This window comes from Burkholderia oklahomensis C6786 (assembly GCF_000959365.1).
Taxonomy (GTDB): Bacteria; Pseudomonadota; Gammaproteobacteria; order Burkholderiales; family Burkholderiaceae; genus Burkholderia; species Burkholderia oklahomensis.
The window spans coordinates 2385359-2500701 of record NZ_CP009555.1 but is presented as its reverse complement, the minus strand read 5'-3'; the positions used below and the strand labels follow the sequence as shown (position 1 = coordinate 2500701).

Annotated in this window: 94 protein-coding genes and 5 pseudogenes (1 of these 99 cut by a window edge); 55 read left to right on the top strand and 44 right to left on the bottom strand. The window is 68.1% G+C overall.

Annotation, left to right across the window (positions count from 1 at the left end; translation table 11 throughout):
* The 3 genes in view from BG90_RS11280 to BG90_RS11270 are tightly spaced (at most 1 nt apart) and all read right to left on the bottom strand, a layout consistent with a single transcriptional unit that may run on beyond the window.
* Positions 1-311: the start of an LTA synthase family protein gene (locus tag BG90_RS11280; RefSeq protein ID WP_010116914.1), read on the bottom strand. The gene continues 1225 nt to the left of window position 1, outside the view; 311 of the gene's 1536 nt are visible here — the first part of the coding sequence; it begins with the start codon at positions 309-311; its stop codon lies off the left edge, out of view.
* A gap of 1 nt (position 312) precedes the next feature.
* Positions 313-1098, bottom strand: a complete 786-nt coding sequence (locus BG90_RS11275; RefSeq protein ID WP_010110999.1) for an SDR family NAD(P)-dependent oxidoreductase — start codon at positions 1096-1098, stop codon at positions 313-315.
* Positions 1091-2296, bottom strand: coding sequence for a capsule biosynthesis protein (locus tag BG90_RS11270; protein WP_010116915.1), 1206 nt, complete (start codon positions 2294-2296; stop codon positions 1091-1093). Before BG90_RS11270 ends, BG90_RS11275 begins: the two co-directional genes overlap by 8 nt.
* A 487-nt stretch (positions 2297-2783) precedes the next feature.
* On the opposite strand from BG90_RS11270, the gene BG90_RS11265 reads away from it, so the two are divergent.
* Genes BG90_RS11265 through BG90_RS11250 form a run of 4 tightly spaced genes read left to right on the top strand, consistent with a single transcriptional unit; the run spans position 2784 to position 6704 of the window.
* Entirely contained in the window at positions 2784-3935 is a 1152-nt protein-coding gene (locus tag BG90_RS11265) for a KpsE/RkpR family capsule polysaccharide export protein (protein WP_010111001.1), read from the top strand.
* A gap of 12 nt (positions 3936-3947) precedes the next feature.
* A complete protein-coding gene (locus BG90_RS11260; RefSeq protein ID WP_010111002.1) occupies positions 3948-4742 on the top strand; it encodes an ABC transporter permease in 795 nt (264 codons plus the stop codon).
* Entirely contained in the window at positions 4739-5392 is a 654-nt protein-coding gene (locus tag BG90_RS11255; RefSeq protein WP_010111003.1) for an ABC transporter ATP-binding protein, read from the top strand. Before BG90_RS11260 ends, BG90_RS11255 begins: the two co-directional genes overlap by 4 nt.
* Positions 5393-5417: 25 nt before the next feature.
* Complete coding sequence (locus BG90_RS11250; RefSeq protein ID WP_082094601.1) at positions 5418-6704, top strand: glycosyltransferase family 4 protein; 1287 nt, start codon at positions 5418-5420, stop codon at positions 6702-6704.
* Position 6705: 1 nt separating this feature from the next.
* Here BG90_RS11250 and BG90_RS11245 read toward each other — a convergent pair whose 3' ends face one another.
* From BG90_RS11245 to BG90_RS11215, 7 genes are all read right to left on the bottom strand, one after another.
* Complete coding sequence (locus BG90_RS11245) at positions 6706-7824, bottom strand: glycosyltransferase family 4 protein (protein ID WP_010116924.1); 1119 nt, start codon at positions 7822-7824, stop codon at positions 6706-6708.
* Positions 7821-8714: a GDP-mannose 4,6-dehydratase gene (locus BG90_RS11240; protein ID WP_010116925.1), complete on the bottom strand. Its 894-nt coding sequence runs from the start codon at positions 8712-8714 to the stop codon at positions 7821-7823. Before BG90_RS11240 ends, BG90_RS11245 begins: the two co-directional genes overlap by 4 nt.
* A 3-nt stretch (positions 8715-8717) precedes the next feature.
* Entirely contained in the window at positions 8718-9755 is a 1038-nt protein-coding gene (gmd, locus tag BG90_RS11235) for a GDP-mannose 4,6-dehydratase (protein ID WP_010111008.1), read from the bottom strand.
* 79 nt (positions 9756-9834) lie between these two features.
* A complete protein-coding gene (locus BG90_RS11230) occupies positions 9835-11484 on the bottom strand; it encodes a glycosyltransferase family 4 protein (RefSeq protein ID WP_010116926.1) in 1650 nt (549 codons plus the stop codon).
* A gap of 109 nt (positions 11485-11593) precedes the next feature.
* Positions 11594-12832 carry a glycosyltransferase family protein gene (locus BG90_RS11225; protein WP_010111010.1) on the bottom strand — a complete coding sequence of 413 codons (1239 nt, stop codon included), beginning with the start codon at positions 12830-12832 and terminating at the stop codon, positions 11594-11596.
* A complete protein-coding gene (locus BG90_RS11220; protein WP_232288898.1) occupies positions 12829-15021 on the bottom strand; it encodes an FkbM family methyltransferase in 2193 nt (730 codons plus the stop codon). Before BG90_RS11220 ends, BG90_RS11225 begins: the two co-directional genes overlap by 4 nt.
* A gap of 305 nt (positions 15022-15326) precedes the next feature.
* Positions 15327-16520, bottom strand: coding sequence for a polysaccharide biosynthesis/export family protein (locus BG90_RS11215; RefSeq protein ID WP_038801688.1), 1194 nt, complete (start codon positions 16518-16520; stop codon positions 15327-15329).
* A 216-nt stretch (positions 16521-16736) separates the two neighbouring features.
* Here BG90_RS11215 and BG90_RS11210 point away from each other — a divergent pair, with 216 nt between their 5' ends.
* The 6 genes from BG90_RS11210 (at position 16737) to BG90_RS11185 (ending at position 24257) form a co-directional block, all read left to right on the top strand.
* Complete coding sequence (locus tag BG90_RS11210; RefSeq protein ID WP_010116928.1) at positions 16737-17888, top strand: glycosyltransferase family 4 protein; 1152 nt, start codon at positions 16737-16739, stop codon at positions 17886-17888.
* On the top strand, positions 17889-19928 hold the full coding sequence (locus BG90_RS11205; RefSeq protein ID WP_010116930.1) for a capsular polysaccharide export protein, LipB/KpsS family: 2040 nt from the start codon (positions 17889-17891) through the stop codon (positions 19926-19928).
* 100 nt (positions 19929-20028) lie between these two features.
* The gene (locus BG90_RS11200) at positions 20029-21459 is read left to right on the top strand and encodes a mannose-1-phosphate guanylyltransferase/mannose-6-phosphate isomerase (protein ID WP_010106149.1); all 1431 of its coding nucleotides are present in this window, start codon (positions 20029-20031) and stop codon (positions 21457-21459) included.
* 260 nt (positions 21460-21719) lie between these two features.
* A complete protein-coding gene (locus BG90_RS11195) occupies positions 21720-22556 on the top strand; it encodes a class II glutamine amidotransferase (protein ID WP_010116932.1) in 837 nt (278 codons plus the stop codon).
* Between the two features lie 110 nt (positions 22557-22666).
* A complete protein-coding gene (locus BG90_RS11190) occupies positions 22667-23479 on the top strand; it encodes a mechanosensitive ion channel family protein (RefSeq protein ID WP_010106154.1) in 813 nt (270 codons plus the stop codon).
* A gap of 118 nt (positions 23480-23597) precedes the next feature.
* Positions 23598-24257: a class I SAM-dependent methyltransferase gene (locus BG90_RS11185; RefSeq protein WP_010106156.1), complete on the top strand. Its 660-nt coding sequence runs from the start codon at positions 23598-23600 to the stop codon at positions 24255-24257.
* Between the two features lie 74 nt (positions 24258-24331).
* On the opposite strand, the gene BG90_RS11180 is transcribed toward BG90_RS11185, so the two are convergent.
* A complete protein-coding gene (locus tag BG90_RS11180) occupies positions 24332-25015 on the bottom strand; it encodes a VTT domain-containing protein (RefSeq protein ID WP_010106158.1) in 684 nt (227 codons plus the stop codon).
* A 182-nt stretch (positions 25016-25197) separates the two neighbouring features.
* Between BG90_RS11180 and mutL the strand changes: the two genes are divergently transcribed.
* Positions 25198-27225: a DNA mismatch repair endonuclease MutL gene (gene mutL / locus BG90_RS11175; RefSeq protein WP_045568134.1), complete on the top strand. Its 2028-nt coding sequence runs from the start codon at positions 25198-25200 to the stop codon at positions 27223-27225.
* On the top strand, positions 27222-28196 hold the full coding sequence (miaA, locus tag BG90_RS11170; RefSeq protein WP_010116944.1) for a tRNA (adenosine(37)-N6)-dimethylallyltransferase MiaA: 975 nt from the start codon (positions 27222-27224) through the stop codon (positions 28194-28196). Before mutL ends, miaA begins: the two co-directional genes overlap by 4 nt.
* Positions 28197-28428: 232 nt before the next feature.
* Here miaA and arsB read toward each other — a convergent pair.
* The 5 genes and pseudogenes from arsB to purM form a co-directional block, all read right to left on the bottom strand.
* Positions 28429-29450: pseudogene (gene arsB / locus BG90_RS11165) on the bottom strand (ACR3 family arsenite efflux transporter).
* A 36-nt stretch (positions 29451-29486) separates the two neighbouring features.
* A pseudogene (locus tag BG90_RS11160) lies at positions 29487-30010 on the bottom strand (arsenate reductase ArsC).
* Positions 30007-30462 (bottom strand): ArsI/CadI family heavy metal resistance metalloenzyme, encoded by a 456-nt coding sequence (locus tag BG90_RS11155; RefSeq protein WP_025989983.1) that lies wholly within the window; start codon positions 30460-30462, stop codon positions 30007-30009. The pseudogene BG90_RS11160 and the gene BG90_RS11155 overlap by 4 nt, the downstream one beginning before the upstream one ends.
* The gene (locus tag BG90_RS11150) at positions 30459-30791 is read right to left on the bottom strand and encodes an ArsR/SmtB family transcription factor (RefSeq protein ID WP_010116948.1); all 333 of its coding nucleotides are present in this window, start codon (positions 30789-30791) and stop codon (positions 30459-30461) included. Before BG90_RS11150 ends, BG90_RS11155 begins: the two co-directional genes overlap by 4 nt.
* 248 nt (positions 30792-31039) lie before the next feature.
* Positions 31040-32095, bottom strand: a complete 1056-nt coding sequence (gene purM, locus BG90_RS11145; RefSeq protein ID WP_010116949.1) for a phosphoribosylformylglycinamidine cyclo-ligase — start codon at positions 32093-32095, stop codon at positions 31040-31042.
* Positions 32096-32405: 310 nt separating this feature from the next.
* Between purM and hda the strand changes: the two genes are divergently transcribed.
* The 6 genes from hda (at position 32406) to panB (ending at position 37524) form a co-directional block, all read left to right on the top strand.
* Positions 32406-33131 (top strand): DnaA regulatory inactivator Hda, encoded by a 726-nt coding sequence (hda, locus tag BG90_RS11140; protein ID WP_010106188.1) that lies wholly within the window; start codon positions 32406-32408, stop codon positions 33129-33131.
* A gap of 21 nt (positions 33132-33152) precedes the next feature.
* Positions 33153-33839 carry a histidinol-phosphatase gene (locus BG90_RS11135; protein ID WP_010106190.1) on the top strand — a complete coding sequence of 229 codons (687 nt, stop codon included), beginning with the start codon at positions 33153-33155 and terminating at the stop codon, positions 33837-33839.
* A complete protein-coding gene (gene pcnB, locus BG90_RS11130; RefSeq protein ID WP_010106192.1) occupies positions 33836-35401 on the top strand; it encodes a polynucleotide adenylyltransferase PcnB in 1566 nt (521 codons plus the stop codon). Before BG90_RS11135 ends, pcnB begins: the two co-directional genes overlap by 4 nt.
* Positions 35402-35436: 35 nt before the next feature.
* Positions 35437-35964, top strand: a complete 528-nt coding sequence (gene folK / locus BG90_RS11125; protein WP_010116951.1) for a 2-amino-4-hydroxy-6-hydroxymethyldihydropteridine diphosphokinase — start codon at positions 35437-35439, stop codon at positions 35962-35964.
* Positions 35961-36644, top strand: coding sequence for a deoxynucleoside kinase (locus BG90_RS11120; RefSeq protein ID WP_010116953.1), 684 nt, complete (start codon positions 35961-35963; stop codon positions 36642-36644). The genes folK and BG90_RS11120 overlap by 4 nt, the downstream gene beginning before the upstream one ends.
* Before the next feature lie 64 nt (positions 36645-36708).
* Entirely contained in the window at positions 36709-37524 is an 816-nt protein-coding gene (gene panB / locus BG90_RS11115; protein WP_010116954.1) for a 3-methyl-2-oxobutanoate hydroxymethyltransferase, read from the top strand.
* Between the two features lie 324 nt (positions 37525-37848).
* Here panB and BG90_RS11110 read toward each other — a convergent pair whose 3' ends face one another.
* The 5 genes from BG90_RS11110 to grpE form a co-directional block, all read right to left on the bottom strand.
* On the bottom strand, positions 37849-39849 hold the full coding sequence (locus tag BG90_RS11110) for a chorismate-binding protein (RefSeq protein ID WP_010116957.1): 2001 nt from the start codon (positions 39847-39849) through the stop codon (positions 37849-37851).
* 31 nt (positions 39850-39880) lie between these two features.
* Complete coding sequence (dnaJ, locus tag BG90_RS11105) at positions 39881-41014, bottom strand: molecular chaperone DnaJ (protein WP_010116959.1); 1134 nt, start codon at positions 41012-41014, stop codon at positions 39881-39883.
* A 261-nt stretch (positions 41015-41275) separates the two neighbouring features.
* Entirely contained in the window at positions 41276-43225 is a 1950-nt protein-coding gene (dnaK, locus tag BG90_RS11100; protein ID WP_010116963.1) for a molecular chaperone DnaK, read from the bottom strand.
* Between the two features lie 145 nt (positions 43226-43370).
* Positions 43371-43784, bottom strand: coding sequence for a thioredoxin family protein (locus tag BG90_RS11095; RefSeq protein WP_010106206.1), 414 nt, complete (start codon positions 43782-43784; stop codon positions 43371-43373).
* Positions 43785-43793: 9 nt separating this feature from the next.
* Complete coding sequence (gene grpE / locus BG90_RS11090) at positions 43794-44351, bottom strand: nucleotide exchange factor GrpE (protein ID WP_010116965.1); 558 nt, start codon at positions 44349-44351, stop codon at positions 43794-43796.
* A 365-nt stretch (positions 44352-44716) separates the two neighbouring features.
* Here grpE and BG90_RS36725 point away from each other — a divergent pair, with 365 nt between their 5' ends.
* Positions 44717-44878 (top strand): hypothetical protein, encoded by a 162-nt coding sequence (locus BG90_RS36725; RefSeq protein ID WP_010116967.1) that lies wholly within the window; start codon positions 44717-44719, stop codon positions 44876-44878.
* Here BG90_RS36725 and BG90_RS11085 read toward each other — a convergent pair.
* From BG90_RS11085 to hrcA, 3 genes are all read right to left on the bottom strand, one after another.
* Positions 44850-45257 carry an RNA-binding S4 domain-containing protein gene (locus BG90_RS11085; RefSeq protein ID WP_010116968.1) on the bottom strand — a complete coding sequence of 136 codons (408 nt, stop codon included), beginning with the start codon at positions 45255-45257 and terminating at the stop codon, positions 44850-44852. The two genes, BG90_RS36725 and BG90_RS11085, sit on opposite strands and share 29 nt — an antisense overlap.
* Positions 45258-45262: 5 nt before the next feature.
* Positions 45263-46330 carry a ferrochelatase gene (gene hemH, locus BG90_RS11080; protein WP_010116969.1) on the bottom strand — a complete coding sequence of 356 codons (1068 nt, stop codon included), beginning with the start codon at positions 46328-46330 and terminating at the stop codon, positions 45263-45265.
* A 197-nt stretch (positions 46331-46527) separates the two neighbouring features.
* Complete coding sequence (hrcA, locus tag BG90_RS11075; protein ID WP_010106211.1) at positions 46528-47550, bottom strand: heat-inducible transcriptional repressor HrcA; 1023 nt, start codon at positions 47548-47550, stop codon at positions 46528-46530.
* A 131-nt stretch (positions 47551-47681) separates the two neighbouring features.
* On the opposite strand from hrcA, the gene BG90_RS11070 reads away from it, so the two are divergent.
* Together BG90_RS11070 and recN are read left to right on the top strand one after the other, a co-directional pair.
* A complete protein-coding gene (locus BG90_RS11070) occupies positions 47682-48584 on the top strand; it encodes an NAD kinase (protein ID WP_010106212.1) in 903 nt (300 codons plus the stop codon).
* A 29-nt stretch (positions 48585-48613) separates the two neighbouring features.
* Positions 48614-50263: a DNA repair protein RecN gene (recN, locus tag BG90_RS11065; RefSeq protein ID WP_010116970.1), complete on the top strand. Its 1650-nt coding sequence runs from the start codon at positions 48614-48616 to the stop codon at positions 50261-50263.
* Between the two features lie 402 nt (positions 50264-50665).
* Here the strand turns inward: recN and glnE are convergent, their stop codons facing one another.
* The gene (glnE, locus tag BG90_RS11060) at positions 50666-53443 is read right to left on the bottom strand and encodes a bifunctional [glutamate--ammonia ligase]-adenylyl-L-tyrosine phosphorylase/[glutamate--ammonia-ligase] adenylyltransferase (RefSeq protein WP_045568302.1); all 2778 of its coding nucleotides are present in this window, start codon (positions 53441-53443) and stop codon (positions 50666-50668) included.
* Between the two features lie 181 nt (positions 53444-53624).
* Here glnE and BG90_RS11055 point away from each other — a divergent pair, with 181 nt between their 5' ends.
* The 5 genes and pseudogenes from BG90_RS11055 (at position 53625) to aroG (ending at position 61756) form a co-directional block, all read left to right on the top strand.
* Positions 53625-57818 carry a YhdP family protein gene (locus BG90_RS11055; protein WP_010116977.1) on the top strand — a complete coding sequence of 1398 codons (4194 nt, stop codon included), beginning with the start codon at positions 53625-53627 and terminating at the stop codon, positions 57816-57818.
* Between the two features lie 45 nt (positions 57819-57863).
* Positions 57864-58691, top strand: a complete 828-nt coding sequence (locus BG90_RS11050; protein ID WP_010106224.1) for a carbon-nitrogen hydrolase family protein — start codon at positions 57864-57866, stop codon at positions 58689-58691.
* A 110-nt stretch (positions 58692-58801) separates the two neighbouring features.
* Positions 58802-60271 carry a metalloprotease TldD gene (gene tldD / locus BG90_RS11045; RefSeq protein ID WP_010116979.1) on the top strand — a complete coding sequence of 490 codons (1470 nt, stop codon included), beginning with the start codon at positions 58802-58804 and terminating at the stop codon, positions 60269-60271.
* A pseudogene (locus BG90_RS37825) lies at positions 60271-60492 on the top strand (hypothetical protein). The gene tldD and the pseudogene BG90_RS37825 overlap by 1 nt, the downstream one beginning before the upstream one ends.
* Before the next feature lie 190 nt (positions 60493-60682).
* Positions 60683-61756, top strand: coding sequence for a 3-deoxy-7-phosphoheptulonate synthase AroG (gene aroG, locus BG90_RS11040; RefSeq protein ID WP_010116982.1), 1074 nt, complete (start codon positions 60683-60685; stop codon positions 61754-61756).
* A gap of 289 nt (positions 61757-62045) precedes the next feature.
* Here the strand turns inward: aroG and hmpA are convergent, their stop codons facing one another.
* Positions 62046-63254, bottom strand: coding sequence for an NO-inducible flavohemoprotein (hmpA, locus tag BG90_RS11035; protein WP_010116985.1), 1209 nt, complete (start codon positions 63252-63254; stop codon positions 62046-62048).
* Positions 63255-63374: 120 nt separating this feature from the next.
* The gene (locus BG90_RS11030) at positions 63375-63926 is read right to left on the bottom strand and encodes a cob(I)yrinic acid a,c-diamide adenosyltransferase (protein WP_010116987.1); all 552 of its coding nucleotides are present in this window, start codon (positions 63924-63926) and stop codon (positions 63375-63377) included.
* Positions 63927-64077: 151 nt separating this feature from the next.
* Between BG90_RS11030 and BG90_RS11025 the strand changes: the two genes are divergently transcribed.
* The 13 genes and pseudogenes from BG90_RS11025 (at position 64078) to BG90_RS10965 (ending at position 79416) form a co-directional block, all read left to right on the top strand.
* Complete coding sequence (locus BG90_RS11025) at positions 64078-65484, top strand: FAD-binding oxidoreductase (protein WP_010116989.1); 1407 nt, start codon at positions 64078-64080, stop codon at positions 65482-65484.
* Between the two features lie 67 nt (positions 65485-65551).
* Positions 65552-67045, top strand: a complete 1494-nt coding sequence (locus BG90_RS11020; protein WP_010106234.1) for an FAD-linked oxidase C-terminal domain-containing protein — start codon at positions 65552-65554, stop codon at positions 67043-67045.
* Between the two features lie 89 nt (positions 67046-67134).
* A complete protein-coding gene (gene glcE, locus BG90_RS11015) occupies positions 67135-68223 on the top strand; it encodes a glycolate oxidase subunit GlcE (RefSeq protein WP_038802750.1) in 1089 nt (362 codons plus the stop codon).
* 6 nt (positions 68224-68229) lie between these two features.
* Entirely contained in the window at positions 68230-69456 is a 1227-nt protein-coding gene (gene glcF, locus BG90_RS11010; RefSeq protein WP_010106243.1) for a glycolate oxidase subunit GlcF, read from the top strand.
* Positions 69457-69576: 120 nt separating this feature from the next.
* Positions 69577-70275 carry a YggS family pyridoxal phosphate-dependent enzyme gene (locus tag BG90_RS11005; RefSeq protein WP_010116997.1) on the top strand — a complete coding sequence of 233 codons (699 nt, stop codon included), beginning with the start codon at positions 69577-69579 and terminating at the stop codon, positions 70273-70275.
* 28 nt (positions 70276-70303) lie between these two features.
* Positions 70304-71116 carry a pyrroline-5-carboxylate reductase gene (proC, locus tag BG90_RS11000; RefSeq protein WP_010116998.1) on the top strand — a complete coding sequence of 271 codons (813 nt, stop codon included), beginning with the start codon at positions 70304-70306 and terminating at the stop codon, positions 71114-71116.
* A gap of 1005 nt (positions 71117-72121) precedes the next feature.
* Positions 72122-72994, top strand: a pseudogene (gene aepX / locus BG90_RS10995) (phosphoenolpyruvate mutase); the annotation flags it as partial.
* Between the two features lie 363 nt (positions 72995-73357).
* Entirely contained in the window at positions 73358-74599 is a 1242-nt protein-coding gene (locus BG90_RS10990) for a pyridoxal phosphate-dependent aminotransferase (protein WP_038802008.1), read from the top strand.
* Between the two features lie 66 nt (positions 74600-74665).
* Positions 74666-75502, top strand: a complete 837-nt coding sequence (locus BG90_RS10985; RefSeq protein WP_010106250.1) for a phytanoyl-CoA dioxygenase family protein — start codon at positions 74666-74668, stop codon at positions 75500-75502.
* Positions 75499-76695 (top strand): 2-aminoethylphosphonate aminotransferase, encoded by a 1197-nt coding sequence (locus BG90_RS10980; RefSeq protein ID WP_010106252.1) that lies wholly within the window; start codon positions 75499-75501, stop codon positions 76693-76695. The genes BG90_RS10985 and BG90_RS10980 overlap by 4 nt, the downstream gene beginning before the upstream one ends.
* A 58-nt stretch (positions 76696-76753) precedes the next feature.
* A complete protein-coding gene (locus tag BG90_RS10975) occupies positions 76754-77470 on the top strand; it encodes a LuxR family transcriptional regulator (RefSeq protein WP_010106254.1) in 717 nt (238 codons plus the stop codon).
* A 124-nt stretch (positions 77471-77594) separates the two neighbouring features.
* On the top strand, positions 77595-78422 hold the full coding sequence (locus BG90_RS10970) for a DMT family transporter (RefSeq protein ID WP_025989985.1): 828 nt from the start codon (positions 77595-77597) through the stop codon (positions 78420-78422).
* Between the two features lie 13 nt (positions 78423-78435).
* Positions 78436-79416 carry an NAD(P)-dependent oxidoreductase gene (locus BG90_RS10965; RefSeq protein WP_038802010.1) on the top strand — a complete coding sequence of 327 codons (981 nt, stop codon included), beginning with the start codon at positions 78436-78438 and terminating at the stop codon, positions 79414-79416.
* A gap of 468 nt (positions 79417-79884) precedes the next feature.
* On the opposite strand, the gene ubiA is transcribed toward BG90_RS10965, so the two are convergent.
* From ubiA to recG, 9 genes and pseudogenes are all read right to left on the bottom strand, one after another.
* On the bottom strand, positions 79885-80748 hold the full coding sequence (gene ubiA / locus BG90_RS10955) for a 4-hydroxybenzoate octaprenyltransferase (RefSeq protein WP_010117006.1): 864 nt from the start codon (positions 80746-80748) through the stop codon (positions 79885-79887).
* 179 nt (positions 80749-80927) lie between these two features.
* Positions 80928-81083 (bottom strand): annotated as a pseudogene (locus tag BG90_RS34975) (IS481 family transposase); the annotation flags it as partial.
* A 96-nt stretch (positions 81084-81179) separates the two neighbouring features.
* Complete coding sequence (locus BG90_RS10950) at positions 81180-81641, bottom strand: winged helix-turn-helix transcriptional regulator (protein ID WP_025989986.1); 462 nt, start codon at positions 81639-81641, stop codon at positions 81180-81182.
* A 271-nt stretch (positions 81642-81912) separates the two neighbouring features.
* The gene (dpsA, locus tag BG90_RS10945; protein WP_010106264.1) at positions 81913-82401 is read right to left on the bottom strand and encodes a non-specific DNA-binding protein DpsA; all 489 of its coding nucleotides are present in this window, start codon (positions 82399-82401) and stop codon (positions 81913-81915) included.
* Between the two features lie 184 nt (positions 82402-82585).
* The gene (locus tag BG90_RS36720; RefSeq protein WP_038802009.1) at positions 82586-82750 is read right to left on the bottom strand and encodes a hypothetical protein; all 165 of its coding nucleotides are present in this window, start codon (positions 82748-82750) and stop codon (positions 82586-82588) included.
* Between the two features lie 104 nt (positions 82751-82854).
* Positions 82855-85041 (bottom strand): catalase/peroxidase HPI, encoded by a 2187-nt coding sequence (gene katG / locus BG90_RS10940; RefSeq protein ID WP_010117011.1) that lies wholly within the window; start codon positions 85039-85041, stop codon positions 82855-82857.
* Positions 85042-85194: 153 nt separating this feature from the next.
* Entirely contained in the window at positions 85195-85332 is a 138-nt protein-coding gene (locus BG90_RS36715; protein WP_164466502.1) for a hypothetical protein, read from the bottom strand.
* Positions 85333-85522: 190 nt separating this feature from the next.
* A complete protein-coding gene (locus tag BG90_RS10930; RefSeq protein WP_010106272.1) occupies positions 85523-86482 on the bottom strand; it encodes a hydrogen peroxide-inducible genes activator in 960 nt (319 codons plus the stop codon).
* Between the two features lie 125 nt (positions 86483-86607).
* Positions 86608-89094 carry an ATP-dependent DNA helicase RecG gene (gene recG, locus BG90_RS10925; RefSeq protein ID WP_045568133.1) on the bottom strand — a complete coding sequence of 829 codons (2487 nt, stop codon included), beginning with the start codon at positions 89092-89094 and terminating at the stop codon, positions 86608-86610.
* Between the two features lie 147 nt (positions 89095-89241).
* Here recG and queA point away from each other — a divergent pair, with 147 nt between their 5' ends.
* The 5 genes from queA (at position 89242) to secF (ending at position 95376) form a co-directional block, all read left to right on the top strand.
* The gene (queA, locus tag BG90_RS10920; protein WP_010117029.1) at positions 89242-90297 is read left to right on the top strand and encodes a tRNA preQ1(34) S-adenosylmethionine ribosyltransferase-isomerase QueA; all 1056 of its coding nucleotides are present in this window, start codon (positions 89242-89244) and stop codon (positions 90295-90297) included.
* A gap of 190 nt (positions 90298-90487) precedes the next feature.
* Positions 90488-91669, top strand: a complete 1182-nt coding sequence (gene tgt / locus BG90_RS10915; RefSeq protein ID WP_010106294.1) for a tRNA guanosine(34) transglycosylase Tgt — start codon at positions 90488-90490, stop codon at positions 91667-91669.
* A gap of 280 nt (positions 91670-91949) precedes the next feature.
* On the top strand, positions 91950-92276 hold the full coding sequence (yajC, locus tag BG90_RS10910; protein WP_010106295.1) for a preprotein translocase subunit YajC: 327 nt from the start codon (positions 91950-91952) through the stop codon (positions 92274-92276).
* A gap of 106 nt (positions 92277-92382) precedes the next feature.
* A complete protein-coding gene (gene secD / locus BG90_RS10905; RefSeq protein ID WP_038802754.1) occupies positions 92383-94410 on the top strand; it encodes a protein translocase subunit SecD in 2028 nt (675 codons plus the stop codon).
* Between the two features lie 15 nt (positions 94411-94425).
* Positions 94426-95376 (top strand): protein translocase subunit SecF, encoded by a 951-nt coding sequence (gene secF, locus BG90_RS10900; RefSeq protein WP_010106301.1) that lies wholly within the window; start codon positions 94426-94428, stop codon positions 95374-95376.
* Between the two features lie 215 nt (positions 95377-95591).
* On the opposite strand, the gene BG90_RS10895 is transcribed toward secF, so the two are convergent.
* The 4 genes from BG90_RS10895 to BG90_RS10880 form a co-directional block, all read right to left on the bottom strand.
* Positions 95592-96881, bottom strand: a complete 1290-nt coding sequence (locus BG90_RS10895) for an MFS transporter (RefSeq protein ID WP_010106303.1) — start codon at positions 96879-96881, stop codon at positions 95592-95594.
* 244 nt (positions 96882-97125) lie between these two features.
* The gene (locus BG90_RS10890) at positions 97126-97704 is read right to left on the bottom strand and encodes a YceI family protein (RefSeq protein ID WP_025989987.1); all 579 of its coding nucleotides are present in this window, start codon (positions 97702-97704) and stop codon (positions 97126-97128) included.
* 66 nt (positions 97705-97770) lie between these two features.
* A complete protein-coding gene (locus BG90_RS10885; RefSeq protein WP_010106308.1) occupies positions 97771-98331 on the bottom strand; it encodes a YceI family protein in 561 nt (186 codons plus the stop codon).
* An 11-nt stretch (positions 98332-98342) separates the two neighbouring features.
* Positions 98343-98903 (bottom strand): cytochrome b, encoded by a 561-nt coding sequence (locus BG90_RS10880; protein WP_010106310.1) that lies wholly within the window; start codon positions 98901-98903, stop codon positions 98343-98345.
* A gap of 261 nt (positions 98904-99164) precedes the next feature.
* Between BG90_RS10880 and BG90_RS10875 the strand changes: the two genes are divergently transcribed.
* The 6 genes from BG90_RS10875 (at position 99165) to BG90_RS10850 (ending at position 107502) form a co-directional block, all read left to right on the top strand.
* Complete coding sequence (locus BG90_RS10875) at positions 99165-99821, top strand: paraquat-inducible protein A (protein ID WP_010106312.1); 657 nt, start codon at positions 99165-99167, stop codon at positions 99819-99821.
* Positions 99818-100480 (top strand): paraquat-inducible protein A, encoded by a 663-nt coding sequence (locus BG90_RS10870; RefSeq protein WP_010106313.1) that lies wholly within the window; start codon positions 99818-99820, stop codon positions 100478-100480. Before BG90_RS10875 ends, BG90_RS10870 begins: the two co-directional genes overlap by 4 nt.
* Positions 100473-102128, top strand: coding sequence for a PqiB family protein (locus BG90_RS10865; protein WP_010117043.1), 1656 nt, complete (start codon positions 100473-100475; stop codon positions 102126-102128). The genes BG90_RS10870 and BG90_RS10865 overlap by 8 nt, the downstream gene beginning before the upstream one ends.
* Positions 102125-102910: a PqiC family protein gene (locus tag BG90_RS10860; protein WP_045568132.1), complete on the top strand. Its 786-nt coding sequence runs from the start codon at positions 102125-102127 to the stop codon at positions 102908-102910. The genes BG90_RS10865 and BG90_RS10860 overlap by 4 nt, the downstream gene beginning before the upstream one ends.
* Positions 102911-103683: 773 nt before the next feature.
* Positions 103684-105798 (top strand): site-specific recombinase, encoded by a 2115-nt coding sequence (locus tag BG90_RS10855; RefSeq protein ID WP_010106319.1) that lies wholly within the window; start codon positions 103684-103686, stop codon positions 105796-105798.
* 411 nt (positions 105799-106209) lie between these two features.
* Positions 106210-107502, top strand: a complete 1293-nt coding sequence (locus tag BG90_RS10850; RefSeq protein ID WP_010117045.1) for a THUMP domain-containing class I SAM-dependent RNA methyltransferase — start codon at positions 106210-106212, stop codon at positions 107500-107502.
* Between the two features lie 155 nt (positions 107503-107657).
* On the opposite strand, the gene BG90_RS10845 is transcribed toward BG90_RS10850, so the two are convergent.
* On the bottom strand, positions 107658-108131 hold the full coding sequence (locus tag BG90_RS10845; RefSeq protein ID WP_025989988.1) for an SRPBCC family protein: 474 nt from the start codon (positions 108129-108131) through the stop codon (positions 107658-107660).
* A 74-nt stretch (positions 108132-108205) separates the two neighbouring features.
* Here BG90_RS10845 and BG90_RS10835 point away from each other — a divergent pair, with 74 nt between their 5' ends.
* The 3 genes from BG90_RS10835 (at position 108206) to BG90_RS10825 (ending at position 110089) form a co-directional block, all read left to right on the top strand.
* Positions 108206-108538 (top strand): hypothetical protein, encoded by a 333-nt coding sequence (locus tag BG90_RS10835; protein WP_234419671.1) that lies wholly within the window; start codon positions 108206-108208, stop codon positions 108536-108538.
* A 103-nt stretch (positions 108539-108641) separates the two neighbouring features.
* A complete protein-coding gene (locus BG90_RS10830; RefSeq protein ID WP_010117049.1) occupies positions 108642-109034 on the top strand; it encodes a VOC family protein in 393 nt (130 codons plus the stop codon).
* 368 nt (positions 109035-109402) lie between these two features.
* Positions 109403-110089: a helix-turn-helix transcriptional regulator gene (locus tag BG90_RS10825; protein ID WP_010106333.1), complete on the top strand. Its 687-nt coding sequence runs from the start codon at positions 109403-109405 to the stop codon at positions 110087-110089.
* A 240-nt stretch (positions 110090-110329) separates the two neighbouring features.
* Here the strand turns inward: BG90_RS10825 and BG90_RS10820 are convergent, their stop codons facing one another.
* The 3 genes from BG90_RS10820 to BG90_RS10810 are packed head-to-tail and all read right to left on the bottom strand — an operon-like array spanning position 110330 to position 113261.
* The gene (locus BG90_RS10820) at positions 110330-111784 is read right to left on the bottom strand and encodes an NAD(P)(+) transhydrogenase (Re/Si-specific) subunit beta (RefSeq protein WP_010106334.1); all 1455 of its coding nucleotides are present in this window, start codon (positions 111782-111784) and stop codon (positions 110330-110332) included.
* Positions 111781-112110: an NAD(P) transhydrogenase subunit alpha part 2 gene (locus BG90_RS10815; RefSeq protein WP_010106335.1), complete on the bottom strand. Its 330-nt coding sequence runs from the start codon at positions 112108-112110 to the stop codon at positions 111781-111783. The genes BG90_RS10820 and BG90_RS10815 overlap by 4 nt, the downstream gene beginning before the upstream one ends.
* An 11-nt stretch (positions 112111-112121) precedes the next feature.
* Positions 112122-113261, bottom strand: a complete 1140-nt coding sequence (locus BG90_RS10810; RefSeq protein WP_010106336.1) for a Re/Si-specific NAD(P)(+) transhydrogenase subunit alpha — start codon at positions 113259-113261, stop codon at positions 112122-112124.
* Between the two features lie 242 nt (positions 113262-113503).
* On the opposite strand from BG90_RS10810, the gene BG90_RS10805 reads away from it, so the two are divergent.
* Entirely contained in the window at positions 113504-114013 is a 510-nt protein-coding gene (locus BG90_RS10805; protein ID WP_010117050.1) for an NUDIX hydrolase, read from the top strand.
* Positions 114010-115239: a tRNA 2-thiouridine(34) synthase MnmA gene (gene mnmA, locus BG90_RS10800; protein ID WP_010106339.1), complete on the top strand. Its 1230-nt coding sequence runs from the start codon at positions 114010-114012 to the stop codon at positions 115237-115239. Before BG90_RS10805 ends, mnmA begins: the two co-directional genes overlap by 4 nt.
* The last annotated feature ends 104 nt before the right edge of the window (positions 115240-115343 follow it).

Genomic DNA, 115343 nt, shown 5'->3' with positions numbered 1-115343 from the left:
TACAGGCGCGGATGCGAGAACAGCTGGCTGAAGAGGCTCAGATCGGTGAACACGAACGGCTCGCGCAGCGATTCATGCTTCGCGTTGCTGACGACCGCCATCAGGCCGACGAGCGCGACGGCGACGAACGCCGAGAACAGCACGCGCGCGGTGACGAACAGCACGCAGCCGCCGACGAACGCGAATGCGAGCACGTGCAGCGCGACGGCCGGCAGCGGCCGACGCCACGGCGCGCGCGGCATCGCGAGCGCATCGAGAGCGAACGACAGCGCGGCCGCGAGCGAGAAGGTGAGCGCGAGCCCGCCGCCCACGCTAGCGCTCCTCGCGCGGCAGATACGACAGTCTGCCGAGGATCGCGTCCGCGAGCGTAGCAGGCAAGAGCGGCAGCAGACGCATGCCGAACGCGAGCAGCCCCGGAAACGCGATCTCCGCGCGCCCGGCCGCGAGCTTGGCGCGGATGTGGGCGGCCGCCTTGTCGGCGGACCACAGGAGCGGCTTGTCGCCTGGGAACACGTCGCTCATCGCGGTCTTCACGAAGCCCGGCAGGATCACGGACAGCCTGACGCCGTCGCGCGCGAGCAACGGACGGACCGAATCGGCATACGCCTTGATCGCCGCCTTGCTCGCGCAATAGGCGGGCGAAATCGCCATGCCGCGCAGCGCGGCGAGCGAGCTTACCATCGCGATCTGGCCGCGCCCGCGCGGCCGCATGCGCGCGATGACGGGCAACGCCGCCTGCAGCGCGCCGTAGAAATTGGTGTCGACGACGGTCGCCGTGCGTTCGAGCCCCTCCCAGTCGGACGCGGTCGCGAGCGTGCTCGCGACGCCTGCGTTCGCGATCAGCAGGTCGATCGGATGCGCGTCGTCGAATGCCCAGAGCCACGCCTGCGCGCGCTCGGCGTCGCGCACGTCGAGCTGCCCGACGACGACCGTCGCACCGTGCGCGCGGCATGCCTGCGCGCACGCGTCGAGCCGCGCCGCGTCGCGCCCGACGAGCCCGAGCACGACGCCCGGCGCCGCATATGCATGCGCGAGCGCGCGGCCGAGCCCCGAGCTTGCACCCGTGACGACTACGTGACGCGGCGCGGCGCTAGTCACGCGCCGCCTCGAGCCGTTCGACCGCGCCCGCCGTCGCCATCTCGATGCCGGTGCGCGTGTAGAAGTCGCCGTTGATCTGGGTGTGATGCATCACGTAGTCGAGAAACGCTTGGTAGAGGGTCATGTCGGGCGGTTCGGCCTGCGTCCAGAAATCCTCGAGACTGCCTTGCCACGTCAGCCGCGGTATCGCATATACCGCGCTGCCGAGCGCGATCAGCGGACGGCGATGATGCAGCGCCGACAGCCCCACCGTGCTGTTGACGACGACGACGCCCGCCGCATGCTCGAGCAGCGTCGGCAAATGGCCGGCGTCGATGAAGCACAGGCGCTTCGCGATGCCGAGCTCGGCAGCCAACTTATACGCGAAGCGTCGATAATCGATCAATCCCGTATCGAGCGGATGGTTCTTGATGACGAGTACGGCATCGGAACGTGCATGCCGTGCAAACGCGTGCATCACCCGCTCGATTGCTTCGCGGATTCCGTCGAACGGGGAATGGGCGACGATCTGCGCGTCCGAACCCAGTTGCAGCGGAAAAAAATAATAGGCGCGTTTCGATTCGAGCAACGCCCGCACCACCTTCTCCGCTTCGCCGTGATGGCGGCTCTGCTGGAGCGCGCGCACGGCGAGTCCTGCATATTCGACGAAGCCGTTCCGCGGACGATGGCTGCTGTAATGCGGGAAGCGGCTTGCGTAAAATGCGTTCGCGCTACGATACCGGATATCGTGGAATGCGCGCTCGTAAAGGTTGTAACCGGTCGGCTGTCCCGGCGGGCTCGGCGGCGTGACGCTCCGCTGATCGAGATACCACGCCGGATCGCGCGGCAGCAGCGACCGGCCGTTGACGCCGTGCCGCTCGAGCGTCAGCCAGTGAGGACGGATGTAGCCCTCCTCGAACACGTGCGTGCGCAGCCCGCATGCATGCGCGACCGGATGCATGTGACGATGGACTTCACGACAGTCGCCGAACATGACTACATCGGTCACGCCCTCCGTTCGGACTGCTTGCAAGTACCACTCGGGCAGCGCGTCGAGCTTGTCCCGATAATCCCAGGCCGCGGTCGTTCCGCCATACAGAAGATCGCCGCCGCAGAAATTGACCCGGCGCACCGCATGACCCCGCCCGGACAAGGCTTCGGACAATCGGCTGAAGAACGATGAAGCCGTGCCTTGCAGCACAAGAAATGAGCGAGGCATCGAAAAAATGTCAACCGGCGAAATGAGTTGCTCCAGGGCGGGCATCTTCGCCCCTCGGAACAAACCCTTTATGAATATTGTTGAAATATTGCGGCAGTCGGCTCGACCGCTCTCTTCTTGGGTGCGATGAATATAGCATCCTGCCCAAAAAAGCAAAACAGAAGGCGGAAGGCTGCGACGCGCTATTGCGCAAATCTGACGTAGAAGTCTCGGAGATAGCGCATTTCAACCTCGCTGGCTATAATCAGCCGCCCCCTTGGCCACCAGCTTCCCGCAAGCCTCGGCGGCAACAAAATCGTGCTTGCCGGAAGTCATCCGTACGCGGTTCAATGCGGCAACGAGCGCTCGAATGGGCGGAACATGCCGCCTCGGCGCCGCGACGTTGCATGACCGTGCCATTTGATCGAAACCGCTCTTGAGTCGAAATGCGAATGACGTAAGTATTTTGACAGAATGCCAAGAGCCATTCAGCGTGGATGGAAGGAAGTTGGAAAACGTATCTGGCAGCACTTCGGTCTCGACGGCCGGAAAGCGAACGAACTTCATCGGGCGGATCAAGGGACTCAATAAGCTCTTCGTCCTGACGGTGGCCGCCCCCACCCTCATCGCGACGCTCTACTACGGTCTCATCGCGTCCGACATTTACGTGTCCGAATCGCGCTTCGTCGTCCGCAGCGCGCAACGCGCAGCGCAGCCGAGCGCCGTCGGCGCGTTGCTGCAAGGCACGGGGCTCGGCCGCGGACAGGACGACACGTATCCCGTCGTCGACTACATCCAGTCGCGCGACGCGCTCACCGCGCTGAACCGGGACAACTACGTGCGCGACGCATACTCGAAGCGCGGCGACTTCATCAGCCACTTCAACGCGACGCTCGACGGCAGCTTCGAATCGTTGTGGAAATACTACGGCAAGCGGATCGTGTCGGTGAATCTCGAGTCGTCGTCGGGGATCGCGACGCTGCAGGTGCGCGGCTACACCGCCGAGGACGCGCAGAAGATCAATGCCGAGCTGCTCGGCCTGAGCGAGCAGCTCGTCAACCGGATGAACGACCGTGCCGCGAAGGACACCGTAAGCTTCGCGCAGCGGCAGGTCGACGAGGCCGCCGCGAAGGCGAAGGAGGCCGCCGTCGCGCTCGCCGCATACCGGAATTCGAACGCGGTGTTCGATCCGGAAAAGCAATCGGCGCTGCAGTTGCAACAGGTGACGAGCCTGCAGTCGCAACTCTTCTCCGCGCAGACGCAACTTCGGCAGCTGCAGGTGATCGCGCCGCAGAACCCGCAAATTTCGGTCCTGAAGAACAGCATCGCGGAACTCGAGAAGCAGATCAAGGAAGCGACGGGCGGCGTCGCGGGCGGCAAGAACTCGCTGTCGAACAAGGCGGCGAGCTACACGCGGCTACAGCTCGATTCGCAATTCGCCGACAAGCAGCTCGCGTCCGCGCTCGCGGCGATGGAAACCGCGCGCGCCGAAGCCCAGCGCCAGCAACTCTATCTGGAGCGCCTCGTCCAGCCGAACCAGCCGGACGTCGCGATCGAGCCGAAGCGGCTCAAATCGATCTTCGAGGTGTTCGCGCTCGGCATGATCGCATGGGGCATCCTGAGCCTCCTGCTCGCCGGCGTGCGCGAGCACCACGACTGAGAACGGGCGGCGATGGCACATCACGACACCCCGCTGTCCCGCTCGCTCTCGATCCAGGCGCGCGTCGTCAGCGCGCTGCTGATGCGGGAGATCCTGACGCGCTTCGGCCGCCACAACATCGGCTTTCTGTGGATCTTCTTCGAGCCGATGATGTTCACGCTCGGCGTGCTCGCGCTGTGGACGATGACGAAGGCAACGCACGGCTCGACGCTGCCGATCACCGCGTTCGCGGTAACGGGCTACTCGCCCGTGCTGCTGTGGCGCAACTGCGCGAACCGCTGCGCGCTCGCGATCCTGCCGAACCAGGCGCTCCTCTATCATCGCAACGTGCGCGTGATCGACTTCTTCTTCGCACGTCTTTTGCTCGAGATCTCGGGCGCGACGATGTCGTTCACGTTCCTGACGATCTTCTTCATCGTCGCAGGCATGATGCATCCGCCCGAAAACATGTTGATGATCTTCGGCGCGTGGCTGCATCTCGCCGCGTTCGGCTCCGGCCTCGCGCTCATCATCGGCGCGCTGTCCGAGCGCAGCGAGGCGGTCGAGCGGATCTGGCACACGGTCGCGTATCTGCTGTTCCCGCTGTCGGGCTCGCTCTTCATGGTGTCGTGGCTGCCCGAGAAATTCCAGAAGATCATCCTGCTGCTGCCGATGGTGCACGGCACCGAGATGCTGCGCGGCGGCTATTTCGGCTCGCTCGTCACGCCGCACTACAGCATCCCGTACATGGTGTTCAGCGACTTGATCCTGCTGCTGGTCGGCCTGTACTTCGTGCGCGACGCGGGCCGCAGGGTGGAGCCGGAATGATCGAGCTCGAACGCGTCTGCAAGGACTATCACACGCGGCAAGGCGTTCATCGCGTGCTGAACCGGATCGACTTGCGCGTGAAGCAAGGCGAGAAGGTCGGCATCCTCGGACGCAACGGGGCCGGCAAGTCGACGCTGATCCGGATGATCAGCGGCGCGGAGCTGCCGACGTCGGGCCGCATCCGCCGCAGCATGAAAGTGTCCTGGCCGCTCGCGTTCGGCGGCGCGTTCCAGGGCAGCCTGACCGGCATGGACAACCTGCGCTTCATCTGCCGCGTCTACGGCGCCGACCCGAAGGCGGCCGAGCCGTTCGTCCAGGAGTTCTCGGAGCTCGGCTACTACCTGCGCGAGCCGGTCAAGAGCTATTCGGCCGGGATGCGCGCACGGCTCGCGTTCGCGATCTCGATGGCAATCGAATTCGACTGCTTCCTGATCGACGAGATCGTCGCCGTCGGCGACAGCCGCTTTCATGCGAAATGCCATCACGAGCTGTTCGAGCAGCGCAAGGACCGCGCGCTCATCATCGTGAGCCACGATGCGAGCTACATCCGGCAGCACTGCGACCGCGCGTCGGTGCTGATCGAAGGCCGGCTGCATTCGTTCGACTCGGTCGAGGATGCGTACACGTTCTATCAGGAAAGCACGGCATGACGCGCGTCGCGCCGGCGTCCGAAGCTTGAGCCAGGCACTGAAAGCCGCCGTCCTGCAATCCGCCGCGATCTGGGGCGCGCCGCGCGTCGCGCGCGCGGCGCGGCGGGCCGTGCGCGCGCTCGATCCCGCCGCGCCGCAGCCGTCCGGCTCGCGGCGGCGGCAACTGCTCGTCGACGTCTCGATCATCGCCGCGCACGACGCGGGCACGGGCATCCAGCGCGTCGTCCGTTCGCTCCTCGCGCAGCTGCTGCACTCGCCGCCCGCGGGCTTCGACGTGCGTCCCGTCCGCGCGACGCGCAAGACGCCCTATTGCTATGCGGCCCTATTTCCCGCGTCGCATGCGAGCGCGCCGCACCGATCCGCGTCGGAGGCGCCGGGCGAAGCGGTGCGCGTCGAGAGCGGCGACGTGTTTCTCGGCCTCGATCTGACGAGCCGCATCGTCCCGCGACGGCAGCGCGATCTGCTCGCATGGAAGCGGCAAGGCGTGCGCTGCGCGTTCGTCGTCTACGATCTGCTGCCGTTCCAGCATCCGCGCTGGTTCACGCCGCGCGCGCGGCGCTCGTTCCGGCATTGGCTGTCGACGCTCGCCGTGCATGCGGACGAGCTCTGGTGCATCTCGCGCACCGTTGCGCGCGAAACCGATGCGCTGATGCAGCGCCGTTTCGGCTTGACGAACGCCGACATCGCGATCCGCTCGTTCGATCTCGGCGCGGAAACGCTCGATCGCGCGCACGCTGCGTCACTGCCTGCGTCGGACCGCCGCCGCGAATATGCGCATCCGATGCTGCTGATGGTCGGCACGATCGAGCCGCGCAAGGGGCACGCACAGGTGCTCGACGCACTCGACGCGCTGTGGCGCGACGGCGCCGACGTCACGCTCGTGGTGGTCGGTGCGCCGGGCTGGCATGTCGAGCCCGTCGTGCAGCGCTTGCAACGGCATGCGCAAAGCGGCCGGCGGCTGTTCTGGCTGCACGATGCCGACGACACACGCCTCGAGGAACTGTATGCACAGGCGGACGGACTCGTGATGGCGTCCGAGGCCGAAGGCTTCGGACTGCCGATCGTCGAGGCGGCGCGCTACGGCAAGCCGCTGTTCTTGCGCGATCTCGACGTGTTCAGGGAAGTCGCCGGCGAGCAGGCAACCTACTTCCGCGCGACGAACGGCGGCGCGCTCGCGCGCGAACTGTCGGACTGGCTTGCGCTGCTTTCGGCCGGCGCCGCGCCGACGAGCGACGCGATCGAACCGATCACCTGGTCGGCGAGCGCCGATCAGTTGAAAGCGCTCGTCGCGGCGCTCACCGATACGGCCTGATTCAAGCGAAGCGGCGGCACACGTCGAGCGTCTTGCGCGCGCATTGCGCCCATGTCGTCTCGCTCGCGACCTGCAGCCCCCGCTCGATCGCCGCCGCCCGCCACGGCTCGTCGCACATCACGAGCTCGATGCCCGCTCGCAACGCTTCGTGATCGCCGGGCTCGACGAGCCACGCCGCGCCATCGGCGACCTCCGGCAGCGACGAGCAGCGCGACGTCAGCGTCGGCACACCGCTCGCGAGCGCTTCGAGCACGGGCAGGCCGAATCCTTCGTAGAGCGATGGAAAGAAAAACGCGTGCGCGCCTGCGTACAGCAGCGGCAGCGCCGTTTCCGGCACGAAGCCGAGATAGCGCAGCCACCCTTCCCGTTCGCCGCGCGCGATCTCCTGCCGCAGCGCGTCGCTCAGCCAGCCCTCGCTGCCGACGAGCACGAGCGGATAGCGCGAACGCAACGGCGCCGGCAGTTCCGCATACGCGGCGAGCAGCGCGTCGATCCGCTTGCGCGGCTCGAGCGTCGACACGCACAGCGTATAGGCGCCGGGCGCGAGACGGTAGCGCGCGAGCGGCTCGAAGAGCGTCGCGCGGTCGCGACGTCCGAACTCCGGCGGCACGCCGAGGCGCACCGCTGTGATCTTGTCGAGCGGCCAGCCGAAGCTGTCGGCCACCTCGTGACGAATTGCCTCGGAGTCCGTGATGATGTGCGCGGCGCGCGCGAGCGTCGATGCGAAGCCGCGCTCGAAGTGACGGATGCGCTCGACGGGATGCGTCTGCGGATACTTGAAGACGGACAGGTCGTGCACGGTGACGACGCCGCCTTCGACCCAGTCCGGCAAGAAATAGTTGGGAGAGTGAAACACGTGTCCGCGGATCGCGCGCTGCTCGCGCCACTGACGCAGCCCGGCCGACACGCGCGGCCACAGGCCCTTGCGGCGCGTCGTGCGGCCGCGCGGCGGACCGTCGAGCAGGGCCTGCGGATCGCCGATCCATTGGCCCGCGAAAAAATAGCGAATCGAATCGAGCCCGCTGTCCGGCGTCGAATAATGCTTCGCGAGCTCCCACGTGTAGCGTCCGATCCCGGTAAGCGGCGGCACGATCGCGTCCACCGCGAGAATCAGCTTCAAGCGGCGCTCTCCAGCATCCATTTCAGCGTGTCGCGCAGCGGAATCGCCGGCAGTTCGCCGATCGCGTCGCGCAGCTTCGTGCCGTTGCCGATCAGCTTGCGAACCTCGTTCGCGCGCACGAAGTTCGGATTGACGCGAATCTCGGGCCGGTAGCCGGCCAGTTCCTCCGCCATCGCGAGCACGTCCTGCAGCGAGTAGCCGACGCCCGAGCACACGTTGAACGTCTCGCCTGCAAACGCGCCGTCGAGCAGCTTCTCGTATGCGGCAACGACGGTGCGCACATCGGAGAAGTCGCGAATCACGTCGAGGTTGCCGAGCTCGAGCACGGACGCGCGCGAACGAAAGTGCGACACGATCTTCGGCAGCAGGAAGTTCACCGCCTGACCGACGCCCGTGTAATTGAACGGCCGCACGACGACGATCGGCAGCCGCTCGCGCCAAAGCTTCGCGACGAACTCCATTGACAGCTTGCTGACCGCATAGTCATTTGCGGGTGCGGGCGGCACCGACTCGTCGATCCATTCGCGGTCGGCGTTGCCGTAGACATTCGCGCTGCTCGCGAGCAGCACCGAGCGCGGCGTGTGCGACGACGACGCCAGCACATCGAGCAAGTTCCGCGTACCGACGACGTTGGTTTGATAGATCGCGCTCGCGTCGCCGTGCGCGACGAACGCGATCGCGGCCAGATGAACGACCGCGTCGGGTCGTTCGCGCTCGACGACTTCCGCGACCTGGCCGCGATCGAGCAGATCGGCGACGTGCGCGCGCCATTCGAGGTCGACGCCCGCCCGATGGACGAGGCCGCACACGTCGTGCCCGCGCTCCGTCAGCCGCCGGGCGAGATACCGCCCGGTAAAACCGCCGATCCCGGTAATCAGAACTTTTGCCATAAATCAGAATGAGAAACCCACTTCATTGCGCCGGATGTCGGCCTCGACCATCATCTGGCACAACTGCTCCAGCGTCGTGGCCGGCGTCCAGCCGAGCGCCTCGCGCGCCTTCTTCGGATCGCCGATCAACAGATCCACTTCGGCCGGGCGATAGAACTTCGGATTGATCTTCACGATCGTCTTGCCCGAGCCCTGGTCGATTCCGACCTCGTTCTCGTCGCGGCCTTCCCACGCGAGCCTGAAGCCCGCCGCGCGCGCCGCCATGTCGACGAAGTCCCGGACCTTCTCGGTCCGGTTCGTCGCGAGCACGTACGTATCGGGCTTGTCGGCCTGCAGCATCCGCCACATCCCTTCGACGTATTCCTTCGCGAAGCCCCAGTCGCGCTTCGCGTCGAGGTTGCCGAGCTCGAGCACGTCGAGCTTGCCCAGGCGGATCTTCGCCATGCTGTCGGTGATCTTGCGCGTCACGAACTCGCGGCCGCGCAGCGGCGATTCGTGATTGAACAGGATCCCGCTGCAGCCAAAGATGCCGTAGCTTTCGCGGTAGTTGACCGTGATCCAGTGCGCATAGAGCTTCGCGACGCCGTACGGGCTGCGCGGATAGAACGGCGTGCTCTCCGTCTGCGGAATCGCCTGCACCTTGCCGAACATCTCCGACGTGCTCGCCTGATAGAAGCGGATCGCCGGATTCACGATCCGGATCGCTTCGAGCAGATGCAGCGGGCCGATGCCGGTGATCTCCGCGGTGGTGACGGGCTGATCGAACGACACGCCGACGAAGCTCTGCGCGGCAAGATTGTAAACTTCCGTCGCCCGAGTCGTCTGCAACAGGCGAATGCTCGCGCTCAGATCGGTCAGATCGTATTCGACGAGATGGAGATTCGGATGCGCGCCGATGCCGAGCTCTTCGATGCGCCAGAAGTTCACCGAGCTCGTGCGGCGGTAGGTGCCGTAGACCACGTAGCCCTTGTCGAGCAGGAGCTGAGCGAGATAAGCTCCGTCTTGGCCGGTAATGCCGGTAATAATTGCAGTGACGCTCATTGTTGACTCACTAGATTGGTGTCGATCATGACCGGCGCGGCCTCGCGAAGCGCTCGTCGGGCCGACGCGCTCAATACATCTACCGCTTCACTATTTCCATTCTCGTCAACTGCATCCGCGTGCCGCGGTCGATGCAGCGCACCTCGAAGTCGTCCAGGTGGCTCGTCACGTCGATGTCGAACTCGACGACGAGCGACTCCGTGTCGCCCTGCGCGCGCGGAACGCGGATGTCGCCACGCCAGAGGCATTGCTTGCCTTCGTTCGCGACGAAATCGAACAGCAGATTCGCATCCTTCTCTTCGTCAGGCATGCCGAACACCTTCACCCGGTAGTTGCCGGCCGTCATCGCGCGGTGCGGACCGTACATCAGGAATCCGTCGTTTCCGGTGCCCTTCAGGCCCGGGCCGACATGCACGCCGACCTGCGTGCTGCAGTCGTAGCCCGGATAGATCACGGTGCGCGCGTCCGCGCCGTCGGCCGCGATGCCGTCGATCACCTGCTTGACGACGTCGGCCGTGCCCGTCCACGTGCGCACGCGATATTCCTTCTTCACGCGATGCTCGATCTCGTGGATCTTCGACGGCGTCGAGCACCATTCGAGAATCGCGTCGGCCCACGCCTGCACGTCCCATGCGGGCAGATAGCGAACGAGATCGCCGCCCACTTCCGGCAGCGAGCCCTGATCGGAGCTCAGCACGGCCTTGCCCATCGCGAGCGCTTCGCCGACGGGCAACCCCCATCCTTCGTACAGCGACGGATACGCGCAGAAGAGCGCATGCTTGTACAGTTGCATCAGCTCGTGATCGGTCACGTGATTGAGCTGCACGATGAAATCGCGCGTCAGCGGATCGAGCTCGATGTCCTTCAGCAAATCGCCGACGCCCCAGCCGGGCATCCCGACGAACACGAGCTTGGGCAGCTTGTGGGCGTGCCCTTCCCAGCACAGCCTGTGATATGCGCGATAGAGGATCTCGTGATTCTTGCGGCGTTCGATCGTCGACACGAACAGGATGAACGGCTTTCTCAGCACGTCCTGCACTTCCGGCCCGACGCGCCCGTCGCCCGTCGGCACGTTGTCGCCGAGCGGAATCACGTGCGACGGACGGATCGGCGAGCCGATCCGGTTGCAGAGCTCGAGATAGTCCTTCTTCGTCTGCTCGGAAATGCACAGCACCGCGGTCGAGCCCCATGCGAGGAAGTTGAAATACTCCTTGAAGCGGCTCGACACGTCGCCGACGCAGTATTGCGGGAACAGCACCGGAATCAGGTCGTAGCAGCACGTGATCACGTGGATGCCCCTCTTCTTCCGCAAGTTGTGGAACTCGGACGAATACGACTGATCCCAGTCGAGTCCGATCGACACGAGGATGTCGCCCGCCGCGGGCGTCAGCCGATACTGCTGGTCGCCGACCGGCACGTCGAGCCGTATGCTCTCGGCACCGTCGCGCACACGCGATTTCTTGCCGAACAGATCGAGCGCGCGATACAGGAAGCGGCGCGACAGGTCGAATGATTCGGTGCGCGGCAGCATCATGTCGACGACGTCGTCGATCTCGGCCGAACGCTGGGCGACGGGTTCCGTCCATTCGATGAACTGCCCTTCGCGCCACACGCACTTCTTGAAGCGGCGCTTGCCGTAAATTGCTTCGAGCTCCTTGCAAAGCGCCTGCTCGACGCGAACGATGCCGACGGGCGGGCGATTCCAGTTCGCGCTGGTAGTGACGTTCATCCAAATCAATGGTGCATTCTTGTGCGACATGCGTGATCCTTGTTCACTACCGGATGCCGCCGCCCGCGAGCGCGCGGCGTCGTAGCATATTTGGTACGGACTGCGTGCTTCAGGTCTGGCTTTGCAATTCGCGTCGAGGTTTCGGTGCGGCCGACGCGCGCGGCGCGAAGCCCGCGACGTAGTCGACGAGATCGCGCAGCGTCTCGTCCCACAGCACCGACGCGCGCGCCGCCTGCTCTTCGTGCGTGAGCCGCAGCGGCGGCGCGGCCATCGCTTCGCGCAGCGCCGCGACGAAGCCGCGGCTGTCGTCGGCGATCGACACGCCGCGCGCCTTCGTGAACGCATCGAAGCCGCGCATCGCGACCGACGTCGCGACGACGTTCTTGCCCGCCCACAGCGCCTCGGCCGTCTTCAGATTGGTGCCGCCGCCGTGCGTGATCGGCAGGATGATCGTATGCGCGACCGCGAGGAGGCCCTGCAGGCACGCCTCCGACACGACGCCCGCGGAGATCGTCGCGCGCGCGAGACCGGCGGTGCGATGAAAGCGCGGATCCGCGACGATCGAAGGACCGACGCCGCCGACGAGCACGAGCGACTCGTCGGGCGCGATGCAGCCGACGCCCGCGCCGAACATCTCGAAGAAACCGGTGATGTTGGGCGGATGCGCGGACCCGCACAACAACGCGATCTTGCGATGCTGCGCGGTCCGGTTCGCCTGCTCGAGCCCCTCGGCCGTCGTCGCGCGACGCGCGACGCCGTTTTGCGCGAGGATGCACTTCGCCGACGTGCGGGCCTGCATCCACGCGAGATCCTCCTGCGACACGCCGCACACGCCGTGCGCCTCGCGCAGCGCCTTCAGCTCGGTTTCGAGGATCAGATCGCGCGCCTTCACCGCGTCGTCGAGCGTCAGATATTGAGCGACGATGTCGTAGCGCAACTGGCTCTCGATGTTTTCGGAGCTGTAGACGAGTGCGGTCTTGCTCAACTTTCTTTCGGACACGAAACGTTTCGCGAAATCGAAGAGCCACGGATTCTCGATCAGGATCAGATCCGGATTCGGCTCGATCAGGCTCGCGAGCGCGCTGTACGCGTCGTGGTCGTCCGCGAAGAGGCGGCCGATCGCCCAATCCTCCATCAACAGCGGATTCGCGATGTACTTGCGCATCGGCTCATGCCCGGGATACGCGCAGAAGCCTTCCTCGTGCGCGTACTGGTCGCTGCCGAGCACGCCGGCGGTCTGCACCTCGTGCCCGGCTTCGCGCAGCACCCGCACGATGTTCGCCACCCGGTGCTGGCCGCCGTGCGCTGGCGTTCCCACGGGGTACGTGCTGAGCGTCAGGATCTTCATTTGCCGCTCCCCGTACCCTGCGATTTGACCGACGACTCCACGTAGCCCTGATAGTGCTGCTGCATCTCCTCTCCCATCCGGATCAAATGATTTTCGAGAGCCCGGAGATCCTTCAGATGACGATTCACGCTGAAAAAGAAATAGGCGCCCTGAATCAGGCCGCCGATCACAGGAATGCCGAACAGCTTGTTCACGAACACCGCGCTCTTCAGATGAGCGATCTTCACGCCACGCCGCCGGGCTTCTTTCGAATTCTGGATGTCCGCCAGAATCACGACCTTGCTCACCCCCGATCGGACGCGGTTCAGATAGTGCCGCTCGCCGTATTCGTCCGGTTCGCGCTGCAGCAGCGCGAGGTACGCGGCGCGCACGAAGTTCTTGTCGTGCAGCGAAAGAAAATCATCGAGGTTGTACTTCCCATCTTCCCGAACGACGAATTCCGGCTGGAAATTTATTTTCAACATTTTCATGCGATCCACACGATGTTCCGCTGATGCCGCCTCGCGCTTCGCTTCGATCGACGGTGCGAGATAACGCATGTCGATCTTGGGGCCGTGACCCACGAAAGAAAACGCTCTTGCAAACAAGCCTCGCGCTTTCTCCGCACGCCCGAGGCGATATCCTTCCCACAGGTACTCCGCGTTCCGCTCGACCAGTACACGAGCGTGACGCGCATGGGCATCGGCCTCGGTCTCGTACTTCGACCTCAGCTCGTCGTATTCGCCGTTGCGCCGGTCGAGCCGCGACTGCAAGAAAGATAAATCGCTTGCCGCCTGCTGCTCGCGACGAATCCGCTGCCCTTCGGATTCTCGCAGCAAATTCTCGTAACGTTGGACCAATGTTGTTTTTTCGCGCTCTAGATCGTGCACGAAGCTATCGTGCCGCGTCTCGAGCGTCGCGTGTTCCGTCTGCAGACGCGCAACCGCCGCGCGCTGCGCTGCGCGCTCGTCCAGATGCGCGCGGCGCAGCTCGGCGAGCTGCACGCCGTGAATCGCCGCGAGACGCGCACGCTCCGCTTCGGCTTCCTTACGAAGCGAAAGCGCCTGATGCGCGAGCTTTTCTTCGGTCTGCGCATCGCGTTGCCGCAGCGCCTCCGAATACGCGCGGATCTCGTTCTGCGCCGCCTGCATCGCATCCGCGAAGCGACGCTCGCACTCCGCATGTTCGCGCGCCTGCGCCGCGAGCGCGGCTTCCGCCTTGCCCGACGCTTCGAGCAATTGCCGCCGGGCATCCTGCTCGCGCAGCACCGAGCCCTTGAGCGTATCCTCCAATTTTGTCCGGATTAAGGCATGCTCGTAAGAACGTTCCCGGTCGCGAGCCGCCCATTGCTGCTCCCGACTGCGAAATGCCTGCTCCGCCGCCAGCATTTTTTCCAGCGCCGCGCGTTCCTGCTCGGCGCTGCGCCTGCCGAGCGACTCGAACTCGTCGCCCAGCTCGCGAATGCGCGCCTGGCTGTCCCGATCGAGCTGCTGCAATTCCGCCTTGACCGCGTCGAGCGCCGCCCGATCGCGCTCGACGATCCCGCGGTGAAACGGCGCGTTCGACTCGCCGCTCAGCACGAAGTCGTCGAACACGTTCGGCGGCGCACGAAATGCCTGCTTGAGCTCGCTGCGCTGCTGCGCAACATAATATCTATTTAGGCCATCAAAATAGACGGCGCAATACCCAAGCTTGACGAGTATCGACTCCCAATCCTCGTGACACTCGATTTGCGTCATCGGCCACGTGCTTTCGACGACGACGATCCACGGGCGGGCGAGCGCGTCGTTCCAGCTTTCGAGCACCTGCCGCTCGAATCCTTCGACGTCGATCTTCAGCCAATGGATGTCGCGGCCCGCGCTCAATTCGAAGACCGACTCGAGCGTCGTGCACGGCACGACGATCTCGTGCGCATCGAATCCGCGTTCGCGATGCTGGGCCGCGATATTCGGGTCGGCGGTCGAAATGCCCGTCCCGGGAATTTCGTAAAACCGTAAAACGTCTTTCTGATTCGCGACGGCCGCCTGAATCACGGTCTCGTCCGGCCGCTGCTGCCGCAGCGCATCGGCGTAGTGCGGCGTGGGCTCGACATGAATGCCGCGCCAACCCTGCTCGTAGAAAAGGAGACTGACGGAATCGACGCGCGGATCCTGCGCGCCGATATCGATGTAGAAGCCGTGCTCGACATGCGCGAGCGCGCGCCACAACATCACGTCCTCGAAATTTTGTGCGTAAGAAGTAATCATCGGACCATGAACTCGAAGCGGGTTTGCTCTCTGCTCTGGATAGATGCTGGTGATGACGGACAGTCCGCTCGCCGCCCGGCCGAATCGCCGGGCATTGCGACGAACGCGCCGAGGCCGCGCGCATTCGAACCGCCGTGCCGTCTCCCGCCAAACGCATTGTTATATGAGCCGCCCGCTCCTGACGCCGAACGGACCGCGTGTTTCGCGCGCGCCGGAGCGGTCGTTGATGCCGGGACCGCCCCGCCTGCGGCGCGCGCAAGTCTACGCCCTTACTTGAACGTCTGTACGCCCGTGACGACAGGATACGCGACCGAGAACACGAGGTTCAGGAACTTCTGCAATTCGGCGATCGGCGCGTTCGATACGTACAGCAAATCCTTGTTGTCCATCATGAAACTTTGGGCGACAAAAAAAGAATTCGGATCGCGCAGGTTCACCCGATAGACGACGGGCACCTTGCCGTCGGCCGTCGTGCGCACCGGCGTGTTCGGCCACTGCAGCGCCTTCGCGTCCTCGAGCCGGAAGACGAAGACGCCCGTCGCGTCCGAGCGCGCGTCCTGCAGGCCGCCCGCCCGTGCGAGCGCCTGCGCGAGCGTGATGCCCTGCGCCTCGAAATTGATTTCCTCGTTCTTCCCGGTCGCGCCGAGCGCCGTGAAGCTGTACGGCTGGAACAGCGCCGTCACGACGTCTCCCGCGCGCAGCGGCACGTTCTGCCGGGGATCGCGAATCACCGATTCGAGCGGCAGCGACGCGACGACGTTGCCGCGCGTCACCTGAATCGTAATCTTGTCAACGGGCTGGCGCACGCCGCCCGCGCTCGCCAATGCGTCGAGCAGACGCTCGCCGCGGGCGGACAACGGCATCCGGTCGCTCTTCGCGACGTCGCCGACGATCGTCACGTAGGAGGTTGCATTGCGCGACAACTTCACGAGCACCTGCGGATCGTGCGCCATGTTCTTCAGGCGCGCCGCGATGATTCGTTGCAGTTCGGAAGGCGTACGGCCCGCGGCCTTGATCTGGCCGGCGAACGGGACGTTGATCGTGCCGTCGCCGTCGATCACCTGATCGGGCAGCACCGTGACCTTCGCGTTGGTTGCCCCCGCCTTCGTGTCGCTCGTCTGCGCGACGCCGAACAGCGTCGCGGGCGGCGCCTCCCAGATCGACACTTCGATCGTGTCGCCGACGCCGAGCTGCTGCTGGAAGCGCGTATCGTTGCCGAGCAGCGCGGAAAAATCGCCCCGGCTGCGCTCCGCAAAGAGCCGCCGCGCGACGCCGTCGGTCACGTCGACGACCTGGATGGCGGGGAGATTCGCCTGGACTTGAGCCTCGTCCTGCGAGCGGCTTGGCGCCTTGTCGATCTGAAAGCGGCTGGGGCCCGAGCTGGCGATGCTCGAACAGCCCACGAGCAAGGCTGCGCTGACTGCAAGCCCGACATAAGAAGCACTGCAAGACAAACGTGGCATGTATCGTTGGGCCCCAGATTGTTGACGGAGGCGAAAAAGATGTAGACGGAGGCGAAAATTGTCGCACTTTCGGAGATGCAATAGAATATTTGAGCATCAATTGTCGTCTATAGCAAACGCATTCCGGAAAGAGGCCAGCCCCGCGCGAAAAGCCGTCCGCCGCACGCGTAAAGGCCATCCAAGCGATTCGTATTCTCACCGAAAGATTGCATCCCTGTGACACAAATTTTCCTGGACGTCACACGCCTGATAAGCCGGTGCTATAAGGGGCTGCTTCCGACGGGAGTCGATCGCGTCGGCCTCGCCTACATTCAGCGGTACGGCGCCGGCGCGCGCGGCGTGCTGAGCGAACACGGCTTCTCCGCCGTCCTGTCCGACGGCGATTCGCAGCGAACGTTTGCGATGCTGCTCGCGCAGCGTCCGGACCGTCGCTTCATCGCGCGCCTGCTCGCACGCACGTGGACCGTCAATCGGCTGCGGCCGGCGCCTGCCGGCTCGACGCTGCTGCACACGAGCCACACCGGAATGGAATATCCGCGCTATTACCGCTCGATGCGGCAAGGAAACGGGCGCGCGGTATTCATGGTCCACGATCTGATTCCGTTGACGCACGCCGAATACAGCCGTCCGGGCGTCGATCACATCCACCGCAAACGCATCCATACCGCCCTTCATCATGCCGACGGGCTGATCGCGAATTCGCAGGCGACGCTCGACTCGCTCGCGCTGGAAGCGCAGCGCGCCGGACTCGCGCTGCCGCCAAGCGTCGTCGCACCGCTTGCGGGCGGCACCGAACCGCAGCCCGCGCAAGCCGCGCCGCTCGCGTCGCCGTACTTCGTGATGCTCGGCACGATCGAGCCGCGCAAGAACCACTGGTTCATGCTGCACGTGTGGCGCCGGCTCGTCGAGCGCCTCGGCGACGCCGCGCCGAAACTCGTCGTGATCGGCCGGCGCGGCTGGGAATGCGAAAACGTGATCGACATGCTCGAGCGCTGCGCGAGTCTGCACGGCGCGGTGATCGAGCAATCCGATTGTTCGGATGACCAACTGCATGCGTGGCTGCAGCATGCGCGCGCGCTCCTCTTTCCGTCGTTCGCCGAAGGCTACGGCATGCCGCTCGTCGAAGCGCTCGCGTCGCGCGTGCCCGTGCTCGCGAGCGACCTCGGCGTGTTTCGCGAAATCGCGGCCGGCATCCCCGACTATCTCGATCCGCTCGACGGCCCCGGATGGCTCGCTCGCATCGAAGCGTATGCGCGCGCGGACAGTCCCGAGCGCCGCGCGCAGCTCGCGCGCATCGCCGGCTTTCGCGCGCCGACGTGGGCGGCGCATTTCGATATCGTCGACCGCTTCATCGCATCGCTGGGTTAGATGGCCGAGTCCACCGCCCTTCGATTCGACCTGCGCGGCATCACGCGCGGCTTACGGCTCGCGAGCGTGCTCGCGCGCCGGTCGAATCGTCTGTGGCTCGATCATTGGAGCGGACGCGCCGCGCTACGCGTCGCCCGCATCGCCGGCGTCCGCATGCAGGCCGCCTGGCCCGGACCGATCGCGCCGCCCGACGCGCGCGGCGCGCCGCTGCGTTCGTGGTTCTGCCTGCCGTCGGATGCGAGCGGGCCGCAAGCGTTCGCCGATGCGCTGACGCAGACGCTCGCCGCCGATCCGTCCGCCGGCAGCGCGCCCGAAGTTGCCGCACTGATGCGGCGCGTGCTGCTCTCCGACGCGCTGCACCTGAGCGGCCGCGCGGGACGCGCGCCCATCTCAATCCGTGCGCTCGACGCATCCGCCCGCCGCACACGCGTGCTGCTGATCGACGAGCGGCGCGCGACCTCGGCGAACGTTCACGCATCCGCACGCGGCCGTTCACAGTGTTTCGAGACGATGCTGCAGGCGGCGCGCGGCGCGCACCCGGATGCGGCGTTCTGGCTGATCCGAAGCGGAGATCCCGCGACGGGGCGCTGGCTGTCCGCGGATTCGGCCGCGCTGCCGGACGGCGTGCGTCGTCTCGTGCCGCCTTATTCGCTCGCCGACGTGCTGCGGCACGTCGATCACGTCTACGTCGTCGATGCTTCCGAAGGGATGAGCGCGCTCCTCGCCGGCGTGCGCACGCATGTATTCGGGACACCGTACTATGCGGGCTGGGGCCTCACCGACGATCGCCGCGCGTTGCCCGGCCGCACCGCGCGCCCGACGCTCGCCGCGCTGTTCGACGTCGTGTTCCTGCGCGTCGCCCGCTATCTCGATCCCGCGACGCACGCACCAGGCAGTCTGCACGCCGTGCTCGACAGCATCGAGCTGCAGCATGCGATCGCGGAACGGTTCAAGGATCTCGAGCGGGTCGTCGGCGTGCGCTTCCAGCGCTGGAAGCGTCCGTTCGCGACGCCGTTTCTCGCCGCGGGCGGCGGGCGGCTGCGCTGGACGCATGCGCCCGCGACCGTGCGCGCGAACGAATGCGCCGCGCTCTGGGGCGCGCGCAACGCGGACGGCCTTGCGCCCGGCGTCGCGCACGTGCGCATCGAAGACGGCTTCATTCATTCGCTCGGACTCGGCTCCGACATGAACGCACCGTATAGTCAAGCGATCGACCGGCGCGGGCTGTACTTCGACGCAAGCCGGCCGAGCGATCTCACGGCACTCCTCAACGAAGCCGATTTCGGCGAAGCCGAGCTCGCCCGCGCGGCGGCGCTGCGCGAGCGGATCGTGCGCGACGGCGTCACGAAGTACAACCTCGGCCGCCGCGCGCCCGCATGGACGCGGCCGGCGGAGCGGCCGGTCGCGCTCGTGCCCGGGCAGGTCGCCGACGACGCGTCGATCCGCCTCGGCACCCGTGCGCTGCGCACGGCCGATGCGCTGCTGCGCGAAGTCCGCGCGCGGCGCCCCGATGCGTTCATCGTCTACAAACCGCATCCCGACGTGCTGTCGGGCAACCGCGACGGCCTCGTCGACGCGCTGCGGCTCGCCGACGTCGTCGACGCCGAATCCGATCTGCTGTCGCTGATCGAAGCGGCCGACGAAGTTCACACGCTTTCGTCGCTGGCAGGCTTCGATGCGCTGTTGCGCGGCAAGACCGTTTACACGTACGGGTTGCCATTCTATGCGGGGTGGGGTCTGACGCACGATGCGCTCGCGCCGCTGCCGTGGCGCGAGCGCACGCTCACGCTCGACATGCTGACGGCTGGCGCGCTGCTGCGCTACCCGCTGTACTGGGACTGGCGGCTGCACGTGTTCACGACGCCGGAAGCCGTCGTCGAGCGGCTCGCGGCCCCTGCCGCACGGCCGCTCGAGCAGGTGCGCGGCAATCGCGCGCGGCCGTTTCTGAAGGCTTTCCGTTGGACGCGTAATGTACTATCGCACGCCAGATGGCGAATCGCGCAGCGAATCGCGATTCGACGGGATCGCCCGGACAGTTGAAAATCGGCCGAAACGGAACGAAGGATCGGCTCATCGACGGAATCGAAAACCGCTGGTTCGGCAAAATGAATCAGCCCAGCTTCACAAACCGAGGTCATTCATGAACATTTTTCCGGTGATCCTTTGCGGCGGCAGCGGTACGCGCCTCTGGCCGATGTCGCGCGGCGGCTATCCGAAACAGTATCTGAAGCTCACGGGCGACAACACGCTCGTCCAGCAGACCGCACTGCGCGTGCGCGACGTCGACGGCGTCGGCGCGCCGATCGTCGTCACCAACAACGAGCAGCGCTTCCTCGTCGCCGAGCAATTGCGCCAGGTCGGCATCGCGCCGTCGTCGATCGTGCTCGAACCGGTGGGCCGCAATACCGCACCGGCGATCGCGATCGCCGCCCTCCTCGCACTGCGCGAAACGCCCGATGCGCTGCTGCTCGTGCTGCCGTCCGATCACGTGATCGACAACGAATCCGCGTTCGTCGAGATCGTGAAGACGGCGGCGACCGTCGCATCCGACGAGCGTCTCGTCACGTTCGGCATCACGCCGACGCAAGCGCACACGGGCTACGGCTACATTCGCCGAGGCGCGGCGCTTGCGGGCGATGCGCAGGTCTACTGCGTCGACGCATTCGTCGAGAAGCCGGATGCGCCGACCGCCGAGCGTTTCGTCGCGGACGGCGGCTATTACTGGAACAGCGGGATGTTCATGCTGAAGGCGTCGACGTATCTCGACGAGCTGCGCCGCCACGCGCCGGACATCGCGCGCCAGGCCGAGCTCGCGCTCGACGCGGCGACGCGCGACCACGACTTCCTGCGCCTCGATCCGGGCGCGTTCGGCGCGAGCCCGAACGTGTCGATCGACTACGCGGTGATGGAGAAGACCGAGCGCGCGGCCGTCGTCGCCGCCGCGAATCTCGGCTGGAACGACATCGGCTCGTGGAGCGCGCTCGCCGACATCGCGGCCACCGACGCGCAGCACAACGCGCTGATCGGCGACGTGTACACCGACGCGGTCGAGAACTCGTACATCCGTGCCGAGCATCGGATGGTCGCCGCGATCGGCATCGACAACATCGTGATCGTCGAAACCGCCGACGCCGTGCTCGTCGCGCATCGCGACCGCGCGCAGGACGTGAAGAAGGTCGTCGAATGGCTGAACGCGTCGGGGCGACACGAGTCCGTCACGCATCGCCGCGTGATCCGGCCATGGGGCTCGTATGAAGGCATCGACGAGGGCGACCGCTTCCAGGTGAAGCGCATCGTCGTCAATCCGGGCGCGCAGCTGAGCCTGCAGATGCACCACCATCGCGCGGAGCACTGGATCGTCGTCAAGGGCACCGCGCTCGTCACGAACGACGGCAAGGAAATCATCCTGACCGAAAATCAGTCGACCTACATACCGCTCGGCGCGACGCACCGCCTGAAGAACCCCGGCAAGATTCCGCTCGAGCTGATCGAGGTCCAGTCGGGCTCGTATCTCGGCGAAGACGACATCGTCCGCTTCGAGGACACGTACGGACGCACGTCCGCGACGTGACGTGCCGCGCTGCGTCGCGCTTCACGCTTCACGCTTCACGCTTCACGCGAGCGTGAGCGCGCCGCAGCGAGACCGCACCGACGACGAGCCGCATGCACGCGCATGCGGCTCGTTTCGTTTCGCGCGCAGCGGCAAACCGCGAGCCGCCGCGCGGCAGACCCGGCAAAAATCGGCTAGGCTTTGCACATCGCAGTCTGCACGGCCGGCCTCGCCGATCGCGACGACCGGTTCGCCGTGCACGTTAGACGGAGGTGCTCACGATGTGCCGCTGGCTCGCTTACACCGGCAATCCGATCCAACTCGAAACCGTGCTGTTTCGCGCGAAGCATTCGCTGATCGACCAGAGCCTGCATTCGCGGATGGGCGTGACGACGACCAACGGCGACGGCTTCGGCATCGGCTGGTACGGAGAACCCGACGAGATTCCGTTCATCTACCGTTGCGTGAGCCCCGCGTGGAACGATCGCAACCTGCGCGAAGCGGCGCGCGCGATCCGCTCGCCGCTCTTCATCGCGCACATTCGCTCGGCGACCGACACGCCCGTGCAGGAAACCAACTGCCATCCGTTCCGCCGCGGGCGCTGGCTGTTCGCTCACAACGGCCTGATCCGCCGCTATCACACGCTGCGGCGCGACCTGATGATCCGTATCGATCCCGCGCTGTTCCCGTCGATCGAAGGATCGACGGACTCCGAAGTGATGTTCCATCTCGCGCTCACGTTCGGGCTCGAGCACGATCCGCTGTCCGCGCTCGAACGGATGGCCGGAGCGATCGAGGATGCGGGCGCGCGTCACGGCATCGATGCGCCGCTCAACATGACCGTCTGCGCGACGGACGGCGAGCAGGTCGTCGCGGTCCGCTACTCGAGCGAGCGCGCGTCGCGCTCGCTCTTTCACAGCACGTCGTTCCATCATCTGCACGAGCTCTATCCGCACGATCCGCGCATCCAGGCGATCGGCGACGACGCGTTCCTCGTGCTGTCCGAGCCGCTCGTCGACCTGCACGACGCATGGGAGAAAATTCCGGAAAGCACCGCGATCATTGCACGGCGCAGCGACATCCGGCAGGTTCCGTTCGCGCCCCACCGCTCGACGTAGCGCGCCGCTCGCGCGGCGAAGGTTGCTCCATCGCCGCGAGTCGGTTATAAAAAAGCCCCTTTCGCGTGGCTTCACGGCCGCCTCCGTTCAATTCATTTGGAGACCTCATCGTGGATCTCGCCTCCGTGCAAACCTTCATCGTCACTCGCGGCATCGACTTCGGCCTGCAGGTCATCGCATCGATCGCCCTCTGGATCATCGGACGCTGGGCGATCCGGATCCTCACGAACGTGATGGGCAGGATCATCCGCAGAAGCGGGAAAGTCGACGCGACGCTGTCGCACTATCTGACGTCGGTCATGAGCGTGCTGCTCACGGTGCTCCTCATCCTCGCGATCCTGCAGGTGTTCGGCGTGCAGACGACTTCGTTCGCCGCACTGCTCGCGGGCCTCGGCCTCGCGGTCGGCACCGCGTGGGGCGGCCTGCTCGCGCACTTCGCGGCCGGCGTGTTCATGCAGGTGCTGCGCCCGTTCAAGGTCGGCGACGTGATTTCGGCGGGCGGCGTGACGGGCACGGTCAAGGAGCTCGGCCTGTTCGGCACGACGATCGTCACGGCCGACAACGTCGTCACGCTCGTCGGCAACAACAAGATCTTCTCCGACAACATCGCGAACTACAGCGCGACGTCGACGCGCCGCGTCGATCTGACGGCGAAGATCGCGAACGGCGTCGACGCGGTCGATGCGATCGGGCGCTTGAAGGCCGCGATCGCGAAGATCCCGAACGTCGTCCAGGAGCCGACGCCCGACGTCGGCGTGCTGTCGTTCACGCCGGAGGGCCCGCTCCTCTTCGTGCGTCCGTCCACGCAGCCCGCGAACTACTGGCAGGTGTATTGCGACACCAACCGCGCGATTCTCGACACGTTCCGCGAAGCCGGCTACCCGACGCCGGAAACGCCGGTCGCGCATCGCACGACGTCGTGATGCGCAGGCCGCCGCGCGGCGGCGCTCACGCTGCCGGGACGACGCCCGCTCCGCCCGAGTGGGCCTTTCGGCGGTGATGTGTCAGAATCGCCCGACGATGCCTCTCCGGGACCCAGCCATGTCGAACCGCCGTGCCTTTTTCGAATCGGTCTACCGGGACAATCTGTGGAACAGCGAGGAAAGCCGCTCCGGTCAGGGCTCCGAAGTGCGGGCAACGGCGTCGCTCGCGGCGGAGCTGCCGGCCGTGCTGCGCCACTATCGCGTGCAGTCGATCCTCGACGTGCCGTGCGGTGATTTCCACTGGATGCGGCATGTCGATCTGGCGGGCATCCGCTATATCGGCGGCGACATCGTGCCGGACCTCGTCGACGCCAACCAGCGGCTGTACGGCAGCGCGGCGCGAAACTTCATCCAGATCGATGCGATCGACGATCCGCTTCCCGAGGTCGATGCAATCTTCTGCCGCGACTGCGCCATCCACTTCTCGTTCGAGCTGATCTGGCGGCTTGTCGCGAATTTCGCCGCGAGCCGCGCGCGCTACGTGTTCCTCACGCACGACAACTGTTTCCTGCGCTACGTCGACAACGGCCATGCCAACGTCGATCTCGAAGACGCGGCGGACGGCGTCAATTACCTCTATCGGCCGCTCAACTTCCTGCTGCCGCCGTTCGCGTTCCCGCCGCCCGTGCACGTGATCAACGAAGGGCAATGGGATCAGATGAAGACGATGGCGATGTGGCGCGTCGACGATTTGCGCCAGGTGCTCGCGCGGCGCTAGCCGGCGCCGGATAAAAAAACGGCGCGGCTGGTCGCCGCGCCGCTTCCCGTCGTGGACTCGACCGATGCGTGCGCTCAGCGGCCGCCGCTCTTCCCGGTGTCCGCCTGCGACTTGGCGCGCAGCAGCTTCCACAGCGCGCCGATCGCGACGGGAATCACCGCCGCGCCGATCCCGACGAGCACGATCACGTTCAGGTAATGGCGAATGAACGGAATGTTGCCGAAGAAGTAGCCGAGGAACACGAGGAGCAGCACCCAGATCAGCGCGCCGATCATGTTGAACAGCTGGAAGCGCGCGAAGCGCATCATCGACGCGCCCGCGACGAACGGCGCGAACGTGCGCACGACCGGGATGAAGCGCGCGAGCACGAGCGTCTTGCCGCCGTGCCGCTCGTAGAAGTTGTGGGTCTTCTGCAGCGCAGCGCGGTCGAGGAAGCGTTCGAGCCCCGGAATGTGCGTGTTGAAGACCTTCGGCCCGATCGCGCGGCCGATCAGATAGTTGACCGTATTGCCGCCCACCGCCGCGACGAGCAGCAGCACGATGAGGCCCGCGAGCGTCATCTCGCCCGTCGCCGCGAACGCGCCCGCGATGAAGAGCAGCGAATCGCCCGGCAGGAACGGGAAGATCACGAGCCCGGTCTCGCAGAAAACGATCAGGAACAGCACCAGATAGACCCAGGCGCCATACTGCCGGATGAAATCGCCGAGAAATGCATCGATGTGCACGACGAGACTGACGAAATGAAGCAGCGTTTCCAAATGCGTTTCCTTGTGTCCGTGACAAAGTGAGCGTGCGCCGGCCTTCCGGGGCCGGAAGCGAAAAAAGCAACGCTGTCATGATACCGAAAGTACCTTAAGCAACCGTGAAATTTGGTCGACGAGCGACGTCGCGCACCGAGCGCGTCGGGCGACGCGCCGCGCGGCCTCGCTATAATTCCGCCATGTCCGAATTCACCGAATCCGCCGCGGGCGCGACGCCCGACGAGTCCGCATCCGCGCCGCGACGCCCGCGCGCGATCCAGCCGCTGCCCGACCAGCTCATCAGCCAGATCGCGGCGGGCGAAGTGGTCGAGCGGCCCGCGTCCGTCATCAAGGAGCTCGTCGAGAACGCGCTCGACGCCGGCGCGAGCACGCTGCGCATCGTGCTCGACGAAGGCGGCGTCAAGCGCATCTCGATCACCGACGACGGCTGCGGAATTCCCGCGGACGAGCTGCCGCTCGCGCTGATGCGCCACGCGACGAGCAAGATCCGCTCGCTCGCCGAGCTCGAGGCGGTCGCGACGCTCGGGTTCCGCGGCGAGGCGCTCGCGTCGATCGCGTCGGTCGCCGAGATGTTCGTCACGAGCCGCACCGAGGACGCCGCGCACGCGATGCGCATCGACGCGCAGACGGGCGTGCTCGCGCCCGCCGCCGGCACGCGCGGCACGACGATCGAAGTGCGCGAGCTGTACTTCAGCACGCCCGCACGCCGCAAGTTCCTGAAGAGCGAGCAGACCGAGTTCGGCCACTGCCTGGAAATGATCCGTCGCGCGGCGCTCGCGCGGCCGGACGTCGCGATCTCGGTGCTGCACAACGGCCGCGCGGTCGAGCACTGGAACGCGAGCGAGCCCGCCGCGCGCGTCGCGAAGATCCTCGGCGAAGGCTTCGCGACCGCCCACCTGCCGCTCGACGAAAGCGCCGGGCCGCTCGCCGTCTACGGTTGCGCGGGGCTGCCGACCGCGAGCCGCGGCCGCGCGGACCAGCAATACTTCTTCGTCAACGGCCGCTTCGTGCGCGACAAGCTGCTCACGCACGCGGTGCGCGCCGCATACGAAGACGTGCTGCACGGCGACCGCTATCCGTCGTACGTGCTGTTCCTCGACCTGCCGCCCGAAGCCGTCGACGTGAACGTCCATCCGTCGAAGATCGAAGTGCGCTTCCGCGATTCGCGCTCGATCCACCAGTTCGTGTTCCACGCGGTGCAGCGCGCGCTCGCGCGGCACGCGGGCGCGTCGCCGGAGACGACGGCGGGCGGCCACGCCGCGCATCTCGCGCCGGCCGGGCCGGCGTCGCCCGGATCGCCCGCCGCGCCGAGCGCGTCGTTCGTCCGCTCGGGCCCCGCGGCAAGCGCCGGCCAGCCGGCGCCCGGCAACACGTGGCTGCGGCAGTCGCGGATGACGCAGGGCACGCTGCCCGTCGCGCAGCCGCTCGCGCTGTACGACGCGCTCTTCGGCCGCAAGGACACGGGCGCGGGCACGCCGCAGGGCACGACGGGCGCCGCGCTCGAAGCGCACGATGCGCCGGATGCGCATAACCCGCCGCGCTTCGCGACCATGCCGGGCGGCGCGGGCGCCGCGACGCCCGCGTTCTCGGCGACGAGCGCATCCGACCCCATGACGCACGACGAGCAGCCGCTCGGCTTCGCGGTCGGCCAGATCCACGGCATCTACGTGCTCGCGCAGAACGCGCGCGGCCTCGTGATCGTCGACATGCACGCGGCGCACGAGCGAATCCTGTACGAGCAGTTCAAGCGCGCGCTCGCCGACCGCACGGTCGCCGTGCAGACGCTGCTGATTCCGGTGTCGATGACGGCGACGCCCGTCGAGGTCGGCACGGCGGAGGAGGAGCGCGAGACGCTCGACGCGCTCGGCTTCGACCTCGCGGTGCTGTCGCCGACGACGCTCGCGATCCGCGCGGTGCCCGCGCTCCTGAAGGACGCCGATCTGCAGGCGCTCGCGCGCGCGGTGCTCGCGGACCTGCACGCGTTCGGCGGTTCGCGGGTGCTGACGGAGCGCCAGCACGAGCTGCTCGGCACGCTCGCGTGCCATCACGCGGTGCGCGCGAACCGGCGCCTGACGCTCGACGAGATGAACGCGCTGCTGCGCCAGATGGAGGCGACGGAACGCGCGGACCAATGCAACCACGGCCGGCCGACCTGGTACCAATTGACGCTCGGCGACCTCGACCGGCTTTTCATGCGCGGCCAATGAGCGAACGCACCGCAGCCTCCGTGCGAACGGTCGCGTGCCTGCTCGGCCCGACCGCGTCCGGCAAGACGGCCGCCGCGCTCGCGCTTGCCGCGCGCCGGCCGATCGAGATCGTCAGCGTCGATTCGGCGCTCGTCTATCGCGGAATGGACATCGGCACGGCGAAACCGACGCGCGACGAGCGCGCGGCCGTGCCGCACCATCTGATCGACATCGTCGACCCGGCCGACGCGTACTCGGCCGCCGAATTCCGCGCGGACGCGCTGCGCGTCGTCGCCGAGATCGCCGCGCGCGGCCGCACGCCGCTCCTCGCGGGCGGCACGATGCTGTACTACAAGGCGCTGACGCAAGGCTTGAACGACCTGCCGGCGGCCGATCCGGACGTGCGCGCGACGCTCGACGCCGAGGCCGAGCGCGACGGCTGGCCCGCGCTGCACGCGCGCCTCGCGAGCGTCGATCCGGCGACGGCCGCGCGGCTCGCGCCGAACGATTCGCAGCGGATCCAGCGCGCGCTCGAGGTGTATCGGCTGACGGGGCGCCCGATGTCGGCGCTTCTCGCCGCACCGCCGCGCGAAGGCGGCGCGGCCGCGGGGCTGCGGTTCGTGCCCGTCGCGCTCGAGCCGTCGGACCGCGCGGTGCTGCATGCACGCATCGCCGCGCGCTTCGACGCGATGCTGGAAGCGGGCTTCGTCGACGAAGTCGAGCGCCTGCGCCGGCGCGACGACCTGCATCTCGGGCTGCCGTCGATGCGCTGCGTCGGCTACCGGCAGGCGTGGGAGTATCTCGACGGCGTCAACGACTACCGGACGATGCGCGACAAGGGCATCTTCGCGACCCGGCAGCTCTGCAAGCGGCAGCTGACGTGGCTGCGCGCGATGCCGGAACGAATCGGCGTCGACTGCTGCGCGGCGGACGCGACCGCGCGCGCGGTCGATGCGCTCGAGCGGGTGCTGGGCGACGCGCACACGGGTTGAGCCGAGCGCCGCACCCGCCTGCGCCGCCGGCCCACGGCATCCATGGCCGGCCGCCGCCTCCTCCGCCTCCTCCGCCTCCGATCGATCATGCCCGCGCGCGACGCAAGCGCCCGCGCGGCCCAGCCGCCCGGCATTCAAGCGCGTCACGGGCGAATCGCGGATGACCGCCGACGAGCGGCCGCCCGGCGACGGCGCACCGCCCAAACCGACGGCGCGCGGCCGAACCACGCGCTCACGCGCGGGATTCGTACCAATGCCGCGAACGATTCACGACGCCGACGACGAGCAGCATCACCGGCACTTCGATCAACACGCCGACCACCGTCGCGAGCGCGGCGCCGGACTGAAAGCCGAACAGGCTGATCGCGGTCGCGACCGCGAGCTCGAAGAAGTTGCTCGCGCCGATGAGGCTCGACGGCCCGGCCACGCAATGCGCGACGCGAAAGCGCCGGTTGAGCAGATACGCGAGGCCCGAGTTGAAGAACGCCTGCACGAGGATCGGAACCGCGAGCAGCGCGATGACGAGCGGTTCGTCGACGATCGCCCGCCCCTGGAACGCGAACAGCAGCACGAGCGTCGCGAGCAGCGCGCAGATCGACCACGGGCCGAGCGCCGCGACGGCGCGCCGCAGCGCGGCTTCGCCGGCCGCGAGCAGCACGCGCCGCGCGAGCTGCGCGGCGATCACCGGCACGACGATGTAAAGGCCGACGGACACGATGAGCGTATCCAGGGCACCGTGATCGCGGACCGGCCGAGCAGCAGCGCGACGAGCGGCGCGAACGCGACGATCATGATCGCGTCGTTGAGCGCGACCTGCGACAGCGTGAAATACGGATCGCCCTTGCAAAGCTGCGGCCAGACGAACACCATCGCCGTGCACGGCGCGGCGGAGAGCAGGATCAGGCCGGCGACGTAGCTGTCGAGCTGGTCGGCGGGCAGCCAGCGCGCGAACAGGTGACGCACGAACAGCCAGCCGAGGAACGCCATCGAGAACGGCTTGACGAGCCAGTTGACGGCGAGCGTCACGCCGATCCCGCGCCAGTGCCGGCCGACCTGCGACATCGCGCCGAAATCGATCTTGATCAGCATCGGCACGATCATCACCCAGATCAGCAGCCCGACCGGCAGATTGACCTGCGCGACCTCCATCCGGCCGATCGCCTGAAAGACGCCGGGCAGCCACTGGCCGAGCACGATGCCGGCGACGATGCAAAGCGCGACCCACGCGCTCAGATAGCGCTCGAAGAAGCCGATCGCCGGGCGCGCGGCGGGCGGCGGGCGGCGCGCCGCTCAACGCTGCTCATCGGGCGCCTCCCCGGCCGGCAGAGCGCCGATCGCGTGCATCTCCCGCTGGATCGCGGCGCGGTCGAGCACGTGCAGCGGCAGATTCACGAACTGGCCGACCCGATTCAGGATCTGCCGGTACACCTTGTCGAACGCGCGGCGCTTCTCGTCGTCGGTGCCCGCGACCGCCGCCGGATCCTCGAAGCCCCAATGCGCGGTCAGCGGGTGGCCGGGCCAGATCGGGCACGCCTCGCCCGCCGCCTGGTCGCAGACCGTGATCACGAAATCCATCTGCGGCGCGCCGGGCCGCCGAACTCGCCCCAGCTCTTGCCGCGCAGTTGCGACACGTCGTAGCCGAGCGCCGCGCAGCGTTCGAGCGCGAACGGATTGACCTTGCCGCTCGGATGGCTGCCCGCGCTGTACGCGCGGAACCGGCTGCCGCCCATCGCGTTGAAGAGCGCTTCCGCCATGATGCTGCGCGCGCTGTTGCCCGTGCAGAGAATGAGGACCGAGAAGGGTGTGTCGCTCACGAGCGGCTCCGATGGAACTGAATTGCCGACGCGGCGGGGGCGCAGCACGCCGATCGCGCGGTCGCGTCGTGCGGCTGGCCGAACACGGGCGCGCTGTCGAGCGTCCGGAAGGTCTCCCACGCGACGCCTTGCGGGTCGACCGTCCACACCTTGTCCGACTGCGCGTAACAGCAGGTCGTCGCGGTCTGCTCGTGGCTCGGCAGCCCGGCCGCCGCGAGGCGCGCGTTCATCTCGCCGAGCTCGGCGTCGGTCTCCACCTGGATGCCGATGTGATCGACGCCCGGCGGCGCGCCGCGTTGCGAGATCGCGAAGTTGACGGCCGGGTCCGTCAGCTCCCATTTGCAGTAGTCGTCCTTCAGGACAGTGGGCTCGACGCCGCCGAACAGCGCACGGTAAAACCGGATGCTGTCGGCAAGGTCGGCGACCGATACGTGGATGTGCATGCGTTTCATGATTGCGCCTCGGAGCAGGAAGCCGGACCGCACACGCCGCACGATGCGCCCGCGCAGCAGTTCTCGGTCAGAAAGCCGATCAGCCCGTTCATCGCGTCGAAGTTGGCCGTGTAGATCACGAAACGGCCTTCCTGGCGCGACTTCACGAGTTCGGCGTGTGAAAGATCCTTCAGATGGAACGACAGCCGCGACGGCGCGAGTTCGAGCCGCTGGGCGATTTCGCCCGCCGGCAGCCCGTCCGTGCCCGTGACGACGAGCAGACGAAAGATCGCGAGGCGCGATTCGTGAGCGAGCGCGCCGAGCGCGCGAATGGCGAGAGTCGAGTCCATGCGCGCAGCATACCGCCATCATTTCAATATTTCAATATTTATTGAAATATTGCTCCGTTCATCGCCTGCCGTTCTGTCCCTGCTCTCGCGTCCGGCGCGCCGCGATCGCATGACGACGGGTAGCGAAGCCGCGCCGGCCAGGCCGGCTCCCGGACGAAAAAAAGCCCGGCTCGCGATGAGCCGGGCTCGTGTTCGATCCGTCCCTCAACAGCCGCTCGGGGCCGGCAAAGGGCGTGTGCGCAACGCGCTCAGACCACGACCGTCTGCGCCTCGCCTTCGCGGCTCGCGCGCACGGCGCCGATCTTCCACACCTGCTCGCCCGCGTCGGTCAGTTGGCGGAGCGCTTCATCCGCGTCGGCGGCCGACACGATCACGGCCATCCCGATCCCGCAGTTGAAGACGCGGTGCATCTCGGCGTCGGCGACGCCGCCGTGCTGCTGCAGCCACTGGAACAGCGGCGGCAGCAGCCACGCGTTCTTGTCGAGCTCGGCCGTGAGACCGTCGCGCAGCACCCGCGGAATGTTCTCGACGAGGCCGCCGCCCGTGATGTGGGCCATCCCCTTCACCGCGATCTTCTCCATCAGCGCGAGGAGCGGCTTCACGTAGATGCGGGTCGGCGCCATCAGCGCGTCCGCGAGCGGGCGGCCGTGGAAATCGGCCGACAGATCCGGATTCGCGCGCTCGATGATCTTGCGCACGAGCGAGAAGCCGTTCGAATGGATGCCGCTCGACGCGAGGCCCAGCACGACGTCGCCCTCGGCGATCGTGCTGCCGTCGATGATCTTGCTCTTCTCGACCGCGCCGACCGCGAAGCCCGCGAGGTCGTATTCGCCGTCCGGGTACATGCCCGGCATCTCGGCCGTCTCGCCGCCGATCAGCGCGCACCCCGACAGCTCGCAGCCCTGCGCGATGCCCTTGACGACCGTCGCCGCCGTCTCGACGTCCAGCTTGCCGCACGCGAAGTAGTCGAGGAAGAACAGCGGCTCGGCGCCCTGGACCAGGATGTCGTTGACGCTCATCGCGACGAGATCCTGCCCGACCGTGTCATGCTTGTTCAGATGAAAGGCAAGCCTGAGCTTCGTGCCGACGCCGTCGGTACCCGACACGAGCACCGGCTCGCGGTACTTCTTCGGCACTTCGAACAACGCGCCGAACCCGCCGATGCCGCCGAGCACGCCGTCGCGCAGCGTTTTCTTCGCAAAGGGCTTGATCTTGTCGACGAGCGCGTCGCCCGCGTCGATGTCGACGCCCGCGTCGCGGTAGGACAGACCCTGGGCGTCGGGAGCGGATTTCGGAGGATTCATGGGGGAATGCGAGAAGGTCGGTAAAATGCGATTTTACCCGAAGCCGGCCGGGCGGCCGGAATTCCCCGCATCGATTCATCAGGGAAAGCATCTTGCCCCATTCGTTACCGTTTTCGCCGCTCGAGCGGCGGCGCCCTCGCTTGGCGGGCGCCGCCGCACGGCACGCCGCGCGCGCCGCCCGCCCGTCGCGCGCGGGCGCCTGCCGGGCCGTCGAGGGCGGCGCGCGCAGCCGCGCGCACGGGCGCTTCCCGACGATGCCGGCCACGCGCCGCCGCCCTTCGGGCATGCAACACCGGACCTGATTCGCACCGTGACTGTATCCCGTCAACTGACGCTCGATCTCGGCACCCCGCCGCCCGCGACGTTCGACAATTTCTACTCGGGGACGAACGCCGAGCTCGTCACGCGCCTGCGCGAGCTCGATCTCGCGCTCGCGGCGGGCCCCGTCGCCGACCGCACGTTCTACGTGTGGGGCGAAGCGGGCAGCGGCCGCAGCCACTTGCTGCAGGCGCTCGTGCACGACACGACGTACGGCCACGCGCGCTACGTGAGCCCGCAAAGCGGGCTCGACGCGTTCGTGTTCGATCCGCGCGCGTCGCTCTACGCGGTCGACGACTGCGACGCGCTCAATGACGCGCAGCAGATCGCGCTCTTCAACCTGTTCAACGAAGTGCGCGCGCATCCGATGACCGCGCTCGTCGCGGCCGGCCCCGCCGCGCCGCTCGCGCTCGACGTCCGCGAGGACCTGCGCACCCGCCTCGGCTGGGGTCTCGTGTTCCATCTCGCGCCGCTCACCGACGAAGGCAAGGCGGCCGTGCTCAAGCACGCGGCGAAGGAGCGCGGGATCGCGCTCGCCGACGACGTGCCGTCGTACCTCCTCACCCATTTCCGCCGCGACATGCCGAGCCTGATGGCGCTCCTCGACGCGCTCGACCGCTTCTCGCTCGAGCAGAAGCGCGCGGTGACGCTGCCGCTCCTGCGCGCGATGCTCGCCGCGCCGGAGCGCGACGAGGTCGCTCCGGGCCGGTTCAAGTAGCTTCAAGTAAAATGCCCCTCCATGACTAATTTGGCACTCTTCGACCTGGATCACACGCTGATCCCGACAGACAGCGACCACGAATGGGGCCGCTTCATGGTCAGGCTCGGCATCGTCGACGCGGACAGCTTCTCGCGCCAGAACGACCGCTTCTACGCCGACTACAAGGCGGGCAAGCTCGATATCCACGCGTACCTCACGGCGATGCTCACGCCGCTCGCGAAGTATTCGCGCGCGCAGCTCGCGCAGTGGCACGACGAGTACATGCACGAGGTGATCCGGCCGGCGATGCTGCCCGCCGCGCTCGAGCTCGTGCGCCGGCACCAGGATGCGGGCGATCTCTGCTGCATCGTCACCGCGACGAACGAATTCATCACGCGTCCGATCGCGACCGCGTTCGGCGTCGACACGCTGATCGCGTGCGAGGTGGAAACCGTCGACGGCCATCCGGACTCCGCGTTCACCGGCCGGCCGACCGGCACGCCGAGCTACCGCGAAGGCAAGATCACGCGCACGCAAGCGTGGCTCGCGTCGCTCGGCAAGCGCTGGGACGACTTCGATCGCAGCTACTTCTACAGCGATTCGCACAACGACATTCCGCTTCTCGAAAAAGTCACCGACCCGATCGCGACCAATCCCGACGACACGCTGCGCGCATACGCACGCGAACACGGCTGGCGCATCCTCGACCTCTTCCAACCGTCGTGATCAAAAAACTCATCCGCAAGCTGTTCGGGCAGGACGCCCGCGCGGCGCAAGACGCGCCGCAGGACTCCGCCGCCCCGCAGGAAGCCGCGTCGGGGGACGCCTCGGCCGCGCCCGCCGCGCCGCGCCGCGCGAAATCCGCGCGCGGCGCCGCCAAGAAGGCCCGCAACGGCGAGCCGACCGTGGTGTCCGCGAACGTGCACGGGATCGATCCCGCGCTCATCTCGAAAAACGCGATCCGCGTCACCGACACGCTGCAGCAAGCCGGCTTCCGCGCGTTCATCGTCGGCGGCGCGGTGCGCGACCTGCTGCTCGGCATCGCGCCGAAGGATTTCGACGTCGCGACCGACGCGACGCCGACCCAGGTCCAGCACCTGTTCCGCCGCGCGCGGCTGATCGGCCGGCGCTTCCAGATCGTCCACGTGCAGTTCGGGCAGGAGCTGATCGAGGTGTCGACGTTCCGCGCGCTCGTCGACGCCCCGCAGGAGCCGCCCGCCGAAACCGCGCCCGCGAAGCGCATGAAGCGCGACGAGCTCGACCGCCGCACGCACGCGGTCGACGCGAGCGGCCGCGTGCTGCGCGACAACGTGTGGGGCGAGCAGCACGAGGACGCGGCGCGCCGCGACTTCACGATCAACGCGATGTACTACGATCCCGCGACGCAGACCGTGCTCGACTATCACGACGGGATGGCCGACATGCGCGCGCGCCTGCTGCGGATGATCGGCGATCCGGTGACGCGCTTCCGCGAGGATCCGGTGCGGATGCTGCGCGTCGTGCGCTTCGCGGCGAAGCTCGGCTTCGAGATCGAGGAGAACACGCGCGCGCCGATCAAGGAGCTCGCGGATCTCATCAACAACGTGCCGGCCGCGCGGCTGTTCGACGAGATGCTGAAGCTGCTGCTGTCGGGCCACGCGCTCGCGTGCCTGAGGCAGTTGCGCAAGCAAGGGCTGCATCACGGGCTGCTGCCGCTCCTCGACGTCGTGCTCGAGCAGCCGCAGGGCGAGAAGTTCGTCACGCTCGCGCTCAACAACACCGATGCGCGCGTGCGCGCGGGCAAGCCGGTGTCGCCCGGCTTCCTGTTCGCGACGCTCCTCTGGCACGACATGCGCCAGCGCTGGGAGCAATACGCCGCGGGCGGCGAGTACCCGGTCCCCGCGATCAATCACGCGATGGACGACGTGATCGACATGCAGACCGAAAAGCTCGCCATCCACAAGCGCTATTCGGCCGACATGCGGGAGATCTGGGGGCTGCAGTTGCGGCTCGAGAAGCGCTCCGGCCGCAGCGCGCTGAGGCTCCTCGAACACCAAAGATTTAGAGCGGGGTATGATTTCCTCCTGTTGCGCTGCGAATCCGGCGAGCTCGATCCCGCCGTCGGACAGTGGTGGACGGATTTCATCGACGGCGATGCCGCGACGCGCGAGGCGCTCCTCACGCAAGGCGGCAGTCGGGACAAGGCGCCTCGCAAGCGGCGCCGCCGCGGCGGTCGCAGCCGCCGCGGGGCCGAAGGTGCCGAGAGCACGGAAGGCGCCGCGCGCGGCGAGTCCGACGCGAACGACTGACGCTTGCGCCGTCGAACGACGTAGGAAGGAAAGCCATGACGGTTGCTTATCTCGGGATGGGGGCCAATCTCGGCGACGCACGCCAGGCCTTGAAGGACGCAGTGGTCTGCCTCGCCCAGCAGCACGCCATCACGGTGCTCGGCAAGTCGAGCCTGTATCGGACGGCGCCCGTCGACGCGGGCGGCGGCGACTACTACAACTGCGTCGTGAAGATCGACACGACGCTCGCCGCGCGCGCGCTCCTCGCGCTCTGCCAGAAGATCGAGCACCACTTCGGCCGCGAACGGCCGTACCGGAACGCGCCGCGCACGCTTGACATCGACATCCTGCTCTACGCTGAACAAACGATCGACGAGCCCGACCTCATCGTCCCGCATCCGCGCCTGACCGAACGCGCGTTCGCGCTCGTGCCGCTCGTCGAGATCGAGCCCACGCTCGAAATCCCCGCGCGCGGCCGCGCCGAAGCGTTCCTCGCGGACGTCGCGCACCAGCGCATCGAGAAGGTCCAGACTTGCCAGTGCCTGGCGATGCGGGCCGCCGCCGAAAAGAACCGCTGCCGATGAACTCGACACCGCTCACCGTCACCGCCCCCGACTGGCGGCCGCCGTGCCGCTACCTCGCGATCGAAGGACCGATCGGCGTCGGCAAGACGACGCTCGCGACGCTGCTCGCCGAACGCTGGTCGATGCGCGCGCTCCTCGAACGCCCGCAGGACAACCCGTTTCTCGAACGCTTCTATCGCGACACCGCGCGCTACGCGCTGCCGGCGCAGCTCGCGTTCGCGCTGCAGCGCGAGCACCAGGCGCGCGAGATTGCCGCCGCATACGAAGCGAACACACCGATCGTTGCGGATTTCATGCCGCAGAAGAACGAAATCTTCGCGCGGCTCACGCTGCCCGACGACGAATGGCAGCTTTACCGCTCGCTCGCCGCGCATCTCGACGCACCCGCTCCCGCGCCCGACCTCGTCGTCTATCTGCAGGCGAGCCCCGAAGTGCTGTTCGCGCGGATCCAGAAGCGCGGCCAGCCGATGGAGCTGCAGATCGGCGACGCGTACCTGCGTTCGCTCTGCGACGCGTACAACGAATTCTTCTATCACTACGACCGCACGCCCGTGCTGACGGTCGCAGCCGAGCACCTGAATCCGCTCGACTCCCCCGACGACCTTGCACTGCTCGTCGAGCGCATCGCGTCGATGCGCGGCCGCAAGGAATTCTTCGTCAAAGGCGGCGGCGCGCGCTGACGGACGCGCGCGCGGTCGCTCGTCGCGACGCCGCCTTTTCTCTCACCATCGAATCGGACCTCCCATGACCTACCTTCAGGAATCCAGCCGACCGGCCGTGACGGTGCCCAAACTGCAGGCGATGCGTGAAGCCGGCGAGAAGATCGCGATGCTGACCTGCTACGACGCGAGCTTCGCCGCCCTCCTCGACCGCGCGAACGTCGACGTGCAGCTGATCGGCGATTCGCTCGGCAACGTGCTGCAGGGCCAGACGACGACGCTGCCCGTCACGCTCGACGACATCGCGTATCACACCGCATGCGTCGCGCGGGCGCAGCCGCGCGCGCTCGTCGTCGCGGACCTGCCGTTCGGCACCTACGGTACGCCCGCCGATGCGTTCGCGAGCGCGGTGAAGCTGATGCGCGCGGGCGCGCAAATGGTCAAGCTCGAAGGCGGCGAATGGCTCGCCGACACGGTGCGCTTCCTCGTCGAGCGGTCGGTGCCCGTGTGCGCGCACGTCGGGCTCACGCCGCAGTCGGTGCACGCGTTCGGCGGCTTCAAGGTGCAGGGCAAGACGGAAGCGGGCGCCGCGCAATTGCTGCGCGACGCGCGCGCGGTCGAGGATGCGGGCGCGCAGCTCGTCGTGCTCGAAGCGGTGCCGACGCTCGTCGCGGCCGAAGTCACGCGCGAGCTGACGATCCCGACGATCGGCATCGGCGCGGGCGCGGATTGCTCGGGCCAGGTGCTCGTGCTGCACGACATGCTCGGCATCTTCTCCGGCAAGCGGCCGCGCTTCGTCAAGGACTTCATGCAAGGGCAGCCGAGCATCTTCGCGGCTGTCGAGGCGTTCGTGCGCGCGGTGAAGGACGGCAGCTTTCCCGGGCCCGAGCATTCGTTCTGATGAGGGAGTGACGGCCTGATCGCGCGCGGCGCGGCTTCGCTCGCACGCCACGCTTCGCACTTGGGCGCCGTAGCGCTCGAGAAAAAGCGGCATCCGACGTGTGCGGATGCCGCTTTTTCATGTCGACCGCCGAACAGCAAGCGACACGTCGTCGAGCATGAGCGCGCGGCTGGTTCGATGCATGCATGTCGCCGTGCCGCCGCCGCGCCATTCCGAACGAGCGGCGCGGGCCGCGCACCAACCAGCGCGTCGGCCGGCATCAGCGCATCGTGACGCGACACGCCGTCGAGCGCCGGCTCGCTCCCGGCTCCGGCCTCCTTGTCGTCAAGCCGCCGCTGCACCGCCTCGCACGAGCCGCGCGGGCACCGCGCCGCGCAGCGCGTTGGCCAGCATCAGCGCATCGGCGTGCAGCAGGTCGTCGAGCGTGAGCACGCGCTCGGTCGCCTGCAGCGCCGGATCGGCGAGCAGCACGCCGCGCATCACGCCCGGCAGCACGCCCGACGACAGCGGCGGCGTGAACCAGCGCCCGTCGAGCTTCACGAACACATTCGTCCGCCCGCCCTCCGTCAGCTCGCCGCGCTCGTTGAAGAACAGCATGTCGAACGCGTCGCGCGTCTCGGCGCTCTTCCACGCGCGATCATAGTCGGCACGGCGCGTCGTCTTGTGCGCGAGCAGCACGTCGCCCGAACGCATCGGCGCGAAGCCGTGCTCGGGTGCGAGCAGCACGCCGACCGCGCCGCCCGCGAGCGGCGCAAGCGGCGCGGCCGTGAGGTCGAGCGTGCCGTCCTTCGCCAGCGCGACGCGGAAACGATGTTCGCCGTCGCCCAACTGCGCGCAGCGCTCGTCGATGCGCCGCTTCGCGGCCGCTTCGTCGAACGCGAAGCCGAGCGCGTCTGCGCTCGAACGCAGCCGCGCGAGATGGCGGTCGAGATGACGCACGCCGGCATCGCGCGTCGCGTACATCGTCTCGAACAGCTGGAAGCCGGGATCGGCGTCGGTCAGAAAGCGCGCTTTCAATTCGCACTCCGCATATTCGTCGGCGGCGACGCTGTCGAGCACGATTCCCGCACCGACGCCCATCGTGCCGCATCGGTGGCCGTCGGCCGCCGGCGCGTCGAGCGTCAGCGTGCGGATCGCGACCGACAGGCAGAAGTCGCCGCAACCGCGTGCCGCACTCGGCGGGCGGGCGTCCTTCGAGACGCGCCCCGAGGAAGCGTTGCCCGGAGCCGCTCTCCGGGAGGATTCCTTCAAGGTGCCTCCCATGGAGTCTTCTTCCGGGGCGCCCTGCCCGGCGGCTTCCTGCGCGGGGCCGTCCGATATCGCATCAAGCCAGCCGATCGCGCCCGTGTAGAGCCCGCGCGGCGTCGTCTCGATCGCGTCGATCAGCTGCATCGTCCTGTGCTTCGGCGCCCCCGTGATCGAGCCGCACGGAAAGAGCGCGCGCAGCACGTCGGCGAACGTCGCACCGTCGACGAGGCCCGCTTCGACCGTCGACGTCATCTGCCACACCGACGCATACGGCTCGACCGAGAAGAGCGCCGGCACTGTCACCGACCCCGTTCGCGCGATGCGCGCGAGGTCGTTGCGCAGCAGATCGACGATCATCACGTTCTCCGCGCGGTTCTTCGCGTCGTTCGCGAGGAACTCGGCCGCGGCGGCATCCGCGCGCGGATCGTCGGAACGCGGCGCGGTGCCCTTCATCGGCCGCGCGCGCAGCAGCGCGCCCGACTTCTCGACGAACAGCTCCGGCGAGCACGACACGACCCACGCATCGCCCGGCAGCGCGATCAGCGCGCCGTAGCGCACCGGCTGGCGCGCGCGCAGGCGGCGGTACAGCGCGAGTGGCGCGCCGAACGCATCGAAGCGCAGCCGGTATGTGTAGTTGATCTGATACGAGTCGCCCGCGCGCAGCGCGTCATGCACCGCGGCGATCGCCGCGTCGAACGCGTCGCGCGTCACGCTCTTCGTCACGTGCGCGACGCCCGCGGCCGACGGCTCGGCCGCGCCGCCGTCGCGCGCGGCGAGCCACGCGTCGGCTTCGTCGCACGACAGCTTCGCGCATTCCGAGAACAGCAGAAACCGCAGCGCGCCGCCGCCCCGCTTCCCGAGCTGCAGATCGCACCCGAATTCGTAGTCGCCGAGCACGACCGCGTGCAGCCCTTGCCGCGCATCGTCGGCGACGGCCGCGCACACCGCGTCGAGCTCGGCCGGATCGACGCAGACGCGCTCGTGCGAGAAGCCCAAATACAAACGACTCGACCGCGCTGCCGCGGTCGAGTCGCAATCGTCGAAGAGCGCGAACACCGCGCCCGATTCGTCAGTCATCCTGCATCACCTGCGTGCTGCGTGCCGCCCGTCACTCGAAGAAGCTCTTCACGCGATCGAACCAGCTCTTGCTTTGCGGGCTGTGACGCGGGCCGCCTTCCGCGAGCGACTTCTCGAACTGCTTGAGCAAATCGCGCTGCTGCTCGGTGAGCTTCACGGGCGTCTCGACCTGCACGTGCACGTACAGATCGCCGGCGATGCTCGAACGCAGCCCCTTGATGCCCTTGCCGCGCAGACGGAACGTCTTGCCCGACTGCGTGCCTTCCGCCACCGTGAACGACGCGCGGCCGGCGAGCGTCGGCACTTCGATCTCGCCGCCCAACGCCGCCGTCGTGAACGGAATCGGCATCTGGCAGTGCAGGTCGTCGCCGTCGCGCTCGAACACCGAGTGCGGCTTGATGTGGATCTCGACGTACAGATCGCCGGACGGCCCGCCGTTGATGCCCGGCTCGCCGTTGCCGGCCGAGCGGATCCGCATGCCGTCGTCGATGCCCGCCGGAATCTTCACTTCGAGCGTCTTGGTTTCCTTCACCTTGCCGGAGCCGTGGCAGTGCACGCACGGTTCCGGGATGTAGGTGCCGGTGCCGTGGCACTTCGGGCAGGTCTGCTGGATGCTGAAGAAGCCCTGCGACATCCGCACCGTGCCCTGGCCGTGACACGTTGGGCAGGTTTCCGGCTTCGTGCCCGGCTTCGCGCCCGAGCCATGACAGACGCCGCACGACGCCCAGCTCGGCACGCGGATCTGCGTGTCGTAGCCGTGCGCCGCCTGCTCGAGCGTGATCTCCATGCTGTAGCGCAGGTCCGCGCCGCGGTACACCTGCGGACCGCCGCGTCCGCGGCCGCCCCCAGCGGCGGCCTGGCCGAAGATGTCGCCGAAGATGTCGCCGAACGCGTCGGCAAAGCCGCCGAAGCCTTGCGCGCCGGCCGCTCCCATGTTCGGATCGACGCCCGCGTGGCCGTACTGATCGTACGCCGCCCGCTTCTGGCCGTCCGACAGCATTTCATAGGCTTCCTTCGCTTCCTTGAAATGCTCTTCCGCATCCTTGCTGTCCGGATTGCGGTCGGGGTGGTACTTCATCGCGAGCTTGCGATATGCCTTCTTGATTTCGTCGTCGCTTGCATTCTTCGCGACGCCCAGAACCTCGTAGTAATCCCGTTTCGCCATATCGTTTCAATGCCGCCGCGCGAAGCGCGCGCAACGGCTCCTCTCGCTTCCAGTAAAGTCTTGCGACTGGTTGAGCGCCGCGCCGGCCGGCCCGCAGAAGCCGGTCGGCGCGGCGCTCGCCATAAAACAAATGTGCCCGGAGAGCCGCAAGGCCCGCCAGGCGCAAGTATGATCCGCCAATTCGGCAGTGAAGAAACGGACCCGGGAAGGCCGTGCCGCGCACCCCGCGTGGGTGCCGGCACGGCCCGACCTCGACCCGGCTCAGTCCTTCTTCACTTCCTTGAAGTCGGCGTCGACGACGTCGTCGGCCGTCTGCGCGCCGCCCTGCGCCGCGCCTTCGGCTGCCGCACCGGCTGCGCCCGCCGCGCCGGCCTGCTGCGCCTGCATGTCGGCGTACATCTTCTCGCCGAGCTTCTGCGACGCCGTCGCGACCGCTTCGATCTTCGCATCGATCGTCGCCTTGTCGCTCGACGCGCCCTTCAGCACGTCCTCGAGCTCCTTCAGCGCGGCTTCGATCTTCTCCTTCTCGCCCGCGTCCAGCTTGTCGCCGTACTCGGCGAGCGCCTTCTTCGTGCTGTGGACGAGCGCGTCGCCCTGGTTGCGCGAATCGGCCAGCTCACGCAGACGGTGATCTTCTTCCGCGTTCGCTTCCGCGTCCTTCACCATCTTCTCGATCTCGGCTTCGGACAGGCCCGAGTTCGCCTTGATCGTGATCTTGTTTTCCTTGCCGGTCGCCTTGTCCTTCGCGCCGACGTGCAGGATGCCGTTCGCGTCGATGTCGAAGGTCACTTCGATCTGCGGCACGCCACGCGGGGCGGGCGGAATGCCTTCCAGGTTGAACTCGCCGAGCAGCTTGTTGCCCGCCGCCATCTCGCGCTCGCCCTGGAACACCTTGATCGTCACGGCGCCCTGGTTGTCGTCCGCCGTCGAATACACTTGCGAGTGCTTCGTCGGGATCGTGGTGTTCTTGTTGATCATCTTCGTCATCACGCCGCCGAGCGTCTCGATGCCGAGCGACAGCGGGGTCACGTCGAGCAGCAGCACGTCCTTGCGGTCGCCCGACAGCACCTGGCCCTGGATCGCCGCGCCGACCGCGACGGCTTCGTCCGGGTTCACGTCGCGGCGCGGGTCCTTGCCGAAGAATTCCTTCACCTTCTCCATGACCTTCGGCATGCGGGTCTGGCCGCCCACCAGGATCACGTCGTCGATGTCCGACACCTTGACGCCCGCGTCCTTGATCGCGATGCGGCACGGCTCGATCGTACGCTCGACCAGATCCTCGACGAGCGCTTCGAGCTTCGCACGCGTGATCTTCAGGTTCAAGTGCTTCGGACCCGACGCGTCCGCCGTGATGTACGGCAGGTTGATTTCGGTCTGCTGGCCCGACGACAGCTCGATCTTCGCCTTTTCGGCCGCTTCCTTCAGGCGCTGCAGCGCGAGCACGTCCTTCGACAGGTCGACGCCCTGCTCCTTCTTGAACTCGCCGATGATGTAATCGATGATGCGCTGGTCGAAGTCTTCGCCGCCGAGGAACGTGTCGCCGTTGGTCGACAGCACTTCGAACTGCATTTCGCCGTCGACGTCCGCGATCTCGATGATCGACACGTCGAACGTGCCGCCGCCGAGGTCATACACGGCGATCTTGCGGTCGCCCTTCTCGGCCTTGTCGAGGCCGAACGCGAGCGCGGCCGCCGTCGGCTCGTTGATGATCCGCTTGACTTCGAGGCCCGCGATACGGCCGGCGTCCTTGGTCGCCTGGCGCTGGCTGTCGTTGAAGTACGCCGGCACCGTGATCACGGCTTCCGTGACCGGCTCGCCGAGGTAATCCTCAGCGGTTTTCTTCATCTTGCGCAGCACTTCGGCCGAGACCTGCGGCGGCGCGAGCTTCTGGCCGTGCGCTTCGACCCACGCGTCGCCGTTGTCGGCCTTGGTGATCTTGTAGGGCATCAGGCCGATGTCCTTCTGCACTTCCTTCTCCTCGAAGCGGCGGCCGATCAGGCGCTTCACCGCGAAGAGCGTGTTCTTCGGGTTCGTCACCGATTGACGCTTGGCCGGCGCGCCGACGAGCACCTCGTTGTCGTCCATGTAGGCGATGATCGACGGCGTCGTGCGCGCGCCTTCCGAGTTCTCGATGACCTTGACCTGATTGCCTTCCATCACGGCGACGCACGAGTTCGTGGTGCCGAGGTCAATACCGATGATCTTTCCCATTTTTCCTAATCTCCAGAAATCCCTGTTCGCTGCGGCGTTGGCGGGTTGCTACCCGCTGCGCCGCGCCATATTCGACTCTGCACTCGAAATAAGTGCGGCCGCGTCGTTTTCAAGACCCCGAAGGCGATGCGGCCATTAAATTTTTTCAATCGGCGGGACGGCCCGCTTCGCCCGCGACGGCGGCCTCCGCCTTCGCGCGCGCCGCGGCGACGGCCGCCTCGAACTGCGCGAGCCCGTGCCAGCCGGTCACCCGACCGAGCCGCTTGCCGCGCCGGAAGAAGAACCAGGTCGGCACGCCGTGCAGCACGAAGCGCCGCGCGAGTTCGCGGTGTTCGTAGACGTTGCTATGGAACCATTCGAGGCCGAGCGCGCGGATCGCGTCCGGGTTCGCGAGCATCGCTTTCTTCGCGATTTCGCAGTTGAAGCAGTCAATGCCCCAGAAGAAGACGACGGCGAGCGCGTCGCCCGCGCTCGCGAGCCCGGCGTCGAAGCTCTCGGCGTCCAGTTCCTGCATGTCGAACGCCGCGAACGCGGTCGCGTCGACGCCCGTGCCCGCCATCGCCGCCCCTTACTTCGGTTGCGCGACCGTCACGAGCGCCGGACGCAGCACGCGGTCGGCGATCGTGTAGCCCTTCTGCAGCACGGCAACGACCGTGTTCGGCTCCTGGTCGGCCGGCACCATCGAGATCGCCTGGTGCAGGTGCGGATCGAACTTCTCGCCGACCGGATTGAGCGCCGCGACGCGGCCCTTCTCGAGCGCGCTCTGCAGTTGGCGCAGCGTCAGCTCGACGCCTTCGCGGACTTTCGCGAGATCGCCGGACGTGTCGCCCACCGCCGCCTCGAGGCTGTCGAGCACGGGCAGCAGGTTTTCGGCGAAGTTCTCGATCGCGAATTTGTGCGCCTTCGCGACGTCGTCCTGCGCGCGGCGGCGCACGTTTTCGGTTTCCGCCTTCGCACGCAGGAAGCTCTCCTGCAGCTCGGCGATCTTGGCTTGAGCCTCGGCGAGCGCGGCTTCTGCAGCCGGCGCCGCGTTTTCCGCGGCTTGCGCCGCCGGTTCCGCGGCCTGCGCCTCGCGACCGGTTACTTCAGTCGTTTGGTCAGTCGGGTTCTCTTGCGTGTTTTCCATATCGCTAGAAAGTCGGTTTAGAGGGTTAAAGCCAAAACGGCAGCCGGTTTCGCGCCTTTTCGCGCAAACGGCCGACGCCGCACAATATCGGTGCAAATGGGGCCCCAGGCGACGATTTCAAGTGGGTTTGCCGCAAGAATCGCGCCCCCGCCGGAGGCATCGCGCCGCGCCGCGGTGCGCCGCGGCCGCCGCCCCGATTCAGGCCGAAACGGCCTGTAACAACCCTTACCGGCCGGTCGCTGGATCGCGCCGGTGCGCTGAACTACACTTCCGACAGGCGCGTCGACGACCATGTATACCCTGACCCGACAACGCCCGACACCGGACCAGAGGCCCTTTCACCCGTCGTCTCGAGGGGGAGTACCGTGAAACTGACCTTCGCTATTTCGGCAGTCGCGCTGGTACTCATCGCCGGCACGACGACCATCTGCCTATCGGGCGCCGTCACCGAACGCACGACGGAATACGGCAGCGTGCGCGCGACGTTCGATCAGCTATTCAGCTCCCATTCGAAAATCTGTCGATGACCCGGCGGTCCCGCTTCGTCGGCCGCCCTTGCAGCTCGGCCGCCGGCTCGCGGAAACGCCGGCGCCGGTCGAGCTCCGCAAGACGCTTCTCCCGCCCCGCTTCCGTCTCCGCATAGAGCGTCTGCGCGACGCTCGCCGGCCCGCGCACGTCGCATACGCCGACCACGTCGACCTGCCAGACGACGCTCTCGATCGTCACGTCGACCCGGTCGCCGACGCGCACTTCCTTCGCCGGCTTGACGGCCGCGCCGCCGATCTTCACGCGCCCTTTTTCGACCGCGTCGGCCGCGAGCGAACGGGTCTTGAAGAAGCGCGCGGCCCAGAGCCACTTGTCGATGCGCAGCCGCGCACCGGGTTCGGTCGAAATCTTGAAGTTCATGGCAGTCAGCTCACGACCTCCGGCGCCGCCGCGACGCGCACCGGCCAGCCTTGCAGGTTTTCGGCGGCGATCTCGCCGAGCGCCGCGATCCACGCGGGCAACGCGTTCAGGCATGGAATCCGGTGGAATTCCTTGCCGCCGCCGTGCAGGAACTCGTCGCGCACCTCGATCCCGATCTCCTCGACCGTCTCGAGGCAGTCGGCGGTGAAGCCCGGGCAGAACACGTCCGCGCGACGCACGCCCGCCGTGCCCAGTTCCTTGAGCGTCGGCGCCGTATAAGGCTGCAGCCATTCGGCCTTGCCGAAGCGCGACTGGAACGTGACCCGGCACTCGAACGTCGTGAGGCCGAGCGCGGACATCAGCAGCGCGGCCGTCTGCTGGCATTGTTCGTGGTATGGATCGCCGAGATCGAGCGTGCGCTTCGGCACGCCGTGAAAGCTCAGCACGAGCTTGTCGCCCGAATCGAACGCGGGCCGGCCGTGCGCCGCCCAATACTGGCGGACCTGCTCGGCAAGCGCGTGGATGTACGCCGGGTGGTCCGCGTAGTGGCGCACCGTGCGCACCTCCGGCTGGTTGCGCATCCGGCCGAGCGCGGCGAACGCGGCGTCGAACGCGGTGGCCGTCGTCGACGCCGAATATTGCGGATACATCGGCAGCAGCAGCACCCGCTCGGCGCCCGCGCGCTTCAGTTGCGAGAGCACGTCGGCGATGCTCGGCGTGCCGTAGCGCATCGCGTGGTCGACGATCACCCGGTAGCCGTTCGCCGCGAAGAGCGGCCGCAAGCACTCGACCTGACGCTCCGTATGGACGCGCAGCGGCGAGCCCTCGGGCATCCAGACGGCCGCGTACTTCTTCGCGGACGCGCGGCTGCGCAGCGGCAGGATCAGCGTGCGCAGGATCACCTGCCAGACGGCCTGCGGGATCTCGACGACGCGCGGGTCGGACAGGAACTGCGCGAGATAGCGGCGCACCGCGCGCGGCGTCGGCTCGTCGGGCGTGCCCAGGTTGACGAGCAGCACGGCGACGCGGTGAGCGGCCGACGCCTGCGACGGCGGTTCGAGGTCAAAACGCATGGAAAGATCGTGCCGGAGCACCGAATCGAACGACACTCATTATAGCGGGGCGGCCCGGGCCCACCAGTCGGCCGTCCGGCCGATTGCGCTGCGCGCGGCGCGCCGGCACGATGCCGATGACGGACTCGATCGAGGGAAAACGGCGCGGGACGCCGCAAACGTGTGATGAAACGGCGATGAAGCGCGGGTGGAACCGGTTACTGCTGGCTGAGCGCCAGCGACAGGAGGCGCGCGGTGATGTCGACGATCGGAATCACGCGGTTGTAGGCCATCCGCGTCGGCCCGATCACGCCGAGCGTGCCGACGATCTTGCCGTTGACCTCGTACGGGGCCGTCACGACGCTCATTTCGTCGATCGGCACGAGCGTCGATTCGCCGCCGATGAAGATCTGCACGCCCTGCGCGTGGCTCGACACGTCGAGAAGCTGCAGGAGGCTCGTCTTCTGGTCGAACACGTCGAACAGCTTGCGCAGCCGCGCCATGTCGGACGAAAGATCCGCCACTTCGAGCAGGTTGCGCTCGCCGGAGATCAGCACGGTGTCCTCGTCGTCGGCCTCCTCGGTGCTCGCCGTGACGGCCGCGTGCATCAGCGCCGTCATGTCGCCGCGCAGTTCGTCGATCTCCTCGCGCAGCCGGCGGCGCACCTCGTCGAACGACAGGCCGGCGAAGTGCGCGTTGATGTAGTTCGACGCCTCGGTGAGCTGCGAGGGCGTGTAGTCGCGCTGCGTCGCGATCATGCGGTTCTGCACGTCGCCTTCGGGCGTCACGATGATGAGGAGGATCCGCTTGTCCGACAGGCGCAGGAACTCGATCTGCTTGAACACGTGGCTGCGGCGCGGCGTCAGCACGACGCCCGCGAACTGCGACAGGTTCGACAGCACGCTCGCCGCGGCCGCGACGACCTTCTGCTGCGGATCGCCCGCCTGCAGCGTGGTCTGCACGAGCCGCGTGACGGCGTCGGCGTCGATCGGCGACTCGACCGTCAGCATCGTGTCGACGAAGAGGCGGTAGCCGCGCGGCGTCGGCACGCGCCCCGCCGACGTGTGCGGGCTCGACACGAGGCCGAGCTCCTCCAGGTCGGACATCACGTTGCGGATCGTCGCCGGGCTCAGCTCGAGCCCGGAATAACGAGACAACGTGCGCGATCCGACCGGCTGACCGTCGGCGATATACCGCTCGATCAGAGTCTTGAGGAGGGTTCGTGCGCGTGGATCTAACATGACGGAAAATTTTAGCGCAACCGGGCGGCGCCCGCGAGCGTCCCGCGCGCATCGTCCGTTCCCCACCCGTTTTGCCGTCCCCGGGCCGGCGGGCGGTTCTTTTCGTCATCGAGCTATGGTGTAATGCCGGCATGAAAATCGGCCACCAATTCCATACCGTCGCGCTCGTCGGGCGCAGCAACACGCCAGGGATCGCCGAGCCGCTGGCGTCGCTTGCCGCGTGCATCGCGAAACGCGGCTTCGAAGTCGTGTTCGAGGCCGACACCGCGCAGGCGATCGGCAGCACGGGCTACCCGGCGCTCACGCCCGCCGAGATCGGCGCGCGCGCCGACGTCGCGGTCGTGCTGGGCGGAGACGGCACGATGCTCGGCATCGGCCGCCAGCTCGCGCCGTACAAGACGCCGCTCATCGGCATCAACCACGGCCGGCTCGGCTTCATCACCGACATCCCGGCGTCCGACATGCAGGACGTCGTGCCGATGATGCTCGCGGGCAGCTTCGAGCGCGAGGAACGCACGCTGCTCGAGTCCCGCATCGTGCGCAACGGCGAGCCGATCTATCACGCGCTCGCGTTCAACGACGTCGTCGTGAACCGCAGCGGCTTCTCCGGGATGGCCGAGCTGCGCGTATCGGTCGACGGCCGCTTCATGTACAACCAGCGCTCGGACGGCCTCATCGTCGCGACCCCGACGGGCTCGACCGCGTACGCGCTGTCGTCGTCGGGGCCGATCCTGCATCCGCAGCTGCAGGGATTCGTGCTCGTGCCGATCGCGCCGCACGCGCTGTCGAACCGGCCGATCGTGCTGCCGGACGATTCGAAGATCGCGATCCAGATCATCGGCGGGCGCGACGTGAACGTGAACTTCGACATGCAGTCGTTCACGGCACTCGAGCTGAACGACACGATCGAGGTGCGCCGCTCGAAGCACACGGTGCCGTTCCTGCACCCGGTCGGCTACAGCTACTACGTGACGCTGCGCAAGAAGCTCCACTGGAACGAACACCCGTCGAGCGAAGAAGACGACGACGCATAAGCCCTGACGCCACCTTCCGACCGCCACTCATGCTCCGCCACCTCTCGATCCGCGACTTCGTCATCGTCGCCGCGCTCGACCTCGAATTCGACAGCGGCTTCTCCGTCTTCTCGGGCGAAACGGGCGCCGGCAAATCGATCCTGATCGATGCGCTCGCGCTCGCGCTCGGCGAACGCGCAGACGCGAGCGTCGTGCGCGCCGGCTGCGCGCGCGCCGACATCAGCGCCGAATTCACGCCGCACGACCGCGTCGTACGCTGGCTCGACGAGCATGCGTTCGACGCCGACGATACAGTGATGCTGCGGCGCGTCGTCGACGCGAACGGCCGCTCGCGCGCATTCATCAACGGCACGAGCGCGACGCTCGCGCAACTGCGCGAAGTGGGCGAGATGCTCGTCGACATCCATGGCCAGCATGCGCACCAGCTGCTGATGCGCACGGACGCGCAGCGCGAGCTGTTCGACGCGCACGCGGGGCTCGTCGCCGACGCGGCCGCCGTCGCGCGCGGTTTTCGCGCGTGGCGCGACGCGACGCAGGCGATCGAGGCCGCGCAGGCGCACGAGCGCGAGCGCCAGCTCGAACGCGAAAAGCTCGCGTGGCAGCTCGCCGAGCTCGACAAGCTCGCGCCGCAGCCGGGCGAATGGGATGAAATCAACACCGAGCACAAGCGCCTCACGCATTCGGCGAACCTGATCGACGGCGTCCAGGGCGCGCTCGACGCCATCTCCGAATCGGACGACGCGATGCTCACGCAGCTCGGCGCGATCGTGTCGAAGCTTCGCAGCCTCGCCGAATACGATCCGGCGCTGAACGACGCGCTCGCGTCACTCGAGCCGGCCGAGATCCAGCTACAGGAGGCGTCGTACTCGCTGTCGCACTACGCGCAGCGGCTCGACCTCGATCCGGACCGCCTCGCGCAGGTCGAATCGCGGCTCGACGCGCTGCACTCGACCGCGCGCAAGTTCCGGCTGCCGCCCGAGACGCTGCACGACGAGCACGAGGCGCGCCGCGCGCAGCTCGCCGAACTCGACGCCGCCGCCGACCTGACCGCGCTGCAGGCGATCGCCGACCAGGCGAAGGAAGCGTATCTCGCCGACGCGAAGAAACTGTCGAAGGCGCGCGCGCAGGCCGCAAAGGCGCTCGGCGCGGCGGTGACGACGGGCATGCAGGAGTTGTCGATGGCGGGCGGGAGCTTCGAAGTCGCGCTCGTGCCGCTCGCCGAAGGCGGCGCGCACGGGCTCGAGCAAGTCGAATTCCGCGTCGCGGGCCATGCGGGCGTGCCGCTGCGGCCGCTCGCGAAGGTCGCGTCGGGCGGCGAGCTCGCGCGGATCAGTCTCGCGCTCGCGGTGATCGCGAGCGCGGCGAGCCCGACGCCGACGCTCATCTTCGACGAAGTCGACACGGGCATCGGCGGCGGCGTCGCCGAGGTGGTCGGGCGGCTGCTGCACCAGCTCGGGCAGATGCGGCAGGTGCTGTGCGTCACGCACCTGCCGCAGGTCGCCGCGCGCGGCGATCATCACTTCCAGGTCGCGAAGGGTCAGGACGGCGACGGCGGCATCGTGTCGACGGTCGTACCGCTCGACCGCGCGAGCCGGATCGAGGAAGTCGCGCGGATGCTGGGCGGTCTCGAAATCACCGCGACGACGCGCAAGCACGCGAAGGAGATGCTCACCGCGTGACGCGGCGCGCGCGCCGGATGCGGCGGTTCCGCGCGTCGCGGCGACGACCGTCCTCGCGACTTCGGACGTCGGCGATCCGGCCGCATCGTTCCGGCTCCGGGCCCGCCCGGCAAGGGTTACGCGGCAACCGAAATACGGCGATCCAATCGAGCCACCCTGATCGCCCGGCGTCGCGGACGGCGGCGGACGGATGACGGGCGGACGGGCGGACGGGCGGATGACGGATGGCGGTGCGGGCGGCGGGCGGCGGGCGGCGACAGACAACCACGGCCGCCAGACCGGCATCGCGCCCGGTGAAAGCTGACGGCGCTTCAGGAAAGGAACGGCTGGAGAAGCGCCACGTGCCGGACAGAAGCGCGGCCCACCGGGCGCGGCCGGCAACACGCTCGCCCCCCCTTTCCGCTACGCGCCGAACACCCGATTCCACAGCGCGACCACCGCATCCCGCTCGGCCGCGACCCGCTCCGGCTCGACGCGCGCCTTCTCCATCCCGTCGAGCCGCAGCCTGTGCTGCAGCTTCCGGTAGGTCCGGTAAGCCGCGCCGACCGTCTCCGCCTCGTCTTCGCTCATCAGCCCGAAGCGCGACACCTCGCGCAGCAGCGCGATGTTGCCGGTATTGCGGATCATCTCGGGATGGCGCGCCGCGTGCAGCAGCACCCAGTACTGGACGACGAACTCGATGTCGACCATCCCGCCGCGGTCGTGCTTCAGGTCGAACAGCTCGCTCGTGTTCGGATGTCCGGCGAACACCTTGTCGCGCATCCCGGCGATCTCCTTCGCGAGCACCGCCGCGTCGCGCGGCGTCGTCAGCACCTGCACGCGGATCTCCTCGAACGCCGCGCCGATCTGCGCGTCGCCCGCGCTGTAGCGCGCGCGCGTGAGCGCCTGGTGCTCCCACACCCACGCGGTGTTCGCCGCGTCGCCCTCGCGCAGCTGGTAGCGCCGGAACGCGTCGAGGTCCGTGACGAGGAGGCCCGCCTCGCCGTTCGGCCGCAGCCGCAGGTCGATGTCGAACAGCGTGCCCGCGCCCGTCGCGGTCGTGAGCCATGTGATCAGGCGCCGCGTGAACGTCGTGTAGACGTCGGCCGCGCGCTCGTCCGGATCGTCGTACAGGAAGATCAGGTCGAGATCGGACGCGTAGCCGAGCTCCTTGCCGCCCAGCTTGCCGTACGCGATCACCGCGAAGCGCGGCGTGTCGCGGTGGCGCTTCGCGAGCTGCGACCAGACGACGTCGATCGTCACGTCGAGCATCGCGTCGGCGAGCTCCGACAGGCGGTCGCTCACGCGCTCGACCGACAGCTTGCCCGCCAGATCGAGCAGCAGGATCCTGAACACCTCCGCGTGGTGCGCGTGACGCAGCAGGTCCATCTGATGCTCGGCGCCGTCGGCGGCCGCGAGCCGCGTGCGCAGCGCATCCTTGAACGCCGGCCAGTCGAACGGGCTCTCGATCGCCTCGTCGTCGAGCAGCTCGTCGAGCAATTGCGGATGGCGGATCAGGTAGCCGCCGCCCCAGCGCGTCGCGCCGAGCACCGACAGCACGCGCCGCAGCGCCGCCGGATATTCGGTCAGGAGCGCGAGGTACGCGCCGCGCCGGCCGACTGTCTCGAGCAGGTCGAAGCAGCGCACGACGGTCTCGTCGCGATGCGCGGCGTCGATCCGCGGCGCCGCCTCGAGCGCGCGCTGCGCGACGCGGTCGAACCGCACCCGGCTCGATTCCGGCAGCCCCGTGTAGCGCGACGAGCGCCATACCGCCTGCAGCCGCGCGAGCACCGCCGCCGGATCGGCGAAGCCGAGCTCGGCGAGGCGCGCGGCGAGCGCGTCGTCGGCGCCGTCGTCGGCGAGCGCGCCGCTCCAGATGCAACCCGCCGCGCCTTCGTCCGCGCGGCGCTTGCCGCCGCCCGCCTTGTCGGCGAACACCTGGTCGAACTGCGCCTCGACGAACGCGCGGTGCCGGTCGAGCTCCGTCATCAGCGCCGCATAGTCTGCGAACCCGAGCGACGCGGCGAGCGCCCCGCGCTCGGCCGGATCGACCGGCATCGCGTGCGTCTGCGCGTCGTTCCGGTATTGCAGCCGGTGCTCGAGCGTCCGCAGGAACAGATAGGCATCGGCGAGGCCCGCGCGGACGTCGTCGGCGATCAGGCCGCTCGCGTTCGCGTGGCGCAGCACCGCGAGCGTCGGCCGCACCCGGAAGCGCGCGTCCTGGCCGCCGCGAATCAATTGGAACACCTGCGCGCTGAACTCGATCTCGCGAATCCCGCCGCGGCCGAGCTTGATGTCGTCGGCCTTGTCGGGCCGCATCGTCGCGCGCCGGCGCGCCTCCTGGCGGATCTGCTCGTGCAGCGACCGGATCGCGCCGATCACGCCGAAATCGAGATAGCGCCGGTAGACGAACGGCTTGACGATCGCGTCGAGCTGCTGCGCGAGGCGCCGCGCGGCGTCGCTCGTGCGCTCGGTCACGAGCCGGCCCTTGATCCACGCGTAGCGCTCCCACTCGCGCCCCTGCACGTAGAAATACTCCTCGAGCATCCCGAGGCTGCAGACGAGCGGGCCCGAGTCGCCGTTCGGGCGCAGCCGCATGTCGACGCGGAACACGTAGCCGTCGGCCGTCGCCTCGGACAGCACGCCGATCAGGCGCCGCCCGAGCCGCGTGAAGAACTCGTGCGCGGAGATCGGCGTGCGGGCGCCGCCCGCCGTCTCGCCGTCGTCCTCGTAGACGAAGATCAGGTCGATGTCGGACGACACGTTCAGCTCGCGGCCGCCCAGCTTGCCCATCCCGACGACGCCGAGCGCGAGCCGCTCGCCCGACGGGCCGCGCGGCTCGCCGTACAGCGCTTCGAGTTCCGCCGACAGCAGCGCGACCGCGCGCTGGATCGCGACCTCCGCGAGGTCGCTCATCGCGCCCGTGACTTCGGCGACGTCGGCGCGCCCCGACAGGTCGCGCTCGGCAACCGCGCCGAACGCCTCGATGCGCAGTTGCCGCAGCGCCTTCTTCAGCGTGTCCTCGGACGGCGGCTGGCCGCCTTCGGCGAGCAGCGCGTCGAGGCGCGCGTCGAGCGCCGCGCGCGTGACGGGCGCGGCCGCCCACGCGGCGATGCGCTCGGCGAGCGCCGGACGCGCCGCGGCCGCGCGGGCGAGATAGTGCGAATAGGAAAGGGACAGCAGATCGGAGGCGTCGGTCATCGTCAAACGCGCGTCGCGCGGTGAAAGGCCGCCAGCCGCCGCGCGCGGACGGCGCACGGAGCAGGCACGCGGCCGGCCGGACAGCCCGCGCGAACGGCGTCGCGAAAGCCGTCTGCGGGAACCCGTGTGATACATTTGAACGTCAGTCCGCAAAACTACCATATCGCCGCCCTTTCGCCGCATGTCCGACCGTCAGGATTCCGCCGCAACGACCGAAGCCGGACCTCCGCAGCACGATCACCCGGTCCTGCGTCGCGTGTTCAAGGGCGTGCTGGCGATCGCGCTCGCCGCCTACTTCATCGCGGCCGCGCTCTTCCTCGGGCTGCGCTACCTGCTGCTGCCGCGCATCGACGAGTACCGTCCGCGGATCGAAACCTTCGTCTCGCAAAAGCTCCACGCCGAATTGCGGATCGGCCGGCTCGCGCCGCACTGGTCGGGGATGCAGCCGGGCGTCGACATCAGCAACCTGACGATCCGCGGCCGCGACGGCCGCGTCGCGCTGTCGGTCCCGCACGCGACGGCCGCGCTGTCGTGGCGCTCGCTCGCGCGTTTTGCGCCGACGCTGTCGAGCCTCGTCGTCGACAATCCCGACCTGCTGACCGAGCGCCGCGCGGACGGCTCCCTCTTCGTCGCGGGCGTCGCGGTGCCGACGACGAAGACGGGCGCCGACGACACATTCAGCGCGTGGCTGCTGAAGCAGGAGGCGATCGTGCTGCGAGGCGGCACGCTGCGCTGGCGCGACGCGCAGCACGACGCGCCCGAGCTCGCGTTGAAGGGCATCCGCATCGCGGTGCTGAACGACGGCATCGTCCACCGGATCGCGTTGCAGGCGCCCGCGAACGGCACGCTGTTCCACGGCCCGCTCGACTTCCGCGCGCGCTTCGTCCACAAGGCGCTCGCGCCGATCGGCAAGCCGTCGAACTGGACGGGCGACGCGTACCTGTCGACGGGCCCCGTCGACCTGCCGACGCTCGCGCGCTATGCGAACATCCGCCTGACCGCGTACGCGGGCCGGATCGACAACGCGATCTGGGCGCATTTCGCCGACGGCCATCTGTACGGCGCGGGCGGCGAGCTGCGCGGCTACGACGTCGCGCTGCGCGTGCGCCCGACGCAGCCGCGGCTCGACATCCCGGTCGCGCGCTTCGGCTGGGATCTCGCGATCGATCCGAAGCGCGACTACACGCTGCACCTGTCGCGGCTGCACGCGGAGCTCGGCCAGCCGCCGCTGCCCGACGGCACGCCGCTCTCCCGCGCGCTCGCGCTGCACACGCTGACGGCGCGCTACCGCGTGCCGAGCGTCGACGAAGGCCAGTTGCTGAGCGTGTCCGGCGACCGCGTCGATCTCGGGATCCTCGCCGAATTCATCCGCGGGCTGCCGCTTCCGGCGCGGCTGCGCAACGAGCTCGTGCGCTTCGATCCGCGCGGGCTCGTCGCGAACTACGCGATCGAGGTCGAGCGCGCGAAGCCGGCGAGCGCCGAGTTCGTCGACGAAGAGCGCCAGAGCGGCACCGCGCCGATCATCCGCTACCGGTTCCAGGGCGACCTGCAGGGGATCAGCTTCGAGGCGCAGGAGCCGCCGCCCGGGCTGTCGCCGCACGGGCATCCGCGCGCGGGGATTCCGGGCGTCGAGAACCTGTGGGGCCACGTCGACGCGGACGAGAAAGGCGGCGCGGCGCGCTTCGACACGGTCGACGCGGCCGTCACGGTGCCCGGCGTGTTCGACGAGCCGCGCCTCGCGTTCGACCGGCTGCGCGGCCGCGCGAGCTGGACCATCGCGCCGGCGGCGGGCGAGCGGCACGCGCGGGTCGACGTCGCGGTGCCGGAGTTCTACGTCGAGAACGCCGACGCCGCGATCGCGGTCGCGGGCAGCTACGCGAACCCCGGCCACGGCCGCGGCTCGCTCGACCTGAAGGCCGACTTCGAGCGCGCGGCCGTCGCGCGCATCACCCGCTACCTGCCGACGAGCCTGTCCGACCACCTGCGCCTGTACCTCGGCCACGCGCTGCAGGCGGGCCAGGTGAAGAAAGGCGCGACGATCGTCGCGAAGGGCCCGCTCGAGACGTTCCCGTACGAGCACGATCCGAAGGCCGGCGTGTTCCACATCGTCGCGCCGTTCTCGGGCGGCAAGTTCGAGCCGACGCCGCAGCCGCCGCGCACGCTCGCGAACGGCACGCCGAACGTGTGGCCCGCGCTCGACGGGATCGACGGCGTGTTCGAGCTCGAGCAGAACAAGCTGCGCTTCGACATCGACCGCGCGCACTACAAGGGCGTCGCGCTCACGAAGGTGACGGGTCGAATCGACGATCTCGGCCGCCCCACGCATTCGCCGCTCGTGATCGAAGGCCGCGCGCACGGCCCGCTCGCCGATCTGCTCGACTACGCGAACCGCAGCGCGGTCGCCGGGATGACGGGCCACGTCGGCAATCTCGTGCGCGCGCGAGGCCCGGCCACGCTCGCGCTCAAGCTCGAAATCCCGCAGCACGTTGCGCATCCGCACGTCGGCGTCGACGGCGCGCTCGGCTTCGGCGGCAACACGCTCGAAGCCGACGGCGTGCCGCCCCTCACGCGGCTGCGCGGCAACCTGCGCTTCACCGAGCACACCGCGACGGTCGACCGGCTGACCGCGCGCTTTCTCGGCGGCGACGTGCGCGCGAGCGGCTCGCTGTCGGCGAACGGCCGCTATGCGTTCGACGTCGACGGCCGCCTGTCGGTCGACGCCGCGCGCGGGCTGAACCTGCGCGGCGCGGCGGCGGCCGCGCTCGAGCGCGTCGTCGGCGAAGCGCCGTATCGGCTCGCCGTGCGCGGTGCGAAAGGCGGTCTGCCCGACATCGCCGCGAGCTCGGACCTGACGGGCGTCGCGCTCGACTTCCCCGCGCCGTTCGCGAAGCCGGCCGGCACGCCGATGCCGTTCAGCTTCGCGCTCGCGCCCGAGCCGCAGGCGGGCGCCAAGCCGCTCGAGCGCGCGGACCTGACGCTCGGCCCGCTCGCCGCGACGTACCTGCTCGACGTCGAGCGCGGCCAGCCGGTGCGCGCGGTGCGCGGCGCGATCGGGATGAACCGGATGCCCGACATGCCGCAGGAAGGCGTGAGCGCCGCGATCGACGTGCACGAGCTCGACGCGGATGCCTGGCAGGCGTTCGCGCAAGGCTTCGGCAAGTCGCCCGCCGCACGCGAAAAGCCGGCCGCCGCGCCGATCGATCTCGCGAGCTTCGCGCCGAAGCGCTTCGCGCTCCACTTCGGCACGCTGAAGCTCCTGAAGCGCAACTGGGAAAACGTGATCGTCGGCGCGTCGCACATCGACGACCTGTGGCAGGCGAACATCGCGTCGAACCAGGTGTCCGGCTATCTGTCGTGGGCGCCGGGCGGCGGCCCGACGGGCGCGGGCGTGCTGAGCGCGCGGCTCGCGAAGCTCGTGATCCCGGAGAGCGCCGAGCACGATCTCGTCGGCCGCGCGATCGATTTGCCGACGCCCACCAACCATGCGATGCCGGCCATCGACCTCGTCGTCGACCAGGTCGTCGCGCGCGGCCACGACATCGGCCGGCTCGAGGTCGACGCGCGCAACTTCGACGAGAACGGCATCCCCGTCTGGCAGCTCGACAAGCTCGAGCTCGCGAACCCGGCCGCGAAGCTCACGGCGACCGCGAACTGGCGCACGTCGCGGCGCGCGCTCGCGCGCGGCGTCGACGAGGACGACGCGCCGCGCCGCACGGTGTTCGACTTCACGCTCGCGATCGACGACGCGGGCGCCCTCCTCGACCGCGTCGGCCTGCCGAGGACCGTCGAGAACGGGCGCGGCACGCTGTCGGGCAAGGTCGCATGGCGCGGCGGCCCGACTTCGATCGACTATCCGACGCTGAACGGCCGCCTGTCGCTCGACCTCGCGCACGGCCAGATCCTGAAGGTCGATCCGGGCGCGGCGAAACTGCTCGGCGTGCTGAGCCTGCAAGGCCTCGCGCGCTTCCTGACGCTCGACTTCCGCGACGTGATCGGCAAGGGCCTGCCGTTCGAGACGATCACGGGCACGGGCAGGATCGAGAACGGCATCGCGCATACGCAGGATTTCGAAATGAAGACGTCGCCCGCGAAAGTGACGGTGACGGGATCGGTCGATCTCGCGCGCGAGACGCAGGACCTGAACGCGCACATCGCGCCGAAGGTCAGCGCGAGCGCGGCCGCGATCGGCGCGGCGATCTTCAATCCGCTCCTCGGCCTGGGCGTGCTCGCCGCGAACCTCGCGCTGTCGCAGACGCTCGCGCACGCGTTCGCGGTGAACTACGCGATCACGGGATCGTGGGCGCATCCGCACATCGAGCGTGTGGGCAACGATCGGGGTAAGATGGGCTACGCGCCCGCGGCCGCCGAGCATTGACGCGGCCGCCGGGCCCGCACCCTTTTTTCGGCTATCGAATCCGCCATGACCGACCGCCACGCCTTAGCCACGCCGTTTCGGGTCGCCGCGCTGCAGATGGTCAGCACGCCCGATCTCGAACGCAACCTCGCCGAAGCCGGCCGGCTGATCGCCGACGCGGCGGCGTCGGGCGCGCGGCTCGTGCTGCTGCCCGAATATTTCTGCTTCATGGGTCACACCGACGCCGACAAGCTCGCGCTCGCCGAGCGCTACCAGGACGGCCCGATCCAGCGCTTTCTCGCCGACCGCGCGCAAGCGCACGGCGTCTGGGTGATCGGCGGCACGCTGCCGCTCTCGGCGCCCGAGCCGTCGCGCGTGCTGAACACGACGCTCGTGTTCGACCCGCAGGGGCGCGAAGCGGCCCGCTACGACAAGATCCACCTGTTCAACTTCGAGAAGGGCGACGAGTCGTTCGACGAGGCGCGCACGATCCGCCCGGGCGACGCGGTGCGCACGTTCGACGCGCCGTTCGGCCGGGTCGGCCTGTCGGTCTGCTACGATCTGCGCTTTCCGGAGCTGTACCGGAAGATGGGCGACTGCGCGATGATCGTCGTGCCGTCGGCATTTACGTACACGACGGGCCGCGCGCATTGGGAGACGCTCCTGCGCGCCCGCGCGGTCGAGAATCAATGCTACGTGCTCGCCGCCGCGCAAGGCGGCAAGCACGAAAACGGCCGCCGCACGTGGGGCCACAGCATGCTCGTCGATCCGTGGGGCGAAATCGTCGCGGTGCGCGACGAAGGCGCGGGCGTCGTCGCGGGCGATATCGATCCCGCGCGGATCGCCGACGTGCGGCAGAGCCTGCCCGCTTGGCGGCACCGCGTGCTCGCATGAGCGCCGGATCACCGGACCGCCGCCATTGAAAGACGGCCGCCGCGATCCATCTAACCGGAAAGAAGGCGCGTCCGACAACCGTTTCAGAATTTGAGAATCCCCAAATCCGCATGAACATCATCGAACCCGGCATCCGCAATCTCGCACTCGCGAAGGACGTCCTGCTCACGCCGTACGGCCTCGACGAAACCCTCCTGACGCGCACGCTCGCGGACATCTTCACGCATCGCGTCGACTACGCGGACCTGTACTTCCAGGCGACCCGCAGCGAAGCGTGGAGTCTCGAGGAAGGCATCGTCAAATCGGGCAGCTTCAGCATCGACCAGGGCGTCGGCGTGCGCGCGGTCGCGGGCGACCGCACCGCGTTCGCGTATTCGGACGACCTGTCGTCCGACGCGATCCTCCAGGCGGCCGCGGCGACGAAGGCGATCGCCGCCGCGGGCGGCGGCAAGCAGAGGATTCGCGCCGCGTCGTCGCTGAAACGCATCTCGGGCCGCGACCTGTACCTGCCCTCCGATCCGCTCGCGTCGCTCGACGCGACCGCGAAGGTGAAGCTCCTCGAGCGCGTCGAGCAGATGGCGCGCGGCCGCGACCCGCGTATCACGCAGGTGATGGCGGGCCTCGCGGGCGAATACGACGTCGTGCTCGTCGCGCGCAGCGACGGCGCGCTCGCGGCGGACATCCGCCCGCTCGTGCGCGTGTCGGTGACGGTGATCGCCGAGCAGAACGGCCGGCGCGAGATCGGCTCGGGCGGCGGCGGCGGCCGCTTCGACTACGGCTACTTCACCGACGACGTGCTGTCGCGCTACGTCGACGACGCGGTGCACGCGGCGCTCGTGAACCTCGACGCGCGTCCCGCGCCCGCGGGCGCGATGACGGTCGTGCTCGGCCCGGGCTGGCCCGGCGTGCTGCTGCACGAAGCGATCGGCCACGGTCTCGAAGGCGACTTCAACCGCAAGGGCTCGTCGGCGTTCGCGGGCCGCATCGGCGAGCAGGTCGCGGCGAAGGGCGTGACGGTCGTCGACGACGGCACGCTGCCGAACCGCCGCGGGTCGCTGAACATCGACGACGAAGGCAACCCGACGCAATGCACGACCCTCATCGAGGACGGCGTTCTGAAGGGCTACATCCAGGACACGCTGAACGCGCGGCTGATGAAGATGCCCGTCACCGGCAATGCGCGGCGCGAATCGTACGCGGCGCTGCCGATGCCGCGGATGACGAACACGTACATGCTGAACGGCGACAAGGATCCGCAGGAGATCATCGAGTCGGTCAAACACGGCCTCTACGCGGTGAACTTCGGCGGCGGCCAGGTCGACATCACGAACGGCAAGTTCGTGTTCTCGGCGTCCGAGGCGTACATGATCGAGAACGGCAAGGTCACGTACCCGGTGAAGGGCGCGACGCTGATCGGCAGCGGCCCGGAATCGCTCAAGTACGTGAGCATGATCGGCAACGACATGAAGCTCGACACGGGCGTCGGCGTGTGCGGCAAGGAGGGGCAGAGCGTGCCCGTCGGCGTCGGCCAGCCGACGCTGCGGCTCGACAACATGACGGTCGGCGGCACCGCGTCATAATGCGGCGTTGCCGCATCGCGGCGCAGACAATTCGCGCGAATCGCCCACATCGCGCGGATTGCCCGCATTTTTAGGGTCACAGGATTGCCAGTTGCGCCCCGACCGGGTATAAATCTCGTTCTCGTATCGCTTCATTGATGAACCGCATTTCCGCCATGTCCGCAAAGTTTTACTTTTACTTTTTTTGGCATCTCAGACCGCTGGCGGATCGAGAGGAGTGATGGCGCGCGAAGCGCAACCGAATTCCCGAAAAACCGCCGGCGAACCCGGCGGTTTTTTTTCGCCCCGCCGGTTCGCAAGAGCGGCAGACGGACCGATCCGCAGGCTTTCCCGAACAACCCGATTTGTCGAATTGAATAGCTAGCCGCACCCGCGTTCGCCGGGCGGCGCACCGAACTGGAGAACCCAAGCATGCCCCCGCACAATACCGACGACGTCCGCATCCGAGAACTCAAGGAACTGATTCCGCCTGCGCACCTGATCCGCGAATTCGCGCTGAGCGAAGCGGTGTCGGAGCTCATCTACAACTCGCGCCAGGCGATGCACCGGATCCTGCACGGGATGGACGATCGCCTCATCGTCATCATCGGGCCGTGCTCGATTCACGACACCAAGGCGGCGCTCGAATACGCGGGCCGGCTCGTCAAGGAGCGCGAGCGCTTCGAGAACGAGCTCGAGATCGTGATGCGGGTGTACTTCGAGAAGCCGCGCACGACGGTCGGCTGGAAGGGGCTCATCAACGATCCGCATCTCGACAACAGCTTCAAGATCAACGACGGCCTGCGCACCGCGCGCGAGCTGCTGCTGGAGATCAACGAGATGGGGCTGCCCGCCGGCACCGAGTACCTCGACATGATCAGCCCGCAGTACATCGCCGACCTGATCTCGTGGGGCGCGATCGGCGCGCGCACGACGGAGTCGCAGGTGCACCGCGAGCTCGCGTCGGGGCTGTCGTGCCCGGTCGGCTTCAAGAACGGCACCGACGGCAACGTGAAGATCGCGGTCGACGCGATCAAGGCCGCATCGCAGCCGCACCATTTCCTGTCGGTGACGAAGGGCGGGCATTCGGCGATCGTGTCGACGGCCGGCAACGAGGACTGCCACGTGATCCTGCGCGGCGGCAAGACGCCGAACTACGACGCGGACAGCGTGAACGCCGCATGCGCGGACATCGGCAAGGCGGGCCTCGCCGCGCGGCTGATGATCGACGCGAGCCACGCGAACAGCTCGAAAAAGCACGAGAACCAGATCCCGGTCTGTGCGGACATCGGCCGCCAGATCGCGGCGGGCGACGAGCGGATCGTCGGCGTGATGGTCGAATCGCATCTCGTCGAGGGCCGCCAGGATCTGAAGGAAGGCTGCGAGCTGACCTACGGCCAGAGCATCACCGATGCGTGCATCAACTGGGACGACAGCGTGAAGGTGCTCGAAGGCCTCGCCGAATCGGTGAAGGCGCGGCGCGTCGCGCGCGGCAGCGGGAACTGATCGCGGGCGGGCCGGGCGACGCGGCGCGGCTCGATGCGTGCGCCGTGCGTCTCGTGCGTCTCGTGCGTCTCGTGCGTTGCACGCGCCTCGTTCGCCGGCCGCGCACGGCCCGCCACCCACGGCCCGCCGCGCTCGCCGCTCCGCCCTGCTTCGCGCCACATGCCCCGGCCGCTCGCCGCGCGTCGCACGCGCAAGCGAGTGAAGCGCGTCCGCAAAAAAGAAGCCCGGCTCGAAACGCCGGGCTTCTCCATTTCGTTTCAGCGAACGTCCACCGTTCGCCGCCGCTTCGTCATTCGAGCGCGCCCGAACCGAAGATCTCGGTCTGCACGCGCTCCGGCGCGACGCCGAGCGCGACGAGCGCATCGCGCTGCTGCTTCATGAATGCGATCGGGCCGCAGATGTAGTAATCGGCATCCGGCACGAGCGCGTGACGCTCGAGCGCCGCCGGCGTGATCCGCCCTTCGCCGTCGTGATCGACGCCCGGCCGGTCGTTCGCGCCGACCTCTTCGTAGAACACCGCGCGCTTCACGTTCGGATGCGCGTCGGCCGTGTCGTTCAGCCAGTCGCGGAACGCGTGCACGCGCGCCGACCGGCAAGCGTGGATGAAACGCACTTCACGCTCGCTGCCCGATGCGACGAGCGTCGTCGCCATCGACACCATCGGCGTGATCCCGACCCCGCCCGAGATCAGCACGACGGGCGTCGACGCATCGCGATTCAGCGCGAAGTCGCCCATCGGCGCGGTGACTTCGACGATCGAATCGACGTCGACGCCATCGTGCATCAGCGTCGACACCTTGCCCGCCGGCACTTCCTCGCTGCGCCCCGCTTCGCGCTTGACCGAGATCCGCAGCCACTTGCCGTGCGGCGCGTCGGACAGGCTGTACTGGCGCGGCTGATCGACGCCCATGTCGCCGACGAAGCGCTTCACCGAAATGTACTGACCCGGCTCGAACTCGGGCGCCGCGCCGCCGTCGGCGGGCGTCAGGTAGAACGACGTGATCTCGTCGCTCTCGCGCACCTTCTTCGCGACCTTGAACGGACGGAAGCCGCTCCATGCGGCGTTCTCGTACAGATTCGCCTCCGCGCCGATCAGAATCGTCGCGAGCTGGCCGTACGCGACGCGCCACGCTTCGAGCGTGTCCGGATCGACCGCGTCGCCGAGCACCTCGACGATCGACGCGAGCAGGTTCTCGCCGACGATCGGATAGTGCTCCGGCCGAATGTTCAGGCTCGCGTGCTTGTGCGCGATCCGCGACACCGCGCCGCCGAGCGCGCCGAGATTGTCGATGTTCGCCGCGTACGCGTAGACCGCCTTCGCGAGCGTTTCCGGCTGGCTGCCCGTCTTCTGGTGCGTCTGGTTGAAGACGTTCTTCAGCTCGGGATGGCGCCCGAACATCCGTTGATAGAAGTGCTTCGTGATCGTCGCGCCGTGCTCCGCGAGAACCGGTGCGGTCGCTTTCACTCGGGCCATTTGCTCGGCGGTCATCTGCGTCATGAAAGTATTCCTCCGTTAAACATTCTCGAACGATACATGTTTATGAGCGCGCCCCCGCCAGTCAAATTGTCGCACCTCGACACAACGGGTTCGGGATTGCAATGATGCGCATCAACGCGTTCAGCGCGCACGCGCGCGGTCCCACAGCACGTCGGCGCCGCCCGCCACGCGGTTCAGCACGCGCGCGAGCACGAACAGCAGATCCGACAGCCGGTTCACGTAGCGGCGCGGCGGCGCGTTGAGCGTCTCGTGTGCGCCAAGCGCGACGATCGAGCGCTCAGCGCGCCGGCACACGGTCCGGCACACGTGCGCGAGCGCCGCGCCGCGCGCGCCGCCCGGCAGGATGAACTCCTTCAGCGGCGGCAACTGCCCGTTGTAGTGCGCGAGCCAGTCGTCGAGACGCGCGAGATGCGCGTCGGTGATCGCCGCGTGCCCCGGGATGCAAAGCTCGCCGCCCAGATCGAACAGGTCGTGCTGGATCGTCGACAGCGCCGCGCGGATATCGCCCGGCAGCGGTTCGGCGAGCAGCACGCCGATCTGCGAATTCAATTCGTCGACGTCGCCGATCGCCGCGATCCGCGCGTCGTCCTTGCGCACGCGGCTGCCGTCGCCGAGGCCCGTCGTGCCGTCGTCGCCCGTGCGGGTCGCGATCTTGCTCAAGCGATTGCCCATTCGTGTCCCCATGGTCAGCGGCGCGCGCCGCGTCGGTGAAATCCCTATTATCGCAGCCGCCTTGGCGGCGGCGCGCATGCTTTCGAGCGTAAAATGATTCGGCCGCCTCGCCGCGGCGCCTGCCATAAAGATCTGCCCCCAGGAGACTCGCGTGAACCACCCCGCCCCGCCGCATCGCCCGCTTCCCGCAGCGTTCGTCGACGCGCTCGCCGCCCGGTTCGCCTCGCGCATGTCGACTGCGGAAGCCGTGCGCGCCCATCACGGCCGCGACGAGTCTCCTTTCGATCCGCAACTGCCGGACGCCGTCGTGTTCGCGCGCACGGCCGACGACGTGCGCGACGTCGTCCTCCTCTGCGCCCGGCACGCCGTGCCGCTGATCCCGTACGGCGTCGGCTCGTCGCTCGAAGGCCATCTGCTTGCCGTGCGCGGCGGCGTGTCGCTCGATCTGTCGGAGATGAACCGCGTGCTGTCGATCGACGCCGACGATATGACCGCGACCGTCGAGCCCGGCGTCACGCGCCGCGCGCTCAACGACGCGCTGCGCGACACCGGCCTCTTCTTTCCGATCGACCCGGGCGCGGACGCGAGCATCGGCGGGATGGCCGCGACGCGCGCATCGGGCACGAACGCGGTGCGCTACGGCACGATGCGCGAGAACGTGCTCGGCCTTTCCGTGGTGCTCGCGGACGGCCGCATCGTGAAGACCGGCACGCGCGCGCGCAAGTCGTCGGCGGGCTACGATCTCACGCGGCTTTTCGTCGGATCGGAAGGCACGCTCGGCGTGATCACCGAGATCACGCTGCGATTGCATCCGCAACCCGAGGCGGCGTCGGCCGCCGTGTGCGCGTTTCCGTCGATGAGCGCCGCCGCGCGCACCGTGATCGAGACGATCCAGATCGGCGTGCCGATCGCGCGCGTCGAATTCGTCGACGCGCTCGCCGTGCGCGCGATCAATCGCAACGCGCATCTCGGGCTCGCCGAGGCGCCGACGCTTTTCTTCGAATTCCACGGCACCGAATCCGGCGTGCGCGAGCAGGCGCAGCAAGTCGAGGAGCTCGCCGCGCAGAACGGCGGCCAGGGTTTCGAATGGGCGACGCGTCCCGAAGACCGCACGCGCCTATGGTCCGCGCGCCATCACGCCTATTTCTCGATGCTGCAACTGAAGCCCGGCTGCCGCGCGGTGACGACCGACGTCTGCGTGCCGATCTCGCAGCTCGCCGCGTGCGTCGAGGAAACCGAGGTCGACCTGAAAGCGTCGTCGCTGCCGTGCCCGATCGTCGGCCACGTCGGCGACGGCAACTTCCACGTCGCGATCCTGATCGATCCTTCGAAGCCCGAGGAGCTCGCCGAAGCCGAAGCGCTCAACGACCGGATCGTCGAGCGCGCGCTGCGGATGGGCGGCACCTGCACGGGCGAGCACGGCATCGGGCTGCACAAGATGCGCTTTCTCGCGGCCGAGCACGGCGAGAACGCGGTCGACGCGATGCGCGCGATCAAGCTCGCGCTCGATCCGAACAATCTGATGAATCCCGGCAAGATCTTCACGATCGACGCATGACGAAAACGAAGCCAGCGACGAGACCGGCGAACGACATCGGGCCGTCCGTCGCGGACCAGGAGGAGACATGAACGCCCCCGCCGAACTGTCGGCCGATCTGCGCGCGCAGCGCCAGCGCGAGGTCGTGCAGGCGCTGATGGCCGTGCTGCCGACCCACTGCCTGCTGTACCGCGACGAGGACACGGCCGCGTACGAGTGCGACGCGCTTTCCGCATACCGCCGGCTGCCGCTCGCGGTCGTGCTGCCGGAGACCGAATCGCAGGTGCAGCGGATCGCGCAGATCTGCCGGCGGATGGACGTGCCGATCGTCCCGCGCGGCGCGGGCACGAGCCTGTCGGGCGGCGCGCTGCCGATCGGGCACGGCGTCGTGCTGTCGCTCGCGCGCTTCACGCGGATCGTCGAAATCGATTCGTACGCGCGCACGGCGACGATCCAGCCGGGCGTGCGCAATCTCGCGATTTCCGAAGCCGCCGCGCCGTACGGGCTCTACTACGCACCCGATCCGTCGTCGCAGATCGCATGCACGATCGGCGGCAACGTCGCCGAAAACTCGGGCGGCGTTCATTGCCTGAAGTACGGGCTCACGTGCCACAACGTGCTGCGCGTGCGCGGCGTGACGAGCGACGGCGAGATCGTCGAGTTCGGCTCGCTCGCGCTCGACACGCCCGGCCTCGACCTGCTCGCCGTCACGATCGGCAGCGAAGGAATGTTCGTCATCGTCACCGAGGTCACGGTCAGGCTGATCCCGAAGCCGCAGGCCGCGCAGCTCGTGATGGCGAGCTTCGACGACGTCGTCAAGGGCGGCGAGGCGGTCGCGGCGATCATCGCGTCGGGCATCATCCCCGCGGGCCTCGAAATGATGGACAAGCCGGCGACGCAGGCGGTCGAGGCATTCACGCACGCGGGCTACGATCTCGACGCGGCCGCGATCCTGCTGTGCGAATCGGACGGCACGCAGGAAGAAGTCGCCGAGGAGATCGTGCGGATGACCGCGGTGCTGCGCGAGCACGGCGCGACGCGCATCCAGATATCGCGCAGCGAAGCCGAGCGGCTGCGATTCTGGTCGGGCCGCAAGAACGCATTCCCGGCCGCGGGCCGCATTTCGCCTGACTATTACTGCATGGACGGCACGGTGCCGCGCCGCGCGATCGGGCCGCTCCTCGCGCGCATCGAGCAGATGGAGAAGACATACGGGTTGCGCTGCATCAACGTGTTCCATGCGGGCGACGGCAACATGCACCCGCTCATCCTGTTCAACGCGAACGATCCCGACGAGCTGCACCGCGCGGAAGCGTTCGGCGCGGACATCCTCGAGACCTGCGTCGAATTCGGCGGCACGGTGACGGGCGAGCACGGCGTCGGCGTCGAGAAGCTGAATTCGATGTGCGTGCAGTTCTCGCCGCAGGAGTGCGACGCGTTCTTCGCGGTCAAGCGCGCGTTCGATCCGCCCGAGCTGCTGAATCCGGACAAGGGGATTCCGACCCGCGCGCGCTGCGCCGAATACGGCCGGATGCACGTGCGCGGCGGGCTGCTGCCGCATCCGGACCTGCCGCGCTTCTGACGCTCGCGCGCGGTCTAAGGGGTTCGCCCGAATGTGCTATTGCGCCACCCCGGTAAAATCGACCGAAACGAACAACGAAACAGAACGCCATGGAAGAGGACGACATCGTCGCAGGCTGGGCGGCTCGCATCCGCGACGCCGCGGCGAGCGGCCGCGCGCTGCGCATACGCGGCGGCGGCACGAAGGACTGGTACGGCCAGGCGCTCGACGGGGAAATTCTCGACACCCGCGCGCATCAGGGCATCGTGTCGTATGACCCGGCGGAGCTCGTCGTCACCGCGCGCGCGGGCACGTCGCTCGCCGAGCTCGAGGAAACGCTCGCCGAGCGCGGCCAGATGCTGCCGTTCGAGCCGCCGCACTTCGGGCGCGGCGCGACGATCGGCGGCGCGGTCGCGGCGGGCCTCGCCGGCCCGCGCCGCGCGACGACGGGCGCGCCGCGCGATTTCGTGCTCGGCGTGACGCTGCTGAACGGGCGCGGCGACGTCCTGCGCTTCGGCGGACAGGTCGTGAAGAACGTCGCGGGCTACGACGTGTCGCGCCTGATGGCGGGCTCGCTCGGCACGCTCGGGCTGATGCTCGATCTGTCGATCAAGGTGCTGCCCGTCCCCGCCGCCGAAGTCACGCTGAAATTCGACATGAGCGCAACCGACGCGGTGCGCAAGCTCAACGAATGGGCGGGCCGCCCGTTTCCGCTGTCCGCGAGCGCGTGGCGATACGGCACGCTCGTGCTGCGCCTGTCCGGTGCGGAAGCGGCCGTGAAGAGCGCGAAGAACGTGCTCGGCGGCGAAGTCGTCGACGCGGTCGAGGCCGAGCGCTTCTGGTACGGCGTGCGCGAGCAGAGCGATCCGTTCTTCTCGTCGCTCGCGCCGGGCCACGCGCTGTGGCGCCTGTCGCTGCCGTCGATCACCGAGCCGATGCAGCTGCCCGGCACGCAGATGATGGAATGGGGCGGCGCGCAGCGCTGGTGGATCACGGACGCCGACGCGCAGACGGTGCGGATGAGCGCGAAGCAGACGGGCGGCCACGCGACGCTCTTTCGCGCGAGCGGAAGCTACGACCGCAGCGCGGGCGTGTTCACGCCGCTGCCCGCGCCGCTGATGAAAATCCACCGCGGCCTGAAGACCGCGTTCGATCCGGCGCGCATCTTCAACCGCGGCCGGCTCTACCCCGATCTCTAAAGCGCGATGCAGACGAACCTCGCCGATTTCATCCGCAATACGCCCGACGGCGACGACGCCGACGCGATCCTGCGCAAGTGCGTGCACTGCGGCTTCTGCACCGCGACCTGCCCGACCTATCAACTGCTCGGCGACGAACTCGACGGCCCGCGCGGGCGCATCTATCTGATCAAGCAGATGCTCGAAGGCGCGGACGTCTCGCGCAGCACGCAGCAGCATCTCGATCGCTGCCTCACGTGCCGAAGCTGCGAGACGACCTGCCCGTCCGGCGTCGAGTACGGCCGGCTCGTCGACATCGGCCGCAAGGTCGTCGAGACGAAAGTGTCGCGGCCGCTGTCGCAGCGGCTCACGCGGCGCCTGCTCGCGAGCTTCGTGCCGAACGCCGCCGTGTTCGCGCCCGTGATGCGGCTCGGCCAGCACGTGCGGCCGCTGCTGCCGAAGCGGCTGCGCGACAAGGTGCCGCCGCGCGCACGCCTCCTCGCGTGGCCGACCGCGCAGCGCGAGCGCCACGTGCTGATGCTCGCGGGCTGCGTGCAGCCGTCGATGATGCCGAACATCAACATCGCGACCGCGCGCGTGCTCGACGCGCTCGGCATCGAAACGGTGGTCGCGCCCGAAGCCGGCTGCTGCGGCGCGATCCGGCTGCACCTCGGCTATCACGACGAGGCGCTCGACGACGCGCGCCGCAACATCGACGCGTGGTGGCCGCATGTCGAGCGCGGCGTCGAGGCGATCGTGATGAACGCGTCCGGCTGCGGCGCGACGGTGCTCGAATACGCGCACCTGTTGCGCGGCGATCCGGCGTACGCGGACAAGGCGCGCCGCATCGTCGAGCTGACGAAGGACCTGTCCGAGCTGCTCGGCGGCTTCGAGGCCGAGCTGATCGCGCTCACGCGCCGGCGCGGGATTCATACGGTCGCCTATCATCCGCCGTGCACGCTGCAGCACGGCCAGCAATTGCGCGGCAAGGTCGAGCGGCTGCTGGAAGCGCTCGGCATCGAAGTGCGCCTGCCCGCCGACAGTCATCTGTGCTGCGGCTCGGCGGGCACCTACTCGCTCACGCAGCCGTCACTCGCGTACAAGCTGCGCAAGCAGAAACTCGCGAAGCTGCAGGCGACCGAGCCGCAGATGATCGTCTCGGCGAACATCGGCTGCATCGCGCATCTGCAAAGCGGCACGCAAGTGCCCGTCGTGCACTGGGTGCAGCTCGTCGAGAACCTGCTGTACGGTTGACGCGGCACGGCCCCGCGCCGCGTGCCGCTTCGCGCGCGCCGGTTGTCCGTATAATTCCCGCATCCGTCGCGCGCCGCGGCACGCCGCCCGGCGCACGCCTCACGTTCCGTTCGTCCCGACATGTCCGATCTCGCCGCCCGCCTCGCCTCCGTTCATCACCGCATCGAAGACGCCGCGCGCGCGGCCGGACGCGAGCCGCGCGCGGTCACGCTGCTCGCGGTGTCGAAGACGTTTCCGGCCGGCGCGGTGCGCGCCGCGCATGCGGCCGGCCAGCGCGCGTTCGGCGAGAACTACGTGCAGGAGGCGATCGACAAGATCGAATCGCTCGCCGATCTGCGCGCCGAGCTCGAATGGCATTTCATCGGTCCGCTGCAGTCGAACAAGACGCGGGCCGTCGCCGAGCGCTTCGACTGGGTGCACACGGTCGACCGGCTGAAGATCGCGCAGCGCTTGTCCGAGCAGCGGCCCGCGCACCTGCCGCCTCTCGATGTGTGCGTGCAGGTGAACATCAGCGGCGAGGCGTCGAAGAGCGGCGTCGCGCCCGCGGAGGCCGCCGAGCTCGCGCGCGCGGTCGCCGCGCTGCCCGCGCTGCGGCTGCGCGGACTGATGGCGATTCCCGAACCCGCGCACGATCCCGATGCGAAACGCGCGCCGCACCGCGCGCTGCACGCGCTCTTCGAACGACTGCGCGCCGACGGGCTCGCGCTCGACACGCTGTCGATGGGCATGTCGGACGATCTCGAGGCCGCCGTCGCCGAAGGCGCGACGATCGTCCGGATCGGCACCGCGATCTTCGGCGCGCGCGAGTATTCCCACTGAACCCGTCACTTCTCCAAACGACCTCATCATGAAAATCGCATTCATCGGCGGCGGCAACATGGCAGCCGCGTTGATCGGCGGACTCGTCAAGCGCGGCGTCCCGGCAGGCGATCTGCTCGCCGTCGACGTCAACGAAGACGCGCGCGAGCGCGCGCAAGCGCAATTCGGCGTGCGCACGGCCGCCGCGATCGACGGCGCGCTCGCCGGCTACGACGCGATCGTGCTCGCCGTGAAGCCGCAGGTGCTGAAGGACGTCGCGGCGGCGCTCACGCCGCATCTGTCGGCGCAGCTTGTCGTCAGCATCGCGGCCGGGATTCGCGGCGCCGACCTGTCGCGCTGGCTCGGCGACTACCCGCGGGTCGTGCGCACGATGCCGAACACGCCGGCGCTCGTCGGCCTCGGCGTGACCGGCCTCTCCGCGCTGCCGGACGTCGACGCGGCGGGCCGCGACCTCGCGTCGAAGGTGCTCGGCGCGGCCGGCGAAACCGTCTGGTTCGACGACGAATCGCAGCTCGACGCCGTCACCGCGATCTCGGGCAGCGGCCCCGCGTACGTGTTCTACTTCATCGAGGCGCTGCAGGAAGCGGCGCGCCAGCTCGGAATGAACGACGAACAAGGCCGCGCGCTCGCGGTCGCGACGTTCGCGGGCGCCGCGCAGCTTGCCGTGCAGTCTGGCGAGCCGGCGAGCGTGCTGCGCGAGCGCGTGACGTCGAAGGGCGGCACGACGGCGGCCGCGCTCGCGTCGTTCGACGCGCAGGGCGTGAAAGAGGCCATCGTGCGCGGCGTGCTCGCCGCGCAGGCGCGCGCGAAGGAAATGGGCGACGAGCTCGGCGCGGCGTAATCGGTGGTTCGTCGAGCTCGGGCGCGATCCGCCGCGTCCGAGCTCGACTGGTGGGCGATATCCCCGCCCTTTTTCGGACGGCGCGCCCTCGGTTCGATAACCGGCGCGCCGGTTCCCGCCCGCGTGACGCTTGCGACGAACGCTCGACGCTTCCTCCCCGGTGTCGTCACGTTCCGTCTGTGCTTCCGACGCGCCGGCGAACGCCCATATGCCTCGCGGCAGCGAGCCTCGTGCGGACCGGCCTTGGTCCCGCATTCGATGTCGGATGCCGATCCGTCGTCACGTCGCACGCCGCCGCGCTACACGACATGGCGCGCTACCTCGCGATGTCGCGCTGCCCGGAGCATCGGTAGCTCACCGCGCATCGCGACGCATCCGGAGTCCGCATACTGTCTCGACGCGATTGCACTGCGGTCGCGCGTCCTGCACGCACGCGCCGACGGCCGCCGCGGCGCAACCGCGCACGGACGGTTGCGGTACGCGTCGAGCACGCGATCAGGCAATATCGCGCATCGGTTCCGTGGAAACCGGCCCGGGATTATTCGTGTTTCGCGGCCGAATCAAAATGCACATTGTCGATATCATTCAATAAACATCTTCATCAAGATACACAAGCGACTTATAAACGATCCATTTTCAATTGAATGATTTTCCAATAAATTATCATCCAAAATATTTATGGGAGACATGAAAGATCAGGGTCAAATACTAAAATATCGGAATTTCACGCTGACGATATCCAATTTTGACCAGCCCGCCAAATCCCGGAAATTTCTACTTCACCGCCCCCAATACTCCCAGGCCCGCTCCGTTTTTTCCCGCATCACCCTACATCTTCTTGTAGTGTTTAAATATGACAGAAAGATGTCTAATAAAATTTAAACTGGGGCGATGACATTCGACATTAATGCGTCGGTCCATTGCATACCAAATTCCGGACAGCACGCCGATTCATTGCAGACGATCGGCATCCGGCGATCAGAAGACCCTAGGAAAGGTGAGTCTATGAAAAAGACAAAAGCACGCGTCCTGAAAGAACTGATTTGCGGAAACGAACTGGAATTCCTCATGGAGGCCCATAACGCGCTCAGCGCGAGAATTGCCGAGGAAGCCGGCTTCAAGGCGATATGGGGTTCGGGCCTGTCGATCTCCGCGTCGCTCGGACTGACCGACCGCAACGAAGCCTCGTGGACCCAGGTTGTCGACGTCGTCGAATTCATGGCCGACCACACGTCCGTGCCGATCCTGCTCGACGGCGACACCGGCTTCGGCAACTTCAACAACGTGCGCCGGCTGGTCAAGAAGCTCTCGCAGCTCGGCATTGCCGGCGTGTGCCTCGAAGACAAGCTTTTCCCGAAGACGAATTCGTTCGTCGGGTCGGGCCAGGATCTCGCGGACATCGCGGAATTCTGCGGCAAGCTGCGCGCGGCGAAGGACAGTCAGATCGATCCGGATTTCTGCGTCGTGGCGCGAATCGAGGCGCTCGTCAGCGGCTGCCCGATGGAGGAGGCCCTCCAGCGCGCGGACGCGTACCGCGAAGCGGGCGCGGACGCGATCCTGATCCACTCGAAGAAGACCGACGGGCAGGAGATTCTCGACTTCTGCAATCAATGGTCGCGGCGCGCCCCGGTCATCATCGTGCCGACGAAATACTACAAGACGCCGACGGCCGCGTTCCGCGACGCGCAGGTGTCCGCCGTGATCTGGGCCAATCACAGCCTGCGCGCGTCCGTGACCAACATTCGGCGGGTGACGCGCGCGATCTACGAGAGCCAGACCGTCGCCGGGATCGAACACGAAATCGCGACGTTGAACGACATCTTCGAGCTCACCGGCGAATTCGAAGTGCAGGCCGCCGAGCGCAAGTACTTCACTGCGTGATTCACACGATGTCGTCCGTCCGGCGCGCGACGGACCGGGATGCGGCTTAGCGCGATCCCGCGCGCGGAGCGGCGCGCGACGCGAAGCGTTCATCGCTGCGTCGAACACATCCGCGCTGCGCGAGCCGAAGCGGCTCCGCGTCCCGATCGCCATCGGATCGACGGACAGGCTCGAGCGTCCGGCCATTGCGCCGGGCGCCGCCGCCGGACGGCCTCGCAGGCGTCCGGCGCGGGCGGGACAAGCGGCCATCGCTCGATGGACGGCCGCTTGTCCCGCGGTTGCGAACCATCGGCGAGCGCCGTCGCGCAATCCGGCCGCGCCCCGCCCTCGTCCCATCACCACTACGAACGTGAGCGCACCATGCAAACAACTCGAGTTTCTCCCGGTGTCTTCCCCACGGAGCTGAATCCGGTCCTCGTCGACATGGACATCTATGCGTCGAAGGCCATTTCGCTTCGCGCGAAGGCCGATCCGCAGATCGCGAACCTGAGCTTCGGCGAGCCCGTCTTCGGGCCGCCCGCGCATCTGCTCGACGACCTCTCCCGCGAGGATCTGTCGCTCAACGCGTTCCTCGACGGCGCGAAGCGCTACGAGGACCCGCGCGGAAGCCTCGCGCTGCGCGAGGCGATCGCCGGCTGGTACCGCGATCGCTACGGGCTGCTGCTCGATCCCGAGCGGGAGATCATGACGACGCACGGCGGCGTGGAAGCCATCACGCTCGCGCTCCTCGTGACGTCGGCGGCCGGCGATCCGGTGATCGTCGGCGATCCGTCGTATCAGCTGTACGCTCGCACCGTCGCGACGCTCGATCGCGTGCCGCGCCGCCTTCGCCGGGCGCCGTCGCAGCACGAATACGCGGACAGCCTCGCGGACGACGCGCTGTTCGACGGCGCGAAGGCGTTCATCGTGAACTCGCCCGAAAATCCGACCGGCTACGTGGCGAGCCACGAGGACTGGCGGCGCATCGCCGAAGTGGCCGACAAGCACGGCACCTGGGTCATTCACGACGAGGTCTACGACGTGATGCATTTCGAGCGGCCGCACGCGCCCGCGAGCACGTTCGCGCCGCTCGCCCGCAACGCGATCCTCGTCAACAGCTTCTCGAAGAAATTCGGCCTGCCCGGCTTGCGGATCGGCTGGATGGTCGCGCCGGCTCACGTCATCGATCAAGCGGCGAAGGCGCACGACTATCTGTACCTCGGCGTCAACATCCAGTACGAGCGCATCGCGACGCGCATCATCGGCGACCCGAGGCGCGACGGCTGGCTTGCGCGGATCGTCGACGATCTGCGTGCGCGCAACGTCGCCGCGGTCAAGCGCCTGTCGGCCGATGCCGGCTATCGATGGACGCGGCGCCCGCTCGGCGCGATGTTCCTGTTCCCGGACGTGCGCGGCTTCCACCAGAAGCTGCCGGCCGCCTATCGCCGGGACGGCGTGCCGATCGGCGACGAAGTCGCGCGATTCCTTCTCGAGCAGCGCAAGGTGGCGGTCGTGCCCGGCTCGGCATACGGAAGACTCGGGAACGACCACGTCCGCCTCGTTCTGTGCACGCAGCAGCAGGCTTTCGAGCAGGCGCTCGAACGGATGGAGCACGCGAATTGAATCGGCGACGGGCGGCCGCGCCGCCCTTCGCTTTCCGATTGCTCTCGACTCCACGGGGCGCTTGCGATGAACACACTGCGTGATTCCTTTCACGAACGCGGCTACGTCCGCCTGCCGCATCGCGACACACGGATCGATCTTTCCCGCATCGAGGCCGAATACGAGCGATTGGCGTCGCAGGCCGCGCGCCGCCTCGTCGAGAACCCGGGCGCGCGCGCCGATGCCGGCGCCGTCATCGCGGTCGCCGAGCGCGCCGATCCGCACGCGTTGTGCAGGTTCGAATATCTGGCCGGGGCGTCCGCCTATGTGAAGCGGTCGCTCGTCCCGCGTCTCGCGCATTTGATCGAAAGCGTGCTCGGCGAGCCCGTGTCGCTCTTCAAGGACAAATGCAACCTGAAGCTCCCGGGCGGCGGCGCATTCACCGCGCATCAGGACATCACCGCCTATCGCCATTTCCCGACCCGCTATCAGGTCACGGCCGCGCTGGCGCTCGATCCCGCAGTCGCGGCGAACGGCGGCCTCGAGATGGCCGACGCCCGGCGCGGCTTGTCGGCCGGCGCGCCGTCGACGCGGACGCCGCGCGGCTTGCTCGCCGCGCTGCCGAGCTACGAGGGCGGGCCGCGCAACGGCGACATCGTCGACGAGCTCGCCGCCCGGATGACGTGGACGCTCGTCGAGGCGCAGCCGGGCGACGTGATCCTGTTCGACTCGTACGTCCCGCACCGCTCCGAGCCGAACCGGTCGGGAGCGACGCGCCGCATGCTGTTCTTCACGTTCAATCCCGCGAGCGAAGGCGACCTGTACGAACTGTACTACCGCGCGAAACGCAGCCGGCCGGACAACCCGATCTTCCACGTCGCCACGCCGACTCGTCACAGCGCGGTCCAGGAGGCGCCCAAATGAACGATGACGCCGCCGAAAGAACATCGCGCACGTCCGTCACGCGGCACCGCCTCTTCACGCCGGGCCCGCTCACCACGTCGGATGCGGTGCGCGCCGCAGCCGCGGTCGATCTCGGCTCGCGCAGCCCGTCCGCGACGGCGCTCACTCAGCGCTTGAGGGCGAAGATCGCACGCATCGCCGGCTGCGGCAGCGGCTACAGCGTGGTGCCGATCCAGGGCAGCGGGACATTCGCCGTCGAGGCGATGCTGTGCAGCCTGCTGGCCGACGACGATCACGTGCTGATCGTCGAAAACGGCGCGTACAGCGAGCGAATGACGGAGATATGCCGGATTCACGGCATCCGGCATGATGCGCTCGCATGCGGCCACACCGAGCGATTCGATCTGCCGCTCGTCGACCGCGCGCTCGCCGCGAGCCCTCACGTCACGCACGTCGCGGCCGTTCACTTCGAGACCGCGCTCGGCGTGCTCAACGACGTCGCGGGCTTGGTCTCGCTCGCCGCGCGGCACGGCCGGCGCGTGCTGCTCGACGCAATCAGCACGTTCGGCGCCTATCCGCTCGATTTCGCCGGGCGGACGCTCGCGGCAGTCGCGCTGTCGTCGAACAAGTGTCTTCACGGCCTGCCCGGCCTCGGATTCGTGATCGCCGACGAAACGGCGCTGATGCGCCGTCCTCGCCCGCGCACGCTGAGTCTCGATCTGCTCGCGCAACATCGCGCGCTCGAATCGACTCGTCAGTGGCGGTACACGCCGCCGATCCAGATCATGCGCGCGCTCGATCGGGCGATCGACGAGTACGACGAAGCCGGCGGACAGGCCGCGCGCCTCGCGTCGTATCGGCGGCGCGCGCAGCGGCTCGTCGACGGGCTTGCGCGTGTCGGCATCGCGCCCGTCATCGACGCCGCGAACCGCGCGCCGATCATCACCACGTTCGCGACGCCCCCCCATGTCCGCGGCCGTGTCGCCGCGCTCGAGCAATACCTGTTCGAGCACGGGCTCGAAATCTATCCGACCAGGCACTGGAATCCGGACTCGTTCCGGGTCGGCGTGATTGGAGAAATCGACGACGCCGACGTCGACGAACTCGTCCGGCGCATGTCCGAATTCGTCGCGTCGCTGCCGGCGGGCGCGGCGCCGCATCGCGAACCGGGCGGGACGCGGCGCGCGGAGGCGCGAACGCCGCCCGCGGCCTGAAATCGGCCAACCGTCATCGGCCATTCGTTTCCGGCGAGTCATCATGAGACACGAGAGATTGACGCAGGATATTCTCGATCAAACATCGTCCGCGAAAACGGAACGCGATATCCATGACATCCTGTCCAGAATCGCGGCGAGACTCGGCTTCGATTATTTCTTTTACGGCACGCTTTCCGACATGCGAAAACCGGAAAATCCGGTCAAGACAGTCTCGAATTACCCGATGGCCTGGCAGGAAAAATACAAGTCATCGGGATACATTCGAATCGATCCGGTCGTGCGGCACTGCGGGCACCGCCTGATTCCGCTGCAATGGAACGACGGCATCTGCCATTGCCGCGAACAGCGGAACTTCATGGAAGACGCTCGCGGTCACGGGCTCGTCGCGGGCGCGAGTTTTCCGGTGCATTCGAGGCATGGCGAAGTCAGCATATTGAGTCTCGCGTCGCGCTCGGCCGGCGGAACGACGAGCCTGTCCGCGAAACATGCGCCGGCGACTTTCGCGCAAGGAGCGCTCGCCGCCGCGTTCGTTCGCGAAGGCATGGAGCGCATTTCGAACCGGCCGGACCATGAGCCGAGCGCGCCATTGACCCATCGCGAGCTCGAATGCCTGAAATGGATCGCCGCGGGAAAATCGAGCTGGGAGATCGCGATGATACTGGGCATATCGGAGAACGGCGTGCTTTATCACGTGAAGAAATTAATGGCGAAATTCGACGTTCAATCGAGGCATCTCGCCGTATTGAAAGCGATGGCCTCCGGCGTGGTGTAAATGAAATTCGACGATCGGCCGATTTCCGCCGAAAGCCTGATATCGGCAGGCCGTTTGACTGAGCAGACGATCATCAATTAGAGTGAGACGATCCCTCTCGTTGTCCCAATATCGGATCGGCGAAATGATCAGCTATGTCGGTGGATTGGTGTTGCTGGCAGCGGTGCTGCACGCGTCATGGAATGCGATTCTGCACGGCAATCGGGATCGCTTCCTGTCGATGACGTGGATGAGCATCGAAATCGCCGCCGTCGCGATCGTCTTCGTCGCGTTCCTGCCCGTTCCCGCCGCTCCGTCCTGGCCGTACGTCGTCGCCTCGGGGTTCGTCCACATCGCCTACAACCTGAGCCTCGTCCATGCGTATCGGCGCGGCGATCTCGGCGAGGCTTATCCGATCGCCCGCGGCTCGTCTCCGCTCCTCGTCACGCTCGGCGCGGCGCTCTTCGCCGGCGAGCGTCTCGGCGCGCTACACGTGTTCGGCGTCGCACTGGTTTCGGTCGGGATCATCAGTCTCGCGTGGCAGCGCAGCAAGGTCTCGTGCGCGAACGCCGCGGCGGCGCTGCTGACGGGCGTCACGATCGCGCTATACACGGTCATCGACGGCATCGGCGTGCGCCTGTCCGGCGATTCGGTCTCATATGTCGCATGGACTTTCGTGTTCTACGCGTTGATGCCCGTCGTGTTCGTGACGAACCGGGGCTGGGGCGCGCTGAAGGCGCCCAGGATCGACATCGGCTCGTCGGTCGCCGGCGGGATCGTATCGATCGTCGCGTACGGCATCGTCGTCTGGGCGATGCAATTCGGCGCGATGGGCGCGGTGTCCGCGATCCGGGAAACGAGCGTCGTGTTCGCCGTCCTGATCGGCCGAATCTTCCTGAACGAACAGGTCACCGCAAAGCGATTCGTATCGTGCGTCGTGATCGCGGCCGGCGCGATTTGCATTGGCGCCTGAGATTGCTCGCACGATGAAAGCCGATCGGTCTCCCGGCATCCTGGCAACGCTCTGCACGCCCGACGCCACCCTCGATGCCGTTCGACGCGAGTTTCCGGTCGCGGGCCCGGTCGATCTGTCAGACCCGCAGGCGGACCTCAGCGGCGCCGAGCATGCGGAGATCCTGCTGACCGTCGGCCGGATCGGCGCCACCCGGGACGCGATGGCGCGGCTGCCGAACCTGTCGATGATCTGCTGCTGCGGCTCGGGGTTCGAAGGCGTCGACCTCGCTGCCGCGCGCGATCGACACATTGTCGTCGCCCACTGCCCTGACGCCAATGCATCGGCGGTCGCGGAATTCGCGATCTGCCTGCTGCTGGCATGCGTGCGACAGCTTCCCGACCTGCATCGATTCGTCGCCGGCGGGAATTGGCGAGTCGCGCGCCCGATCCCGTTCGTCGGCGGACGCGGCCTTGCCGGCGCGCGCGTCGGCGTCGTCGGTCTCGGGGCGATCGGACGACGGATATCATCGCGACTCGTCGCGATGGAGGCGCAAGTCGGATACACCGCATTGCGGGCGAAGCCCGAGTCGGGTCTCCCTTTCTTTTCCGCCGCGCTCGACCTTGCGCGATGGGCCGATCATCTCGTCGTCGCATGCCGGGCGGACGAGCGCAACCGCGGCCTCGTCGGCCGCGACGTCATCGATGCGATCGGGCCGGCCGGGGCCATCGTCAACATCGCCCGCGGCTCGCTCGTCGACGAAGCCGCGCTGATCGACGCGCTGTCCGAACAAAGACTCGGCTGGGCCGGGCTCGACGTATTCGCCGACGAGCCGAACGTCGGCGAAAGCTTGCGGCGTCTGCCGAACGTGATCCTCACGCCGCACGTCGCGGCGGAGACGCAGGAGGCCCAGCACGCGGTCGCCCGAATGGCGCTCGAAAATGTCCGATCGCATGTCGCCGGAACGGCGGTGCCCTATCCGGTTCGATCGATCGCGGAACGCACGCGACACTGAAGCGGGCGTTGCGCGGCGCGCCGATGGATTCGCTCGAGGCGCACCGGGCGATACGGATACCGGATGCGAGGTCATCGCCGATCATTGAGGCCGGGCGAATGCCGTTGAGCGATTCTCGTGGATCGCGAAGACGCAGACGCGGAATTGAACTCGAGCCTGGCGCCAGTCTTGGTCTTGGTCTTGGTCTTGGTCTTGGTCTTGGTCTTGGTCTTGGTCTTGGTCTTGGTCTTGGTCTTGGATGCGGATGCGGATGCGGATGCGGATGCGGATGCGGATGCGGATGCGGCAACACGATCGCATGACCGAGTTGCACGAACGAAAGGCGCCCGCACCTCGATGCAAGGTCTCGTGAATTTCGCGCGCGCGGACGAGCCACGCGTCCACGCTCAGCGCACAAACAAGAAAGCGGCCCGACGGCCGCTTTCCTTTCTTCGTCGCACGACGGGCGAGCGCCCGACGGCGCGACGCCTACAGCGCAGTCAGCGCGTAGTGCGCGACGATCCCCGCGAACAGCGCGCCGCCGAGCCAATTGTTGTGCTTGAACGCGGCGAAGCACGCCATCCGCTCGCGGTCCTTGATCAGCGTGTAGTGATAGATCGCGCAGCCGACCGAGGCGATCCAGCCCGCCCAGTACGGCCAGCCGAAATGCAGCGTCGCGCCGAGCCACACGTAGATGCCGAGCATCGCCGCATAGCAGAGCATGATCGCGAGCACGTCGTGGCGGCCGAACGTGATCGCCGACGTGCGCATGCCGATCTTCAGGTCGTCGTCGCGATCGACCATCGCGTACGCGGTGTCGTACGCGACCGACCAGCACACGTTCGCCGCCAGCATCATCCATGCGATCGTCGGCACCGTGTCCTGCACGGCGGCGAACGCCATCGGGATCCCGAAACCGAACGCGATGCCGAGGTACGCCTGCGGAATCGCGAAGAAGCGCTTCATGAACGGATAGGTCGCCGCGACGAACACCGCGACGACCGACAGTTCCTTCGTCAGCGTATTGAGCGGCAGAATCAGCAGGAACGACACGAGCGCGAGACCGACGGCGATCGCGATCGCCTCCCACGCGCGGATCTTGCCCGACGTGAGCGGGCGGTCGGCGGTGCGCTTCACGTGGCGGTCGAAATCGCGATCCGCGTAGTCGTTGATCGCGCAGCCGGCCGAGCGCATCAGCAGCGTGCCAAGCGCGAAAATGACGACGAGCGACGGCGCCGGATGGCCGCCGGCCGCGATCCACAGCGCGTTCAGCGTCGGCCAGAGCAGCAGCAGGCTGCCGATCGGCTTGTCCATCCGGATCAGCCGCAAATAGAGAGGGAAACGGGCGAGCATCGGGGTGAACGGGCGGGAGGCCCGGAAACGTAACTCCGGCATTGTAGAACCGCGCGGGATTTGCGGCAAAAACGCGGGGCTCGCGTTTTTGCCCCTTTTTACGTCCCTTTGCGCCCTGCTCGCCGGCCGCATGCGGAATGCGGGCGGCGCAGGTGCGTGCGCGTCGACGGGCCACTTCGTCGGTTCAGCGGCCGGCGCCATGACGGCAACGCCGACGACGCCGCCACGCCGTGATCGGCTGCCGCTCGAGCCACGGTCCAGCCGTATGCGGCAATCTCCTGAACCATCCCAAGTCGACGAGCAAAGGTGAGCCGGGCATTCTTATGGGTGTTCATCCGGCCGGGTTCCTGGAAGGTTGGGTGTTTGGAGATTTCCAGTCGCCCGGACTCAGCCCGAATGAACCATCGATACAACCCATTGAAGCTTCCCAGCTAGCGCTCGCCGTCCGCGCCGAGCTTGTCGACGATCGCATCCTCCGGCCGCAGCACGCGGCCGCCGTGCGTGCGCGGCGCCATCGCGGCCACCGGCCGGCCGCTGCGCCGCTCGACGAGGCGCGAATGAGGCTCGCCCGCCGCGAACAGTTGCGACTCGCCCCACTGCCTCAGCGCGACGACGACCGGAAAGAGCGCGCGCCCCTTGTCGGTCAGCACGTACTCCTGGTACGCGGAGCCGTCGGACGCGGGCGCCGCCGCGAGCACGCCCGAATCGACGAGCGTCTTCAGCCGGTCGGCGAGCATGTTGCGCGCGATGCCGAGGTTGCGCTGGAATTCGGTGAAGCGGCGCACGCCGTCGAACGCGTCGCGCACGATGAGGAGCGACCAGCGATCGCCGACCGCGTCCACCGCGCGCGCGACGGGGCAGTCGTCGGCGCTCATGTCTTTACGTCGGGCCATGGGCTTGCGGGAATCGGGAAGTCTTGAAGCGCGGCGCCGGGCCGCGCGCGTTGCAGACGATGAGTTGCATTCTAAAACCGTCTGCGCGGCTCGCCAATCGCCGCGCGAACATCGGGCCACGACGCGTTCGCGCGCGCCGGTCGCGGACCCGGCGCGCCGCCTATACGAAAAAGCCTCCCGCAGCCGGGCCGCGAGAGGCTTTCATCGAGTCGATCGAAATCGAAATCGGGATTCGGGCCGGCTCGGCGCCGCCCGCCCGCGCATGCGCCGCTCAGGCAAGCAGCGAGCGCAGCATCCACGCGGTCTTCTCGTGCGTCTGCAGCCGCTGCGTCAGCAGATCGGCGGTCGGCTCGTCGCTTGCCGCGTCGGCGTCCGGAAAGATCGACCGCGCGGTGCGCACGACGGCCTCGTGCCCCTCGACGAGCTGGCGGATCATGTCCTCGGCGGCCGGCACGCCGTCCGCCTCGGGAATCGACGACAGCTTTGCGAATTCGCGATAGGTGCCCGGCGCGACGACGCCGAGCGTGCGGATGCGCTCCGCGACGAGATCGACGGCGAGCCACAGCTCGTTGTACTGCTCCTCGAACATCAGGTGCAGCGTGTTGAACATCGGGCCCGTCACGTTCCAGTGGAAGTTGTGCGTCTTCAGGTACAGCGTGTACGTGTCGGCGAGCAGACGGGACAACCCTTCCGCGATCTTCTTGCGATCCTTGTCGCTGATGCCGATGTTGATCTGAGTTGCGTTGCTTTTCTTGGCCATCCTCGAGACTCCTTGTCCGATGGTTCGAACCGGCGAAAATGCATCGAAAAATCCGCATGCCGGGCGCGACATGCGCGTCTGCGACGTGCGCGTCTGCGACATGCGCGTCTGCGACATGCGCGTCCGGGCCGCACCAGTTTAGCTTAGATCGCGATCGCGCAATTTGCGCGAATCGGATGCGCGCTCAACCGCCCGCGGCAGCCGCGATGCGATGCGCGGCCTGAGCGATCAGCACGGCCGCGCCGCCGCCCGCGATCGCGAAGCCGACCAGCCTCCGCAACGCGACGGCGCTCGCGCGCCTGGCCGGCGCCGCGAGCGCCGAGCGCATGTCGAGCATCATTTGCGTCATGACCGTCACTCCTTGAAACGATACCGGCGGCCCGGAGGGAAACGGCCGGTCATGTGACCGGCCGTTTCCCGTTCCGTCGCCGCGTCAGCGGCACGATGCCGCGATCACGCGAGGTCGAAGCGGTCGAGGTTCATCACCTTGTTCCAGACCGCGACGAAGTCGCGCACGAACTTCTCCTGCGCGTCCGCGCTGCCGTAGACCTCGGCCAGCGCGCGCAACTGCGAGTTCGAGCCGAACACGAGGTCGACGCGCGTGCCCGTCCACTTGACCTGCCCCGTCGCGCGGTCGCGCCCTTCGAACACCTCGTTCGCGGCCGACACGGGCTTCCATTCCGTGCCCATGTCGAGCAGGTTCACGAAGAAGTCGTTGGTCAGCGCTTGCGGACGCGCGGTGAACACGCCGTGCTTCGCATCCCCGGCGTTCGCGCCCAGCACGCGCAGGCCGCCCAGCAGCACCGTCATCTCCGGCGCGGTCAGCGTCAGCAACTGCGCCTTGTCGACCAGCAGCACCTCGGCCGGAATCGCGTATTTGCCCTTCAGGTAGTTGCGGAAACCGTCCGCAACCGGCTCGAGCACGGCCATCGCCTCGACGTCGGTCTGCGCCTGCGACGCATCCATGCGACCCGGCGCGAACGGCACCGTCACCGCGTGGCCCGCGTTCTTTGCGGCCTGCTCGACGCCAGCCGCGCCGGCCAGCACGATCAGGTCGGCGAGCGACACCTTCTTGCCGCCCGTCTGCGCGTCGTTGAACGCCTTCTGCACGCCTTCGAGCGTCTCGAGCACCTTCGCGAGCCGTTCGGGCTGGTTCGCTTCCCAGTCCTTTTGCGGCGCGAGGCGGATGCGCGCGCCGTTCGCGCCGCCGCGCTTGTCGGAACCGCGGAACGTCGATGCCGACGCCCACGCCGTCGACACCAGTTGCGACACGGACAGCCCCGACGCGAGGATCTTGCCCTTCAGCGCGGCGATGTCGGCGTCGTCGATCAGCTTGTGGTCGACGGCCGGAATCGGGTCCTGCCACAGCAGTTCCTCGGCCGGCACTTCCGGGCCGAGATAGCGCGCACGCGGCCCCATGTCGCGGTGCGTCAGCTTGAACCATGCGCGCGCGAACGCGTCGGCGAACTGGTCGGGATGCTCGTAGAAGCGGCGCGAGATCTTCTCGTACGCGGGATCGAAGCGCAGCGACAGGTCGGTCGTCAGCATCGTCGGCAGCCGCTTCTTCGACGGATCGAACGGATCGGGAATCACCGCGTCGGCGCCCTTCGCGACCCACTGGTGCGCGCCGGCCGGGCTCTTCGTCAGCTCCCATTCGTAGCCGAACAGGTTCGCGAAGAAGCCGTTGCTCCACTGCGTCGGCGTCGTCGTCCACACGACTTCCAGCCCGCTCGTGATCGCGTCCGCGCCCTTGCCCGAGCCGAAACGGCTCTTCCAGCCGAGGCCCTGCTCCTCGAGCCCGGCCGCTTCCGGCTCGGCGCCGACGAGCGACGCGTCGCCCGCGCCGTGAGTCTTGCCGAACGTGTGCCCGCCCGCGATCAGCGCGACCGTCTCTTCGTCGTTCATCGCCATCCGCGCGAACGTTTCGCGAATGTCGCGCGCCGCGGCGACCGGATCGGGGTTGCCGTCCGGACCTTCGGGGTTCACGTAGATCAGGCCCATCTGCACGGCGGCCAGCGGGCTCTCGAGGTCGCGGTCGCCCGAGTAGCGGCTGTTCGGGCCGCCGCTCAGCTCCAGCCAGATCTTTTCCGAGCCCCAGTAGACGTCCTCGGGCTCCCACGTGTCCGCACGGCCGCCGGCGAAGCCGAAGGTCTTGAAGCCCATCGATTCGAGCGCGACGTTGCCGGTCAGGATCAGCAGGTCGGCCCACGAGATGTTGCGCCCGTACTTCTGCTTGATCGGCCACAGCAGCCGGCGCGCCTTGTCGAGGTTCGCGTTGTCGGGCCAGCTGTTGAGCGGCGCGAAGCGCTGCTGCCCTTCGCCCGCGCCGCCGCGGCCGTCGGCCGTGCGGTACGTGCCCGCGCTGTGCCACGCCATGCGGATGAACAAGCCGCCGTAGTGGCCGAAGTCGGCCGGCCACCAGTCCTGCGACGTGGTCATCAGCGCATGGAGATCCTTCTTCACGGCCGCGAGGTCCAGCTTCTCGAACGCTTCCGCGTAGTTGAAATCCTTGTCCATCGGATCGGACAGCGACGAGTGCTGGTGCAGGATCTTCAGGTCGAGCTGACTGGGCCACCAGTCCTGGTTCGACGTACCGCTGCCCGCGGTGTGATGGAACGGGCACTTCGCTTCATTCGACATGCGATTTCTCCTTTGTTCATGTACGCCCACGCGGCTCGGCGTCGAAGCCGGGCACCGTTCGTGGAGCGTCATTGCGGGGCAAGAAACAGGTGGATCCCTCCTGCGCGCGACGCGGCGAATGGTTCGGAAACGCGAGCCGGCATGCGGCGGCGCTCAGCCGCCATATGCGCGGTCCGCCAGGTAAGCGAACGCAATCGGACGCAGGCTCCGGATGGCAGCCCTGGCACGATTGACGACCGTCATGCGCGGCGCAATGTTCCGCCGCGCGTGCTGCAATGCCGATTGCATCATGACATCCTCCTTTGACGCCTGCGCTATCCGTCCGGACCGGCCGGCGGCGCCGCGCCGATCCATGCAGGGCATTCTATTAAATACTATTAATTATTTAAATTTAATATATTTTATCTATGCGATAGTCAAAAATAAACGGAGCCGCAAGGCCCCGTCCATGCGCGGCGACGACCGGTCGCACGCGCCGCGCTCAATTCATCGTCGCCGGGATGTCGAGCTTCGACACGCCGGGCAGCTCGCACGCGGTGATCGCCTCGCTGATCGCGTCGATCGCCGGCATCCGCGTGAAGCTCTTGCGCCAGACGAGCACGACGCGCCGATCCGGCACCGGATCCTCGAACGGCACGTATGACAGCAGTTCGGCATCCGGGCCGTTCGCATGCGGCCCCACTTCGGCGACCGACATCCGCGGCAGCACCGTGATCCCGACGCCGCTCGCGACCATATGGCGGATCGTCTCGAGCGACGAGCCCTCGAAGGTCTTCTGGATCCCGTCCGCGGTCTGCGAGAAGTGCATCAGCTCGGGACACACGCCGAGCACATGATCGCGGAAGCAATGGCCGTTGCCGAGCAGCAGCATCGTCTCCTGCTTCAGGTCGGTCGCGTCGATCTTGCGGCGCGCCTCCCACGGATGCCCGGCCGGCAGCGCGACGACGAACGGCTCGTCGTACAGCGGCCGCACCATCAGGCCCGTTTCGGGAAACGGCAGCGCCATGATCGCCGCGTCGATCTCGCCCTGCTTCAGCAATTCGAGCAGCTTGAGCGTGTAGTTCTCCTGCAGCATCAGCGGCATCTGCGGCACGCGGCGGATCATCTGCTTGACGAGCGTCGGCAGCAAATAGGGGCCGATCGTATAGATCACGCCGAGCCGGAACGGCCCGATGAGCGGGTCCTTGCCCTGCTTCGCGATCTCCTTGATCGCGAACGTCTGCTCGAGCACGCGTTGCGCCTGCGTGACGATCTGGTCGCCGATCGGCGTCACGCTCACCTCGCTCGCGCCGCGCTCGAAGATCTGCACGTTCAGCTCGTCTTCCAGCTTCTTGATCGCCACCGACAGCGTCGGCTGGCTGACAAAGCAGGCCTCGGCCGCCCGGCCGAAATGGCGTTCGCGCGCAACCGCGACGATGTACTTCAGTTCAGTAAGCGTCATTGCAAGTTAATCAATCATTTGATGACGATAGATTAAATTTATACACCGGTTGGGTCGATTCGCCAACCTTCGTCGAAAAGATCCGCTGCTGCGCCGCGCAACGCGGGCACCGCCGCGCCGCGCGCTCAGGCCTTCAGGTACTGCTCGCGCGCGCCGAGCCAGCGCGCGAGGTGCTGCGCGACGACGTCCGGGTAGCCGGCGATGAGGCGCGCGGCCGCCTCGCGCGCCGGCTCGATCAGCCAGCCGTCGTTCTCGAGATCCGCGAAGCGCAGCATCGCCGCGCCCGACTGGCGCGCGCCGAGGAACTCGCCGGGGCCGCGGATCTCCAGGTCGCGGCGCGCGATCTCGAAGCCGTCGGTCGTCTCGCGCATCGTCTTCAGGCGTGCGCGGCCCGCGATCGACAACGGCCCGCTGTAGATCAGCACGCACACCGACGCGGCGGTGCCGCGCCCGACCCGACCGCGCAGCTGGTGCAGCTGCGCGAGCCCGAAGCGCTCCGCATGCTCGATCACCATCAGCGACGCGTTCGGCACGTCGACGCCGACTTCGATCACCGTCGTCGCGACCAGCAATTGCACGTCGTTGCGCGAGAACGCGTCCATCACGGCGGCCTTCTCCGCCGGCGCGAGCCGGCCGTGCACGAGTCCGACCTTCAGCTCCGGCAGCGCGGCGGCGAGCGTCTCGTAAGTCTCGACGGCCGTCTGCAGCTGCAGCGTCTCGCTTTCCTCGATGAGCGGACACACCCAGTACACCTGGCGGCCCGCGAGCGCCGCCTCGCGCACGCGGCCGATCACCTCGTCGCGCCGCGCATCGGATACGAGCCGCGTCAGGATCGGCGTGCGGCCGGGCGGCAGCTCGTCGATCGTCGACACGTCGAGGTCCGCGTAGTACGTCATCGCGAGCGTGCGCGGGATCGGCGTCGCCGACATCATCAGCTGGTGCGGCTGGAAGCCCGCCGCGCCGTCGGCCGCGTTCGCCGCCTTCGCGCGCAGCGCGAGCCGCTGCTCGACGCCGAAGCGGTGCTGCTCGTCGACGATCACGAGCCCGAGCCGCGCGAACTCGACCGTGTCCTGGATCATCGCGTGCGTGCCGATCACGAGCTGCGCGGTGCCGAGCGCGGCCGCCTCGAGCGCCGCGCGCTTCTCCTTCGTCTTCAGGCTCCCTGCAAGCCACGCGACCGACACGCCGAGCGGCTCGAGCCAGCCGCGCAGCTTGCGCGCGTGCTGCTCGGCGAGGATTTCGGTGGGCGCCATCAGCGCGGCCTGGTAGCCGGCGTCGATCGCCTGCGCGGCGGCGAGCGCCGCGACGACCGTCTTGCCGCTGCCGACGTCGCCCTGCAGCAGGCGCTGCATCGGGTGCGGCTGCGTGAGATCGTGCGCGATCTCGGCGACGACGCGCTCCTGCGCGGCCGTCAGCCGGAACGGCAGCGCCGCGTAGAGGCGCGCCGACAGCGACGCGCCGTCGGCGCGCGTGCGGCGCGGCATCGCGGGCGCGGCGCGCGTGCGGCGCTCTTCGTGCGCGCGCTTGAGCGACAGTTGCTGCGCGAGCAGCTCGTCGAACTTGATTCGGGTCCACGCCGGGTGCGTGCCGTCGATGAGGGCCGTCTCGTCCGCGCCGACGCCGGGGTGATGGAGCAGGCGCACCGCGTCGGCGAGGGGCGGCACGTCGAGCGGCGCCAGATGCGCGCGCGCGACTTCGGGCGGCAGCAGCTCGGGCAGCGGCGTGCGCGTGAGCGCGTTGTCGATCGCCTTGCGCAGATACGCCTGCGACACGCCCGCCGTGCTCGGATAGACGGGCGTGAGCGCCTGCGGCAGCGGCGCGTCCGCTTCGACGACCTTGACCGTCGGATGCACCATCTCCAGGCCGAAGAAGCCGCCGCGGACGTCGCCGCGCACGCGCAGCCGCTGGCCGACCGCCATCTGCTTGACCTGCGAGCCGTAGAAGTTCAGGAAGCGCAGCACGAGCTCGGCGTCCGAATCGTCGCGCAGCTTCACGAGCAATTGGCGGCGCGGGCGGTACGCGATCTCGTTGTCGAACACGACGCCTTCCGTCTGCGCGATCTCGCCCGGCAGCAGCTCGCGGACCGGCGTGAGCGTCGTTTCGTCCTCGTAGCGCATCGGCAGGTGCAGGACGAGGTCGATGTCGCGCGTGAGGCCGAGCTTCGCGAGCTTGTCGGCGGTCTTCACGGGCTTCGATGCGGATTTCGCGCCGGCCGCGTCGGCGGAGGATTTCGATGCGGATTTCGCCGCGCGCTTGGCAGGCTTCGCCGTTCCGGCCGGCGCGTCGTCGCGGTCGGCCTGCGCCGCCTGCGCGGCGGCGGGCACGACGCGGCCGTCGGCCGTGCGGCCACGCACCGCAGCCCCGCGCGGCCGCGATCGTGCGTCGGCATCGGCGTCGGCGTCGAATTCGGCCGGGGCCGGCGAGCGCGGCGCCCGTGCCGCATCGGGCGCATCGGGCGCGCCGTCCGCTCGCTCGGCGCTCGTCCCGCTCGACGCTCGACGACGGTCGCCCGACGCCCGCCCGCCGCGCGCGGCGGCGCCCGGCGCGGCGTCTTCGGCGAATGCGTCGGCTTCGACTGGATCGGCAACGGAACGGCGAACGGGCACTGGCATCGGGTAGAAGGCTAGCAAGTACAATAGCGGCTTTCACGTCGCACGAACGAGCAACGCCGGCAAGCCGCGCAACCCCGCCATCATAGCGGCTCGCGCGCGCCGCTACGCGCTTTGCCCGCTTGGCCGGCCGTCTCGACCCCGTTTCGCATGTTCACGCTTTCCGATTTCGATTTCGATCTGCCGCCCGAGCTGATCGCGCAAACCGCGCTGCCCGAACGCAGCGCGAGCCGCCTGCTCGAGGTGGACAACACGAGCGAGCCCCCGCGCCTCGTCGACCGGCGCTTCGCCGAACTGCCCGCGTGCGTCGCGCCGGGGGACCTGCTCGTCTTCAACGACACCAAGGTGCTGAAGGCGCGCTTCTTCGGGCACAAGGCGAGCGGCGGCAGGATCGAGGTGCTGATCGAGCGCGTCACGGGCGCGCGCACCGCGCTCGCGCAGATCCGCGCGAGCAAGCGCCCCGCGCCCGGCACGACGCTCACGCTCGCCGATGCGTTCGACGCGACGGTCGGCGAGCGCGTCGAGCCGTTCTTCACGCTGCACTTCCCCGAAGACTGCCTCGGGCTGATCGAGCGCTACGGCCGGCTGCCGCTGCCGCCGTACATCGAGCACACGCCCGACGCGACCGACGAGACCCGCTATCAGACGGTGTTCGCGGCAAATCCGGGCGCCGTCGCCGCGCCGACGGCCGGCCTGCACTTCGACGACGCTGTGCTCGCCGCGCTCGATGCGCGCGGCGTCGAGCGCGCGACGCTCACGCTGCACGTCGGCGCGGGCACGTTCCAGCCGGTGCGGGTCGAGAACCTCGCCGAGCACAAGATGCACCGCGAGTGGTACGAGCTGACCGGCGCGCTCGTCGAGAAGATCGCCGCAACCCGCGCGCGCGGCGGCCGCGTGATCGCGGTCGGCACGACATCGATGCGCGCGCTCGAAGCGGCCGCGCGCGACGCCGAGGCCGCCGGCCGGCCGCTTTCCGCGACGCGCGCGGAAACCGACATCTTCATCACGCCGGGCTACCGCTTTCGCGTCGTCGACCGGCTCGTGACGAATTTCCATCTGCCGAAGTCGACGCTCCTGATGCTCGTGTCGGCGTTCGCCGGCGTCGATACGATCCGCGCCGCGTACCGGCATGCGATCGCCGCGCGCTACCGCTTCTTCAGCTACGGCGACGCGATGCTGCTCACGCGGCGCGACGACGCGCGCTGACGCATGCCGGCGCGGCGCCGTGCGCCTTGTGCGCAAGCGCAGGCACGCAAAGCGACACCCGTTTTTTTCCCCGCCGCCGGCTTCCCCGGCGGCGTCTTCAACATGCGCCGGACTTGTCGATCCGGAGTCGGCGCTTTAGCGCATACTCCGGTCCCATGCAAAGCTCTTCCGGTGGCAAGGAGTCCCACAGATGACCGAAGGTTCATCGCACGATACGGCCGCGGGCATCCGCCCGCACGGCGGCCTCAAGTTCGAATTGCTGACGACCGACGGCCGCGCGCGCCGCGGCCGCGTGACGCTCAACCACGGCGTCGTCGAGACGCCGATCTTCATGCCGGTCGGCACGTACGGCACCGTGAAGGCGGTGCAGCCGCGCGAGCTCGACGAGATGCGCGCGCAGATCATCCTCGGCAACACGTTCCACCTGTGGCTGCGCCCCGGCCTCGAGACGATCGCCGCGCACGGCGGGCTGCATCGCTTCATGGGCTGGAACAAGCCGATCCTGACCGATTCGGGCGGCTTCCAGGTGTTCTCGCTCGGCGATCTGCGCAAGATCACCGAAGATGGCGTCACGTTCGCGTCGCCGATCAACGGCGACCGGCTGTTCCTGTCGCCGGAAGTGTCGATGCAGATCCAGAAGACGCTGAATTCCGACATCGTGATGCAGTTCGACGAATGCACGCCGTACGCGACGAACGGCGTGCCGACGACGCACCAGGAAGCGGCCGACTCGATGCGGATGTCGCTGCGCTGGGCGAAGCGCTCGCTCGACGAGTTCGACCGCCTCGGCAATCCGAACGCGCTCTTCGGGATCGTCCAGGGCGGGATGTTCGAGGACCTGCGCGACGAATCGCTCGCCGGGCTCGCCGAGCTCGGCTTCCACGGCCTCGCGATCGGCGGGCTCTCCGTCGGCGAGCCGAAGGAGGACATGATGCGCGTGCTCGAGCACGTCGCGCCGCGCCTGCCCGCCGACAAGCCGCACTACCTGATGGGCGTCGGCACGCCGGAGGATCTCGTCGCGGGCGTCGCCGCGGGCGTCGACATGTTCGACTGCGTGATGCCGACCCGCAACGCGCGCAACGGCTGGCTCTTCACGCGCTTCGGCGACGTGAAGATCCGCAACGCGACGCACAGGAACTCGCTGAAGCCGCTCGACGAGACCTGCGGCTGCTACACGTGCCGTAACTTCTCGCGCGGCTACCTGCACCACCTGCACCGCGTCGGCGAGATCCTCGGCGCGCAGCTCAACACGATCCACAACCTGCACTACTACCTCGAGTTGATGCGCGAGATCCGCGAGGCGATCGAGACGCACACGTTCGACGCGTTCCGGAAGCGCTTCGCAGAGGATCGCGCGCGCGGCGTCGACTGACGGGGCGCGGCGCGCTCCGCGTCGCGGATCGCGCACCGTGAACGCCCGCCCGCCGCGCGCCCGCGCCATGCCGGGCACGCGGCGCGGCGACGCTGCCGGACGGCCGCCGTCGCCGCGCCTGCCCCGCAAAACCTTACAATTATCTTTCGCAGCACGCGCGAACGCTGCCGGATCGAGGTTAACAGCTTGAAACCAAAGCGCATTTGCGCGGCTGTCGCGGTAAGGGCCGGTGGTAGAATAACCGGCTTATTTTTCGATCTTCCTTAACGGAGAGACCAACGTGTCGTTCATTTCCAATGCCTATGCGCAAGGCGCAGCGGGCGGTGCCGAATCGAGCCTGATGAGCTTCCTGCCGCTCATCCTGATGTTCGCGGTGCTCTATTTCATCATGATCCGTCCGCAAATGAAGCGGCAAAAGGAGCATCGCAGCATGCTCGCCGCGATGGCGAAGGGCGACGAAGTGGTGACGAGCGGCGGACTCGTCGGCAAGGTGACGAAGGTGTCGGAAGCGTACATCGGCGTCGAGATCGCCGAAGGCACCGAGATCACCGTGCAGAAGGCCGCCGTCACGACCATCCTGCCGAAGGGCACGATCAAATCGCTGTAAGCCCCGCCCCGCGTCCGGCCGCCCATCGCCCGCGCCGCGAAGCGCGCGGTCCGCAGCGGCGCCGGACGCGACGCCATTCCAGCCAACCATCCCGTTCGGCCCCCTCATGAATCGTTATCCAATCTGGAAATATGTGGTGATGGTCGTGGCGCTCGCCATCGGCTTTCTGTACACATTGCCCAACTTCTTCGGCGAAGCGCCGGCGGTGCAGGTATCGAGCGGCAAGGCCACGGTCAAGCTCGGCGCCGACACGCTCGCGCAGGTCGAGGACGCGCTCAAGGCCAACCAGGTCCCGGCCGACGACGTCACGTTCGACAATTCCAGCGCCAACGCGACGATCCGCGTGCGCCTGAAGGACACCGACACGCAGCTGCGCGTGAAGGACATGCTGCAAAAGGCGCTGAACGCCGATCCGAACGATCCGCAGTATGTCGTCGCGCTGAACCTGCAGAGCGCGTCGCCGCGCTGGCTGACCGCGCTGCACGCGCTGCCGATGTATCTCGGCCTCGACCTGCGCGGCGGCGTCCACTTCCTGCTGCAAGTCGACATGACGGGCGCGCTGACGAAGAAGCTCGACTCCGACGCGTCCGACGCCCGCACGCTGCTGCGCGACAAGGGCATCCGCGACGGCGGCGTGAACCGCGTCGACCAGACGGTCGTCGCGAACTTCGCCGACCAGGACACCGCCGAGCAGGCGCGCAAGCTGCTCGCTTCGTCCGTCTCCGAACTCCAGTGGGCGACGCAGCCGGGCGGCGGCGGCTATCAGGTCGTCGGCACGTTCACGCCGGCCGTCCAGAAGGCCGTCGAGGAAGCGGCGCTCAAGCAGAACCTGACGACGCTGCACAACCGCGTCAACGAACTCGGCGTGTCCGAGCCGATCCTGCAGCAGCAAGGCAACGACCGCATCGTCGTCGAATTGCCGGGCGTGCAGGACACGGCGAAGGCCAAGGACATCATCGGCCGCACGGCGACGCTCGAAGCGCGCTTGGCCGATCCGCTCAACACGCACCCGAACCCGAACGATCCGGTGCCGCCGGGTGAGGAGCTGTTCACGCAAGGCAACCAGGCGCCCGTGCTGCTGAAGAAGCAGGTGATCTTCACCGGCGACCGCATCATCGACGCGTCGGCGGGCTTCGACGAGCATCAGCGTCCGTCGGTGAACATCCGCCTCGACGCGGCGGGCGGCCGCGCGGTGCGCGCGGTGTCGCGCGAGAACATCGGCAAGCCGATGGCGATGGTGCTGTTCGAGAAGGGCAAGGGCGAGGTGCTGACGGTCGCGACGATCCAGTCGGAGCTCGGCGACCGCTTCCAGATCACGGGCCAGCCGACCCCGCAGGCCGCCGCCGACCTCGCGCTGCTGTTGCGCGCGGGCTCGCTCGCCGCGCCGATGGACATCATCGAGGAACGCACGATCGGTCCGAGCCTCGGCGCGGACAACATCAAGATGGGCTTCCACTCGGTCGTCTGGGGCTTCGTCGCGATCGCCGTGTTCATGATCGCGTACTACATGCTGTTCGGCATCGTGTCGGTGGTCGGCCTGTCGGTGAACCTGCTGCTGCTTATCGCGGTGCTGTCGCTGATGCAGGCGACGCTCACGCTGCCCGGCATCGCCGCCATCGCGCTCGCGCTCGGCATGGCGATCGACTCGAACGTGCTGATCAACGAGCGCATCCGCGAGGAGCTGCGCAACGGCGCGTCGCCGCAGATCGCGATCCAGCAGGGCTACGCGCACGCATGGGCGACGATTCTCGACTCGAACGTGACGACGCTGATCGCCGGCCTCGCGCTGCTCGCGTTCGGCTCGGGTCCGGTGCGCGGCTTCGCGATCGTGCACTGCATCGGCATCCTGACGTCGATGTTCTCCGCGGTGTTCTTCTCGCGCGGTCTCGTGAACCTCTGGTACGGCGGGCGCAAGAAGCTGCAGTCGCTCGCGATCGGCCAGGTGTGGCGCCCCGCCGCCGAAGCCGGCGCCGCCCCGCAGCTCGGCCAGGATGCGCGCGCAAACGCGCCGCAGCCGGGCGCGCGCGTCGCCGCGCCGAAACAGCCGGCCGGCGCGCCGCGCACCGGCAAGCCGGTCGCGCGACGCCGCTCGGGGCCGGGCGTGCCGCCCAAGCAGCCGGGCTCGTCCAACTAAGCGCCGGAGACCATCATGGAATTTTTCCGCATCCGTAAAGACATCCCGTTCATGCGGCACGCGTTGGTCTTCAACGTGATCTCGCTCGTGACGTTCCTCGCCGCCGTGTTCTTCCTGTTCCATCGCGGGCTGCATCTGTCCGTCGAGTTCACGGGCGGCACGGTGATCGAGGTCCAGTACCAGCAGGCCGCGCAGCTCGAGCCGGTGCGCGCGACGCTCGGCACGCTCGGCTACGCCGACGCGCAGGTGCAGAACTTCGGCACGTCGCGCAACGTGCTGATCCGCCTGCCGCTCAAGCAGGGCCTGACGTCCGCGCAGCAGAGCGATCAGGTCATGGGCGCGCTGAAGGCGCAAAGCGCCGACGTGACGCTGCAGCGCGTCGAGTTCGTCGGCCCGCAGGTCGGCAAGGAGCTCGCGACCGACGGGCTGCTCGCGCTCGCGTGCGTCGTGATCGGCATCGTGATCTACCTGTCGTTCCGCTTCGAATGGAAGTACGCGGTCGCCGGCATCATCGCGAACCTGCACGACGTCGTGATCATTCTCGGCTTCTTCGCGTTCTTCCAGTGGGAGTTCTCGCTGTCGGTGCTGGCCGCGGTGCTCGCGGTGCTCGGCTATTCGGTCAACGAGTCGGTCGTCATCTTCGACCGGATCCGCGAGACGTTCCGCCGCGAGCGCAAGATGACCGTGCAGGAAGTGATCAACCATGCGATCACGAGCACGATGTCGCGGACGATCATCACGCACACGTCGACCGAAATGATGGTGCTGTCGATGTTCTTCTTCGGCGGCCCGACGCTGCACTACTTCGCGCTCGCGCTGACGGTCGGCATCATGTTCGGCATCTACTCGTCGGTGTTCGTCGCCGGCTCGCTCGCGATGTGGCTCGGCATCAAGCGCGAGGACCTCATCAAGGAGAAGAAGGCCGCGCACGATCCGAACGATCCGAACGCGGGCGCGCAGGTGTAAGCGCGCTGTCGCACGAAAGAGCCGGTTCCTTGCGAATCGGCTTTTTTTCGTTTGCAGCCGGCGCTCGCGAGCGCCCGCTCGCTTCGCCGGATCGCCATCGCCGCGGCGCCCGCACGCGCCGATTCGCGGAACGCGCAATGCGCGATGCATGAAGCCCGAAACGCCGTTGCGACGGCCGCACGTGTCGGCGCGCGACGCCGGACGCGAGCGCCCCGCTACCGGAACCCGAAGCGCCGCCGCAGCACGACGAGCGCCGCGAGGCTCACGAGCGCGGCAAAGATCAGATAGAAGCTCGGCGCGGTGCGCGCGCCCGTCGCGCGGATCAGCCACGCGATGATGAACGGGCCGAACCCGCCGAAGATCGTCACCGCGACGTTGTATGCGAGCGACATGCCGGTCGTGCGCGTCTCGACCGGAAAGATCTCCGACAGCAGGCCCGGCAGCGCCGCGAAATAGCCGGTCATCAGGAACGCGAACGCCACCTGCACGGCGATCAGCGCGCCGAACGTCGGATGCGCGGCGAGCCACGCGAACGCCGGGTAGATCAGCACGAGGATCGCGAGCGCGGGCACGAACATCGTCCGCACGCGGCCGTGACGATCGGACCAGTGTCCGACCACCGGCGCGAAGACCATCTGGATCGCCCCGACGACGAGGATCGCGGCGAACGCGGCCGACGGCGCGAGCTTCAGCTCCTTCACGCCGTAGGTCGGCATGAACAGCACGAGATAGGTCGCGACGGTGCCGAGCACGACTGCGCCGATCGCGGCGGCGAGCCGCCCCTTGTGCGCGGCGAGCGTATCGCGCAGCGGGTTCGCCGTGCGCTCCGACGCGAGGAATTCGGGCGTCTCGTCGACCTTCGAGCGGATGTAGTACGCGACCGGCCCGAGCAGCAGCCCGAAGAAGAACGGCACGCGCCAGCCCCACGACGCCATCTGCGCGGGCGTGAGCCACGCGTTGAGCGACGTGCCGAAGATCGCCGCGAGGAGCGTCGTGAGCCCCTGGCTCGCGACCTGCCAGCTCGCGAAGAACCCGCGCCGCCCCGGCACGTGCTCGGCGAGGAACGCGGTCGCGCTGCCGAACTCGCCGCCCGCGGAAAAGCCCTGCATCAGCCGCGCGCCGACGAGCACGAGCGGCGCCGCGATCCCGATCGTCTCGTAGGTCGGCAGCACCGCGATCACGAGCGTGCCCGCCATCATCAGCAGGATCGACAGCGTAAGCGCGGCCTTGCGGCCGTTGCGGTCCGCGTACGCGCCGAGCACGACCGCGCCGAGCGGCCGCATGAAGAACGACACGCCGAACGTGCCGAGCGTGACGAGCAACGACACGGCGTCGTTGCCGGTCGGGAAGAACAGCCGGGAAATCGTGACCGCGAAGAAGCCGTAGACGACGAGATCGAACCATTCGAGCGCGTTGCCGATCGACGCGGCGACGACGGCCCGCCACACGCGCGGCGCAACGGGAACGGCGGCGGGAGCGGACGAAGCCGCGGGCGCAGCATCCATGGAGTCTCCTGAATTGTTCTGATCGTCGATTGTCGCCCCGACCGGACCGGACCGGACCGGACCGGACCGGGCATCCGGCACCCGGCGCGCGCCGCCGCCCGAAAACGGGCCGCGACACGGATGCGGACGATTATAGGCAGGGCCCCGCGCGCGCCAAAAAAGAACCGCCGCGCCCGATGCGGGACGCGGCGGTTCGTCGAAGCGATGGAGCCGCCGCGCATCGCGGGCGGCGCGTCGCTTCGCGTTACTGCTTGACCGCTTCGGCCGAGATGAGGAGCTTCGTCTTCATCTTGAAGCCGTACTGCTTGCCGTAGTCGAGGCCGAAGTCGTCGCGGCTGAACTCGCCGACCGCGTCGACGCCGCACACTTCCTTCTTCAGCATCGGGTGCGGCATGCACTTGAACGAATCGATCTTCAGCGTCAGCGGCTTCGTGACGCCGTGCAGCGTCAGATTGCCGACGACTTCGGCCGGCTTGTCGCCTTCGAACTTGATCGTGCCCTTGTAGGTCGCTTCCGGGTACTTCGCCGCATCGAAGAAGTCCGGCGTCTGCAGGTGCTCGTCGAGCTTCTGGCTGCCGGTCGAGATCGACGCGACCTTCGTCGTCACGTCGACGGTGCCCGTCTTCGCCGCGCGGTCGAGCGTCACGGTGCCGCTCGACTGGTCGAACTTGCCGCGCCACACCGACAGGCCGCCGAAGTGATCGGCCTCGAAGCTCGGGTACGTGTGGCTCGGGTCGAACTGGTACGTCGACGGCGCCGCGTGCGCCGAGAACGACAGTGCGGCGGCGAGCGCGCCCGCCGCGATCATCAATTGCTTGCTCAAATCAATCTCCTTATGACGGCGCCGCGCTCTCGAGCGGCGCAGGGGTGGTGCGAACCGCCGCCCGCGTTATTTCGCGGCGACGATGTGAAACTTGATCTGCACTTCGTCGGCGACAACGGACGTGTCCTTCCATTCGCCCGTGCCGACGTTGAACGTCGAGCGCTTGATCGGCAGCACGCCGTCGAAGACCTGCGCCGCGCCGTTCTGCGTGATCGTCACGGGCACGGTCACGGGCACCGTCTTGCCCTTGATCGTCAGCTTGCCCGACACGTTGTACTTGTTGCCGCCCGCGGGCGCGATCGCGGTCGACACGAAGCTCGCCTGCGGATACGCCTTCGCGTCGAACCAGTCCTTGCCCGCGACCTGGTCGTTGTACATCTGGTCGCCGAGATCATAGCTCGCGACGTCGATCGTCATCTGCGCGCTGCCTTGCGCGGCCTTCGCCGGATCGAACTTGATCTGCGCGGCGAACTTCTTGAACACGCCTTCCGTCGGCACGTTCATCTGCTTCGAGACGGCCGACACCTTGCTCTTCGCGAGATCGACCTGCGCGAATGCGGCGCCCGACACGGCGACCGAAGCGGCGGCGAACGCCGCGAGCATGTAGCGGTAGAACGAGACTTTCATGACGATCCTTGTTATTTGAGGAAGGGAAGCATCCGCGTCAGCACGCCGTCGCGGTCGAGCCATTGGTGCTTGACGGCCGCCGCGACGTGCGCGGCGACGAGCGCGAGCAGGCCGTAGTTGAGCGCGACGTGCGCGGTCTTCAGCACCGCCTTCAGCGCGGGATCGGGGTCGATCAGGCGCGGCAGCGGCACGAGCCCGAGATAGACGACCGGAATGTTCGCGGCCGAGCTGTACAGGTAGCCCGTCACGGGAATCGCGAACATCAGCACGTAGAGGAGCGCGTGAACCGCGTGCGCGCCTGCGCGCTGCCACACGGGCATGCCGGCCGGCATCGGCGGCGGCACGTGGGTCGCGCGCCAGAGCACGCGCACGACCGCGAACGCGAACACCGTGACGCCGATCCACTTGTGCCACGAATAGTATTTGAGCTTCGTCGGCGTGAAGCCGGGAATGCTCGTCATCACCCAGCCGAGCGCGAAGCCGCACACGATGAGCAGCGCGATCAGCCAGTGGAGCGCGATCGCGGTGCGCGTGTAAGCTGCGGGTGACGTCGAAGACGAAAACGATGCCATGAATTCCTCAGTTCAGCGAAAAACCGCGCCGACGCTGCTGCATTCGTCCGACGCATGTCACGGCCGCCATGCTACCGCAACCGGTCGCGAATGGCAGAATCCCGAAACCGCCTGCCCGGCCGGCCGCTCCGCCGGGCGAGGCGGCCGGCGCCGCGGGCCGCTCGCCTGCACTTGACACCGCAAAAATCGCCTTTTGGTAAGATTGGCGCGGGTTCTGGCCCTGTGAACGCGTCCCTGCGATGCCGCGAACCGTCCTTCCATATGGAACGAAACACCCTGATTGCCTGTCACGAATGCGACGCACTGTTGCACAAACCGCGCCTTAGCGGCAAAGATACCGCCCGCTGTCCGCGCTGCGACGCGCTGCTCTACCGGAGCGGCTCGGCGCAGGTCGACCGCATCTGCGCGCTCACGCTCGGCGCGCTCATCACGTTCCTGATCGCGCAGGGCTTCCCGATCCTCGAAATGGACGTGAACGGGATGCGCGTGCAGACGACGCTCTTCGGCGCGCTCGAGGCGATGTGGAATCAGGGGATGCCGCTCGTCGCCGTGATGGTGTTCTGCTCGACGCTCCTCTTTCCGCTCGTCGAGATGGCCGCACTCCTCTACGTGCTCTTTCCGCTGCGCGCGGGCGCGATTCCGCCCGGCTTCAACGGCGTGCTGCGCGCGATCCAGCTCGTGCGCCCGTGGGGGATGATCGAAGTCTTCATGCTCGGCATCCTCGTCACGATCGTCAAGATGGTGAGCCTCGCGCGCGTGATCCCGGAGGCCGCCCTCTTCGCGTTCGCGGCGCTCACGCTGATGCTCGCCGTCGTCGTGATGTTCGATCCGCGCACGCTGTGGGACATCGCCGATTCGCTGCGCGGGCGGGCAGCCGGCGCAGCGCCCGGCACGACCGACGAGGCGCGGGCGCGATGAGCGAAATCGTCACCGCGGCACGCGCCGGCATGGCGAGCTGCCACGCGTGCGGCCACGTGCAGAAGCTCACGCGCCCGTCGCCGGACTCGCTCAGCTCGCACGAGAAGCCCGAGCACTGCGCGCGCTGCGGCGCCGCGCTGCACCTGCGCACGCCGGACAGCATCGCGCGCACCCTGGCGCTCCTGCTCGCCGCCGCGATCCTCTACATCCCGGCGAACCTCCTGCCGATCATGCGCACGGCGTCGATCGTCGGCTCGCAGGAGGACACGATCATGAGCGGCGTCGTCTATTTCTGGACGTCGGGCGAATGGCCGCTCGCCGTCGTCGTGTTCGTCGCGAGCATTCTCGTGCCGATGCTGAAGCTCGGCGTGCTCACGATCCTCGTCGTCACCGCGCAGCGCCGCTCCGCGTGGCGTCCGCACGAGCGCATCCGGCTGTACCGGATCGTCGAGCGGATCGGCCGCTGGTCGATGCTCGACATCTTCGTCGTCACGCTGACGGTCGCGCTCGTCCATTTCCGCTCGCTCGCGGTGATCACGGCGGGCCCCGGCGCGCTCGCGTTCGGCTCGGTCGTGATCCTGACGATGCTCGCGTCGATGCAGTTCGACCCGCGCCTCATCTGGGACAACGTAGAAAACTCAGGGAATCCTCATGAATAGACCGCAAGGCCCGCAGCACGACCCGAATGCGGCCCCTCCGTCCCCGCCCGGCAGCGAACCGCCGATACTCCCCGACCCCGTGATCACGCGGCGCTCCGGCTGGCTGCCGTCGCTCGTGTGGCTCGTGCCGCTCGTCGCCGCGCTGATCGGCATCGGGCTCGTCGTCAAGTCAGTGCTCGAGCGCGGACCGGAGATCACGATCAGCTTCAAGAGCGCCGAGGGCCTCGAGCCCGGCAAGACGCAGGTCAAGTACAAGGACGTCGAGATCGGCATGGTCAAGACGATCAAGCTGTCGAAGGATCTGTCGCACGTGCTCGTCGACGTGCAACTGAAGAAGGAAACCGAGGACTTCGCGGTGAAGGGCTCGCGCTTCTGGGTCGTGCGGCCGCGGGTCGGCGCGACCGGCGTGTCCGGCTTGAGCACGCTGCTGTCCGGCGCGTACATCGGCGTCGACGCGGGCCGCTCGGACGAGACCGAGAAATCGTTCACCGGGCTCGAGACGCCGCCCGCCGTCACGGGCGACCAGAAAGGCACCCAGTACGTGCTGCGCGGCGATTCGCTCGGCTCGATCGACATCGGCTCGCCGGTCTACTACCGGCGCGTGCAGGTCGGCCAGGTCGTCGGCTTCTCGCTCGACAAGGACGGCACGGGCGTCACGTTCCGGGTGTTCGTCAACGCGCCGTACGATCAGTACGTCGGGCTGAACTCGCGCTGGTGGCAGGCAAGCGGCGTCGATCTGCGGCTCGACTCGAGCGGCTTCAAGCTGAACACGCAGTCGCTCGCGACCGTGATCCTCGGCGGCATCGCGTTCCAGCCGCCGCCGAACCAGTCGGCCGGCCCGCCCGCGCCGAACAACATGACGTTCCGGCTCGGCACCGACGAAGGCGACGCGATGCGCGAGCCGGACGGCGAGCCGGTGCAGGTCGTGATGAACTTCAACCAGTCGCTGCGCGGGCTGTCCGTCGGCGCGCCCATCGACTTCCGCGGCATCGTGCTCGGCCAGGTGACGAACATCGGCATCGACTACGACCCGAAGACGAAGACCTTCACGATGCCGGTGACGATGAACGTCTACCCCGACCGGCTCGGCCGGAAATTCCGCGAGGCGGCGCAGGACAAGGGCGCCGCGGCGCGGCGCGAAGTGCTGTCGCGGCTCGTCCAGCACGGGCTGCGCGGCCAGCTTCGCACGGGCAATCTGCTGACGAGCCAGCTATACGTCGCGCTCGACTTCTTCCCGAAGGCGCCGCCCGTGAAGATCAACCTCGACCGCGAGCCGGTCGAGCTGCCGACCGTGCCGAACACGCTCGACGAACTGCAGTTGCAGGTCGCCGACATCGCGAAGAAGCTCGACAAGGTGCCGTTCGACCAGATCGGCACGAACCTGAACAGCGCGCTCGCGAATGCGGACAAGCTGTTCAAGCGGCTCGACACCGAGGTCGCGCCCGAGGCGCGCGACACGCTGTCCGCGGCGAAGCAGACGTTCACGACCGCGGAAGCGACGCTGCAGCAGGATTCGCCGCTGCAATCGGACGTGCGCGGCGCGCTGAAGGAGCTGACGCGCACGCTGCAATCGCTGAACGCGCTCGCCGACTATCTCGAGCGGCATCCCGAATCGCTGCTGAAAGGCAAACCAGGAGATCAGAAATGACCGCACGCTCGCTCCGGCCGGCGCGCCTCGCGCGCGCCGCGCTCGCCGCCGCGGCGGCGGCCACGCTCGCGGCCTGCTCGTCGTCGCCGCCCGCGCGCTTCTACACGCTCGACGCCGCGGCCTCGACGGCCGCCACTGCGCAAAGCGTGAGCGCAAATCCCGCGTTCCTGATCCAGGTGCCGTCCATCGGCGTGCCGGAGCAGGTCGCGAAGAATCAGCTGGTCGTCCAGAAAAACGCCGCGCAGGTCGACGTGCTCGAAGAGGAACGCTGGGCGTCGCCGCCCGCCGACGAGATCCGCCGCGCGCTGTCGTCGGCGCTCACGCGGCGGCTCGACACGATCGACGTCGCGGACGCCGCGTATCCGCCGGGCGCGCCCGTCTACCGGGTCAGCGTGAACGTCCAGCGCTTCGAGTCGTGGCCCGGCAGGCACGCGGCGCTCGCCGCCGTCTGGAGCGTGCGCGCGCTGCCGAGCCCGGCGGTGATGACCTGCCGCACCGACGTCGTCGAACCGGTGCAGCCGGGCTACGATGCGCTCGTCGCGGGCCACCGGCAGGCGGTCGGCGTGCTCGCCGACCGGATCGCGGCCGGCGTGCGCGCGATGGCGGCCGCGCGCGCGGCCGTCGCGACGCGGGCTGCGGCGAACGGTGCGGCGGCGAAGCAAGCCGCGGCGGCGACGAAGGATGCGGCGGCCAACGACGCGTTATCGCTCGCGACGCCGGTCGTCCGTTGCCCGGCGAGTCCGTCCGCGGCGGACACGCAGCGCGTCGGCGACGCGCCGTGACGTATGTGGCATGCAGAGGACCGTGGGGCGCGAAGTCGGCGAGGGGGGGAGATTCGAGAGATGTGAGACGTGAGATGTGGGATGTGGGATTTGCGAAGCGCGAGGTCTATGAGGCTTGAGGTCCGTAGAGCGTGAGGTCCACGCGGCGCGAGGGCCGCAAGGCGTGAGGGCCGCGAGTTGAGCCGGCCTCGGCAACCGATGCGTCCGCGTTTGTCGCAACATTCGGCTCGACCGGAGAACCCGAGCGCCTTTGCCGGCTCAACCGACTCGCCCGGCGTGTACGCCTCGATCGGCAATCCCGGTTCGGCCTCCGCGACCGATGCGCGCCGCGCGGCGCGCATGCTCGACACAGACGACACGATCGCGAGACCGGCCGTGACGCACCCGCGCCGCCGTCCGCCCACCGCCCGCCCGACGCCGCCTCCCGCCCGCCGGGTCGAGCCGGCGACCGACCGTTTGACATTGTTTATCGATTCGACAGAGGAACCGACAGCGCCGCCGACGGTCGCCTTGCGTTTTTCGCGTCGATTGACGATCCTACGCACCTTCCGGCGGGCCGGGGGCCATGCGCGCCGTGCTGCGCCGCCCCGCCGTCGCCCCGGACCGTGCCGGTCCGTCATCGCGCCGCGAACCGCGGCGCCGCGCATTCGACGAACGCCAGAACGATTGCATGACCGACCGAACCGCCGTGCGCGAGCCACCTTGCGCCGCGCCGCCGGTTTGCGCAGCATCCCGACAGAACCCAGCCCTTCGGGGCGCCCGATATCCCGCTTATGTTCGAATCCCTGACGACCCTGATCAAGAAGTGGCGCGCGTCGCGCAGCGCGAGTCATCAGCTGGACGCGCTCCTCGCGACGGCCGATGCCGACGCGCCGTACGCGGAACGCGCCGAATGGCTGATCGAGCTCGCGCACTGGCTGCGGCGCGACGGCGCGATGCTGGCCGCCGCGCCCGCGCAGACCGCGTCCGGCGAACGCACGTTCACCGCGCACGCGCGGCTGCGCTACGTGTTCCACGTGCTCGACCGCAATCCCGAATGGAAGACGAACGTCGCGCGCCTGCTGCGCGGCGTGCTGCGCGAGAGCGACGGCATCTCGCTGCTGTGCGACGCCGGAATGCCCGTGCATTCGGGCTTCTTCGGCGCGCTCGTCGAGCGGATCGACTCGTCGCTGATCCCGCCCGCGCCGAACCGCCGCGAGCTCGCCGCGCTCTTCACGCTGATGTTCCCGTCGACGCCCGACGCGCAGTGGATCGACGCGCTGCCCGACGACCTGCTCGCGCGGCTCGCCGATCTGTTCGCATTCGACGTGACGGACAAGGAGCGCCACCAGCCCGGCTCGTTCTCGCGCGACCTGCTCGCCGCGCTGCACAACCTCACCTGCCAGATCAGCTCGACGGGCCTGTCGCAGACGGTGCGAAGCCGCCTGTCGGACGAGGACGCGCGCACGCCGCTCGAAGCGCAGCCTTTCTATCGGCTGACGCGCGCGATGCTCGCCGTCGAGACCGCGCACGCGGCGCTCGACGACGGCGGCGATCCGAGCAAGCTGCTGCACGAAGTCAACTATCTGCGCGTGCTGCTCGACGAGTGCCGCGTGTCGATCGACGACGTGTTCTCGCATCTGTACCGCAACGGCGTGTCGGTCGACATCGTGTTCCAGGTCGAGCGCATGCGCATGCGCATCCAGCGCGCGGAAACGCTCCTGAACGCATGGATGACGCGCGGCGACCTGCGCGGGCTCGCGCACCTGACGGCCGAGCTCGTCGACGCGAACCAGAACAGCCAGAGCGTGTCGCACCTCGTGCGCAGCAACTTTTCCCTCTTCGCGCGCAAGCTCGTCGAAACGAACGCCGACACGGGCGAGCACTACATCTCGCGCGGCCGCGCCGAGTATCTGAAGATGCTGCGGATGGCGGCAGGCGGCGGCCTCGTGACGGTCGCGACCGTCTGCATCAAGTTCGGGATCACGGGCATGCACCTGCAGTCGATGCTCGAAGGGCTGCTCGCCGGCATCAACTACGCGGCGAGCTTCATGCTGATGCACTTCCTGCACTACACGCTCGCGACGAAGCAGCCCGCGATGACCGCGCCGACGATCGCGCGCGAGCTCGACGGCACCGGCCACGACGAAGGCGTGAAGCAGTTCGTGTCGTCGGTGATCGCGCTGATCCGCACGCAGGCGGCCGCGATCTGCGGCAACGTGCTCGTCGTGCTGCCCGTCTGCTTCGCGGTGCAGATGTTCGCGAGCGGCGTGCTGCACGCGAACGTGATCTCGCCCGAGAAGGCGCACGCGACGTTGAAATCGTTCTCGCTGTTCGGCCCGACGCCGATCTACGCTGCGCTGACGGGCGTGCTGCTGTGGGCGTCGAGCCTCCTCGCCGGCTGGGCCGACAACTGGTTCGTGCTGCATCGCGTCGGCGACGCGCTCGCGTACAACCGCCGCCTGCGAATCACGCTCGGCATCGCGGGCGCGGCGAAGCTCGCGCATTTCTGCCGGTCGAACGTCGCGGGCGTCGTCGGCAACGTCGGGCTCGGACTGATGCTCGGCCTCGTGCCGGCGATCGTCAGCGCGTTCGCGTTCTCGTTCGAAGTGCGGCACGTGACGCTGTCCGCCGGTTCGATCGGCGTCGCGCTCGGCGTGCTCGGCAAGGAAACGCTGCACTCGGCCGAGCTGTGGTGGGCGGTCGCGGGCGTCTTCAGCATGGCGATCCTGAACGTCGCGGTGAGCTTCGCGCTCGCGTTCACGATGGCGGTGCGTTCCCGGAGCCTCAGGCCGACCAAGGTGCGCGCGCTCGTCGCCGCGATCGGCCGCGCGGTGCTCGAGCGTCCGGTCAGCCTCGTCTGGCCGCCGCGCGGCAGCGGCGCGGCGGGCGAATCGCGCGCGCACTGAGCGCTGCGGCAGCGGCAGCGTTGGCGGTCGGCGGTCGGCGGTCGGCGGTTGGCGGTTGGCGGTCGGCGGTCGGCGGTCGGCGGTCGGCGGTCGGCGGTCGGCGGTCGAGCGACGATGCCGCGGCGTCGCCCGGCATGCAGCCGCACGACAACGCGACGACATTGACGGACGGCCAGCGGCAACGCGTCGCCGGCCCGGCAGGCTGCCGCCAGACTGTGAAGCCGCGCCGAGAGCGACGCGGCGGCGCGCGCCGTCGAACCAGCCGTCGCCGATGCGACAGCCGGCCAACGCGCGACGACACGCCCCGATACCTGCGATACCGCCGATACGAATCGCCGCCGCGCGCCCCGAAGCGGCGAGCACGCCCACCCCGCGTACAATGGCGTACTTTTGCACGCCTCCGCCCGCCTTATGTCCTCGCCGACCCTATTCGACTTCTTCGCTCCCTGCCCGCGCGGGCTCGAAGCCGCGCTCGCCGCCGAGCTCGCGGAAATAGCCGCACGCCACGCGATCGCCCCGTACGACGCGGGCGCGCAGGTGCCGGGCGGCGTCCATTTCCGCGGCGGCTGGGCGGCCGGCATGGCGGCCAACCTGCATTCGCGGATCGCGAGCCGCGTGCTGCTGAAGATCGCGCACCGGCCGTACCGCAACGAGCAGGACGTCTACGCGCTCGCGCTCGAGCAGCCGTGGGAGCGCTGGTTCGCGGCGACGCAGACATTGCGCGTCGACATCACCGCGATCAAGTCGCCGCTGAAGAGCCTCGAATTCGCGACGCTGCGCGTGAAGGACGCGATCTGCGACCGCCTGCGCGACAAGACGGGCGCGCGCCCGAGCATCGACACCGCGCAGCCGGACGTCCGCGTGTTCGCGTTCCTGACGGCGGGCGACTGCACGCTCTATCTCGACACGTCCGGCGAGCCGCTCTTCAAGCGCGGCTGGCGCCTCGACAAGGGCGCGGCGCCGCTGCGCGAGAACCTCGCGGCAGGCATCCTGCGCCTGGCCGGCTGGACGGCCGGCACGCCGCTCTACGATCCGATGTGCGGCAGCGGCACGTTCGTCGCGGAAGCCGCGCAGATCGCGCTCGGCGTAGCGCCAGGCATCGAGCGCCGCTTCGGCTTCGAGAAGCTGAAGCAGTACGACATCACCGCGTGGCAGGCGCTGAAGGTCGCCGCGATGGACACGAAGCGCGCGGCGCGCGGCAAGCGCGACGATCTGCTGATCTTCGGCAGCGACATCTCCGGCGACATGCTCGAGAAGACGCGCGCGAACCTCGAGCGCGCGGGCGTGCCGCCGCTCTGGCTGAAGCAGCTCGACGCGCGCAACATGACGCCGCCCGTCGCGACGCCCGGCGTGATCGTCACGAATCCGCCGTACGGCGAGCGGATCGAGGTGCGCGGCCGCGGCCCGCGCGGCGACGTGCGCGAGACGGGCAAAAGCCGCGGCGGCGACGACGCGTTCCGCCGCACGCACACCGACGCGCCCGACGGCGAATTCTTCCGCGCGGTCGGCGACGCGCTCAAGCAGCGCTTCACCGGCTGGCAGGCGTTCATGCTGAGCTCGGACCGCACGCTGCCGGGCCAGCTGCGGCTGCGCGAATCGGCGAAGACGCCGCTCTTCAACGGCGCGCTCGAGTGCCGGCTGTTCCGCTTCGATCTGATCGCGGGCAGCGTGCGGCAGCGCCCGGCCGCGGCCGACGGCGAATGACGCGCGGCGCGATCGCCGCGCAGCGCATGCCCTGATTCCGAACCGCCGGCGCGACCGCCCGCGCCGCGCGCCGGCCCGGCCCGCACCGGCAGCCGCGCGCAAGCCGCCGCCGCTTTGCCGCGTCGATCGCCGCGCAACCGGGCGCGGCGCGTCCCTCACTGCTTGTCCGCGCTTCCGCCGTGCCAGCGGCGCGCCGTCATCGCGAGCGGCCGCCCCGTCTCGAGCAGCGTCTTCAGGCTCGACAGCACGACCGGCCACCCCATCCGGATCCCGCGATCCATGTCCGAATCCGGCACGAGGTTCTCGTGCGTCACGGTCAGCCGCACCGCGTCGTCCATGAACGGCTCGACGGCGAACGTCACGCGCGTGTCTTCGCTGCCGGTCGGAAACCGCCACGAGATCACGAGCCGGTTCGGCGGATCGTTCTCGATCACGTCGCCGACGAGATCGATCGTGTGCGGATCGTCGTAATCCTGATGCTCCCAGCGCGAGCCGGGCTTCCAGTCCGGCGACGCGTTGCGGTGCCGGCACCAGTACTCCTTCGTCAGCTCCGCGTCGGTGAGCGCATCGAACACGCGCTCGGGCGTCGATGCGATGTACGTCACGTACACATAAGCGGGGTCAGCCATCGTCGTCTCCATCGGTGCGGGCCGCTTCGAGTCCGCGTTTCGGATCGGCGAGCGCGTGCAGGCGGCGCTCGAACTTGCCGATCCAGCGCTCGGCGATCTCGCGGATCGGCGCGAAATTCCGGCCATGCGAGTTCCCGCAGTCGCGCCGCATGGTCGCGGCGCGATGCAAGGCGATTCACGCCCGCGATCCGCGCGAGATGCTCGCGGGCCGCCCGACGGCCCGTCGCCAGCCCTTCGCCGGGTTCGGACCGCGTCCGCCCGCTGCGCGCATGCAGCAGATCGAGCGAACGACGGCGCGGCGCGTCCGCGAGCGCAAGCGCATCGAGTACGAGATCCATGGAATGCCGGTCGGCATCGCTTCATTTTGCAACCTCGAGGTTGCACGTCAAGCGCCGTTACGCTGCTGACAATACGTTGTCAGCAGGCCCCGCGCACACTGCGATGCCGTCGCACTGCGACGCGGATTTCCGGGACGGTTTCCCCCGCACCTCAACGTACAAGGAGCTTGCAATGACTACCGCAAACAGCGAAAGCGTAATCGCCTGGTTCGACATTCCTTCAATCGATTTCGACCGCGCGATCCGCTTCTACGAGGCCGTGCTGCAAACGGCGTTGCAGCGAGAAATGATCGGCGGCGTGCCGACCGCGGTCTTCGTGCATCCGGAGGCGGCCACGGGCGGCGCGGTCGTCTACGATCCGCAGCGGCTGAAGCCGGGCCCGGACGGCGCCGTCGTCTACCTGAACGCAAACGGTCCGGTGACGGCCGCGCTCGAGCGCGCGAAGCGCGCGGGCGGCATCGTGCAGGGCTCGGTGATCGAGTTGCCGAACGGCTATGGCTACATCGGCTATCTCGTCGACACCGAAGGCAATCGCGTCGGCCTGCACTCGCTCAAATGCAGCTGAGCGCGGCGACGGGGGAACGCGTGCTTGCGCGAGCGGGCGGAACGGCCGCCGCGCGAGCCGGAATGCGCGGCGCCGGCATGCACGCGGCAGCGTGTACGCCGGCGCCGCGAGCAGCCGTTGCGATGGCGGCGACGGCATACATGACGATGGCGACGAAGAGGAAAGCGGCAACGGCGAGCGCCGCGGCGGCACGTGCGCCTGCGCCGCGAGCGGCCGCGACGGCGGCCGCGACGGCGAAACCACACGCAACCGTTCGCGGCCCCGATCACGCGTATCGGGGCGACTACGAAAACCGCGCGTGCCCGCCGTCGCGCGCGGCGCTATCATCGCGGCATTCCCAATCCCGTCCCCACTTTCGGAGCTCCGCGATGACGCGTCGCGCCGACCGCCTGTTCCAGATCGCCGAATTGCTGCGCGGCCGCCGCCTGACGACCGCGCAGCAGCTCGCCGACTGGTTGTCGGTATCGCCGCGCACCGTGTACCGCGACGTGCGCGATCTGCAGTTGTCGGGCGTGCCGATCGAAGGAGAAGCCGGGATCGGCTATCGCCTGAACCGCGCGGCGAGCCTGCCGCCCCTCACGTTCACCGCGGAGGAGCTGGCCGCGCTCGCGGCGGGCGCGCGGATGCTCGAGACGTGGGGCGGCGCACGCTTCGCGGGCGGCGCGCGTTCGGCGCTCGCGAAGATCGCGTCGGCAATGCCCGCCGACAAGCGCGCGACGCTCGACCGGCTCGCGGTATTCGCGCCGTCGTTTCACATCGACCGCGCGTTCTCGGAGAAAGTGGATGCGCTGCACGAAGCGGTCGACGGCCGTCGCATCGTGAGCTTCGCGTACTGCGACCGGCTCGGCGCGCGGACGACACGCCGCGTGTGGCCGCTCGGGCTTGTCTACTGGGGCGGGCGCTGGACGATCGGCGCGTGGTGCGAGCTGCGCGAAGACTTCCGCACGTTCGACATCGCGCGAATGAACGAAGTCGCGGTGCACGAGCCGTTTCCGGATCACGAGGGCAAGCGGCTCGCCGACTATCTGCGCAAGGCGAACGCGCCCGTGCGTTGAAGCGCGGCACGACGGCAGGCGCGCGAGCGATCGTCGCGCAAACGCAACCCGAACGGTCCGTGGCGGCATCGAATCGCTCGAATCGCGCGCTGCGATCCGCGACGAGCATGCCGCAGCCGCCGGCGAAAAGAAAAGCGCCGAAACGACGCGCCGCCCCGCGGGCCGCGCGCCGATCGGCGCCCTGTACGCGAAACGCGAACGGCGGGCGCCCCGGCCGACGCCGGCGCGCCCGCGCATCGCTTACTCGACCGACTTCACCATGTCCTCGATGACCTTCTTCGCATCGCCGAAGACCATCATCGTCTTGTCCATGTAGAAGAGCTCGTTGTCGAGGCCCGCGTAGCCCGCCGCCATCGACCGCTTGTTGACGATCACGGTGCGCGCCTTGTACGCCTCGATGATCGGCATCCCCGCGATCGGCGACTTCGGATCGTTCTTCGCGGCCGGATTCACCACGTCGTTCGCGCCGAGCACGAGCACCACGTCGACCTGCCCGAACTCGCCGTTGATGTCCTCCATCTCGTGGACGATCTCGTACGGCACCTCCGCTTCCGCGAGCAGCACGTTCATGTGGCCCGGCATCCGCCCCGCGACCGGGTGGATCGCGTAGCGCACGTCGATGCCCTTCTCGACGAGCTTGTCGGTCAGCTCCTTCAGCGCATGCTGCGCACGCGCGACGGCAAGCCCGTAGCCCGGCACGATCACGACCGTTTCGGCGTTGCCGAGCATGAACGACGCGTCTTCCGCGGAACCCGACTTCACCGGCCGCTGCTCCTGCGAGCCGCCGCTCGCCGCCGTGCCGGGCTCGGCGCCGAAGCCGCCCAGCAGCACGTTGAAGAACGAGCGGTTCATCGCGTGGCACATGATGTACGACAGGATCGCGCCCGACGAGCCGACCAGGGAGCCGGCGATGATCAGCATCGCGTTGTTCAGCGAAAAGCCGATGCCCGCCGCCGCCCAGCCCGAATACGAGTTCAGCATCGACACGACGACCGGCATGTCCGCGCCGCCGATCGGGATGATGATCAGCACGCCCAGCGCGAACGCGATCGCCGTCATGATCCCGAACGGCAGCCACGACTGCGTCACGAAGAACAGGATGCCGAAGCCGAGCATGCCGAGCGCGAGCATCAGGTTGATCAGATGTTGCCCCGGATAGACGACGGGCGCGCCCTGAAAGAGCCGGAACTTGTACTTGCCCGACAGCTTGCCGAACGCGATCACCGAGCCGGAGAACGTGATCGCGCCGACGAACGTGCCGATGAAGAGCTCGATCCGGTTGCCGAACGGGATGAAATTCGGCGAGCTCGCGTCCTGCGGCACGAGCCCGAACGCCTCCGGCTCGGCCACGACCGCGATCGCGATGCACACGGCCGCGAGACCGATCAGCGAGTGCATCGCCGCGACGAGCTCGGGCATCTTCGTCATCTCGACGCGCGCGGCGATCACCGCGCCGACCGCGCCGCCGATCACGAGCGCGCCGAACACGAGCCCGAGGCCGAGCGGCAGGTTCGCGCCGAGCCAGGCGGCCTGCTTGACGATCAGCGCGACGGTCGTCAGGATCGCGATCGCCATCCCGACCATTCCGAATAGATTGCCTCGTCTAGCGCTCTTCGGATTCGACAGGCCCTTGAGCGCCTGAATGAAGCACACCGACGCGACGAGGTACAGCAGCGTGACGACGTTCATGCTCATCGCGCGCCCTCCTTCGCCTTGCCGCCCGCCTGCTTCGGCTCTTTCTTCTTGAACATCTCGAGCATGCGCCTCGTCACGAGGAAGCCGCCGAACACGTTGACGGCCGCGAGCGCGACGGCGAGCGTGCCGAAGAACTTGCCGACGCCGCCCAGCGTCAATGCGGCCGCGAGCATCGCGCCGACGATCACGATCGCCGAGATCGCGTTCGTCACCGCCATCAGCGGCGTGTGCAGCGCGGGCGTCACGTTCCAGACCACGTGGTAGCCGACGTACACCGCCAGCACGAAGATGATCACGTTGATGACCGTGTGATTGATGATCTCCATCCCGCCTCCCGTTATTTGCGCGCGACTTCGCCGTCGCGACACAGAAGCGTCGCGGCGACGATGTCGTCCGAAAGATCGATGTTGAGCGCGCCTTCCTTCGTGACGATCAGCTTCAGGAAGTCGAACAGATTGCGCGCGTAGAGCGACGACGCGTCGGCCGGCACCATCGCGGCCAGGTTCGTGTAGCCGGCGATCGTCACGCCCTGATGGACGATCACCTGGTCGGCGACGGTGAGCGGGCAGTTGCCGCTCTTGCGGCCGTCGAATTCGGGGCCGCGGCCCGCCGCGAGATCGACGAGCACCGAGCCCGGCTTCATCGACTGCACGGTCTCGACGGAGATCAGCGTCGGCGCGGGACGGCCCGGAATCAGCGCGGTCGTGATGACGATGTCGGCCTGCTTCGCGCGCTCGTGCACGAGCGCCGCCTGGCGCCCCAGCCACGACGCCGGCATCGGCCGCGCGTAGCCGCCGACGCCCTCGGCCGCGTCGCGCTCTTCTTGCGTTTCGTAAGGAACGTCGAGGAATTTCGCGCCGAGCGATTCGATCTGCTCCTTCACGGCGGGACGCACGTCGGACGCTTCGATGACGGCGCCGAGGCGCTTCGCGGTCGCGATCGCCTGCAGCCCCGCGACGCCCGCGCCGAGCACGAGCACGCGCGCGGCCTTCACGGTGCCCGCGGCCGTCATCAGCATCGGAAAGAAGCGCGGATACAGCGCCGCGGCGACGAGCACCGCCTTGTAGCCGGCGATGTTCGCCTGCGACGACAGCACGTCGAGGCTCTGCGCGCGCGTCGTGCGCGGCGCGGCTTCGAGCGCGAAGCCCGTGACGCCCGCCGCCGCCAGACGCGCCGCCTGCTCGGCGTTGAACGGATCGAGCATCCCGACGAGCGTCGCGCCGCGCGTCAACTGCGCGGCCTCCGCATCGGTGGGCGCCTGGACCTTCAGCACGATGTCCGCGCCGAACGCGGTGGCCGCGTCGGTCAGCTCGGCGCCGGCAGCGGCGTACGCGTCGTCAGGAAAGCTCGCGGCCACGCCTGCGCCGCGCCCGACCGTCACGCGGTGGCCGGCCGCCGCGTACTTCTTGACCGTCTCCGGCGTCGCTGCCACGCGCGCCTCGTTCGCCCGCGTTTCAGCAGGCACTCCGATATGCATCGTCGATCCCTCCTCTTCGTTTGTTCTACTGCGACGGCGAGCCGGACGACTGACATACCGGCTCGAAGGCAACGGCTGTTTCAGGCGCCACTTTAACCGAAAGCGGCGGCGAATCAGCAATGCGACCCCTTCCCGGTCGACGCGCGCGTGCACGCGGGCAACGGCCGGAGTTGCGCCGGGGTCGGAACCGCGCTATACGCGAATCCAGCAGCGGCGCGGCGCAACCGGTAAAATGCGCGGCTATGAAACCCGAAATCTGGACCCCGCACGTGACGGTCGCCGCGATCGTCGAACGCAGCGGGCGCTTTCTCGTGATCGAAGAACATACGTCGTCCGGCCTGCGCATCAATCAGCCGGCGGGCCACCTCGAAGCCGGCGAGACGCTCGTCGAAGCGGTGATCCGCGAGACGCTCGAGGAAACCGCGCATCCGTTCGAGCCGGATGCGCTCGTCGGCGTGTATCTCGCGCACTACGCGCGCCCGGCGAGCGCCGGCGCGACCTACCTGCGCTTCACGTTCTGCGGGCGCGCGGGCGACGCGCTCGCCGACCGCGCGCTCGACGACGGCATCGTCCGCGCGCTGTGGATGACGGCCGACGAACTGCGCGCCTGCGAGGATCGCCACCGGTCGCCCGCGGTGATGCGCTGCGTCGACGACTACCTGGCCGGCCGCCGCGTGCCGCTCGATTTCGTTCATACGCATTCGGTCGCGCCGTATCGCGCGGCCCCGGATCATCAGGCGGTGGGCACATGACGAAGCGTCGAGTCGTGGTGGGCATGTCGGGCGGCGTCGATTCGTCGGTCACCGCATGGCTGCTGAAGGAACAGGGCTACGACGTCGTCGGCCTCTTCATGAAGAACTGGGAGGACGACGACGACGGCGAATACTGCTCGACGCGGCAGGACTGGATCGACGTCGTGTCGGTCGCGGACCTGATCGGCATCGACGTCGAGGCGGTGAACTTCGCGGCCGAGTACAAGGACCGCGTGTTCGCCGAATTCCTGCGCGAGTACTCGGCGGGCCGCACGCCGAATCCGGACGTGCTGTGCAACGCGGAGATCAAGTTCAAGGCGTTCCTCGACCACGCGATGTCGCTCGGCGCCCGGACGATCGCAACCGGCCATTACGCGCGCGTGCGCGAACGCGACGGCCGCTTCGAGCTCCTGAAGGCGTTCGATCATACGAAAGACCAGTCGTACTTCCTGCATCGCCTCAATCAGGCGCAGCTGTCGAAGACGCTGTTCCCGCTCGGCGAGATCCCGAAGACGAAGGTGCGCGAGATCGCCGAGCAGATCGGGCTGCCGAACGCGAAGAAGAAGGATTCGACGGGCATCTGCTTCATCGGCGAGCGCCCGTTCCGCGATTTCCTGAACCGCTATCTGCCGACGAAGCCCGGCCCGATGAAAACGCCCGACGGCAAGACGGTCGGCGAACACATCGGCCTCGCGTTCTACACGTTCGGCCAGAGGAAGGGCATCGGGCTCGGCGGCAGCAAGGACGGCAGCGGCGAGCCGTGGTTCGTCGCGGCGAAGGACATTGCGTCGAACACACTCTACGTCGTGCAGGGCCACGATCATCCGTGGCTGCTGTCGCGCGAGCTCGTCGCGGGCAACGTCAGCTGGGTCGCGGGCGAGCCGCCCGCCGACGGCGTCAGGTGCGGCGCGAAGACCCGCTATCGGCAGGCCGACGCGGCTTGTGCGTTCGGGCGAGCCACGTCAGGCCGGGCCGCGCCAGGCCGGGCCGCGTCGGGCCAGCACGCGTCGGACGGCGGCGCGCCGAGCGGCGTTGCAGCCGACGCAAGCGGCGAGCGCTTCTCGCTGACGTTCGACGAGCCGCAATGGGCGGTCACGCCCGGCCAGTCGGCGGTGCTGTACGACGGCGACGTGTGCCTCGGCGGCGGCATCATCGAATCCGCGGCGACGGGACGCCCCGACGCCGCGCACGCGGGCGGCGCGCCCGCGCTCGCCGAAGCGCGCTGAACCCCGATCGGTTTAGACTTGCGGCACGCGACGGACGGCGCGCCGGCACGGCCGCGTCCGCGCCCGCCGCCGCGCCGTTCGTCGACGCATGGCGGCATCCGAAA

Bases quoted from the DNA above. Each gene is read 5' to 3' on its own strand.
- BG90_RS11270 (WP_010116915.1), bottom strand. From the start codon at position 2,296: ATGCCTCGCTCATTTCTTGTGCTGCAAGGCACGGCTTCATCGTTCTTC.
- BG90_RS11260 (WP_010111002.1), top strand. From the start codon at position 3,948: ATGGCACATCACGACACCCCGCTGTCCCGCTCGCTCTCGATCCAGGCG.
- BG90_RS11255 (WP_010111003.1), top strand. From the start codon at position 4,739: ATGATCGAGCTCGAACGCGTCTGCAAGGACTATCACACGCGGCAAGGC.
- BG90_RS11240 (WP_010116925.1), bottom strand. From the start codon at position 8,714: ATGGCAAAAGTTCTGATTACCGGGATCGGCGGTTTTACCGGGCGGTAT.
- gmd (WP_010111008.1), bottom strand. From the start codon at position 9,755: ATGAGCGTCACTGCAATTATTACCGGCATTACCGGCCAAGACGGAGCT.
- BG90_RS11230 (WP_010116926.1), bottom strand. From the start codon at position 11,484: ATGAACGTCACTACCAGCGCGAACTGGAATCGCCCGCCCGTCGGCATC.
- BG90_RS11225 (WP_010111010.1), bottom strand. From the start codon at position 12,832: ATGAAGATCCTGACGCTCAGCACGTACCCCGTGGGAACGCCAGCGCAC.
- BG90_RS11220 (WP_232288898.1), bottom strand. From the start codon at position 15,021: ATGTTGTGGCGCGCGCTCGCGCATGTCGAGCACGGCTTCTACATCGAT.
- BG90_RS11215 (WP_038801688.1), bottom strand. From the start codon at position 16,520: ATGCCACGTTTGTCTTGCAGTGCTTCTTATGTCGGGCTTGCAGTCAGC.
- BG90_RS11205 (WP_010116930.1), top strand. From the start codon at position 17,889: ATGGCCGAGTCCACCGCCCTTCGATTCGACCTGCGCGGCATCACGCGC.
- BG90_RS11200 (WP_010106149.1), top strand. From the start codon at position 20,029: ATGAACATTTTTCCGGTGATCCTTTGCGGCGGCAGCGGTACGCGCCTC.
- BG90_RS11195 (WP_010116932.1), top strand. From the start codon at position 21,720: ATGTGCCGCTGGCTCGCTTACACCGGCAATCCGATCCAACTCGAAACC.
- BG90_RS11185 (WP_010106156.1), top strand. From the start codon at position 23,598: ATGTCGAACCGCCGTGCCTTTTTCGAATCGGTCTACCGGGACAATCTG.
- mutL (WP_045568134.1), top strand. From the start codon at position 25,198: ATGTCCGAATTCACCGAATCCGCCGCGGGCGCGACGCCCGACGAGTCC.
- miaA (WP_010116944.1), top strand. From the start codon at position 27,222: ATGAGCGAACGCACCGCAGCCTCCGTGCGAACGGTCGCGTGCCTGCTC.
- BG90_RS11155 (WP_025989983.1), bottom strand. From the start codon at position 30,462: ATGAAACGCATGCACATCCACGTATCGGTCGCCGACCTTGCCGACAGC.
- BG90_RS11150 (WP_010116948.1), bottom strand. From the start codon at position 30,791: ATGGACTCGACTCTCGCCATTCGCGCGCTCGGCGCGCTCGCTCACGAA.
- purM (WP_010116949.1), bottom strand. From the start codon at position 32,095: ATGAATCCTCCGAAATCCGCTCCCGACGCCCAGGGTCTGTCCTACCGC.
- BG90_RS11135 (WP_010106190.1), top strand. From the start codon at position 33,153: ATGACTAATTTGGCACTCTTCGACCTGGATCACACGCTGATCCCGACA.
- folK (WP_010116951.1), top strand. From the start codon at position 35,437: ATGACGGTTGCTTATCTCGGGATGGGGGCCAATCTCGGCGACGCACGC.
- BG90_RS11120 (WP_010116953.1), top strand. From the start codon at position 35,961: ATGAACTCGACACCGCTCACCGTCACCGCCCCCGACTGGCGGCCGCCG.
- panB (WP_010116954.1), top strand. From the start codon at position 36,709: ATGACCTACCTTCAGGAATCCAGCCGACCGGCCGTGACGGTGCCCAAA.
- BG90_RS11110 (WP_010116957.1), bottom strand. From the start codon at position 39,849: ATGACTGACGAATCGGGCGCGGTGTTCGCGCTCTTCGACGATTGCGAC.
- dnaJ (WP_010116959.1), bottom strand. From the start codon at position 41,014: ATGGCGAAACGGGATTACTACGAGGTTCTGGGCGTCGCGAAGAATGCA.
- dnaK (WP_010116963.1), bottom strand. From the start codon at position 43,225: ATGGGAAAGATCATCGGTATTGACCTCGGCACCACGAACTCGTGCGTC.
- BG90_RS11095 (WP_010106206.1), bottom strand. From the start codon at position 43,784: ATGGCGGGCACGGGCGTCGACGCGACCGCGTTCGCGGCGTTCGACATG.
- grpE (WP_010116965.1), bottom strand. From the start codon at position 44,351: ATGGAAAACACGCAAGAGAACCCGACTGACCAAACGACTGAAGTAACC.
- BG90_RS11085 (WP_010116968.1), bottom strand. From the start codon at position 45,257: ATGAACTTCAAGATTTCGACCGAACCCGGTGCGCGGCTGCGCATCGAC.
- hemH (WP_010116969.1), bottom strand. From the start codon at position 46,330: ATGCGTTTTGACCTCGAACCGCCGTCGCAGGCGTCGGCCGCTCACCGC.
- hrcA (WP_010106211.1), bottom strand. From the start codon at position 47,550: ATGTTAGATCCACGCGCACGAACCCTCCTCAAGACTCTGATCGAGCGG.
- BG90_RS11070 (WP_010106212.1), top strand. From the start codon at position 47,682: ATGAAAATCGGCCACCAATTCCATACCGTCGCGCTCGTCGGGCGCAGC.
- recN (WP_010116970.1), top strand. From the start codon at position 48,614: ATGCTCCGCCACCTCTCGATCCGCGACTTCGTCATCGTCGCCGCGCTC.
- glnE (WP_045568302.1), bottom strand. From the start codon at position 53,443: ATGACCGACGCCTCCGATCTGCTGTCCCTTTCCTATTCGCACTATCTC.
- BG90_RS11055 (WP_010116977.1), top strand. From the start codon at position 53,625: ATGTCCGACCGTCAGGATTCCGCCGCAACGACCGAAGCCGGACCTCCG.
- BG90_RS11050 (WP_010106224.1), top strand. From the start codon at position 57,864: ATGACCGACCGCCACGCCTTAGCCACGCCGTTTCGGGTCGCCGCGCTG.
- tldD (WP_010116979.1), top strand. From the start codon at position 58,802: ATGAACATCATCGAACCCGGCATCCGCAATCTCGCACTCGCGAAGGAC.
- aroG (WP_010116982.1), top strand. From the start codon at position 60,683: ATGCCCCCGCACAATACCGACGACGTCCGCATCCGAGAACTCAAGGAA.
- hmpA (WP_010116985.1), bottom strand. From the start codon at position 63,254: ATGACGCAGATGACCGCCGAGCAAATGGCCCGAGTGAAAGCGACCGCA.
- BG90_RS11030 (WP_010116987.1), bottom strand. From the start codon at position 63,926: ATGGGCAATCGCTTGAGCAAGATCGCGACCCGCACGGGCGACGACGGC.
- BG90_RS11020 (WP_010106234.1), top strand. From the start codon at position 65,552: ATGAACGCCCCCGCCGAACTGTCGGCCGATCTGCGCGCGCAGCGCCAG.
- glcE (WP_038802750.1), top strand. From the start codon at position 67,135: ATGGAAGAGGACGACATCGTCGCAGGCTGGGCGGCTCGCATCCGCGAC.
- glcF (WP_010106243.1), top strand. From the start codon at position 68,230: ATGCAGACGAACCTCGCCGATTTCATCCGCAATACGCCCGACGGCGAC.
- BG90_RS11005 (WP_010116997.1), top strand. From the start codon at position 69,577: ATGTCCGATCTCGCCGCCCGCCTCGCCTCCGTTCATCACCGCATCGAA.
- proC (WP_010116998.1), top strand. From the start codon at position 70,304: ATGAAAATCGCATTCATCGGCGGCGGCAACATGGCAGCCGCGTTGATC.
- BG90_RS10990 (WP_038802008.1), top strand. From the start codon at position 73,358: ATGCAAACAACTCGAGTTTCTCCCGGTGTCTTCCCCACGGAGCTGAAT.
- BG90_RS10985 (WP_010106250.1), top strand. From the start codon at position 74,666: ATGAACACACTGCGTGATTCCTTTCACGAACGCGGCTACGTCCGCCTG.
- BG90_RS10980 (WP_010106252.1), top strand. From the start codon at position 75,499: ATGAACGATGACGCCGCCGAAAGAACATCGCGCACGTCCGTCACGCGG.
- BG90_RS10970 (WP_025989985.1), top strand. From the start codon at position 77,595: ATGATCAGCTATGTCGGTGGATTGGTGTTGCTGGCAGCGGTGCTGCAC.
- BG90_RS10965 (WP_038802010.1), top strand. From the start codon at position 78,436: ATGAAAGCCGATCGGTCTCCCGGCATCCTGGCAACGCTCTGCACGCCC.
- ubiA (WP_010117006.1), bottom strand. From the start codon at position 80,748: ATGCTCGCCCGTTTCCCTCTCTATTTGCGGCTGATCCGGATGGACAAG.
- BG90_RS10950 (WP_025989986.1), bottom strand. From the start codon at position 81,641: ATGGCCCGACGTAAAGACATGAGCGCCGACGACTGCCCCGTCGCGCGC.
- dpsA (WP_010106264.1), bottom strand. From the start codon at position 82,401: ATGGCCAAGAAAAGCAACGCAACTCAGATCAACATCGGCATCAGCGAC.
- BG90_RS36720 (WP_038802009.1), bottom strand. From the start codon at position 82,750: ATGACGCAAATGATGCTCGACATGCGCTCGGCGCTCGCGGCGCCGGCC.
- katG (WP_010117011.1), bottom strand. From the start codon at position 85,041: ATGTCGAATGAAGCGAAGTGCCCGTTCCATCACACCGCGGGCAGCGGT.
- BG90_RS36715 (WP_164466502.1), bottom strand. From the start codon at position 85,332: ATGATGCAATCGGCATTGCAGCACGCGCGGCGGAACATTGCGCCGCGC.
- BG90_RS10930 (WP_010106272.1), bottom strand. From the start codon at position 86,482: ATGACGCTTACTGAACTGAAGTACATCGTCGCGGTTGCGCGCGAACGC.
- recG (WP_045568133.1), bottom strand. From the start codon at position 89,094: ATGCCAGTGCCCGTTCGCCGTTCCGTTGCCGATCCAGTCGAAGCCGAC.
- queA (WP_010117029.1), top strand. From the start codon at position 89,242: ATGTTCACGCTTTCCGATTTCGATTTCGATCTGCCGCCCGAGCTGATC.
- tgt (WP_010106294.1), top strand. From the start codon at position 90,488: ATGACCGAAGGTTCATCGCACGATACGGCCGCGGGCATCCGCCCGCAC.
- secD (WP_038802754.1), top strand. From the start codon at position 92,383: ATGAATCGTTATCCAATCTGGAAATATGTGGTGATGGTCGTGGCGCTC.
- secF (WP_010106301.1), top strand. From the start codon at position 94,426: ATGGAATTTTTCCGCATCCGTAAAGACATCCCGTTCATGCGGCACGCG.
- BG90_RS10895 (WP_010106303.1), bottom strand. From the start codon at position 96,881: ATGGATGCTGCGCCCGCGGCTTCGTCCGCTCCCGCCGCCGTTCCCGTT.
- BG90_RS10885 (WP_010106308.1), bottom strand. From the start codon at position 98,331: ATGAAAGTCTCGTTCTACCGCTACATGCTCGCGGCGTTCGCCGCCGCT.
- BG90_RS10880 (WP_010106310.1), bottom strand. From the start codon at position 98,903: ATGGCATCGTTTTCGTCTTCGACGTCACCCGCAGCTTACACGCGCACC.
- BG90_RS10875 (WP_010106312.1), top strand. From the start codon at position 99,165: ATGGAACGAAACACCCTGATTGCCTGTCACGAATGCGACGCACTGTTG.
- BG90_RS10870 (WP_010106313.1), top strand. From the start codon at position 99,818: ATGAGCGAAATCGTCACCGCGGCACGCGCCGGCATGGCGAGCTGCCAC.
- BG90_RS10865 (WP_010117043.1), top strand. From the start codon at position 100,473: ATGAATAGACCGCAAGGCCCGCAGCACGACCCGAATGCGGCCCCTCCG.
- BG90_RS10860 (WP_045568132.1), top strand. From the start codon at position 102,125: ATGACCGCACGCTCGCTCCGGCCGGCGCGCCTCGCGCGCGCCGCGCTC.
- BG90_RS10855 (WP_010106319.1), top strand. From the start codon at position 103,684: ATGTTCGAATCCCTGACGACCCTGATCAAGAAGTGGCGCGCGTCGCGC.
- BG90_RS10850 (WP_010117045.1), top strand. From the start codon at position 106,210: ATGTCCTCGCCGACCCTATTCGACTTCTTCGCTCCCTGCCCGCGCGGG.
- BG90_RS10845 (WP_025989988.1), bottom strand. From the start codon at position 108,131: ATGGCTGACCCCGCTTATGTGTACGTGACGTACATCGCATCGACGCCC.
- BG90_RS10830 (WP_010117049.1), top strand. From the start codon at position 108,642: ATGACTACCGCAAACAGCGAAAGCGTAATCGCCTGGTTCGACATTCCT.
- BG90_RS10825 (WP_010106333.1), top strand. From the start codon at position 109,403: ATGACGCGTCGCGCCGACCGCCTGTTCCAGATCGCCGAATTGCTGCGC.
- BG90_RS10820 (WP_010106334.1), bottom strand. From the start codon at position 111,784: ATGAGCATGAACGTCGTCACGCTGCTGTACCTCGTCGCGTCGGTGTGC.
- BG90_RS10815 (WP_010106335.1), bottom strand. From the start codon at position 112,110: ATGGAGATCATCAATCACACGGTCATCAACGTGATCATCTTCGTGCTG.
- BG90_RS10810 (WP_010106336.1), bottom strand. From the start codon at position 113,261: ATGCATATCGGAGTGCCTGCTGAAACGCGGGCGAACGAGGCGCGCGTG.
- BG90_RS10805 (WP_010117050.1), top strand. From the start codon at position 113,504: ATGAAACCCGAAATCTGGACCCCGCACGTGACGGTCGCCGCGATCGTC.
- mnmA (WP_010106339.1), top strand. From the start codon at position 114,010: ATGACGAAGCGTCGAGTCGTGGTGGGCATGTCGGGCGGCGTCGATTCG.